The organism is Stenotrophomonas bentonitica (assembly GCF_013185915.1).
GTDB lineage: Bacteria > Pseudomonadota > Gammaproteobacteria > Xanthomonadales > Xanthomonadaceae > Stenotrophomonas > Stenotrophomonas bentonitica.
Window position 1 is genome coordinate 1,148,195 of record NZ_JAAZUH010000001.1, and the last position, 111,609, is coordinate 1,259,803.

Consider the following 111,609-nt stretch of genomic DNA (forward strand, 5'->3'; position numbering starts at 1 on the left):
CAGAGCCAGGGCGACATCGATCGCACCGAAGCGCTCAACCAGCAGCGCGTCGTTGCGCCCTGCCCCACGGCGTTGCCAGGATGAGAAGCGACGGCCCGCGAAGTCCCGCGTCCAGCGTTCCCCGCCGCGCTCCGGCGTGAACGCAACAGTGACCGGCACCTGTTCTGCCGCCTTCGGAAATCCGATCGCCGCCGCCACCAGCCGCGACAGCAGCCCCGTGCCACGGCGGATCCGGGCGACGCCACTCCACTGCCGCGCGTCGCATCCCGCATGCAGCGCCTGCACCTGCGGCGGCAACGCGTCGAAGGCGCTGCCCATCACCTGCCGGTACAGGCTGGCATCCGTGACAGCATCGACGACACCGGCGTCCATGTCGGTGCTTCGCTTACACGCTGCGCAGGTGGTTGGGCCGCTTCGGTCCGCCCGGCGGGCGTCGCTTGAACGGCGGTTGGCCGCGCCAGTAGCGGATCAGCAGCCAGCCGAACAGCATGCCGCCCAGGTGCGCGAAGTGGGCCACGCCCGGCTGCCAGCCGGTCGCGCCCAGCACCAGTTCCATCACGCCGAATACGATCACGAAGGTGCGTGCCTTCATCGGAATGGGCGGGAACAGCAGCATCACGCGCTGGTTCGGGAAAAGCATGCCGTAGGCCAGCAACAGGCCGAACACGCCACCGGAGGCACCGAGCACGGTGGCCGGGTCGGTCAGCATCGCGCCGACCAGCAGCTGGCACAGGCCGGCGCCGGCCACGCAGACCAGGTAATAGGTAAGGAAGCGCTTCTCGCCCCAGGTCTGCTCCAGCGGCGCGCCGAACATGAAGAGCGCCAGCATGTTGAAGAACAGGTGGCCGAAGCTGCCATGCAGGAAGCCATAGGTCAGCAGCTGCCACGGCTGGAAGTTTCCGCCCGGCGAGAACGGGTCGAAGCCACCGCGCAGCGGTTGCAGCATGAACGGCTCGAAGGTGCCGTTGCCGAGCAGGAACGGCTGCTGCAGCAGGAACAGCACGATGTTGGCGATCAACAGTGCCTTGGTAACGGTGGGCAGTCGCGGAAACATGGGGGCATCCTTTGGAACCGGGCCCATCATAACGTCAGGTCGGGCCCCACACCGCAGCATCCAGGTCGTCTTCGGCCCGGGGCATGTGCTTGACCCGGCCGCGCTCCATCACCACGCCTTCGGCGCGCAGCCGCTGGTTCTGCTCGCGCCAGCCGCGCGAGCCTTCCGGCATGGCGATCCGTCCGTCCGAACGCAGCACCCGGTGCCAGGGCAGGTCCGGGTCGTCGTTCATGCCAAGCACCCGCGCGGTCAGCCGGGCCCGGCCCGGCAGCCCGGCCTTGGCCGCGACCTGGCCATAGCCCATCACCTGTCCACGGGGGATCGCGCGGATCACCGCCAGGATCCGCGCACGCGCCTGCGCGGCGGCATCGGCCGCGTCGTCGGCGCTGGGCCTGGACTTTTTCATGTGCGGCGCCTCCTCAGCGCATCAGCACGATTTCTTCGGACGAGGTCGGGTGGATGGCCACGGTGTCGTCCAGCTGCGCCTTGGTCACGCCCATTTTCACCGCCACGGCGAACCCCTGCAGGATCTCGTCGGCGGCTTCGCCCAGCAGGTGCACGCCGACCACGCGCTCGTCTTCGCCCACGCAGACCAGCTTGAACAGGCTGCGTTGCGCACCGTCTGCCAGCGCCTGCACCATCGGGCGGAAGTTGGTGCAGTACACGCGCACGTCGCCGTGGCGCTCACGCGCCTCCTGTTCGCTCAGGCCGACCGCGCCCAGCGCCGGATGCGAGAACACCACGCTGGCGATGTTTTCATAGTCCATCTTCGCCTGCGGCTTGCCGCCGAACAGCCGGTCCATCAGCTTGCGCGCGGCCGCGATCGCCACCGGGGTCAGGCCGACCTTGCCGGCGATGTCGCCCACCGCATGCACGCTGGGCACGGCGGTGGTCTGCCAGTCGTCGACCTCCACTTCGCCCTTTTCGCCCACCACGATCCCCAGCGCTTCCAACCCCAGCCCGGCACTGTTGCCGCGCCGTCCGGTGGCGAAGAACAGCTGGTCGAAACGGGGTTCGGCCGGGCCGTCGTGGCCGTAGGCAATGACCTCGCCACCCTCGCGGCGCAGCTCGCGCAGGCGGTAATTGAAGTGCAGCTGCACGCCTTGGTGGCGCAGGTTCTCGGCCAGCTGCGCGGTCAGCTCGGCATCGAAGCGCTCCAGCAGGCGCTCGCCCCGCACCAGCAGCGTGACCCGACTGCCCAGTGCCTGCAGCAACCCGGCCAGTTCGACCGCGATGTAGCCGCCGCCGACTATCGCCACGCGCTCCGGCGCGCTGCACAGATTGAAGAAATCGTCGGAGACCGAGCCCAGCTCGGCACCGGGAATGTCCGGGCGTTGCGGGTGCGCGCCGGTCGCCAGCAGGATGTGCTCACCGCTGATGCGGATGCCGTCGCTGCATTCCACCGTGTGCGCATCGACCAGCCGCCCCTTGCGCGGCACGCGCACCACGCCGGTGTCGTTCAGGCGCTTGAGGTAACTGGCGTGGATGTTGGCGATGTAGCCCTGGCGGTGCACTACCAGTTCCTTCCAGTCCAGCGTGGGTCGCGCGGGTACGTCGAAGCCCATTGCCGCGGCCAGCCCGACGCGGCCGGAAAGGTCGGCTGCCAGCCACATTGCCTTCTTCGGCACGCAGCCGACGTTGACGCAGGTGCCGCCGAGTTCGCCCGGTTCGAGCATCGCCACGCGCTTGCCGTGCTGCGCGGCGCGGAACGCGGCCGCCAGCCCACCGGAGCCGCCGCCGAGCACGATCAGGTCGTAATCAAAGTGCGTTGTCATGGGCGCAAGCATGCCACGCCCGCCTGCGCCTCAGGCGTGAGGATGCGGCAAGAAGCGTCTCACCGCCGCAACGCTGGCCAGCGCCCGTAGGTCATCGCGCGCCACACCCATTCCAGCGGGCCGAAGCGGAAGTGCTTCAGCCAGGCGTGGCTGAGCAGCACCTGCAGCGCGAACAGGGCCAGCGCGAACGGCACCTGCCAGGCGCGCGGCAGCGTTTCGAACGCGCCCAGCCCGTAGCCGTAGAACAGCCAGGTGCAGACCAGCGACTGCAGGATGTACTGGGTCAACGCCATCCGCCCCATCGGTGCGAGCACGCGCAGGTGCCGGTGCCAATGCACGATCCACGCCAGGTAGCCCAGGCACATCAACAGGCTGGCCAGCGACGACAGCGCGTAGGCCGCGCCGGTGGTGGGGGTGAAGGTGCCCGGCGCCAGGTACGGGACCCACAGCGCACTGAGCAGCATCAGGCCCAGGCCGACCGGCAACGCGCCCAGGCGCAGCCGCCGATACAGCCGCTCGAAGCGTTCCGGTTCGGCCAGCGCGCCGCTGCGCGCGAACCAGCTGCCGAGCAGGAACATGCCGAGCACTTCCGGGCCGATGATGAGCGCGCCGGACAGGGCCGTGCCGAGATCGCTGGCACGTTGCGCCACGGCCTGGACAAACGTGCCATGCCCATACGCCTGGCGCTGCAGTTCAACGGTGTGCTGGCCCTGCGCGATGGCGCTGGCCATGCTGCCGCCCTCGCCCTGCGCCTGCGCGGCCAGGCCGACCACGGCACCGAGCAGCAGCATCATCGCGGCCGCGCACAGGTAGGTGAGCACGCCCATGGCCGGCAGCCAGCGCTGCGGCGCTTCGCGGGTGGCCAGCAGCGGCAGCGAGACCAGTGCGTAGATCACCAGGATGTCGCCGGACCAGACCAGCAGCGCGTGGCACAGTCCAATGAGCAGCAGGCCGGCGCTGCGGCGCAGGTAGAACGGGGTGAGGTCGCGGCGCGCGGCTTCGGCACGCTGCGCCATGATCGCGAAACCGGCACCGAACAGCAGCGAGAACAGGGTGAAGAACTTGCCCTGCACCAGCACGTACACCGCCGCGTCGACCCAGTAGTCCAGTCCGGTCCAGTGCGGGTCGATCCCGGTGAAGGCTAGGTCGAGCGGGCCGCTCAGCGCTTCCATGTTCATCAACAGGATGCCGAGCAGCGCGACCCCGCGCAGGATGTCGATGACTTCAATGCGGTCGCCACCGGCCAAGGGCTGCAGCGACGGGGTGGCAGGCTTCACGGGCGACTCGCGGATCGGGGCGGGTAGTGCCGGGCCATGCCCGGCAACCAGGCAAGCTGCGGGGCAACGCCCCGCAGCCAGACAAGCAGCGGGGCAGCGCCCCGCTCTACATCAGTGCTGGTGGCCGCCGTCGCCGTGCACGTGGCCGTGCTCGATTTCTTCCGCGCTGGCTTCGCGCACGTCCACGATCTCCACCGAGAAGTGCAGGTCCTTGCCGGCCATCGGATGGTTCAGGTCGACGTCGACCACGCTCATGCCGACCTTCTGCACGGTGACCGCGCGCGGGCCGAAGTTGGTCTGCAGCACGACCTGGGCGCCCGGGGTCAGCTTGGTGGTGCCGAAGTGCTTCTTGGGCACGCGCTGGGTCAGGCCTTCACGGCGTTCGCCGTAGGCATCGGCCGCCTTGACGTCGACCTCGAAGGTCGCGCCGGCTTCCTTGTCCATCATGGCGTTTTCCAGGCCCGGGATGATGTTGCCGTGGCCAATCAGGATCGCCAGCGGGTCGCGGTCCTTCGAGCTCTCGATCGGCTCCTGGCCCTGCTCGGCAACGGTGTAATGGAAGCGGACAACGCGGTCTTTTTCGATCTTCATGCGGGAACTCTTGTTCTGAGGCTGCCAGGGCAGACGGGTGGGACGGGTTGTCGCCCGCCGGATACGCCGCCATCATGACGGCCTTCTGAGGTCGCGCATTATCCGGACATCACGCACATGACGCCAGTTCCGCGCTCGATCAGCCCGTTCGCCCGGGGTGCCGCCCTGCTCTGCCTGGCCCTGCTGGCCGCCTGTGGCGGTGGCAAGACCACCCGCCCGAGCGCGCCGCCGGCCTCCACCCAGGTCTGGCCAACGGTGGTACCGAACGATCCGCAGGCGGCCAATGCGGTGCTGATGCGCGCGATCGGGCTGGTCGGCACGCCCTACCGCTACGGCGGCAACACGCCGGAGTCGGGGTTCGACTGCAGCGGGCTGGTCGCCTACGTGTACCGGGAAATGCTCGACCTGAAGCTGCCGCGCACCTCGCGCGACCTGGCGGCGGTGCAGGGCCCGAAGATCGACCCGCAGCGGCTGGCACCGGGCGACCTGGTGTTCTTCGGAGACCGGGGCAACGTGTTCCACGTCGGCATCTATGTGGGTGAAGGACGCTTCGTACACGCGCCGAGCACCGGGGGAACGGTGCGCCTGGATTCGCTGGGCGGGACGTACTGGAAGCAGCACTACACGGGGGCGAAACGCGTACTTCACTGAAATGAATGGGGGAAAGGTTCAAAAGTGTGACTTGAATCACGTTGTTCTTAACGAACATTTAACGGAATTTGTACCAAATCACACGTCTTACACGGCATCATCACCCATCGTTTTTATTCAGTGACCGCCGCGTGACGACAGCCGACCTGACGTGCCAAGGCCAGACCGCCACTTTCCGGCGCACTGCCCGCCCCGCTCTTCTCGCTTTCGCCCTCTGCCTGGCCAGTGTTCCGGCCTGGGCACAGACCGCACCGACGACCGCCGTCGATGCCGCGCCGGTTGCCGCTGCTGCCGTCGCCGAAGCACCCGCCGCCGCCAAGCCGAAGGCTGAGGCGCCGGCCCGCAGCAAGGCTGATGCCGCTGCCAGCGCCACCCTTGCCGCCCTGTTGCCGCACCTGGCGGCCAACGACACCATTCCGCTGATGGACCGCTCGGCGATGTTCGCCGGCGACCTGAGCCGCCTGCTGGCCAACTACGACGCCAGTTCCGGTGCGACCGGGGTGGTGGTCGGCGGCGAAGCCGACAATGGCAAGGTGCAGTCGCTGCTGCGCCGTGCGATGACCCTGCTGGGCACGCCGTACCGCTGGGGCGGCACCTCGCCGGACAGCGGTTTCGACTGCAGCGGCCTGGTCGGCTATGTGTTCAAGACCGCGCTGGGCATCGAGCTGCCGCGCGTTTCGCGTGAAATGGCCCACGACGGCGAAGCAGAGCTGATCAACGACCGCAACGCGCTGGCCGCGGGCGACCTGGTGTTCTTCGGCCGCAAGGGCCGGGTCGACCACGTGGGCATCTACGTGGGCGAAGGCCGCTTCCTGCACGCGCCCAGCACCGGCAAGGACGTCCGCGTGGACAGCCTGGTTTCGGGCTACTGGGGTGGCAAGTTCATGCAGGCCCGCCGCGTCGAGCTCTGAGCCGACCCGACCGACCCGCCTGCCGTGAAGAAGGCCGCTGCCCTGCAGCGGCCTTCTTCGTTGGGGCGGCCGGTGGCCGGTACGGGCGGCAACCGGCGTTGTCCCTACTGTCGTTCGAGCAAATCGCTTTGCACGCGACCAGTCCCGGCCGGGTCCGGCGGGGGCTGTTGATCCCGGTGGGGGGCGGCCCGTCGGGGCACGCCGACCCTGTAGACACCGCCCGGGATTTTTTCCTCAAAGGTGACGCATGGCGGCAGTCCCTGAATTTCCGGCCCGGTGTGTAATCTGGTTTGGGCACCCACACGCGGCCGAGCGGGCCGCCCTTGCAGCGGAAGGTTGGCAGGTACGTGGGGTCGCGAGCGACCAGTGCGTGTCGATCGGCATGCGCAGCAACGACCTGGTGGTCGGGCTGCTGGACCTGCGCGGTGCGCCGCCGGGCAACCTGGAACACCTGCAGGGTCTGTTGGCACAGCACCGGCACATGCGGCTGCTGGCGATCGTGCCGGCCGGTCCGCTGCCGGCCGATCCGGCGCTGCAGGCGCTGCTGGGCTGCTGCGTGGAGACGTATACGGCGCCGCTGGACGTGACCGGGCTGGTGCTGCGGCTGCAGCAGCTGGCCGACGGTGAGGCGGCGGGACAGCCGGCCGGTGCGCAGGCGCTGGTCGGGGACAGTGCGGTGCTGCAGGTGGCACGGGCGGCACTGCGGAAGTTCGCGCCGGTGGATCTGCCGGTACTGATCACGGGGGAAACGGGCACGGGCAAGGAGCTGGCGGCGCAGGCACTACATGCGCTGTCGCCGCGCCATGGGCGTCCGTTCCTGGCGGTGAACTGCGGGGCGATTCCAGCGGCGCTGGTGCAGTCTGAGCTGTTCGGGCATGAGCGCGGGGCGTTCACGGGCGCGGCGACGCGACGGCTGGGCCTGTTCGAGACGGCGACGGGCGGGACGGTGTTCCTGGACGAGATCGGGGACCTGCCGCTGGATGCGCAGACGAATCTGCTGCGGGTGCTGCAGGAGGGCACGATCGAGCGGGTGGGCAGCAACCATCCGGTGTCGGTGGATGTGCGGGTGGTGGCGGCGACGCATGTGGACCTGGAGCAGGCGGTGGAGCGGGGGCAGTTCCGCCGCGATCTGTTCTACCGGCTCAATGTGCTGCGGTTGCCGATGCCACCGTTGCGTGAGCGTGGGACGGACATCCTGTTGCTGGCGGAGCATTTCCTGGCGAGCTTCCGGCGCCGGCATGTGACGCGGGCGCGGGGGTTCAGTACGGAGGCGGCGCGGGCGCTGCAGCGTTTCAACTGGCCGGGCAATGTGCGAGAGCTGTTGAACCGGGTGCAGCGGGCGGCGATCGTGAGCGAGGCGGAACTGATCAGCGTGGCCGACCTGGAGCTGCTGCCGCCGCAGGTGGAGATGCCGCAGCGGATGCTGCACGACGCGCGACAGGCGGCGGAGCGGGATGCGCTGTTGCAGGCTCTGCGCGACAACGCGTTCAACATTACGGCGTGTGCTCGCACCATGCAGGTGTCTCGGGTGACGGTGTATCGGCTGTGCCGGAAACATCAGTTGGCTCTGCCTGAGTTGCGTTGAGAGCAAGAGCGCTACTCGTTGAGGTTCGCCTGGCTTGGGCCGGCGGGGGTGGGTCGGTCATTCGCTGAAACGCGGTAGAGCCGGGCTCTGCCCGGCTCCTCGGAAATGTCGGTGACATCGGGGGACGTCGACAACCGCGTAGTGACACGCCACGCGTGTCAGCTCTCAACTCAAAGCATGTACGGCACCTTGAATGCCAACGTGAAATCAGGCGCATCCGGCGTCAACCCAATCCCCAGCAAACTCACCAGTGTCGTCTTCTGGTTCAACGCGTACGTGATACCCAGGTTCAACGTCGCTGCATTCGCATCGCTCCCCACGATCTTCACCCACTGCCCGCCCTGGAAGCGGGTGGATGCGCGTGCGCTGAGCTTGTCGCTGAAGGAAATGCTCAGGCTGGTGCGTTCGTTGAAGGCGAACGCCACGCCGGCACCGAAGTAGTACGAGCCGCCCAGCTTCACGTCGCCCGGGTTGATGGTGTCGGGGTTGGCGTCGAGGTCGTCGAAGCTGCGTTCGAACGAGTGGATGTAGCCAATGTTGGCGAACAGGATCGCGGGGTCGGCGGTCTTGACCGCGGAGAGGCCGACGTTGGCCTGCCAGACGCCGTTGCCGGTGGGTTGTTCGGCGGGCACGGCGAAGCGGATGAAGTCGTCGTCGTCGCGCTGCAGGACTTTCCAGTCGAGGCCGTAAGGTTCGCGCCCGGTGGGGGCGGTGGCGCCGACGGTCAGCACGGTTTCCGGCCAGCGCCCCTGTTCGGAGAACAGTTTGTAGTTGGCGCTGAGGCTGACGTCGCCGATGCCGTTGCCGGTGGTTTCTTCCTGGGCGATGGCGGCCGCTGCGCCGCCGGCGCCGCCCTTCTGGAACACGGTCTTGCGGGCAAGGTAGGGGACGTCGAGGTTCAATGCCAGGCGCGGGGTCAGGCCCCAGCGGGCGGCAAGGTTGTAGGTCAGGGTGTCGGACTCGACGTTTTCGATGGCGATGTTGCCGAGGAAGATCGCGTCGAGCGCGAGGAAGCCGTTGAGGGTGAGCTGTTTGCGGTCGTAACGCGCGTAGGTGAGGCTGTTTTCCAGGGTGAAGCGACGGGTGAACAGCGTGGAGGTCTGCTGTTTGACGTCGTCGACGCTGCGCCGCGAGGCCTGCTTGGCTTCCTGTGCTTCGGAAGCGGTGCTGGCATAGCCGTCACCGCTGGGCGGTGCGGCGGGCGCGCTGGACGGCTGCGGCGGGGCGGGCGCGGTGCCGGCCAGCGGCGCGGTCTTGCCGCTCAGGCGGGCCTGCATGGCCTGCACCTGCATGTCCAGTTCGCGCAGCCTGCGCACTTCCTGGGCGTAGTTGGCCTTGAGCAGTTCCAGTTGCTCGATGAGTGCCTTTACGTCTGCTTCGTCGGTTGGCGTGGCCGGGGCGCTTTGCGCGCCCGCGCTGGCCGATGCCATCAGTGCCAGCGCCGCCAGCGCCAGCGGGGTTCTACGTATCGAGGTGTGCATTTCCTTGCCCTGCGTTCTGTGTCGTTCCCCCCACCGGCCAGGGTTACTGGCCGGGCCCCATGCCAACACCGCGCACCAGGTTCATCGCCTGGGCTACGTTCTGGTTCAACGATGCACCGCTGGCCAGCGTCTGCCGGACCAGGTCGATCTGCATGCGGTTGCGGACCGCCTGTCCGTCGCTGCTGATCGCGATGCTCTGCCCGACGCTGCCGTTGCGGATCCACTGCTGGACCTGGCCCACGCCCTGGATATCCAGCTTCACGCTGGCGCTGTTGCCGTCCTGCTGGGCCACGGCGCTGACGCCTCCGTGCTGGGCCGTGGCCTGCTGGGCTGGTGCCTGCTGTGCGGCGACCTGCTCCACGTTTGCCTGCTGTGCAGCGGCCTGCGTGGCCGTCGTTTCATGCGTACTGGCCTGCGCAACCGACGACGGCGCTGCAGGCGTTTCGCTGGCGGGCGGCGCGCTGCCGTCACGCACGTTCAATTGGGTGGCGTTGCTGGCCACGTTGTTGTCGCCGGCCACCTGCACGCTTTGGGACAGGCCCGCGACGTTCTGCAGACCGCTGGAGTCGACACTGCGACCCGGCGTCACCGGCATCGGAGCGTCGGCCGCGGTCACGGTGACGCTGGGCGTGAACGTGACCTTCGGGGTGCTGGTGCTGTTGCGGAAGTCCATGCCCAGGGTCAGCGCAGCCTGCGCGGACTGGTTGCCCGCCTGCCACTGCGAAATCATGGTGACGCCGAACCACGCCACGGAAGTGCCATTGACCGTGTAGCGGCCGCGCATGAGGTTGAGTTCCGGGTCGGGGATCTCGTTCAGTCCCTTGCCGGGGCGCCCCTGCTCTGCCTTCGGCGCGTCGGCCGCATGGGCCGGGGCGATGCCTGCAAGGGCAAGCAGCAGTACGGCGGGCGTCCATGGTGCGATGTTCATGTTGCCTCCTAGAACAGATCGGCGTGGGCAAAACCGAAGTCGACCAGTTCCGCGTCGGTGATCGGCCCCTGCCGGGCATACAGCGAACGCGCGCTGGGCCGTTCGCCGGGCTGCAGCAGCACGGTGTTGCGGTCGAAATCGCTACCGATCACGACGAACACGGCGCGCGACGGCCATGATTCGAGAAATTCGTTGATGGGGATGCTGCGGTTGCCCAGGATCGGGTCGGCCACGTCCACCACGTCGTCACGGACCTGCTTGAGGACCACGAAGTGGCGGAACCCGCGTACATCCATCAACACCAGTCCGGGGATGCGCATTGAACGCAGACGGTCTTCATCGACACGGTAACCGCGCCCGCGCATGCCCAGCGATTCCACATAGCGTTTGATGTCCAGCAGCGAAAAACCACGCTGGTGGACCAGCTCGGGGTCGGAGACCCCCATCATTCCTTCGATCACCGTGCCTTCGTCCGCGTCCAGGTGGTAGGCATAACGCAGGATCGTGGCCAGTGCGGCCGCGCCGCAGCTGTAGTCGGTGTGTTGGCGCACCATGTTGCGGAAGCGCCGTTCCTGCATGCTCTCCACTTTCTGGGTGAACACCGCGCCATTGGGCAGCACGCCGCTGAAGGCCACGTCACCGGCGCGCGTGGCGCCTGCCGGCAACAGCAGCAACAACATCAGGCAGCACAGGGCTCGGGTCGACCACATCGGCGAAAGCTCCGGAAGGTAAGGAAGGAGCCCCTGCCCCAAAGGGGGAGGATGGGACAGGGGCTCCCGGGGGAACCCGGCCATTGGCGGATGACCGGGCTTGTTGCGCTCAACGCGTGTTGCTTGCGAAAACGGACAGGCTTACTCGCCGCCGCCGGGGGTCGGGGCGCCGGTGGACGGCTGGGCCACGGCCAGTGCCAGGCTGTTGGCCTGCAGGTTGCCGGTGCCGGCCGCGACGTTCACGCCGATGTTGCCGCTGGCGCCACGGAAGGCGTCACCGGACAGCGAGGCGTTGTTCTCGGCGTTCTGCACCACCCACCGGGTGGTCGACACGGTCCCGCTCAGGCTGGCATGCAGGTCGGCGTAGCCGACTTCACCGTAGGCCAGGACACCGCGCTCGTCGGTGTCGAAGGCCAGGCCGCCGGCGCCTTCGCTATACGGGTTGTCCACTGCGCCCTGGGCCGCGCTGTCCATGTCGATATGCCCGGTCTGGTTGCCGCCGGTGTGCGTGGCGCCGGTCCAGGTATCCGGGTAGTAGTCATTGGCCTGGTAGGCGTTGCCGCGACCCGCATAGCCGCCGACACCGATGGCCGCAGTGCCACCGCGGACCGTGCCACGCAGGGTGACCTGGGTGGTGTCACGCATGGCCCTGGTATAGCCCTCGTTGGACACGCTGTTGCCGGTGGAGACCTGGTTCGAGCTGATGCTCGCGGTGGCCATGCGTGCGGTGGAGACCGACGCCGCCAGCGCATTCTTCTGCTCGTTGTTGTTGCCGGCAGCGCTGTTCACGCCGATGTTGCCGGTGGCGCCGCGGAAGGCATTGCCGCTGAGGCTGGAGTTGTTGGCCACGCCGTCGTTGTAGGTCCGGTTGCCCGCACCGTACTGGTTCACATACACCTGGGCATCGGACATGCCGAAGGTGAACGAAGCGTCGGCGGCGGACAGCGCGGCTGCGTTGTCCTGGGCGTTGTTGTCACCTGCGGCGGTGTTGAAGCCGAGGTTGCCCGAAGCGTTCTGCGCGACGTTCTCGCTGATCGACGAGTTGTTTTCCACCAGCTCGTTCTTGCCATGGTTGTCGGTAACCGACTGGCGGTTGTCGATGATGGCAATGGCCGCCGAGTTGACTTCCAGGTCACCCGACACGGTCGGACGGCCACGGAACTGGATATCCGCACCCACCTGCAGGTCCGATTCCAGGTTCACGTCGACGCCGTGGTTGTTCTTTTCCTTGCGCTCGTCGGCCTGGATGTTGCTGTTCTTCTGGACGTTTTCGTTCACGCTCACGTTGCGGGTGTGATTGACGTCGCTGGTGTCGCTGTAGCTCTTGGTGGTGGTGCGGGTGTTGGTGTCGGAGTTGGTGTTGGTGGTGCTGTTGTTGCGTACGCGGGTACGCGAATCCCAGTCGTTGCGGATGTTGGTATCGATGTTGGTATCGATCGCGGTGGTGATGTCGGTATCGACATCGGTATCGATATCGGTGTTGATGTTGGTATCAACGTCGGTATTGAGGTTCGTGTTGGTGTTGGTATTGGTGTTGGTGCGCGTTTCCCACACGTTGTGGATGTGGTTGATGAAAGCGCTCGCGTTCTGGTTGTCCTGGGCGGAAGCAGATGCGGTAGCCGCAACAGCGATGGCCAGCGCCAGTACCGTCTTGTTCATGGTGTTCATGATGCCCTCTCTCTTCACGGATCAATCGGGTGGATGAAACAGATCACGGGGTGGATTGCACCGATATGCCCAACTGGTTGGCGGTGATGTTTCCGGAACCCGCGATTTGATTGAGTTGCAGAACGCCGTCGAATCCCTGCAGTGCGGTGTCCTCCACGGCGACACTGCGGGTACCGGCGGAACCACCGCGTGCTGCGGTGCCCTGCCCCCCTGCTGACGCGAGTGCCCCCGACGCGGCCAGGGCCTCGTCGTTCGTCTCGCGTATGCCCTGTTGCGCCAGCGTGGCCGTGACGATGTTGAGCGTCGCGTTGCCGATGCCGCTGGCCTGGTTGATCATGGCGACGCCGCGAGCGCCGCTGAGTGCCTGTCCGCCAATGCTGGCGCTGGCGTCGAGTGCGCCATTGGCGCGCACCCGGTTGTTGGATTGGAGCTGGCGCGCGTCGACCTGCACCTGCGCGTTGTCGCCGCTGGCGATGCCCATCAGGTTGCCCTGCAGGTTGAGGTCGCCGGCCGCCATGTTGACCGTCACCGCGCCGTCGGCGTTGCTCAGCGCGCGGCCGTCCAGGCGGGTGTGGTTGAGGTAGCCGAGCATGCCGGCGTAGTCGTCGGCCTGCTGCGCGAGCAGCGGCAGTGGCAGTGGCAGTGCGGACAGCAGGCCCAGCAACAGCAGAACCGGTGCGCGTTTCATTTGCCGGTCCCACCTGCAGGCTGGCCCAGCGGGAACTGGGCCAGTGCGCCGCGTACCTGGTCACCGATGCCGCGGGTGGTATTGCCCACCGCGCCCATCGGGCCGCCGATGGCGCGGCCGAGCGTATTGCCGGAGAGCACGCCACTGGTGGTGGCGCGGCCCAGCGTGTTGTTGACGGTGCCGGTGGTGACGCGCTCGACCGTGGTCTGGTGGTGGCTCGATGCGATGCCGGCGTTGGAGCCGAGCGAGGCGTAATCGTCGTCGCTCAGTTCGTCCATGCCGGTGGAGGTACCCAGCGCGCCGTCCACTTCGCGGCGCGGGGAGGGGTCGGCGATCAACGCGACGCCCGGGGGCGCGGGCCGGTAGGCCGGCCGTGCGGACACGTCACGCAGCAGCACGATCTCACCCGGTTGCTGCTTCACGCCTTGGCGCGCGCCGGAGGCTTGTGCGACCGCTGGTACCAGCAGAAGCGCCGCTACCAGCCACGCCAGCGTGGTTGCCTTGCCTGATACGTGAACGCTGTCCATTGCGACCTCCCGTCAAGATGCGGGAGGGATGGAGCAGCAATCGTGCCAACTTCCAGAGGCCCGTTTCATGGGCCTTTCGGGCGATACCTGGGGCGTGTGTGCAACGCAGGTGTTACACCCGTGTCGATGTTCACATCACATGAACACGACCGCCTCCGGGCGAAGCCTTGATAACACTTGCTTCACAGTTGGCTGTATCAGCGCTGTTACACCCGGCGATACAGGTGTCACAGTGCGCAGTCAGCGTTCTTCCACGCCCAGGTTCGTCGAGGGGTTATCGTACACCTCGCGGTCGAGCAGGCCGGTTTCCTTGGCCACCAGCACCGGCACCAGCATCTGTCCGGTCACGTTGGTCATGGTGCGCATCATGTCCAGGATGCGGTCAATCGCATACAGGTAGCCGATGGTTTCCAGCGGCAGGTTGGCCGCGCTCAGCACCACCGTGGCCATCACCACCGCGGTGCCCGGCACGCCGGCGGTGCCGAAGCTGCCCAGCACCGAGGCGATCAGCACCACCACGTACTGCTCGGGGGTGAGCGGCACGCCGGTGTACTGCGCGATGAACACTGCACAGAGCGCCGGATAGATCGCGCCGCAGCCGTCCATCTTGATGCTGGCACCGAGCGGGACCGCGAACGAAGCGTAATCCTTGTTCACGCCCAGGTTGTGGGTGATCGAGCGCATCGCCGCCGGCATCGCCGCGAAGCTGGAGGAACTCACGAACGCCACCTGCATGCCCGGCGCCGCGCCGCGGAAGAACTTCAGCGGGTTCAGCCCGTGCGCCAGCAGCAGGCTGCCGTACACCACCACGATGTGCAGCGCGCAGGCGACGTACAGCGCCAGCACGAAGTTGCCCAGCGGCAGCAGCTTCTCGAAGCCGTAGCTGCCAACCAGCCCGGCGATCAGGCCGAAGGTACCGAGCGGGGTCATCTCCAGCACGAAGCGGGTGACCTGGATCATGATGTCGCTCATCTGCCCGGTCAGCTTGCGTGCTTCGGCAACCTTGTCGCCCAGCTTGACCATGGCAAAGCCGAGCAGGCCGGCGAAGAAGATCACCGGCAGGATCGAACCGCGGCCTGCGGCCAGCACGGTCTCACCGGCGGCGTTGACCCGGGTACCGATCCCGGTGAGTGCGTAGAACACGTTGGAGGGCACCACGTCCATCAGCACCTTGACCACGCTCGGCACGTCGCGCGGGGTGTAGCCGTGGTCCATGCTCAGGCTCAGCGCACCGGTGCCGGGCTGCATCACGGTACCGACCAGCAGGCCGATGCCCACCGCCAGCGCGGCGGTGATGATGAACCACAGGAAGGTGCGCCCGCCCAGCGCGGCCACCGACTTCTGGCCGTGCAGCGAGGAGATCGCGTTGATCACCGCGAAGAACACCAGCGGCACCGCGATCATCTTGATCAGGGTCACATACAGGTCGCCCAGCGGGCCGAACCAGACCTCGGCGGCGGGACCAAGCAGCCAACCGGCCAGCGCGCCCAGCACGAAACCGCCGAGTACACGCTGCCAGAACGGGATCCGCAGCCAGGCAGATACCAGCGTCATGAGCATTCCAGGGAGAGAGTGATACAGCGGATCACCATAGCCCAAGCGGCCCGCCGGAACGAGGCATGCCGGGGGAATCCAGCGTGTCATCGGCGTGCCTTGCGGGGTTCGGCATAATGAATGCCCGTTTCATTCATGAGATCCGCGCGTCCATGCCCCGTTCCACCCCTTTGCTGGCGGCTGTCGCCACCACCCTGCTGCTCGGCGCCTGCGCCACTCCCGCCTCCTCCTCCCGCGCCACCGGCACCGTTCAGGTCGATGTACCGCCGGTGGCCCACCCGGCCGGTGAAACCCCGCAGTGGTGGTATCGCAGCGGCGCCGCCCGCGCCGCCGGCAGTGGCGCGATGGACGGCCGCGCCAGGAACGTGATCCTGTTCCTGGGCGACGGCATGAGCCTGACCACGGTGGCGGCCGCGCGCATTTTCGAAGGCCAGCGCAACGGCAATCCGGGTGAAGAGAACCTGCTGTCGTGGGAGCGCTTCCCGGCCACCGCGTTCAGCAAGACCTACAACACCGATTCGCAGACGCCCGATTCGGCCGGCACCATGACCGCCATCACCACCGGCGTGAAGACCCACATGGGCGCCATCGGGGTCAGCGCGGGCACCCGCAGCGACTGCGCCGGCAGCCTCGACAAGGGCCTGCTGACCTGGCTGCAGCTGGCCGACAGCGCCGGCATGGCCACCGGCGTGGTCTCCACCGCGCGCCTGACCCATGCCACGCCGGCGGCGACCTACGCGCATTCCCCGGAGCGCAACTGGGAAAACGACACCGACCTGTCCGAAGCCGCCAAGGCCGCCGGCTGCAAGGACATCGCCCAGCAATTGCTCTCCACCTCGCGCTACGGCCAGGGCCCGCTGGTCGCGCTCGGCGGTGGCCGCGCGCAGTTCACCACCGTGGAAGAGACCGACCCGGAATACGACGACAAGGTCGGCCTGCGCCTGGACGGGCGCAGCCTGGTCAGCGAGTGGAAGCAGGCGCACCCGCAGGGCGCCTATGTGTGGAACGCCGACCAGTTGAAGGCGGCGGCCAATGCGCCGGCGCTGCTGGGCCTGTTCGAGCCGGATCACATGCGCTACGAGATCGAACGCAAGGATGACCCGTCCGGTGAGCCGAGCCTGGCTGAGTTGACCAAGGCCGCCATCGCCAACCTCTCGCGTCACCAGGAGGGCTACGTGCTGATGGTGGAAGGCGCGCGCATCGACCATGCCAACCACAGCGGCAACGCCTACCGTGCGCTGAGCGACACCGTGGCATTGTCGGACGCCGTACGCGCGGCAGCGGAAGCGACCTCCGACCAGGACACCCTGATCATCGTCACCGCCGACCACTCGCACACCCTGAACTTCGTCGGCTACCCGGCGCGTGGCAACCCGATCCTGGGCAAGGTCAAGGACAAGGGCGGCGAAGACGGCGCCGGCGCACTGGACCTGGCCCGCGACGGCACCGGCCTGCCCTACACCACGCTGAGCTACGCCAATGGCCCCGGCTTCACCGGCGCCACCAACCAGCAGCCGGCCGGCCCCAAGACCTACCCGCACGGCCCGAGCAGCTTCGACCCGGTCAAGGGTCGCCCGGACCTGACCCATGTCGACACCGAGCACCCGGACTACATGCAGGAAGCGCTGGTGCCGATGAAGAGCGAAAGCCACGGTGGCGAGGACGTCGGCATCTGGGCCCGCGGCCCGGGCAGCAAGGCGGTACGCGGGACCATGGAGCAGAACACGATCTACCACATGATCGTGCAGGCCACCCCGCGCCTGCGCGAGCGCCTGTGCCAGGCCGGCACCTGCGACGCCAAGGGCGTGCCGGTGGAATTGCCGACGCCCAAGGCGTTCGAGCGCAAGGCCGAATGACGCAACGCGGTAGCGCCGGGCTCTGCCCGGCCAGCCACGTCCGCAACAATTCCGATGGCGGCCAAAAGCGCCAAGGCCGATACTCGAACCGTGCCTGACTCCAACGCCCCGACCAGCCCCCTGCCCCCCGCCCCCGACCTGCCTGCGCCGGTGCTGGTGGGCTTCAGCGGGGGCCTGGACTCCACCGTGCTGCTGCACTGGCTGGCCCAGTCGCCGGTGCAGCGGGCGGCCGGGTTGCACGCGGTGCACGTGCACCACGGGCTGCAGGCCGACGCAGACCGCTGGGCGGCGCACTGCGAGGCGGTCTGCGCAGCGTGGTCCATCCCGCTGCAGGTGGTCCGCGTTGAGGTACCCCGCGACAGCGGCGAGGGCCTGGAGGCGGCCGCCCGCCATGTCCGCCGCGAAGCCTTCGCCCGCGTGCTGCCTGAGGGCGAGCACCTTGCCCTGGCCCACCACCGCGACGACCAGGCCGAAACCTTCCTGCTGCGTGCCCTGCGCGGTTCCGGCGTGGACGGGCTGGCGGCGATCCGCGCGCATGCGCCGTTTGCGGCCGCTTCGATCTGGCGCCCGCTGCTGCAGCACCCGCGCAGCGACCTGCGCGCGCATGCGCTCGCGCACGCACTGCACTGGATCGAAGACCCCAGCAATGCCAGCGACGCGGCCGACCGCAATTTCCTGCGCCTGCACGTACTGCCGCTGCTGCAGCAGCGCTGGCCGCAGGCCGACGCGGCATTCGCCCGCAGTGCCGAGCTGAGCGCGCAGGCGCAGCGGCTGCTGGACGCCTCCGACCACGACACGCTGCGCCGCTGCACGGTATCGCCTGGCGTGCTCGACTGCGCGCGGCTGCAGCGGCAACCGCGCGAGCGGCGTGCGCGGCTGCTGCGCCACTGGGTGCGCAGCGCCGGGCAACCGCCGCTGCCGGCGGCGGGCGTGCAGGCGATCGAACGCGAACTGCTGCCGGCCGCGCACGATGCCGACGCGCAGTTTGCCTGGCAGGGGGTGCGGATCCGCCGTTGGCGCGGCCACCTGCACCTGCTGCCCAGTGCGCTGGCCTTGCCGCTGGACTGGAGCGTGCACTGGGAAGGGAGCAGCCCGCTGGTGCTGCCGGACGGTGGCGAACTGGAGCTGCTGGGCAGCAAGCGCCTGGCCGAACCGGTGCAGGTCAGCGCGCGCCGGGGTGGCGAGCGCATCCAGCTGCCTGGCCGCAGCCATTCGCATGCGCTGAAGGACCTGCTGCAGCAGAGCGGCCTGCCGCCCTGGCAGCGCCGCCAGTTGCCGCTGCTGTACGCGGGCGAGACCCTGCTGGCGGCCGGCGACCGGGTGATCGGCGCACCGCTGCAGCAGTGGCTGGATGAACACAACGCGCAGTTGCGCTGGACACCGGGCGCGGCGTGAATTGACCCCCCGGGGCTGGCGCATCACACTTGCCGCATGGCCAAGAAATCCCCCACTGACGCCTCCCCGGTCGCCCACTTCGAGCATTCGCTGGAAGAACTGGAGCAGCTGGTCGAGAAGATGGAAACCGGCGAAATGAGCCTGGAACAGTCGCTCAGCGCCTATGAGCGCGGGGTCGGGCTGTACCGCCAGTGCCAGCAGGCGCTGGAACAGGCCGAGCTGCGCGTGCGCCTGCTCAGCGACCCGGCGCGCCCGGACACCGCCGAGCCGTTAGACCCGCCCAGCCATGACGGTTGAGTCCACGTTCGCGCGTTGGCGCGACCGCATCGAAAGCCAGCTCGACGCCAGCCTGCCCGCCCCGGAACTTGCCCCGCAGCGCCTGCACCAGGCAATGCGCTATTCGGTGCTGGGCGGCGGCAAGCGCATGCGGCCGCTGCTGGTGTATGCCAGCGGCCAGATCTTCGGTGCCGACGAAGCCGCGCTGGATGCGCCGGCGATGGCAGTGGAGCTGATCCACGCGTATTCGCTGGTGCACGACGACCTGCCGGCGATGGATGACGACGCGATGCGGCGTGGTCGGCCGACCACGCACATCGCCTTCGATGAAGCCACGGCGATCCTGGCCGGCGACGCGCTGCAGACACGCGCGTTCGGCCTGTTGGCCGACGCACCGCTGCCGGCGCTGCTGCGGGTGCACTGCCTGCAGGCGTTGAGCCACGCGTCGGGCGCGGCCGGCATGTGCGGCGGCCAGGCGTTGGACATCGATGCCACCGGCCACGCACAGCCGCTGGCCGACCTGCAGCGCATGCACGCGTTGAAGACCGGTGCGCTGATCCGCGCGGCGGTGCGCATGGGTGCGTTGTGTGGCGAGGCACCGCAGGCCGACCTGCTGCAGCTCGATGCGTTCGCCGATGCCTTGGGCCTGGCGTTCCAGGTGCGCGATGACATCCTGGATGTGGAAGCCAGCTCGGAACAGCTCGGCAAGACCGCAGGCAAGGACCAGGCGCAGGCCAAGTCCACGTTCCCGGCGTTGCTGGGGATGGATGGAGCGAAGGCAGAGTTGGCAGCGCTTAGTGAGCGCATGCGGGACAGCCTGGCTGGGTATGACGAGCGTGCAGATGCTTTGCGAGCTCTCGGCAGACTGGCAGTCGAACGTAACAACTGACGTAGTGCCGGCCGCCGGCCGGCTCCTCATTCGGCCGGCATCATGCGGATCCGGCCAGCGGCCGGCACTACGGCGGGTTTACGTCATGCGGGAGAACGCCCGTGCGGTTCACGTCATGCATAAAAAAACGCCCGGAAAATCCGGGCGTTTTCGTTCCATCACTGCTGCTGGCTTACTTCACCAGGCGCAGGGTGAACGGGTAGCGATACGCTTCGCCGTTGTTCGCCTTCACTGCGGCGATGATGCAGAACACGATGTTGAGGATGCCGACCAGCGGGGCCAGCAGGCCGCCGATGATGACGATCATCAGGATGAAGCAGACGATCATCGCCAGGGTGATGGTGATCTGGAAGTTCAGCGCTTCCTTGGCCTGGTCGGTGACGAAGCCCTTGCTGCTGTCGTCCTTGCTGATCAGCCAGATGATCAACGGGCCGATGAACCAGGTGAAGATGCCGAGCAGGTGCGCGGCCAGCGCCATGGTGCGCTGGTCGCTGGGAACCGGGCCGACGCTGGTCGGCGGCGGCGGCGGGGCGGTGACGTTGTCGAATTCGCTCACGTGAAACTCCTTATCCAGTGTGTGGGTGGTGCGTGGCAGGCTCCCCGCCTGCCACGGCAGCTGGAACAGGATACGTTAATAGTTACCGTCAATCGTTACCGGCGACCGTCATTCGCCCGACCAGGATCGAGCCGACCTGCACGTGCGAACGGCGGTCGACGTCGCTGCCCACCGCTTCGATCGCGGCGAACATGTCCTTGAGGTTGCCGGCGATGGTGATGCCGTCCACCGGGTACTGGATTTCGCCGTTCTCAACGCGGAAACCGCCGGCGCCGCGCGAGTAGTCGCCAGTCACGCCATTCACGCCCTGCCCCATCAGCTCGGTCACCAGCAGGCCGTTGCCCATCTGGCGCGCCATCGAGGCCAGGTCGCCGGCATTCGCGCGTACCAGCAGGTTGTGCACGCCACCGGCATTACCGGTGGTGACGAGGCCCAGCTTGCGCGCGGAATAGCTGCCCAGCACGTAACGCTGCAGCACCCCGCCTTCGATCAGCGCCGAATCGCGGGTGGCCACGCCGTCGCCGTCGAACGCGGTCGAGCGCAGCCCGCGGCGCAGCAGCGGCCGCTCATCCACCGCGAACCACTCCGGGAACAGCTGCGTGCCCACGCTGTCGAGCAGGAAGCTGGCGCGGCGGTACAGCGCCCCGCCGGAGACCGCGCCGAGCAGGTGGCCGATCAGCGAGCGCGCCACTTCGGGCGAATACAGCACCGGCATCTGCGCGGTGGCCATCGAGCGCGGCTGCAGGCGGGCCACGGTGCGCTCGGCGGCGCGGCGGCCGATCGCGGCGGCGTCTTCCAGGTCTTCACGGGCCAGCGCGCTGCTGTACCAGCCGTCGCGCTGCATGCCGTCGCCCTGCCCGGCGATCAGCGCGCAGCCGACCGAATGGTGGCTGCTGCGGTCGCGGCCGATGAAGCCGTGCGAGTTCGCGTACACCGACAGGCTGGTGGCGGTGGCCGCCGAGGCGCCGTCGGAATTGCTGATGCGCGGGTCGGCGCCACGCCCGGCCGTTTCGCAGGCCAGCGCCAGGTCCACGGCCTGGTCGGCCTGCAGGGCCCAGGGGTGCCAGCTGTCCAGGTCCGGGAACTCCCGGGCCATCAGCGCCGGGTCGGCCAGGCCGGCGGCCTCGTCGTCCTCGGTGTGGCGGGCGATCGCGCAGGCCTGGGCCACGGTGGCCTCCAGGCTGGCCGGCTGCAGGTCGGCGGTGCTGGCGCTGCCCTTGCGCTGGCCGAAGTACACGGTCACGGCAATGCCGCGGTCGCGGGTGGATTCCACCGTTTCGACCTCGCCCAGGCGCACGTTCACGTCCAGCCCGCGCTCTTCGCTGCAGCTGACTTCGGCCTGGCTGGCGCCCAGCGCCCGGGCCCGCTCCAGCAGCTGCTGGGAGATGTCGGCCAGCTGTTCCAGCCGCTGCAGGCTGTCGTCGGCGGCGGCGGCTTCAGGGGAGATCACGTTCAATGCTTTATCCTGTACGGGTGAGTGCCGGGCGCAACGCCGGGCACAGTTCTGGATGTGGAAAGAAGACGATGCGCGGACGCGACGAAGAAACCGGTGAATTCCTTGATATCAGCCGCAGCCAGAACCGGCGCGACGCGCTGGACGTGCTGGCCCTGGGCGAGAAGCTGGTGTCGCTGACCCCGGCCCAGCTGGCCCGCGTACCGGTGCCGGAAGACCTGCTGCCGCACATCGCCGAAGCCAAGCGGATCACCGCGCATATCGCCCACAAGCGCCAGCTGGCGTTCCTGGCCAAGCACATGCGCCGCGAAGACGAAGCCACGCTGGATGCGATCCGCGACGCGCTGGATGTGAACAGCGAAACCTCGCGCCGCGAAGTGGCCGCCCTGCACCGCGCCGAAGACTGGCGCGAGCGCCTGCTCAAGGACGGCGACAAGGCGCTGTCCACGTTGCTGGAGGAATACCCGCAGGCCGACCGCCAGCAGCTGCGCACGCTGGTGCGCAACGCGCAGGCCGAGCGGGCGAAGAACAAGCCGCCGCGCGCCTTCCGCGAGCTCTACCAGGTGCTGCGCACCCTGTTCGTGCCGGCCGCGCTGGGCCTGGACGCGGTCGCGTCCGACAGCGACGCTGACGCCGACGACCTCGACGACGACAGCGACGACTGAACCGGGCAGACGGGACGGCATCCGGCGATCAGGCCTGGGTGCCGCCCACGGTGATGCCGTCGATCAACAGCGACGGCTGGCCCACGCCCACCGGCACGCTCTGGCCGTCCTTGCCGCATACGCCCACGCCTGCGTCCAGCGCCAGGTCGTTGCCGATCATGCGCACCTTCTGCATGGTTTCCGGACCGTTGCCGATCAGGGTGGCGCCCTTCACCGGCGCGGTCACCTTGCCGTCTTCGATCAGGTAGGCCTCGGTGGCCGAGAACACATACTTGCCGCTGGTGATGTCGACCTGGCCGCCACCGAAATTGACCGCGTACAGGCCACGCTTGACCGAGCGGATCATCTCTTCCGGGTCGTGCTGGCCGGCGCGCATGTAGGTGTTGGTCATGCGCGGCATGGTCATGTGCGCGAACGACTCGCGGCGACCGTTGCCGGTCGGGGCCACGCCCATCAGCCGCGCATTGAGCGAATCCTGCATGTAACCGACGAGGATGCCGTCTTCGATCAGCGTGGTGCACTGGGTCGGGTGGCCTTCGTCGTCGATGTTGAGCGAGCCGCGACGACCGTCCAGGGTGCCGTCGTCGACGATGGTCACGCCCTTGGCCGCCACGCGCTCGCCGATGCGGCCGGCGTACACGCTGGTGCCCTTGCGGTTGAAGTCGCCTTCCAGGCCATGCCCGACCGCTTCGTGCAGCAGTACGCCGGGCCAACCCGGGCCGAGCACCACTGTCATCACCCCGGCCGGGGCCGGGATCGCCTCGAGGTTGACCAGCGCCTGGCGCAGCGCTTCGCGCGCGAAGGCTTCCGGACGCCCGTCGGCAAACAGTTCCTCGTAGCTGTAACGGCCACCGCCGCCGGCATAGCCGGATTCGCGGCGGCCCTGCTGCTCCACGATCACCTGCACGTTCAGGCGCACCAGCGGGCGGATGTCGCCGGCCAGCACGCCGTCGCTGCGCGCGATCAGCACCGTGTCGACGCCGCCGGACAGGCTCACCATCACCTGCTGGACGCGCGGGTCGGCCGCGCGCAGGTAGCGGTCCAGGCGCTTGAGCACCTCGACCTTGGCTTCATTGCCGATCCCGTCGATCGGGTCCAGCGCCGGGTACAGCGCGCGGGCGTTGCCGCGCACCAGCGCACGCGCCGGCTGCGCACCGCCGTCGCGTGAGATCGCGCGCGCCGACTGCGCGGCCGCCAGCAGCGCGTCGCCGTGGATGTCATCGGAGTAGGAGAAGCCGGTCTTCTCGCCGGCAATCGCGCGCACGCCCACGCCCTGCTCGATGGAGTGGGCGCCGTCCTTGACGATGCCGTCTTCCACGCTCCAGCTCTCGCGGCGGGCGTGCTGGAAGTACAGGTCGCCGAAATCGATGCCCGGCCCCAGCAGGGTACCGAAGGTGCGTTCCAGGCCACCGGCGTCGAGCCCGGCAGGCAGCAGCAGGCGGTCTTGGGCAAGGGTGAGTGCGTTGTCGGTCATGGTCTTGATCTATGGGCGCCGGGCAGGAGTGCAACCCGGGCGCGGGAAAAAGGGGGTCAACGTGCCACCGGCGCCGGTGTGGCCGGTTTCGGCGCATCGTCACGGTCGATCACGTCGACCTTGGGCTCGGCCCACGGGCCGGTCACCCGGTAGGTCTTGGCGCCGATCTCGCCCAGCGGCTTGGACAGCACCGCGTTGGCCGCCGCGCCCACCGCCGCGCCGACCGGGCCGCCGGCGACCGCGCCGACCACGGTGAGCAGGTTGCCCGCACGCGGATTGACGTCGATGGTCTGGTCGAACTGCTGGCGGCGCAGGTCGGTGCGGCCGCGGATGCTGATGTTGGCGGCCGGGCCTTCGATCAGCACCTTGTCGGTGGTGGCCATGCCGTCGGCGAACGCCAGCGTGCCGCCGACCTGGTTGAAGGCAAAGCCCTTGGAGAAGAAGTCGCGGAAGTCGAACATCAGCCGGCGCGGCAGCTGGGTCACGCTGAGCAGGCCCAGCACGCGGCCTGCACCGGGCTCCAGTTCAAGCAGCTGGCCATTGCGCGCGTGCACCTCCATCCGGCCCTGCAACGCGCCCAGCTGGAAGTCCGAGGGACCGCCCTGCCAGCCGGCCTCGAGGGTGATCTGGCCCTGGCCGCCGCGCAGCTGGCCGCCGTAGTCCAGGTTCTGCATCAGTCCGCCCAGGTCTTCGCTGTCCACCTTGACCTCGACATGGGTACTGGCCGCCGCACCCATCCCGAGCCAGCGCCCCTGGATGTCGATCGCCTGCTTCGGCGCGCGGAACTGCAGCTTGTCCACGCTCAGCCCGTTGCCGAACGGGCGCGTGCGCAGCACCGCCTGGCCCAGCCGTGCCTTGCCGAACTGGAGGTCGGCCACGTCCAGCGACAGCGGCGGAATCTTCGCCGGGTTGGTGTCGTTGGCGCTGGCCTGCACGCGCGCGGGCAAGGTCGCGTCGGCCGGAAGAATGATCGGCGCGCCGTCGCCCGGCGCCTTCACCGGCGACGGCGGCGACTGCCAGTGCACGCGGTCGAGCGTGCCGACAATCGGTGCGCCGTCGGCACTGGGCACGCTCAGGGTGCCGGCCAGCGACGGGCCGTCCAGGCGCACGTCGATCCCGTTGTCGGAGGGGCGAAGCTGCAGGCGGGTCTGCGGGAACATGCCGCCGGCCAGCAGCAGCTGCCCGACCTGCACGTCGACCTGGCGCAGCGGCATTGGGTCGGCGCCCGGGGTTCCGCCCGGCGAGCGCGCCAGCGCGATCCAGTCCAGTGCGTCCAGCGAGCCGCTGCGGCCGTTCACCACCAGCCCGCTGGCCGGCGGTTCGCGGTCGACCGTGTCGCTGCCCAGCGTGACCTGCACGCCGGTCTGGTTGTTGTGGGTGCGTGCCGCCAGGGCCAGGCGCTGGCCGAACGCCACGTCGACCCGCCCGGCGCCCATCGGCAGCTGCGCGGTCACCGTGGTAGCCAGCGGAACCTCGGCCGGCTTGTCCAACGGGGCCGGCAGGTCCAGGCGGGTGCCGACCAGCTCCGAATGCAGGCGCAGCATCGTCGGCGGCGCGACCTTGCTGCCGGCCGCGACCTTCGGCAGCGTGACTCCGATGGTCCAGCGCGAGGTGCCTTCGATATACGGCTTGAGCCAGCCCAGTTCCGGCGCGCGGTCGAGCAGCAGGCCAGCGTCCAGCGCCGCGCCCAGCTCGGCTTCAAAGGCCTGCTGGGGGTCGCGCACATAGCCGCCGGCACGCAGGCTCAACTGGCCGTCCTGGCCCAGGTGGCGCACCGCCAGCGACTCGGCGCCGAAGCCATCCCGGCTGTACTTCGCCACCCCACGCATCGCATCGAAGGTCAGGTCGAAGCGCTTGTCCGACAGGGTGGCGCCGTCCAGCTCCACCGTGCCCTGCAGGTGACCGGGCCCCTGGTCCTGATGCAGCGGCTGCAGCAGGTCGAAGGTGACCGCCGCCGGTCCCTTCGCGCTCAGGTTGTCCAGCGAATCGGCATAGGTCTGCTGCAGCGGACTCTGCCTGAGCATCGCCAGCAGGGCACCGGCGTCGCTGCGGCTGGTGGCTTTCACATACAGCGGCGAGGGACCGAAGTCGACAATGCCCGCGTCGAAATGATCCACCGCCACCCCGGCCAGGTCGCCACGACCGTGCAGCTCGAAGCCCGGACCGATAAAGGCGATGGTGCCATCAACCTTGTTCATGGTCGGCCAGTCGTGCTGGAACAGGATGTTGCCGTTGTCGATCCGGCCGCTCGCCTCGAAGCGACCGTTGTGCTTGTCGAAGGGCCAGTCTTCCAGCTCGCCGGTGACCAGCCCGATGCCGTCGCGCACATAGCCGCCGACCAGCGCCGCGTCGAGCCAGTCGGTGGCGCCCTTGCTCATCTTGGAATGGATCCAGAAGCGCTTGGCCGCGGTCATCGGCACGTCGTCCAGCTTGGCCGCCAGCTGCAGCCACGGGCGCGTGCCATTGCCCTGGAACCACACCGTGCCGCGCACGTCGGCGGCGTAATCGGTGCCCTGCACGCGCAGCGCCGGGGTGCCGATGCGCCAGCCGCCGCCTTCGTCGCGCCAGCCGATCATGCTGCCAGCCAGGCGCACGTCGTGGCGCACGCCGAATCCGGTGGGCCAGTCGAACTGCATCACCCGCGACGGCTGCAGGTCCAGCCGGAACCCGTTGGCGTCGCCATCGAAGTGGCCGCCCACCCCGCTCAGGCCCGGCGCGTGGCCGGCCGCGGCGAACTGGATGTCCTCAAGATCGCCTTCGAACTGCAGTGCACCGTCGCGCTCGCCGGCCACCCGCACGCGGCGCATCCGCACCTGCGGTGCGGCGTCATGCAGCCAGGCACGCAGGCCCGGATCGATGCGGTCGGTCAGCGCCAACCCGCGCAGCAGCGCGGTGGCGTCGATGTTGTCGCCGGCCAGCGCCAGGTGCTGGCCACCGGCGATCAGCAGCCCATCCAATTGTTCGGTGCGTCCTTCCAGGCCGATCCGCAGGCGCGGCGCATCGGCCCGCCAGCCGCCCTGCACCCAGCGCCAGCGCGCACGCAGCTGCAGCGTGTCCAGCTGCATGGTGGGGCGCTCGCCATCGGCCAGGGTCGCCCCGCTTATCTGCACGCCCTGCAGGTCGGCGTCGGTGGTGAGCATCACCACGCGGTGGTCGCGCAGGTCCACCCAGGTGTTGAAGGTGCCGGTGCCCTGCTGCAGCGACGCCCCGCCGAAGGTCAGCAGCGCGGACCAGGCGCGGAAGTCGGCGGGGTCGGCGGCCAGCCAGGCCTGGCCGTCGCCCTTGGCGCGGTCGAAGTCGAGCACCGCCGTGAGCGGCGCGGCCTGGTCATCGGCCCAGGCCCGTGCACCGACCGAGAGGCGCTCACCATTCACGCGCAGGCGCAGGTCGATGCGCGGCAGCTCGGCCTGCACCTTCAGCGAGGGCGCATCCACCCGCAGGCGGCCGCCGATGACCTGCAGCTCACCCAGGCGGCGCAGCGTTTCCAGCGGATCGCCGCCGGCCTTGGGCTGCGGCAGGCCCTGCACCGACCAGCGGCCGTCCTCGGCCCGCTGCAGCACCAGGGCCAGCCCGCGCAGGCGCAGCTCGGTCAGCGAGTGACGCGGCAGCAGCCCGGAATACAGCGACACCAGCACCTCGGCCTCGCCGATGCGCAGGCCCTCGCCCGCGCCGATGCGCAGGCCCTTGAGCGCCAGCAACGGACCACGCCGGGTCCAGCGGGTCTGCAGTTGATCGAACGCCACCGGCTGCCCGGCGCGCGCGCTCAGCCAGCCGGCCACCTTGTCCGGGTGGCGCTCGGCCAGCGGCAGCAGCTGGCTGATGCTGCCCACCAGCAGGGCCACGCATACCAATACGATCGCCATGGCATAGGCAGCATGGCGGCGGATCCTTCGCAGTCGCAGGCGCAGCGGCGCGCTCATCGGTACTCAGAGCAGGACGACATCGAACTGCTCCTGCAGGTACTGCTCGTCGGCCTGGAAGCGGATCGACTTGCCGAGGAATTCCTCCAGCTCGGCCACCGCCGCCGATTCCTCGTCGGTGATCCGTGCCACCACCTTCGACGAAGCGATCACCAGCAGGCGCGCCGCGTCGAACTGGCGCACCGCGCGGGTGATCTCGCGGAAGATCTCGTAGGTCACCGTCTCGGCGGTCTTGATCGAGCCGCGCCCACTGCACTCCGGGCACGGTTCGGACAGCTGCCGCTCCAGGCTTTCCACGGTGCGCTTGCGGGTCATTTCGACCAGCCCGAGCGGTGAGAACTCGTAGACCGTGGTCTTGGCATGGTCGCGGGCCAGCGCCTTCTCCAGCGTGCGCAGCACCTGGCGGCGGTGTTCGGCATCGTCCATGTCGATGAAGTCGATGATGATGATCCCGCCCAGGTTGCGCAGCCGCAGTTGGCGCGCCACCGACTGGGCCGCTTCCAGGTTGGTGCGGAACACCGTTTCTTCCAGGTTGCGCTGGCCCAGGAACGAGCCGGTGTTGACGTCGATGGTGGTCATCGCCTCGGTCTGGTCGATCACCAGGTACCCACCGGACTTCAGCGGCACCTGCTTGTCCAGCGCGCGGCCGATTTCGTCCTCGACCCCGAACATGTCGAAGATCGGGCGGTCGCCGCTGTACAGCTCCAGCTTCTCGGCCAGCACCGGCATGTACTTGGCCACGAACGCCTGCAGCTGGGTGAAGGTTTCCTTCGAGTCCACCTTGACCTTGTCCACGTCCTTGCGGATCAGGTCGCGCACCGAGCGCAGCGGCAGGCTCAGGTCCTCGTAGATCACGCTGCACGGCGCGGCCTCGCGGCCACGGCGCTCGACCACGTTCCAGACCCGCGACAGATACGCGATGTCCTCGGCGATGGCCTCGGCCGGCTGGCCCTCGGCATTGGTGCGCACGATGTAGCCGTAGCCGCCGTGCTGGGCCGAGAGCTCGGTCACCAGCGTTTTCAGGCGCGCGCGTTCGGCTTCGTCCTCGATCCGCGCCGACACCCCGACCACCTTGGACTGCGGCAGCAGCACCATGTAGCGCGAGGGAATGCTGATCTGGGTGGTGAGCCGGGCGCCCTTGGTGCCGATCGGATCCTTCACCACCTGCACCACGATGTCCTGCCCGTCGCGCAGCAGCTCCACGATCGGCACCGACGACGGCGGCGGCAGCGTGGTGCCTTCGGTGTCGGCGCTGGCCACCGGGGCCGGGCGCACCACGTCGTTGGCGTGCAGGAACGCAGCGCGTTCCAGCCCGACCTCGACGAACGCGGCCTGCATGCCCGGCATCACCCGCTGCACCTTGCCCTTGTAGATGTTGCCCACCACCCCGCGGCGCCAGCCACGTTCGATGTGCAGCTCCTGCAGCATGCCGTTTTCAATGACCGCCACCCGGGTTTCGCGCGGGGTGACGTTGACCAGGATTTCTTCAGACATGGGCGACTCCCTTCGATTCGAATGCCTGCAGCAGCTGCTCGGTCTGCTGCAGGGGCAAGCCCATCACGCCCGAATAGCTGCCCGCCAGGTGGCGGATGTAACGTTCTGCCCCGCCCTGGATGGCGTAGGCACCGGCCTTGCCCATCGGTTCGCCGCTGGCGACATAGCCGGCAATGGCCGCTTCGTCCAGCGCGATGAAGCTGACCTCGGAGACCACCTCCACCACCTGCTCGACGCCGGCGGCGACCAGCGCCACCACGGTCATCACCTGGTGGGTGCGGCCGGACAGCCGATTCAGCATGGCGGCGGCGTCGGCGGCATCGACCGGCTTGCCGAACACCTCCCCGTCCAGCACCACTTCGGTGTCGGCGCCAAGCACGCATGCGTGCGGGTCATCGGCCACCAGGGCCAGGCCGGCACGGGACTTGTCCACGGCCACGCGCCGCACATAGTCCTGGGCGGCTTCCCCGGCGGCCCGTACTTCGGGCACGTCCAGGTCCAGCGCACGGAACGGTCGGTCCAGGCGCGCCAGCAGATCGGTTCGTCGGGGGGAACGGGAGGCAAGATAAAGCATCGCGGAAGCATAACCTGCGCGCCCTGTCTGAATCGCGAGCAACCACACCCAATTGCGTCCAACCCCTCCGTTTCTCACCAGACGTTCATCGCTCCGACACCAACCTCAACGCCTTCACAAGGAGATCCACATGCGTCGCAACGCTCTGTCCCCGCTGCTGCTCGCCCTGTCGCTTGCCCTGGGAACCTCGATGACCGCCCACGCCCAGTCCCAACCCGCCATCGCCGTGCCGGCCGACGGCACCCTGCTCAACATTTCAGCCAACGCCGAAGCACGCCGCGTGCCCGATGTGGCCACGCTGTCGGCCGGGGTGGTTACCCAGGCCACCGACGGCAATACCGCCATGCGCCAGAACGCCGAGCAGATGGTGAAGGTGCTGGCCGCGATCAAGGCCGCCGGCATTGCCGAGCGCGACGTGCAGACCAGCGGGGTCAACCTCAGCCCGCAGTACCGCTACGCCGAGAACGAGGCGCCGAAGATCACCGGCTACCAGGCCAGCAACACGGTCAGCCTGAAGGTGCGCGACATCGCCAAACTGGGCAAGGTGCTGGACGCGCTGGCCGCACAGGGCGCCAACCAGATCAACGGTCCGCAGTTCGAGATCGACCAGCCCGAACCGGTCTATGACGAAGCCCGCCTGGCCGCGCTGAAGAAGGCCCAGGCGCGTGCCGAAACCTACGCCAAGTCGCTGGGCCTGCGCGTGCGCCGGATCGTCAGCATCTCCGAAAGCGGCGGTGGCAACTTCCGCCCGGTGATGATGCGTGCTGCGGCCGCGCCGATGGCGGCGGACATTTCCACCCCGGTGTCGCCGGGCGAATCGACGGTGTCGGTGAACCTGGACGTGGTGTTCGACCTGGCCAGGTAAATCCGACAGCGGTCCACCGCTGGACAACGGGACGGCGCCTTCGGGCGCCGTCATCCGTTTATGACCGGCAGCCAAACACCCACAGCGCCCCTGACTTCCAGCCCGTGCCCGGCTCCGGTAATCCTGTCATTGCGCGGCCCCGTCTTCTGCAGTCTGCAACCCCATCGGCCGCGCCCGTACGTTGATGTTCCCGCACGCACATCTGGCAAGGAGAGTGGCGCATGGTCCGTACGCATCCCCCGGTGGTTCCGCTTCACATCGACGTCTCGCGCGTGCTCGGCTGGAGCACCGCGCTGGCCCTGCATCTGCTCGCGCTGATGCTGCTGCTCATTCCGGCCGCCTACGTGGCCACACCGCTGCCGCGGGACCGCACGGTGATCAACATGATCCTCCCGCCAGTCACCCAGCCCGAACCGCCCCCGCCGCTGCCGCCTACCGAACCGGTGCCGGTCCGCGCCCCCACCACCACCCCACGCGTCGCTCCGCTGCCGCCGCCGACCGCCACGGCCGACGACGTGCTGGCCGTGCCCCCGCTGCCGGCCAGTGACATCCAGGCCCCGACCCTGGCCCCGGTGGAACCGGCGCCGGCGGCATCGGGTGAAGGCGTGCAGCTGCAGTACCGCTCGGCGCCGCCGCCCAGCTACCCGGTCGCCGCGATCCGTGCCGGCGAACAGGGCACGGTGGTGCTGCGGGTCCAGGTCGATGCCGAGGGTCGGCCGGCCAGAGTAGTGATCGAACGCAGCAGTGGCTCGCGGGTGCTGGACAACGCCGCCCGCCAGCAGGTGCTGCGCCACTGGCGCTTCGTGCCGGCGCAGGTCGACGGCCAGGCAGTGGCGGCCACCGGGTTGGTGCCGGTGAGTTTCTCACTTCCGGAATAACCCCGATTAGTGGGGAAAACTCAAGCGGGTTTTCCCCACTTTTAGACAGAGGTCACGATTGACGCGAATTAAGCAATTTTTCACGACTACGTCACCTGTTGGAAACCTAGATTGTCGCCGACGCTCCGCATAGACGGCTGCGCCCGACGACTTAATACGTAGGTTTTCCAGTCAGGAGAGAAACTGTGAAATACCCGATCCAACGGCTCTACAGCAGCCGCCGCAACAACCTGGCCCAATCCGTATCCGCCGTACTCACCGGCAGCGTGCTGCTGCTGGCCGGCGCCTTCGCCTCCTCCTCCGCGTTTGCCCAGGAGCAGGCCACCAACCTGGACCGGATCACGGTCACCGGGTCCAATATTCCCCGTACCAATACCGAAACCCCCTCCCCGGTGCAGGTGGTAACGCGCCAGGACATCGACCGCAGTGGCAAGACCACCGTGGCCGAATACCTGCAGACGCTGACCTCCGACGGTGCCGGCTCCATCCCCAAGACCTTCGGCAACGGCTTCGCCGGCGGCGGCGCGGGCATCTCGCTGCGCGGCCTGGGCGCCGGCTCCACGCTGGTGCTGTTGAACGGCCGCCGCATGGCCACCTATGGCCTGGCCGATGACGGCCAGAAGGTCTTCACCGACCTGAGCACCATTCCGCTGGACGCGGTCGAGCGCGTGGAAGTGCTGAAGGACGGCGCCTCGGCGATCTATGGTTCCGACGCCATCGCCGGCGTGGTCAACATCATCCTGCGCAGCGACTTCGACGGCGTGATCCTGCGCGGTTCGTATGGCCTGTCCGGCGACAGCGACGGCGACGCCAAGAAGGCCACCCTGACCGCCGGTACCGGTGACATCGCCACGGACGGCTGGAACGCGTTCTTCAGCCTGGACGTGGGCAAGACCGACGCGATCAAGATCAGCGACCGCAAGAACCGCGACTGGATCGGCACGGGCGACCTGCGCCCGTGGGGCATCAGCGCGCAGGATTCGCAGTTCCTCGGCGGCGCCTTCCTCAATGGCGGTACCAGCGGCGGCGCCGGCCCGAATGGTTCGGTGTTCGATGACCGCCTGGTCGATGACGACAATCCGGCGTTCCTGGTCCCGCTGCCCGGCTGCCAGGGCTTGACCACCATCCCGGGCCAGACCGACGCGTCCATCGCCGAGGATGGCTGCCTGTGGAACCCGGCGCAGCTGTACCGCGACCTGAGCCCGAAAGAGGAATACGTCAACGTGTTCGGCCGCGCCAGCTTCGCTTACGGCGAAGGCGGCGAGATCTACACCGAGATCGGTTACTCCAAGAAGGAAACGGTGTTCAGCAACACGCCGTCGGGTGTGTCCGGCAGCTGGGGCTATCCCGGTGGCCCGGTCAACGCCAGCAGCGGCCCCGGCGCCGTGGTACTGAACCCGGCCCACCCGGACAACGTGATCCCCGGCCAGGCCTCACGCCTGCGCTATTCGGCCTGGGACGTCGGTCCGCGCGTGACCACCAACACCAATGAGTTCACCCGCTTCCTGGTCGGCACCAAGGGCAACTGGGGCGAGTGGGGTTATGACACCGCCTACCTCCATTCGAGCACCAACCTGGTCAACAAGCGCACCGGCTTCCTGCGCTACAGCGCCGTGCAGTGCGCACTGGGCGACCCGAACTGCGCCGGTGGCGTGTGGCGCATCGGTGACAACGCGGGCCAGAATTCGCAGGCCCTGTACGACTACATTTCGCCGGAAATCCAGGCCAACGCCAAGTCCAGCCTGGACATGTTCGACTTCACCGTGTCGCGCAGCCTGATGGACCTCAAGGGCGGCCCGCTCGGTCTGGCAATCGGTACCGAGTGGCGCAAGACCAGCAACAGCCTTACCCCGCAGACCTACACCGACGTGGGCGACATCATCGGCCTGGGCTACTCGGCCTATGACGGCACCCAGAACGTCTATGCCGGTTACGTCGAGTTGTCCGCACCGGTGCTGGAACAGCTGGAACTGTCCGGCGCGGTCCGCTACGACAAGTACGAAAGCGGTGACGGCAAGGCCACCCCGAAGCTGGGTGTGAAGTGGACGCCGGTGGACTGGGTCGCCCTGCGCGCCACCTACGCCGAAGGCTTCCGCGCCCCGAACCCGGCCGAGAACGGTGACGGCGGCCTGGCTGCCTTCTCCACCGCCCGCGACCCGGTGCGCTGCGCGGTCAGCCCCCCGGCCGATGCGACCACCAACTGCGGTGCGCGTCCGGTGGCCATCATCACCAGCCCGAACCCGGACCTGGTGCCGGAAGAGTCCAAGAGCTACTCGTTCGGCATCGTGCTGCAGCCCACTGCCACCACCTCGCTGACCGTGGACGCCTGGGAAATCAAGCGCACCAATGAAATCGCGCAGGGCAGCACGGCCGACGCGATCGCGGCGGGCGACGTGCTGCGCGACACCGACCTGATCAACGGCATTCCCGGCACCGGCACCATCCTGGCGGTCAACACCGCCTACGTGAACGCCAACTCGTCGCGGGTCCGCGGTATCGACACCGATATCCGCCAGACCTTCGACATCGGCCCGGGCCAGCTGGAAATGGACCTGCAGTGGAGCCACGTGCTCAAGTTCGAGCGCACCGAAGGCGACACCACGGTCGACTACGTCGGCACCCACGGCAACTGCGACGTCACCAACTGCATCGGCACGCCGGAAGACCGCGTCAACTTCGGCACCACCTGGAAGCAGGACGCGTGGAGCGTGAGCGGCATCGTCAACTACATCAGCAGCCTGGAGAACAAGGACAAGCGCGGTGGCGACTATCTCGCGTTCTACGCCGACGGCACGCCGGTGGAGAAGATCGCCTCGTTCACCACGTTCGACCTGTCCGGTCGCTACAACATCACCGACGCGTTCGAACTCAACGCTTCGGTGCAGAACGTGTTCGACCGGACCGCACCGCTGGATCCGACCACCTACGGTGGCGTGAACTACAACCCGCTGCACTTCAGCGGCGCCATCGGCCGCTACTTCACCATCGGCGCGAAGTACACCTTCAACTGATCGGTGCAGGTGTGAAACGGAAAAGCCCGGGCTCTTGCCCGGGCTTTTTCAATGCAGGTCCCAGAAGGGCGGTAGAGTCGCGCCACAGCCGACTGCCGATAGCACCACCGCATTCGGTTATGGCATCGCAGTGATCGGAATCGCGTCTCCGTCAGCGCCTGATTGCACGGGTCCATGCGTCAAAGCGATCGCATGCGTGGTCGGCGGCCGTTTGGGAACCGGCCCTACCGCTGTCAACAGGTTGCCGGGCTTTGGTAGGGTCGCGCCCCAGCCGACTGCCGATAGCAGCCCCGCGCCCGATGGCGCATTGCACTGATCGGCACAATGGCTCCAACCGCACGCGCGATCCGAGCCAAAAGCGGCAAGGAATCAATCGGCTAATCTCGATAAGAGAAACCCCGAACACGCTCCGTTGCGATGCGCATCACGCTCCGCAACACCTCGCCAGCACAACACCTCTCGAGCCATTTCGAGTGGTTTACGACATTGCATTAGGCGCAGCCAATCGAATTGCCCGATTCAACAGAAAACACCGACTAGAAGCATCTGCAACAGATCGGCAGGGTGGGCCTGAGTCTAAAAGCTCCGCAATTAAACAAGCCCCCGACTCCCTCGCCATCCCGGCGAGGGAGACATCCAGGAGAGGCCTACCATGTCTGACCACGAACGCGATTCATCTGTTGCCACCCCACCCCGTGTGATCTACCACTGGAACACGCCCCGCAGCGTGCTGGTGGGCTCGCTGTACCACGACGAGCACGAGCCCGAGCCGGGCGAATTGTTGGTCCCCTCCGTACACCTGCGCGGCATGTGGCTCAAGACCGCAGGCATCGAAACAGGCGCACGCCTGAGCGTGCACATCGCCTCCGGCTGCGTGCTGCTGCGAAGCAGGAAACCAGTGCGCGTGGCCTGTCGCCGCCCGGGCTGGTACACCTAACCGCGTAGAGCCGGGCTCTGCCCGGCTCTACCTTGATTGCACGGGTCCATGCGCAAAAGGGATCGCGCACAATCCTGGCGGTCGTTTGGGAAGCGACCCTACCACCGAGCGCTCCGGTCGATCCATCGGGATGCATCCCCGGTAGAGTCGCGCCCCAGCCGACTGCCGATGGCAACACCGCACCCGGTGATGGCATTGCAGTGATCCGGAGTCGCGTCTCCGTCAGGCGCCTGATCGCACGGGTCCATGCGTCAAAGTGATCGCGTGCGAGGTCGGCGGCCGTTTGGGAACCGGCCCTACCAGTGACCCGCGAGATTCGGGCGCGTTCCACGCGGACAAAAAAAAAGCCTCGCATCGCTGCGAGGCTCTCAAAACTTGGCGCCCGAAGTTGGACTCGAACCAACGACCCCCTGATTAACAGTCAAGTGCTCTAACCGGCTGAGCTATTCGGGCGGGGTGCGCATTGTAACCGGCTTTTTGCTGCTTGTAACCCTTCCGCGCGTAATTTCTTCACGCGCGGTGATACGGATGGTTGGTCAGCATCGCCGCAGCGCGGTACAGCTGCTCGGCCACCACCAGGCGTACCAGCATGTGCGGCAGGGTCAGCGGGCCGATCGACCATTTCTCATCGGCCAGCGCGGAGACTTCGGCTGAATGCCCTTCCGGGCCGCCGATCAAAAACGCCAGGTCGCGGCCCTGCCCGCGCCAGTGCTCCAGCCGCTGCGCCAGCTGTTCAGAGCTGAGCTGTTTGCCGGGCACGTCCAGCGCCACCACGTAGGCGTTCTTGGGCAGCGCGGCGATTACCCGCTTGCCTTCGTCGTCCGTGGCGCGACGCGCGTCGCGGCCCTTGCCGCGCAGGCCGGGTTCGATCTCCACCAGCTCGAACGGCAGCCAGTGCGACAGCCGCTTCTGGTACTCGGCAAAGCCCTGCGCCACCCAGCTGGGCGCGCGTTCGCCGGTGGCGATCAACCTGGCTTTCATCCTCATGCTCCTTGAAATGACAACGGCGCCACCGGGGCGCCGTTGTCGCTACTGCGTGCGCGGGATTCAGCGCGCGGCGTAGTCGTCTTCGTCTGCTTCGTCGTCCAGCAGGGTCGGGCCCTGGTCGCCCACGGTCCACAGACGCTCCAGCGCATAGAACTCGCGTACGCGCGGCAGCATCACGTGCACCACCACGTCGCCCAGGTCGACCAGCACCCACTCGGCTTCGCGCTCGCCTTCCACGCCCAGCGGCATGGTGCCAAGCTGCTTGGCGAACTTCACCACTTCGTCGGCAATGGACTTCACGTGGCGGCTGGAGGTGCCCGACGCGATCACCATGAAATCGGTGACGCTGGACTTGCCGATCACGTCGATCTCCACGACGTCCTTGGCCTTCAGTTCTGCGGTGGCGTTACGCACGCACTCGAGCAGTGCTTCGGTGGACGGCGCCGGATTCGAAAATTCGACCTTGATGGTCTGGGGCTGGACTTGGTCGCTCAAAGCAGGGGGACTCTATAGATTTGGGGGCGATTATACGGGTCCAGCGACCTGAACGGGTTCACGACTCGCCAAGTCCGTACAGCCGGTGGTCGGCTACGTAGTCGGCAACCTTGCCCGGCAGCAGTGCGCGCCAGTCTCCGCCGCTGGCGATGCGTTCCCGGACCTCGGTCGCCGATTCGCTGCGCAGCGGCGCATGCAGGTGCAGCAGGCGGCCGGCCGGCGCGCCGAACAGGTCGCCCTCCTTCGCGGTCCAGCGCCCGTGCAGCGCGTCCTGCAGGCGGGCGGGCAGCTGCTGCTGCAGCGGGCTGCCCGGGCGGTCGGCGACGATGAAATGGGCCAGCTCGAACAGCGCCTCCCATTCATGCCAGCCGGTCAGGCCCAGCAGGCTGTCGGCGCCCACCAGCCAGGCAATGGGCTGGCGCGGGCCCAGTTCGCCGCGCAGTTCGCGCAGGGTGTCGACGGTGTATGACGGCACGTCCGGCTGGCGCCGTGCCCGCTCCAGCTCGCGCAGGTCCAGCAGCAGGCCGGGTTCCTCGTCGATGGCCAGGGCCAGCATTTCGGCACGCTGGGTCGCGTTGGCGCCCGGCGCGGGACGGTGCGGCGGGTCGGCCGCCGGCAGCAGCCGTACCGCCACCTGGAGCTGGTCGCGCGCGGCGCGGGCGATGGCCATGTGGCCCTGGTGGACCGGGTCGAAGGTGCCGCCGTAATGGATGCGCAGGCCCATCGGGCTCAGGCACGGGCCAGCAGGCGTACCGCGCGCGCTTCGGCTACCGCCACCAGCAGCCGCTCCAGGCCCAGCCAGGCGTCGCCGTCGGCGCGCCCCTTGGCCATGCGGTCGACCAGCCCGGCTTCGGCCACGAAGCGCTCCCAGCGCTTGGCTTCGGGGTGGCGCTGCAGCGCGCGCTTGAACGGCGCCTGGCGCGATTCCCAGATGCCGCGGCTCTTCATTTCAGCAGCCAGGTTGCCGCCACGTGCCTGCACGCGTGCAAGCGCCGCGGTGGCCAGCATTTCACGGATCACCATCGGCATCAGCGCGGCCACCGCCTCGCCTTCGGCGCGCAGGCCGGCCACCATGCGCAGTACCGCCGCCGGCTGCCCGGAGAACGTGGCTTCCAGCAGCCGGAATACGTCGTAGCGGGCCGCGTCGGCGACCAGCGACTCCATGGTGTCCACGTCCAGGTTCTGGCCGCTGGCCAGCAGCGCCAGCTTGTCGATTTCCTGCGCGGCCGCCAGCAGGTTGCCTTCCACCCGCTCGGCCAGCCGCTGCACGGCGGCCGGGTCGGCGCGCAGGCCCTTCTGGCGCAGGCGGCGCTCGATCCACTCCGGCAGTTCGTGCGGTTTGATCGCCCAGGCCACCGACAGCATGCCCACGCGGCTGACCGCCTCGGCCCACTTGCCCTGGTGGGCCTTGCTCCATTCATTGCAGGTGATCAGCAGGATCACGTCCGGCGCCGGGTTGGCGCAGAACTGGCTGATCACCTCCCCGCCCTCCTTGCCCGGCTTGCCGGTGGGCAGGCGCAGCTCGACCAGCCGACGCGCACTGAACAGGCTGGGGGCGTTGAAGGTGGCGTCGAGCTGGTTCCAGTCGAAATCGCGGCCGTCGGCATCGAATACTTCGCGTTCGGTGATGCCCTCGGCACGTGCCTTGGCACGCACCGCGTCGGCGGCCTCGAGGACGCGCAGCGTTTCCGGCCCGGCAATCAGGTACACCGGCACCAGCGGTTGGCTGGCCGGTTGGCTGGCGAACTGTTCGGGGCGCAGTTCCATCGTGCGGTCGGTCCGTGCGGACCGGTCAGCCGCCCTGCGGCGGCTTGGTCGCCGCCGGGACGGTGGCCGGCGCGGTGGCCGGCGCAGCGGCCGGCACCTCGGCAGGCTTGGCCGCAGGCGGCGTCAACGTGCCACGCTGCAGTTCGGCGCGGACTACGCTGTCGATGCGGCGCAGGATCGAGGCGGACATTTCGCGGCGCAGTTCGTCGGCCAGGATCTCGCGCTCGGTGGTGGTACCGGTGGCGTCACTGGGCGGCGACACGTAATCGCGCGAGAGCTCGATCACCTGCTGCGGCACCAGGTCGCTGCCGTCTTCGCGACGGAACACGAAGATCACCGCATAGCGCAGGCTGTATTCCTGGGCGCGGCCCTGTGCGTCGATCGCGATGGGCAGGTCGCCCCAACGCTCGGATACCACCTGCAGCTGCGCGGCGGGCGCCTTGCTGTCGGCTTCGGCAATGGTGGCGCCGGACGCCGCCAGGCCACGACGCAGCAGCTTGGCCAGTTCGCTGTAGGGCGCGGTGGAGACCACCTTCACCGCAGCGGTGTCGGCCGGCAGCATCAGCTTGTTGCGCAGATGGAAGCCACACCCGGCAAGGGTAAGAGTCAGGACAAGGGCAAGCAGAAGTCGAGTCATGTTCACAGTCTGGCGGAGCCGGACGAAGCCGGCAACAGGGGGCGGACGACACCATGCCCGATTGTGCGTGAACAAAGCACGTAGGGCGGGGCCCTGCCCCGCCCCCCATGGCGTTACGCGGCGACGATGTTCACGATCTTGCCGGGCACGATGATGATCTTGCGCACGGTCAGGCCTTCCAGGAACTTCGCCGCATTCGGCTCGGCCAGGCCCAGCGCTTCGATCTGCTCGCGCGGAACGTCGGCACCGACCTCGATGGTGCCACGCAGCTTGCCGTTGACCTGCACGGCCAGGGTCACTGCATCACGCACCAGCGCGCCAGCATCGGCCTGCGGGAACGGCTGGTCTTCCAGCAGCGTTTCGCCATGGCCCAGCACCTGCCACAACGCATGGCTGGCATGCGGGGTGATCGGGTTGAGCAGCAGCACGGTGGCCTGCAGCGCTTCCTGGCGGACCGCACGGCCCTGCTCGGAGCTGTCATCGAACCTGGCCAGCGCGTTCATCAGCTCCATCACCGCCGCGATGGCGGTGTTGAAGCTGTGGCGGCGGCCGTAGTCGTCGCCGACCTTGCCGATGGTTTCATGGGTCTTGCGGCGCAGCGCCTTCTGTTCGACGGTCAGCGCAGCGGCGTCCAGCGCCGGGGCCGGGCCGTCGGCGGCGTGCTTCTGCACCTGCGCCCACAGGCGGCGCAGGAAGCGCGCCATGCCGTCCACGCCGGCTTCGTTCCACTCCAGCGACTGCTCCGGCGGTGCGGCGAACATCGAGAACAGGCGTACGGTGTCGGCGCCGTAGCGGCTGACCATGGCCTGCGGGTCCACGCCATTGTTCTTGGACTTGGACATCTTCTCGGTACCGCCGATCTCCACCGGCTGGCCGTCGGCGATCAGCACCGCACCGGTGATGCGGCCGCGCTCGTCGCGCTGCACGTCCACGTCGGCCGGGTTGATCCAGTCCTTGGAGCCGTCCGGATTCTGGCGGAAGTAGGTATCGGCAATCACCATGCCCTGGCACAGCAGGTTCTGCGCCGGTTCGTTGCTGTCCACCATGCGCGCATCGCGCAGAAGCTTGTGGAAGAAACGGAAGTACATCAGGTGCAGGATCGCGTGCTCGATGCCACCGATGTACTGGTCCACCGGCAGCCAGTAGTTGCCGCGCTTGTCCACCGCGTCGCGGGCACCGGGCGAGGTGTAGCGCGCGTAGTACCAGCTGGACTCCATGAAGGTGTCGAAGGTGTCGGTTTCACGCTCGGCCGCGCCGCCGCAGTCCGGGCAGGTGGTCTTGCGCCATTCCGGGTCGGCCTTGATCGGCGAACCGGTACCGACGAAGTTGACGTCTTCCGGCAGCACCACCGGCAGCTGCTCTTCCGGCACCGGCAGGGCGCCGCACTTCGGGCAGTAGATCACCGGGATCGGGCAGCCCCAGTAGCGCTGGCGGCTCACGCCCCAGTCGCGCAGGCGGTAGTTCACGCGGCGCTGGCCCTGGGCCTTGCGCTCGAAGCGCTCGGCCAGTGCCTCGAAGGCGCCCTGGAAGTCCAGGCCGTCGAATTCTTCGGAGTTGACCAGCTCGGTTTCGCGGGTCTTGTCGCCGTACCAGTCCTGCCAGCGGGTCGCGTCGTAGGCGCCTTCGTCCTTGCGCGGCGACTTCAGCGCGATCACCTGGCGGATCGGCAGGCCGTACTTGTTGGCGAATTCATTGTCGCGCTGGTCGTGGCCGGGCACGGCCATGACCGCGCCGGTGCCGTAGCCCATCAGCACGAAGTTGGCCACCCACACCGGCACCTGGGCGCCGGTGACCGGGTGCACGGCGCGCAGGCCGGTGTCCATGCCGCGCTTTTCCTGGGTTTCCAGTTCCGCTTCGGACACACCGCCCTGCTTCATCTCGGCCAGCAGTGCCGCCAGCGCCGGGTTCGACCTGGCCGCGTGCAGGGCCAGCGGGTGTTCTCCAGCAATCGACACGAAGGTCACGCCCATCACCGTGTCGGGACGGGTGGTGAACACGCGCAGCGGGTCCAGCGCGCTTCCGTCGGCGTCGCGCACGTCGAACTGGATCTCCAGCCCTTCGGAGCGGCCGATCCAGTTGCGCTGCATGGTCTTGACCGACTCCGGCCAGCCCGGCAGTTCATCCAGGCCGTCCAGCAGTTCCTGGGCGTAATCGGTGATGCGCAGGAACCACTGCGGAATCTCGCGCTTTTCCACCAGCGCGCCGGAGCGCCAGCCACGGCCGTCGATGACCTGCTCGTTGGCCAGTACGGTCTGGTCCAGCGGGTCCCAGTTCACCACCGCGTTGCGGCGGTAGGCCAGGCCCTTGCGCATCAGGCGGGTGAACATGCGCTGTTCGTGCACGTAGTATTCGGGCGTGCAGGTGGCGAACTCGCGCGACCAGTCGATCGCATAGCCCATGGCCTTGAACTGGCCGCGCATGTGCTCGATGTTGGCGTAGGTCCACTTGGCCGGCGCGGTCTTGTTCTTGATCGCCGCGTTTTCCGCCGGCAGGCCGAACGCATCCCAGCCCATCGGCTGCAGCACGTTGTGCCCGGTCATCCGCTTGTAGCGGCTGATCACATCGCCAATCGTGTAGTTGCGCACATGGCCCATGTGCAGCGCGCCCGACGGGTACGGCAGCATCGAAAGGCAGTAGTACTTCGGCTTGTCCGAAGACTCGGTCACCTCGAAGGCGCGCGTGGCGTCCCAGAAGGCCTGGGCGGCGGATTCAACCTGCTGCGGATCGTAAACGTTGGGTTCGACGCTGGTCATGGAAAACAAGGATGCGGCGGCAAAGCGGGACAGCGTACCGCAGTGCGGCAAACGGCTCCAATCGCCGCCCCGGCCAATACCGGACCACTTCGACATCCCGTTGATAAATCAGGGAATTACCCTTTCCATAAGGATCGCGAACTAGAGGCCCGCGCGCATTCCCGCGTCGATTGCGGCCGGAACCGTCAACTCAGCGGTGGTGGACCCGGCTGGCCACCGGCAGCGCGGCGGCCAGCCACAGCGCCCAGGCCACGAAGGCCACCCGCTGTGCGACCGGCGCGGGCATCAGCGCCTGCAGCACGAACGCCCCGACCAGCACGGCCAGGCCTGCGGCCAGGTGCAGCGCGGCCAGCCGGCCCCAGCCCGGCAGGCGCCGCGCGCCCAGTCCGGACATCAGTGCGCCGGGCACGAATGCCAGCACCCAGACCATCCACGCGCTGGCGTGGTACTGGCTGGCCGGGCTCTCGATATCGTTGGCGTCCAGCGGCAGCACGCCCATCGCGGCGAACGCCAGGCCGGACAGCACCAGCATCTGCCCGCCCACGCGCGGCGTCCACGGCGCGGTCACCGGCACCCGCGCCAGCAGCCGCAGCGCCACTACGGCGGCCAGCAACCCCGGCAGTACGAAGCCCAGCAGGTCGAAGGCACCGGCGTGCGGCACCCCGATCGCGCCCAGCAGCGCCACCGGGTGGCCCAGCGGCAGGTAGCCCGGCAGGGCCGCACCAAAGCCCAGCACCGAGGCGAGGAACAGCACCGCCGCCGTGGCACCCAGCAGGGGATCGAAGCGTCGCAGTGTTTTCATCATGGGCATTGCTTATGAATATGTTCGGCACCATACACTGGGTACATCTTTACCGTTGAATCCGACCATGAGCGAGCTGTCCTACGTCTTTGACGCCACCACTGAAACCTTCGAAGCGCAGGTCCTGCAGAAGTCCCTGCAGACCCCGGTGCTGGTCGATTTCTGGGCCACCTGGTGCGAGCCCTGCAAGACCCTGGGCCCGATGCTGGAGAAGCTGGCCGGCGAGTACAACGGCGCCTTCGAGCTGGCCAAGGTCGACGTGGACAAGGAGCAGCAGATCGCAGCAGCGTTCCAGATCCGCTCGGTACCGACCGTGTTCCTGGTCAAGGGCGGCCAGATCGTCGACGGCTTCCCCGGTGCGCTGCCGGAAGGCCAGCTGCGCGAGTTCCTGACCCAGCACGGCGTGCTGCCGGCCGAGGCCCCTGCCGAAGCGGCCGCCGAGCCGGCCGCGCTGGACCCGCAGGCACAGGTGGACGTGCTGCGCGCGAGCATCGCCGCCGAGCCGGACAAGGAGGAGCTGAAGCTTGAACTGGCGCTGGCCCTGCTGCAGACCGGCGGCACCGACGAAGCGCGAGCGCTGATCGACGCGCTGCCGGCCAACCTCTCTACCGACGACCGCGCGGTGCGTGCCCGCGCCCGCCTGGACTTCGCCAAGGCGCTGCAGGACGCGCCTGCGGCGGAACAGCTGGAGGCGCGCATCGCGGCCGATGGCAATGACCTGCAGGCCCGCCACCTGCGCGGCGTGCAGCTGCTGCTGGGCGGCCAGGACGAGGCCGCACTGGAACAGTTCCTGGTGATGCTGCAGAAGGACGCCAGCTACAGCGAGGGGCTGCCGCGCAAGCTGCTGATCGACGCCTTCCGGGTGATCGACGATGCCGCGCTGGTCGGTCGTTACCGTCGTTCGATGTCCGCATTGCTGTTCTGAGCGCGACCGGCGTTCAGAATCCCTGCACCGAGCCCGGGCGATAATGTGATCGCGGTCATGGTTTGACCGCGATCCATTCGGGGGGATGCGGTCTGGGCCATGGGGGCCGCACGGCTGAGCCCCTCTGCAAGGGCCCAGATCATCGTGAGTTCGACCCATTGCGCGCGCCTTCGCGCCTGCTTCACCCGCCTGCCGATCCTGCTGGCGTTGCTGCTCTCCGCCTTCCCGCTGCTGGCCCAGGACTGGAACTACCGGGTCCGCCCCGGCGACACCCTGTGGGACCTGGGTGCCCTGTACCTCAAGCCCGGCGTGCCGTGGCAGCAGTTGCAGGCGCACAACCGGATCGCCGACCCCTACCGCCTGCCGCCCGGCACCGCACTGCACTTCCCGATCGCCTGGCTGCAGGTGCAACCGGCCCCGGCCCGGGTGCTGGCAGTTCGCGGCCCGGTGCAGGCGCGCCAGGGTCCGAACGGTGCGCTGCGCGCCGTGGTGGAAGGCGAACTGCTCGGCATCGGCATGCAACTGCTGACCGGCGCCGACGCCAGCGTCACCCTCGCCTTCGCCGACGATTCGCGCCTGCAGCTGCGCGAGCGCTCGCAGCTGCACCTGGACCAGCTCAGCCGCTACGGGCGCACCGGCATGGTCGACACCCGCCTGCGCCTGGAACAGGGCCGCAGCAGCCATCAGGTCACGCCGGCCAAGGGCCCGGCCTCGCGCTACATCATCGACGCGCCCACCGCGACCAGCAGCGTGCGCGGCACCCGCTTCCGGGTCAGCGCCGGTGGCTACGGTCGCGTGGCCGCGACGGAGGTGCTGGAAGGCCGCGTGCAGGTCGGCAACGCGCGTGGCCAGCGCCAGGTCGGGCGCGGCCAGGCCACGCGCAACCGCGCCCTGGCGGCCCGCCCGGAAGCGCCTGAAGCGCTGCTGCCCGCCCCTGCCCTGGCCCTGGAAACGCTGCGTCTGGACACCCTGCCCGCCCAGGTTGCGTGGAAACCAGTAGCGCAAGCCACCCAGTACCGGGTAGAAGTGGTGCGCGCCGACCAACCGGAGATTCTGTTGTTCGCCAGGGACACCGCCGACGCCCAGCTCACCGTGCCCGACCTGCCGCCCGGCCTGTTGCGGCTGCTGGTGCGCGCGGTGAGCGCTGACGGCGTGGAAGGCCTGGACACCGAAGTGGACTTCCAGGTGCACGACCAGCCGTCCGCGCCGTTGACCGTGCGCCCGGTCAATGCCGAGACGGTCGCCAGCCCGCGCCCGCGTTTCCAGTGGAGCCGGGTGGACGGCGCGGCCAGCAGCGTGCTGCAGGTCGCCACCGATCCGCAGTTCCTGCAGCCGCTGCTGGAACAGGAAGGGCGTACCACGCAGCTGCGCGCCAATACCGACCTCGCCCCTGGCGCCTACTTCTGGCGGGTCGCCTCGCGCGATGCCAGCGGCCAGCGCGGCCGCTTCAGCCAGCCGGTGGCGCTGCAGGTCAGCGACGCGCCGGTCGACCCGGCACTGCAACCGCCGCAGGCCGCCAAGGGCCAGCTCACCCTTCGCTGGCAGGCCGGCACGCCCGGCCAGCGCTACCGCGTGCAACTGGACCGCCGCGGCGATTTCGCCTCGCCGCTGCTCGATGCCGAGCGCGATCAACCGGAGGTCAGCCTGAAGCGCCCGTGGCACGGCACCCTGCACGTGCGCGTGCAGTACATCGACGACGACGGTTATGCCGGCCCGTTCTCGCCCGCCCAGCAGGTCACGCTGCCCTGCCGCACCTGCTACGGCGCCGCGGGTGGCGGCGCCTTGTTGCTGCTCCTGCTGCTGTGAGGCCGCTCACGCTCCCCTGGCCCCGGCGCATCGTGCTTGCGGTGCTGGTGGGAGCGTTGGCCGCGCTGGCCAGCTACGCGCAGGTGTTCTGGAAACAGGACGAGGCGATCTTCGACACGTTCGTGGGGTCGTGGGAGTACCCGCCCGATCCGCGCCTGCTGGTGGTGGCGATCGACGACGCCAGCCTGCAGCAGTTGGGGCAGTGGCCGTGGCCGCGCTCCACCCATGCGCGCCTGCTCGACCGCCTGACCGCCGCCGGCAGCCAGCGCGTGGGGCTGGACCTGGTGCTGTCCGAACCGGACCGCCAGGACAGCGCGCAGGACGCCGAACTGGCCGCCGCGATCCGCCGCAATGGAAACGTGGTGCTGCCGGTGCTGGCCGCGCCGTCCAGCGGCCCGCGCATGGCCGAAGAGCTGCTGCCGATTCCGCTGATCGCCGCCAACGCGAGCACGCTCGGCCACAGCGATATCGAAGTGGAGGCCGACGGCGTTGCGCGCGGCCTGTACCTCACCGCCGGGATCGGCTCACCGCACTGGCCGGCATTCGGCCTGGCACTGGCCAACCTGCGCGGCCCCCTGCCGGGCCTGCGCGACCCGGAGGTCGACACGACCTCGCCCTATCAGTGGCACCGCAACCACTACGTGCGGGTGCGCTTCGCCGGCCCGCCCGAGCGGTTCCCGCAGGTGTCCTACGTCGACGTGCTCAACGGCGAGGTCGACCCGACGGTGCTGCGCGACCGCCTGGTGCTGGTCGGCATGACCGCCAGCGGCATCGCCCCGCGCCTGCTCACCCCGACCACGCGCGAGCGCTGGATGAGCGGCACCGAGTACCAGGCCAACGTGGCCTCGATGCTGCTCAGCGGCAAGGTCATCAACGTGCTGGCGCCGCCGTGGCAGGCCGTGCTGAGCGCGCTGCTGGTGGCCTTGTGCGCACTCGGCCTGACCCTGCCGCGTGCGCTGCTGTGCGCGGTGCTGGCGTTGCCGCTGACCCTGTTGGGCAGCTTCGTGTTGCTGCGTGTTGGCCAGGTCTGGTTTGCGCCGGCCGCCGCGCTCGGCTGCATGCTGGCGGTGATCTGCGCCTGGGTGCTGTGGCGGATCAGCGCCTGGCGCCGACAGGCCAACAGTGACGCGCTGACCGGCCTGGGCAACCGCCTGCGCTTCGAACAGACCCTGCAGCAGGAACACGACGCCGGCCGCCGCAGTGGCCGCCCGCTGACCCTGGTGCTGATCGACGTGGATCATTTCAAACAGCACAACGACCGCCATGGCCACCACGCCGGCGACGCGGTACTGCGCCGCATCGCCGCCGAGATCCGCGCCCACGCCCGCCGCCCGCGCGACATGGCCGCGCGTTTCGGCGGCGACGAATTCGCCCTGATCCTGCCGGACACCACCTCCGAAGGCGCCGTGCAGGTCATCCAGGACCTGATTGCCTCGGTACGCGCCATGTCGCTGTCGCTCGGCGACGGCCACGACGCCCAGATCACCCTGAGCGTCGGCCTGTTCACCCGTGTCCCCAGCGCCATCACCGAACCGCGCCACTACTTCGAAGGCGCCGACGCCGCCCTGTACCGCGCCAAGGCCGCCGGCCGCGACGGTTACGCAGCGGAAGAACCCGGGCTGTAACGCGCCGACATCGAACCATACGCCAACGAATGGTAAGCTTCGGGGCATCTCTCCTGCCCCAGTCCGTCATGAAAGCCAGCCTGTTCCGCCACGGCATCAACCTGTGGCCGCCCTTCCTCTTCGCCGGCATCCACGTGACCGAGGTCAGTGCCGATTACCGGTATGTCCGGGTTGAGCTGCGCATGCGGCCGTGGAACAGAAACTACGTGGGCACGCATTTTGGCGGCAGCCTGTTTGCGATGACCGACCCGTTCTGGATGCTGACGGTGATGCAGAACCTGGGCAGCGATTACTACGTGTGGGATCGGGCCGGGGAGATCGAGTTTCTGAAACCCGGCCGCGGCACGGTCACCGCCGAGTTCCGGCTGGACGATGCGATCCTGGACGAGCTGCGCGCGGCTACCGCAAGTGGCGAGAAGTACCTCCACTGGTTCAGCAACGATGTGGTGGATGAGAAGGGCGAAGTGGTGGCCCGCGTGCGCAAGCAGGTTTACCTGAGGCTGAAGCCGAAAGCCCGGTAGCGACACGCCATGCGTGTCCCACGTAGCGTCCAGGCACCACGTGTAGACACGTCTGGCGTGCCGTTACCAGCCTCTGGGTAACGGAGCGCTGATTTCCGGTCCGCTGCCGTCGCGGGGTTTGCCCAGCCGGGGTACGCGCACGCGTGTGCCGTCTTCGCTGATGCGAAGCGGGCGTTGCGCGCTGGCGAAACCTTCGGGCACGGCCTTCAATACCTCGGACGCCTCGCCTTGCGGCTGCCCACGCAGCCACAGCATCGCGCCTGCCATGCGCAGCTGCGCGCCAACATCCTGCATGCGCTGCGGGTACTCGTCGTACGCAGGCCCGGCAATATCTACCAGTACGCAACCGACCGCATTGGCCGCGCAGTGCCACGTCCACACCGGAGGCGGTGGCGGCAGTATCACCCGGCGGTCGTCGCGGATCTGGGCCTGCACGTCGTCAGCACAAGTGCGCGACAGCAACCACGCGCTGCGCGCCAGCGTCTTGCGCTGATTCAGGAACAGCTGCTGCCCGGGCGGCACCGCCGACATCGCAGCCTGCTGGAATGCAAATTCACCCCGCATCGCATGGCACAGATTCAACTCCGCCAGTTGCGGCGGAGCAAACGCCTGCGTGCACCCGGTGGGCACTTCTACCTCGGCCGGCAGTTCAGCCAGGATGTCGGTGAACAGCTGGGCACCGCGCGAGGCCCATGCGCCACCGACCATGGACACCACCAAGGTATCGCCTTCGGCCATCAGCATGCGCGCGCTCGATACGTCCCGGCACAATCCCGCCAGGGCGGCTTCACTCTCGCCCTGCACATGCAGCAACGCATGCGCCGAGAGGCGGTCAAACAGCAGCCCCAGGGCCGGGAACGGCATGCGCGGATCCGGCTCGAACGCACTTCGGTAATAGCGATAGCGGGAGATCTCTGCAATCCGCGCGTGCAGGCCTTCGTGTCCTGCATGCCCCGCGGCCACCGCATCCGGTACCGCGCGCACCTGCGCCAGGCACGGGTCGGCGTTTCGACACCAGGGCGCCCATTCCGCGCGTGCAAACCGACCCTCAGCGTGGGAGGTCAGCGACGCCGGCTCCTCCGGAACTGCCTGGAAACGCTGCACATCGTCCGCCAGCAGCGCATCACGCGCTGACGCATCGATCCCGTCGTACGGCAGCAGCCATACGGCTGCGAATGCGTTGTCGTTGGCCGGCCGAGGGGCCGCCGGTGTTTCCATGGCGTCCAGCGCCGCGCGCTCGGCCGCCGGAATCGGCAACGCCCACGAAATGCCCAGCACCAGCAGCATCACTACCCCCAGCCCCAGCAGCAGCGCCCCGATCCATTTCAATACGGTCAACACAGCATTCCCCCATCAAGCCGCATCCTGCGGCGCCCGGCAGGGTAAACCGGCCCGCCGCCCCGCTACAATGCGCCGATGTCGACCGAAGCCCCCCACCTCGTTCCGCGCCCTTCCCTGCAGCGCCTGTTCCTGACCGGCCTGCTCACCCTGCTGCCGATCTGGTTGACCTGGGTGGTCATCAAGTTCGTGTTCGTGCTGCTCTCGGGCATCAGCAGCCCGCTGGTCGTGCCGCTGTCGGCGCAGATCGCCGCCTCGTTCCCGCACTACCTCGGCTGGATCCGGGTCGAGTGGATGCAGAACGTGATCGGCCTGCTCGCCACCCTTCTGGTCATCCTGAGCGTGGGCGTGCTGAGCCGGCGCGTGATCGGCCAGCGCCTGCTGCGCTGGTTCGGCGCGGTGATCAAGCGCATTCCGCTGGCCAGCATCATCTATGAAAGCGCCAAGAAGCTGCTGGACATGCTGCAGACCGAGCCGGGCACCACCCAGCGCGTGGTGCTGATCGACTTCCCGCACCGGGACATGAAGGCGGTGGGGCTGGTGACCCGGGTGATCCGTGAACAGGGCACCGGGCGCGAGCTGGCGGCAGTGTATGTGCCGACCACGCCGAATCCGACCTCGGGGTATCTGGAAATCGTGCCGGTGGAGCTGCTGACCCCGACCGACTGGACCGTGGACCAGGCGATGAGTTTCATTATTTCCGGCGGGGCGGTGGCGCCTGAGAGCGTGCCGTTCACGCGGGCTGGGGAACGCTGATCGCGTAAAGGTTTCGTTATTTTTTTGCGTGGGACACGCGTGGCGTGTCGCTACGCTGTACAGCCGCCCCGGCAGCGCTGGTCTGGGGCGGGCTGATCAGGCAAGCTCCCGGGTCTGTATAGGATTTACGGAAGCGTTCCATGCCTTACCCCGCCCGTGCCTTGGCGCTTGCCATCGCCTCGCTGCTGGTCTTCAGCGCCGCCGCGCCCGCCGAGGCCGCCAAGAAGAAGGCCAACCGCCCGGCTGCCGCGCAGACCCGGCAGGCCAAGCCGAAGGCCAAGCCGCGCGCCCGGCCCGCCGCCGCACCCGCGCGCCAGCCGCTGGTGCGCCAGCAGAGCAAGGCCGCCCAGCTCGAACGCATCTACGACGAGTACTGGGACGCCTCGATGCGGCTCAACCCGCTGCAGGCCACCTTCCAGGGCGACAGCCGCCACAACGACCAGCTGCCCAACATCCTCTCCGCCGCGTACCGCCAGCAGTCGCATGACTTCACCCAGGAATGGCTGGGCAAGGTCGAGAAGATCGGCCCGGACGGCCTGACCGGCCAGGACCTGCTGAGCTACCAGATCTTCGTGCGCGACGCGCGCATGTCATTGGCCGCCGAAAAGTACCCGGCCTGGATGCTGCCGGTCAGCCAGTACTACAACCTGGGCAGCATCATGGCGATCCTTGGCTCCGGCTCGGGTGCGCAGCCCTTCAACACCGTGCAGGACTACGACACCTGGTCGAAGCGCTCGGTGGGCATTCCGCCGCTGTTCGACCAGGCCATCGCCAATATGCGCGAAGGCATGCGCGCCGGGGTGGTGCAGCCGCGCGACCTGATGGAAAAAGTGCTGCCACAGCTGGATGCGGTACTCAAGCCAACCGCTGAAGAGACTATCTTCTGGGCGCCGATCCGAAACATGCCGGACGACTTCTCTGCGGCAGACAAGGCGCGCATCACCGCCGAGTACAAGCGGATGATCGAATTCCGCCTGATGCCGGCCTACCGCGCGCTGCGGGGCTTCATCGCCACCGAATACCTGCCGGCCACCCGCCGCACCGACGGCCTGTCGGCGCTGCCCAACGGCCAGGCCTGGTACGCCCAGAACATCGTGCAGACCACCGCCAGCACGCTCACCCCGCAGCAGATCCATACGCTGGCCGAACAGCGCGTGGCCAGCCTGCAGGAGCAGATCGCAGCGGTGATGAAGGAAAACCGCATCCGCGGTTCGCAGCCGAAGTTGATGCGCAGCATGCGCACCGACAAGAACTTCCAGTACAACACGCCCGACGCGCTGCTGATGCGCTACAAGCAGCTGCAGCAGCAGGTCAACACGCGCCTGCCCGCCCTGCTGGACACCCAGCCCAAGGCGCGGCTGGAAGTGCGCCCGGTCGAGCCGGATCGCGCGGCCAGCGCCGCCGCAGTGAGCTACCAGCCGGCGCTGCCCGATGGCATGCGTCCGGCCGTGCTGTACGTGAACACCAATGCCCTACCCAGCCGCCGCACCTGGTCGGCACCGGCGCAGTACCTGCATGAAGGCATTCCCGGCCACCACGTGCAGCTGGGCCTGCAGCAGGAACTGGACAAGCTGCCGCGCTTCCGCCGCCTTGGTGGCGACATCGCGTTCGTGGAAGGCTGGGGCCTGTATGCCGAGTCGCTGGGCGACGAACTGGGCGTGTACCAGGATCCGTACGCACGGATCGGTTACCTGCAGGGCGCGCTGACCCGCAGTGCGCGCATGGTCGCCGACACCGGCGTGCATGCGCAGGGCTGGAGCAAGAAGCAGGCAGTGGACTACCTGGTCAAGACCGCCGACCTGCCGGTGGAAGACGCCACTGCCGAAGTCGAGCGCTTCATGGCCCTGCCCGGCCAGACCCTGGCCAACGGCTTGGGCGAACTGAAGATGATGGAGCTGCGCGACAAGGCCAAGGTTGCACAGGGAGCCGCCTTCGACCCGCGCCGCTTCCACGCCGAAGTGCTGCGCGATGGTTCGATGCCGCTGGATATCCTGCAGGCCAAGATAGAACGCTGGATCGCGGCACCGGGCGCCGGCGCTACGGCACCTACGCCCTGAAACGAACTGCGGGCCGCATCATGCGGCCCGCTTCGTATCTGCCGTACCGGACGTCAATACTCGTCAGGCTTCGGCATCATTTCGTCGTCGCCGAAAATCATCTTCTGGGTGAACTCGGTGATCCACCAGTGCACGGCCATCTGCCGGGTCAGTTCCGCGATGTCCGGCGGAATGGGCTTGGTTTCAAACTTGGGGTCATCCGGCGTCGGCTTGGTTTCCTGCTCGGATTCCTCCGGCTTGGTCGACGCCGCATCGATCGCGGCCCGCAGGCGCCGCATCAGGTTCTCCTGCTCGGCCTGCGGGCGGTCCGGGTTGAAGGGCACGGTTGCGCCCAACGGTTCAATAAACATCATTCCACTCCATGCACGGGTTGGGGAAACGGCAATCGCTTGAGCCGGGCATCGATGCCGGCGGCATAGTCACGGGCGCGCTGGCGCGCGGCCGCGTCCAGTGCGTCGGCATCCACGCTGGCCTCCACGGCGGCGGTGATCGCACCCACTGGATCCAGTTCAAACAGCAACGGGCCCGCTTTCAGCATCGGCAGTGCCGAGCGCGCGGAGAGCAGCTGCAGTGCCGGTGCGTCCGGCTTCTGCGCAAGCTGCGCACGCACCGCCTCGCCCAGCTCTGGCATCTGCTCGGGCACGTACAGGACCAGGCCAGTATCGGCGTTGCCCAGCAGCTGTTCGCAGCGCTGCACCACCAGCGCCGCATCTACGCCCTCGGCAGCCAAGCTGGCCGCGATCACCTCACGCACCTGGCCCAGCACCGCCTCGCGCACCGCCTGCACATTGCCCAGCGCGGCGGCCAGCAGCGGCACCGCCTCACTGATGGCATCGGCATAGCCCTGGCCGAAGCCGGCCAGGCGGGCCTCGGTGGTGGCCGCATCGACCTGCCCGGGCAACGCGCCCAGCACGTCGGAGGCGCGACGGCGCGCCGCCGATTCCAGCTGGTCGGCGCGAGCCGCCTGGCCGAGTGCGCTGGGTGCGATCACACCGCCCTGGGCATGCGCCAGGACGTGCTCAGGAAAGCTTTTCAACATAGGTCACCGCCGTCCAGAAAAGGTCCAGGTCGGCGCGCTCGCCGGTGGGCGGGCGCGCGGGGTCTGCCGGGGCCGACGCGAACGGCAGGCTCAGCCTGGCCGAGAGCCAGCTTGGCAACTGCGGCGCAAGTGCCTGCACTTCGGCACCGCCCCACAGCAGCAGGGTGTCGGCGAGGTCGGCATCGGTGTGTGCTGGCACCACGCTGGCGGGTTGCGATGCATGACCGGCGCGCATGAACGCGTGCAACGTCGGCGGCAACGCCGCGCAGCCGCGTTGCGAGGGCAACCAGTCGCGCAGCCGCGCCGCCGCCATCAGGCTGGCCACCTGCGGCAGGCGCGGCCACAGGCCGATCAACCGCCGCGGCAGCAGTTCCGGCGGCGGTGCCAGCGACGTCGGCATCGGCAGGCGTCGCTGGCGGATCAGCGCGCCGTTCAACCAGCGCTGCTGCTCGTGGTTGGCATTGGCATACAGCGCCTGCCACGGCCGGTAGTAGGCGGCCGGCGCGTAGGCGATGCGCATGGCGTCATGCACCACGCCAGCGCCTCCAGCCGGTGGGGCCTTCGCGTCGGGCGGTGGCACGCTGCCAGAGGCCGCGCACGCGGGTGCCGACCGCGGGCACCAGCCGCACCAGCACCCAACCGCCCAGCACCAGCAGCACCGCCCCGAAGGCACACAGCAGCATCAGCGCCAGCGGCAGGCTGCGTTCGCTGCCGGTGGTCACCGCCAACGTGCGTGGGCCCTCCACCTCGGTCAGGATCACAGAGACGTTGTCGTACTCGATGCCGTCGAAGGTATTGCGCAGGAAGCGCTTCACCGATTGCAGCAGCACTTCCGCGTCGATCCCGGGATCGTGCGCGATCACCGCCGCCACATGCATGCGGCGACGTTCGATGCGGCGGCCTTCGGTACCCAGGTTTGCGTCGTAGTTCAGGTGCACGCGGCTGGACTGCACGCCGTCGAGCAGCGCCAGCGATTCTTCCAGGCGCTGTTCCACCGCGGATATCAGCCGCGCGCGCTCGCCCAGCGGCGTGCTGACCAGCGAGTCGGCCGGGAACGCGGCGGCCACCTGGCTGCGCGGTGCCGACGGCAGGTCATTGCGCTGCATCAGCTCGATCGACTCGGGCAGGTCACGCGGGGCCACCTGTACCTGGTAACCGCCCTTTCCCGCGTTGAGTTTCTCGGCATTGATGTTATGCCGCAGCAGCACGGCGATGACTTCATTGGCCTGGCGCTCGTCCAGGTTTTCCAGCAGTGGCTTGCGCGCGCAGCCAACCAACAGCAGCACCGCAAGCAGGGGCAGCACCACGCGCCACCGGCACAGGCGGCGCGCAGCGGCCGTGAAAGACGGCATGTTCATGACTTGAGCAGCGTCTCCACGGTCTTGTTGGCGTGGTTGGCCAGGCCGGCCGCCACGATCATGCGTTTGGTGTAGTCGGCCAGGTTCAGCTGCAGCTCGATCAGTGCGGCCGGGCTGGTGGCGGTGTCGGCGTTGCTGCTGGCTGCCTGGATCCGGCCCAGGTCCTCGCCGGCGCTGACATAGCTGTTGGCCAGGGCATGGCTCATGCGATCCGACAACGTCATGGTGCCGCCAGCGGCGTCGCCACCCACGTTGAGTTCGGTCGCGATCTGGGTCACTTGCATGGGGGTATCTCCTGCGGGGGTTCCGCCTGCGGTCCGGGTACCGGCAGCAGCGCTGCCGGTACCGGCGTTCATCAACCCAGGTTGCGGGCGTTCTGCTTCTGCATGTCCGACAGCCTCTTGGCCGAGTTGGACTGCAGGGTTCGGTAGGTGGTGTAGCCGGACAGCGCGGTCTGGTAGTCGGCCAGGAAGGCCGGGTTGGTGGGGTCGCCACCCTTGCCGTCCTTGTCCCCTGCCAGCGCGGCGAAGGCTGCGTCGAGTTCCACCTTCAGCTTCTCCACGCCCTTGTCGAAACGATCGCTGTGATCACCCAGCCAGCCCCAGGACTTGGTCGGGTCCGGCTTGTCGCCATCGAACTCGCCACCGACGGGGACAGGATTGATAGTTGCCATGCTCATGTACTTGCTCCAAGAAAAACAGAAAGGTCAACGGCTACCTGCCGTGGAAAACTCCCAGCGACCCTCGCCCACCGAGAGCAGTTGATCCTGGGAATACTGGTAGGAACGGCCCTTCAACAGGTCGTCCCACAAACGGATACTGATGCGCACGCGGCGCTCACCCCACTGCTGCACGAAGTCGTCGCGGTAGCGCGCCATGGCGTGCAGTGAGGCGTCATCAAGAAACACGTCGTTGGAAATGCTGGCGCGACCTGCCTGGCCGCCGGCACGGGTGCTGATGCCGCGCGCGCGCAGCTCGGCGCGTGCCATCGACACCAGTTCGCCGTCGCCGACCGAGCGTACGTCGATCTCCGCCGCGTACGGCATCTGCGGCGCCAGCAGCGCCTGCACCTGGCGGCGGCGCTCCACGTCGTTCATGCCCAGCGCAGTGATCACCACTTCCGGGCGCTGCGGGCTGCGCAGGCGTACCACTGCGTAGTCGACGCGGGCGCTGTCCATCACGCTGCCGATGCGCGCGGCTTCCACATGGCGGTCGCGGTACTGGTCCTGCAGGCGCCCGGCGCGCTGGCTGGCGCGCTGTCCCCAGGCCACGGCTTCGGGGTTGTCGGCGAAGGCGTACAGGCGTCCGGTGGCGTCGTGCACCACGGTGTAGTTGTAGGGGGACTTGGCCAGCACCGCTTCCAGCGTGCGCACCTGCGTGGCAGGGCGCTGTGTGTCGTACAGCCACCAGCCGCCGGCGCCCAGCACCACCGCCACCAGTGCGGCAGCGGCCCAGCGGCGCACACCATTCGCGCGGGTCGGTCGATTGATCGGCGGCAGGGTCAGGCCTTCGTCAACGACCACCGGCAGCCGGTGGTCCAGGACTCCCGCCGACCAGGCCTGGTCTTCGGCACGCACCGCCATTGCCAGCCCGGCGACATGCACCACGGCGTTGAGCGGCAGTTCCTTCGGCGACCAGAACTCGGCGCCTTCCGCCCGGACTTCCAGCCGTACTTCATCGTCAGTGAGGTGGATCCGGAACGAGGCCGGGGCCAGGTCGCCGGGGATGTAGAACACGTTGTCGGCGTTGGCCAGCGTGGTCCCCAGCTGCCCTTGGTGCAGGGTGCGGGCCGGGCCGACATGGAAAATGGTGTCGCCGGGGGAGAGCGTGAATTCCACGCCATCGAGCTGGCCGGAAAGCAGTTTCAACTTGTGCGCGGGGAGCATGGGAGTCCGGGGAAAGCGGGAGCGGGAAGGCCGCTGCACAAGGCATTGCGGCGACGACGCGCAGACTGACAGCTCCCCCGGAGCCCCTCCATGAAATATCTTTCAATGTCCGATTACTACGTTTTCTTGTAGTCAGTGCACGCCGCGATACAACGCCGTGACCTTCTCGACATAGTGTCGGGTTTCGCTGAACGGTGGCACGCGGTTGCCGTGGCGTTGTACGCGGCCAGCATCACGGTCAAGCCGCTGTCGCATCTCCCTTGGAAAAGGAAACTTCGGTCCCGCACCCATTCACTGCACTTCCTTGCGCCCCGGCACGCGGCGCCGAGCTCGCGCTCAAGAAGTACCAGGCGACACTTCAGCTCCATCAGCGCTGGGCAAAGGCAAGCCCCACTTTAGATACTCAGGAATACCCATTAGTGCAAAAATCGCCGAATCTACGTAAGACCATGTTCCGATCTCCAAGCACATGGCAATACGCCGCTCCGTCTCATCCGCAAGATTTTCCTTGATGAGCGAGTAAACCTGAACGTCTTTGGCTTCAGGGGAATTTAGTATCGGCGCGAGCCGAGGCCTTCTTTCTTCAATACTACCTGCAATGGGCCTAGTCAGCAGCGCTCGCGCCATTCCATCCATGAGTCTTTGGCTACCAATTCTGGCATTACACTGCTCTACGCGCTTCTGAGCCTCCCTCAACACCTTAGTGAACTTCACTGTCTTACCGCCAGTGCAGGCGCCGACAGGTGCGGTAGGACAACGACCTGCACGAACCCCCGCCCTGTAGATTGTCGCCTCCAGTTCGTCACGACACTTCTGCAACAGCGGGTCGTCCGGTGACGTCTTTAGAAGCTCCAGTAGCGATGCATAAGTAGCGCCGGAAACGAAAAAGCGTTGCAACGCAGGCGCACCAAGGCGGTCCTCACTGTTTGGGGCCATCCACCGCAGTGTTTTGCTGATCGCATCACTCTCTCTACGGGACGATGCTGGCCGGGGCTTTGCAAAAATGTCATAGCAAACACTCAAAGCATGCCCCGATGCTTGACGATTCCAAACTCCCTCCGCACTCATGTGACAGTAAGTGAAGGTCGGTGCTGGAGAATTGCGGATACTGTCCAGGCGAATGCTGTTGAGTGTCTGCTGCAGACTGAACGGTGGCGGCTGGACGGGCCGCGAAGGCGCGACTTTGATGCTTGGCGTTGTCGGCATGAGTTACTTCCCTCGAAGTGCTTGAGTCAGGATTCAGGCATTTTTGGTTTGATCACCGCAGCAAACCGCTGTACAGCTTGGTTACTTTCTCTACGTAGTGGCGAGTTTCATTGAACGGAGGTACGCGATTTCCGTAGCGCTGCACAGCACCCTCGCCAGCGTTATAGGCGGCCAGCATCAGGTTCAGGTCACCGTTGAAGCGACGGTGCAGCCAGACCAGGTAGGCGGTGCCCGCCCGCAGGTTCTGCAGAGGATCAAGCAGGTCGCTGGCGCCGAAGCGCTTGCCGGTCGCCGGGATGACCTGCATCAGGCCAAGCGCTCCCGCGTGGGACCGGGCGTGGTGGTTGTAGGCGGACTCGACGCGGACGATGGCATGCAGCAGGCGCGCGTCCACGCCGTGTTCGGCGGCCACCTGTTCGATCATCGGATTCCAGCGCGAGGCCGCCTTGGGCATGGCGGAAGGCGCGACGGCCTTCGCCGTCGGGATGCGTGTCACGGGTTTGGGTGCTGCGGGTACGAAGGGACGATGCGGATCAAACGCCGCTGCCCCCGCGAGGGGGGCATCGGAGACCTGCAGTTTTCCATGGCGGTCCAGGCTGGCGAACAGCGGGCTGGCCGCGGCCGGCGTGGTGATGGCGAGCAGCGCCACCACCAGCCCTGCTTTCAGGCCGACCATGGCGGTGCGTCCGGACCGACCATCGCCCGATACAGGTCAGCCAGGGTGACCACGTCGCGCAGGGCTTCTGCGTCCGGCAGTGTTCCACCGGCCTCCTCGATCTGGATCAACAGCGCGTGCATTTCCAGCGAGTCGATCTCCAGGTCTTCGACCAGGCGCTGCTGCGAGCCTATCTCCTCCAACGGCCGCCCAAGATGGGCGGCCGTCAGACGGCGGAGGTCCTGCAGGTTCAACTCGGTGTTCACAGCGCCGACCGCAACTGACGAGGACTCATCTGCTTGAGCTCGGCAATCACGTCGCCCATCTGCACCTTCGCCGTGCGTACCTTCAGCTCAACGGGCGCACGGTCCGCGACACGGTCGACCCGCTGGGGCTCCCAGTCCGCGTTCGACGGAACAAGGGGCGACTCATTGCCGGAGTCAGCGCTCTCCCCCGCACCACTATCGCTGTCCGAGAAGTACTCGACCTCATCGTCAAATCGGACATGACGTTCTACAGTGCCTCGCGGAGAGCGCGAGTCAGCGACGATCCGGTCACGAAGCGGGTCCGGGCGGCTGCCAGTCGAACTGACACTGGCCAGCGAATCGGAACGATTGCGTACCGTTGTCGTCGTGGCAGAGGAACCCGGCGGCCAAGAGATGGAGCGAGCCAGCGCCGCCAGCGGCGATGGGATGCCCGCAGGCGCTCCGCGCTCCAGGTTTTTCCCGGTCACCGAAACAATAGGCGGAGAGGAAAGCTCCTTCTGACCTCCTGCGAGGACCCGTTGGGCATTGGACACTATGTCTCGGGCGCGCTCGGGCGGCGACATAAGGGGCGGAGTCTGCGGTGCCATCATGCGGGTTTCGCTGACTTCAATACCCTCGTCGTCGCGATCAGACTCAGGATGCTCCGCATCCGACAGCCTGTTCAGAGAATCAAGCACGGCGGCTTGCCTGGCTGCATCGCTGACAGGCGACGACGGCGGCGAACGCAGCGGCGTCGACGTCACATCAGGCGCAAGCGGATCGATCCGCAGCTCATCGCGTCCCAACCACTGCGGACCGGAGAGCAACCTCGCAAGCCGATCGAGCTCCGCGGACCGCGGAACGGCGTCCGACACAGGCTTGGGGCGGAAGTCCACGTTGCCGGGCCGGTCATTCCTGCCTGCCTCGCCTTGGGCAACCTTCAGCTTCCGGGCGGCAAGGTACTGCTTCAGATCGACTGCCGACAGCGTCCGGTTCGGCCGGGTAGCAGCCGCCTCGGAACTGTTGAACAGGGCGCGCGGCCCTACCGGCTGGTAGGGATCCTCAGGCGTTCCGGCGGGTGCGATGTCGAGTGCCGCGAGGTAGTTGAGCCATTCCCGATCCACTTCGTCGGTAGCACCCCGCGCGCCGGCTCCATTGAACCGGGTCGTTCTATCAAGCTTGATTCTGCTGGAGGTGTTGGCATCGGTATCGCGCTTGGTGCGCTGCAGATCGTCGTCGCCCTTCTGCTGAAGGTTGCGTTCAGAGCGGGTCAGATCGAGGTGGTCGCCACCGGTCGGCCGCTTCGGGTCGGTCGGCTGCGTCGGCGGCGACGAGCGGCCGTCCGTCTCATCTTCCGATCCAGGCGGAGTGCGACGTGTCCCATCGTTGCCATTGCCGCTTCCGCGCTGCAACAAGCTCTCTGCACGATCATCCTGGCGGATGATCTTCTGCGTGCTGTCATTCGATCCCTGCTGGTTTCGCTCAGCGACGTCGACTCGCCGGGGCGAGGGAGTGCCAAGATCGTAAAGCGACCCAAGGTCGATTCTCTGAGTGGATAGGGTCGCGTGGTGCTCCCGCAGCGTGTGACCATCAAGGTCATTTCGTGGGTCAGTGCCCCTGCTCTCAGATTCTGTTCGACTCACGATGTTCCGAAGGCGCGCATTGTCCTCCAGCAGTTTGGCAATGAGGTCCGACTGTGACCGAAGCCGCTCCTGGGTCGCGCCCAGCCGCTGGCCGATACGGTGCGCATCCTTGACCAGGTTTCGCACCTCCTTCAGCGGAAGCGACCGGTCGCGCTCCATGAACTTGACCAGATCGCCGAGTTCGTTGACCACCTTCACGGGGGTGTGGACGTTGGTGTAATTCACGGGCGCGCCGGCATCCGCGAAGTTCCGCGGCAGGTCCGGCCGAGCAGGCGCGTTGACATCCGCCGGATCAGCGGGTGACTCGCCCGCCTGCCCCTTTTGTCCGGGCACGATGTACTCGGCCGTCTTCAGAAGATCCAGAACGGCACCGCTGAACGACTCGGCGCCTCCCGTTCCGATGTGTGATATCAGCCCGGCTTCCAGCTTGTGTGCGGCGGTGGACACGATCACGTCGAGCAGCTTCTTTGCGCCATCGGGCTCCTGGAAGGCTTCCACCAGATGCGGCTGCCGTTCCGTGAGGCTCTGTAGGATGGAATTGGGAAGAATGGACTGCGCGACACCGCGCAGTAATTCTTCCGATCCCACCTCGCCTGCGCACTTGACCATCAGCTGCTTGCCGGCTTCCACCGCATCGCACACTTTCCCGGTGTACTTGTTCCTGGCCGCGTCCGGGATGCCTTTGCACTCGCCCATCCGGATTCCGATGGTCACAAGGTTCTTGTCGAACTTGTCCAACAGCGGCGCCAGGCGCTCCGCATCCGCGCCTTCGCGCAGCAGCTCCACAATAGCGGCGCGCACCGCACCAAACGTCGTCAGGTACTCCACCAGCACAGGACCCAGCTGTTCTGCACTCTTCGTGCCGAGCAGGTCGATCCCCTTTTCGATGGATATCTGATCATCGCTGGACAGCGTTGCCTTGCCCGCCTCCATGACGCTGCGCGACACGCTCATTGCATCCGCATAGGCCATGCGTTCATGCATTCCGCGCGCATGAGTCATCCGGCAACGGGCCGGGCCCGCTCCATTTCTGACGTCGTTTAGCACCATCCGGCTGAGCATGGCGCGCAGTACGGGGTTTGACGCGGGGCGAACAGCAGCGGATGCGCCTGACAGCGCGTTGGAAATACCGGGCATAACTAAATCTCCAGTAAAATGCGCAACTCAGGTGTTACGCACGTAACTCATGTTGGCTTCGGTCATCTTGTCGATGGACGAGCTCAAAATCTTTACAATATTGTCGAACTTCTGGGTCGCCTCATTGAGTTTCTCGCCCAGCACCTTGCTGACGTGCTTGATCTGCTCCGTGTTGCTGTCCTTGGCAGAGACCCAGGCGTTGTATTGCGCGCTGTCCATCTTGTGGCCTTTGGGCAGCGGATCCCCGTTCTTGTCCTCCATGCTGGATATCAGGCCATTCACGGCGGAGAGATCCATGGTCAGGCGGTACAGTCCATCCGCTCCCGGCCCGTACAGCGGCAGGTCTGGAAGGCCGACGGATTTCATGAACGCTTCGGCGGCTTCCTGGGAGGAGAACTTGCCCAGCACCATCGCGTCGCTGAGGGTTTCATTCGCGAGCTTCTTGAGCTCTGCGTGCACGAGCGTGAAGTCGATCGTTATGTCGCCCTTGTCGCCCGAGGCGACCGGCTTGAGCATCTCCATGATGTTGGAGAACCGGTCATAGAACACCAGGAACTGACTCAGCGCATCCTGGAACTTGCTCAGGTACTGGGTCTGCAGGATGGCAATCAGGGCGCTGATCTGCTCGAAGAACTGCGCGTGGGAGGACCAGACCAGACCGCCCGCGTCCAGATCCTTCGCGCTGCCGGAGCCGCCCTCTTCCACGGGGACTTCTTCCCCTGAACCCGATTCCGCGAAGGCCCGTGGCATCAGGAAGCTGAGCGCCCGAAGTAGATCGGACTGGGAGTGCTGCGTACGCAGGTAGGCTGCCTCGAATCGGGCAATGTCCCGCTGGTCCGGCAGACCCGAATCATGTTCGGACACGATCCGGCCGAACACGATGGCGTCACGCTGCGCCGCACGTGCCATTCCATTCAACTGCCGAAGCCGCGATTGCAGCTCGGGATCGAGGGACGCTGCTTCGAGGCTGGCCGCCGGGGTTTCGACGGCCTGGATTCCAAAGGCACGCAATGCAAACTGCGCGTTCGTAGTACTGATGGCGGTTGCCATGGTGGAGTTCCTCGCTTCATACCGCTAAGGGAGTTCCGGGCGTCGATGACCGACGCCCGGGAGCTGGTGAACTACTACAGAACGCGGCGTTTCAGTCGCCGCCGGTACGCGCAGGTCAGGTGTTATGCACGTAGCTGTTGTTGGCCTCGGACATTTTGTCGATCGAAGAGCTGAGGATCTTCACGATGTTGTCGTACTTCTGGGTCATTTCATTGAGCTTCTCGCCCAACACCTTGCTGACGTGCTTGATCTGCTCCATGTTGCTGTCTTTTGCCGAGACCCAGGCGTTGTACATGGCGCTGTCCATGGTTACGCCGAAGGGCGATGGCCTTCCGGGAAGCCAACCGATCTCCATGCTTTTCGTAATGTCCTCGACCGCTGAGAGATCCATCTTTACGTGCCACCTGCCGTCCGCATCGGGACCGGTGACGGTGAGGCCTGGCAGACCGAGGGATTCCTTGAATGCGTTGGCAGCATCTTCGGACGGGAAATCCGCCAGCGAGTTCGCATCGAGACCGTACTCCTGGGCAAGCCTTTTCAGCTCTCCGTGCACCTGTTCGAACTTGATGTGAACATCGCCCTTGTCGCCATCGGCGGCAGGGTAGATCTTCTCCATGATGTCCGAGAATTTCTGGTAGAACTCCAGAAATTTCGCCAGCGCATCCTGATACTTGCTCAGCCACTCCGTCTGCAGCACACCCAGGAGGGCACTGATCTGCTCGAAGAAATCGGCATGCGAGTTCCAGATCAGGCCGCTCATGTCCAGGTCGGCCGGATTCTTCATCGGCGCCTGGAAGCCCGGCAGACCCACCGAATCTTCATCCTCGATGAGTATCTGCGGCATCAGGAAGCCAATGGCGCGGACCATGTCGTCCTGGGTACGGGAAGAGCCCTGCAATGCATGTCGAAGCCCTGCGGCCAGTTCCGACTTCTTTTGGTGCTTGCGCTTGAGCTCCTCCATCGCGACCGCGTCGTTCAGCGACTCCGCCGTTGCCGGCCCCGCCATTGACAGCCCGTTCGTGGCAAGCTCCTGGGTGAGTCGGATCTGCTGCGCGGCGGCGCTGCGTGCACTCCTGGCGAGGTGACCCAGTTGCAGCAGCCGGGAGCGGGTTTCGGGATCCAGCGCGGGCGCTTCCAGCGCTGCATTTTTCACCTCCCCCCGCAGTGCCTGCAGGGGGCGCATGGACATGACCGCGGTGACGGTGTCGATGGGGGTCGTCATGGTGTGCCTCAGTACTTCGAGATGATGTGCGCGCTGGTGCTGGACATCAGGTTGAGCATGCTTTCGAACAGCTGCGCGGCGGCGTCGCGCATGTCGCGGGTCTTGGCGGACTGGTCCTGCTGCTCGTCGGCGATGCGACGGAACACGTCTGCCACCTGCAGTGCGAGCTGGCGTTCCGCCTCGGTCATTTCGGACTCGATCTGCACGCCCGAGGAGACGGTCGCGCCAATGCCCGGAGCAAGCATGTTCAGCATCATGCCCTGGCTGGCGGGGATCTGGGACCGCGCCATTTCCATGCCATGGTTGAGCTGATTCGATTCTTCGCTGGTCTTCTGACCGGTGGACTTGATTGTCGCGTCGATGGCGTGACGGTCGACCGAAGTATCCGCCTGCAGATCTGCCGCTGGACGCTCGCTGCCCCGTGCCGATTCGACCGGGCTGCCGTTGAGGTTGCGGGCCGGGCGCAGCTCATCACTGGGCGTGGCGCTGCTACGGATGCCGCCCGAGGAGGCCTCTGCGCTGACCTTGGTGTTGTTGCCAGCATTGAGATTGCTCTTCATGCTAGCGGTCTGGATGGTGTTCGACTTGAAGGTCTGCTTCAGTGCCGCGCCCCCGATCGCGCCGGTCATGACGGCGGCCCCGATGGTGCCCCCCAGATTTTCACGCGCCTTCTCCACGCCCTTGTCGCCAGCGAGGATGGTGATCTCGCGCTGCATGATCACCATCTTGGTGCTGTTGTCGCGGTCCAGCTTCTCGAACTTCAGGAGCAGCTGGCGCAGGAGTGCCAGCAAGTTGCTGAACGGGCTGGACGCGATCCAGGCCCCGGCATTGGCGGAGCGGTCGCCCACGTCGGCATCCACGCCGGTCGTACCCTCGGCAGTGGTGGCCACATCGGCGCCGTCGCGGGAGGCGAGGAGCGGTGCCTGGGCAGCGGCGCCCTCGGCGGCGCGCACGGTCGCGCCCTCCTCACTCTTGAGCGGATCCTGCGTTCCAAGCAGGGCCGAGAGAATCACGGGCAGCTCGCTGACGATACCGGCCAGCCTTTCGCTGGCTTCGCGCAGCGAAATGGTGGAAGCACGCAGGTTCGCTACCGGCGCTTCTGCGGTGCGACCGTCGCCGTTCTCGCCTTCCACCAGCATTTTGCTGGCTACGGCCTCGGTGAGCGTGCGCAGGGTCTGCGGATCCATCGGTACCGTCTGGCTGGCTTCGACGGTGCTTTCAACGGGGACCTTCAGGTTCGGCAGGTCCAGCATCCGCACTGGCGTTGCTTGCTGAATCGGAATCGAGGTGGTCATTTCGTTATCCTTGAGAACAGAATGGGGTAGCCCTGCGCCGGTCAGGCAGCGTGGCCGACACGGGAGGTGACGAACTGTGCGGTTTCGTATTCGGATTCCTGCACGTTGGTCATCTGCTTGAAGAGGTCTGCAACCAGGTTGTTGGTCTGCATGAAGTACTCGAGGATCTTCTGGATCAGGTCGCGGAAGATCTGGCTGTCGGCCAGGCCAACCTCGAGCTTTGCAAGCAGCTCGGCGGCATTGATCTGCATGTCGGCAATCACGATGGCGCCCACGCCCTGGCTGGTCTGGTTGGCGAACTGCAGCGTGTGGGATGCCTTGGTGGCATAGCCGGTGCGCGTGGCAAGGGTGTCGGCGTTGCTGCTGGTCACCTTGCTGGCGGTCTTGGCGATGGCCTTGGCCACGTCGTCCACGGCGCTCTTGGCCGACTGCGCCAGCATCTTGATCATCTGCGGCAGCGCCTTGCTGATGGCCTCGGTCACGGCGCGGGTAACCGCCTTTGCGAGCTGCTGTACGGCAACAGTACCGGCTACGCGCTTGGTGAGCACCACGGCGGCGATGATCAGGGCCGCCACGACGATCACGCCCAGCACGTCCTTGATCTTGTCGACGATGTCGGACGGGACGCCCAGGAATGCAAGCGCGTCGCCCAGTACGTTGCCCACCGCCTTCACCAGTTCCATCACCAGTTTCATGATGGGCTCCATGATCTTGCCCATGATGTTCAGCCCCAGCTCTTCGCCGATGGCGAGGGCCAGGCCGATGCCGGCCAGCACCATGCTGGCGCCACCGGTGAACGGTGCTGCGACGACCGCGACCACCGTGACGACCCAGCCGATGATCTTGCCGATGCAACCCATCTTCTTCTGTGCGGCTTCGGCCTTGGCCAGTTCGTCCTGGTACTCCTGCGAGCGACGCAGGTTTTCGGCTTCGCGCAGACGCAGCACTTCCTGGACCAGGCGGGTATCGGCTTCCAGCTTGGCGTCGTTGGCCTTGCCAATGATCTCCTGCAGCACCGCCAGCAGTTCGCTCAGGGCGGCGGCATTGGTACGGGCCTTCTCGTCGCCCCGGACACTCACGCTGCCATTCGGGTCCAGCTTGTCGGCTTGGCTCTTGAAATCTTCAAGATCGGCCAGCGCCTTGTTCAGCGCGTTCGAGGCCTGGACCAGGGTGGTGATGCCATCATCCATCTTCACCTGCGCTTCCGCAGCCTTGCCCTTGGCGTCTTCCAGCTGCGCGCGGAGGGCGTCCTGGTCTTCCGGCAGGGCATCGGCCAGTGCCTTCTCCAGTCGCTTTACTTCGGCTTCGGCTTCCTTGAGCGCTTCGGCGGCGGCAAGCAACTCGCCTTCAGCAGCGCCCATGTCGGCCATGGCGGCATCCACCACTTCCTGCGCCAAACGGATGGCTTCGGCCAGCTCAAGCGAGCTGGCAGCGCGCTGGGCCAGGCGCTGCTTCACCAGTTCCAGCTGCGATGACAGGCTGCGGCTGTTTTCAGTGGTGACCAGCTCGCTGAGCCGCATCGCCAGCAGGGTCATGGCCGCTTCCGGGGTCATGCGCGGCGCGGTGGTGCCGCTGGCCTGGGCCTGCTGCAGGGCCGCGCGCACCAGGCGCTGCATGTCGGCCTTGCGCAGTACCGGCGCGTTCGGGTTGGGCGCTTCCGCATCAGCGGTACCGCTGTTGCCGTCACTGGCGGCCTTGGCGAGCAGTTCCAGCACCTTGCGATCTATGGCTTCGACCTGCTGCAAGGGGGCTGAGCCAAAGCCGGCGGCGATCGACGGAGCGTCGTCGCGGGCGGGGGTCTTGCCGGTGAAGGCCAGCGGCAGGTGGCTGGCGGAAGCGGTGATGATCATGCGGAATCGGTGTCCTCTGTGGATTCGGGAGGCGCAGTGCCGTTGCTGGCCAGCGCCTGCAGGTAGACCTTGGCCCGCGCGAGCAGGTCCGGATCGGTGGAACGCAGCTGCACGGTTTCGAAGCAGCCCTTGGCCAGGGTCAACTTGCCCATGGCCAGGTGGCACTGGCCGACATGCAGCATCGGCCGTTCGTCGCCCTTGAGCAGTGCGTAGGCCAGCGCATACATGTCGATGGCCTTGGCGTAGTCCTTCTTCATCTGCAGCACCGCGGCCAGGCCAAGTGCGTAGTCGCCGTTGTAGAAGTCGTACAGGTACAGGAAGCGGAAGAACGTTTCGGCTTCGTCCAGGCGGCCGTCGGTATAGAAACGGTGCGCATAGGCGTAGACGCTTTCCAGCAGGTCATCGCTGACCCCTTTCAGATCCTTGATCGCGGCACCGCTCTGGGCGCCTTCGAACAACAGCTGGGCCAGCTCGTCCATCTGGGACTGTTGGGTGTGGGAATCGGTGGGGGCGTCGTGGGCTTGGTTCATGGTGGTTTACCGGTTGGGGGCCGACGGCGCTGCAGGACACGCACAGTCTGGCGGGGATGCGAAGGGGGGACTTTCGGGTTTCCCTCATTCCGTGGGTGGGCGCGTCGGGGTGTCGTCAAGCGGCGGTGTCGATTCCGGCGCGTTGTTGCGTTCGATGTCCTTCAGCCACTGCAGGATCCGGGCGATGGGAACGGTGAGGTCGGCCGGCACGAACTGGTAGCGGCGGGTCTTGAAGAACACCGCGCGTGCGACCGGAATGTCGCGAACGACCGGAATGCCCCACTTTTCGGCCAGTGCGATGACCTTGCGCGCGCGGTTGCCGCGCTCGCGCAAGGACACGAACTGCAGGCCGGGGTAGTCCGGATGGATGAAGATGCCCACCGCGATATGCGTGGGGTTGGCCAGGATCAGCGAGGAGCCGGCGATGTCGGCCTGGGTCTGGCCGGACAGCTCTTCGCCAATCTGGCGGCGACGCTGCTTGATTTCGGGATTGCCGTTGTGGTCCTTGTGCTCCTGCTTGACCTCGTGCTTCTCCATGCGCATTTCGCGGATGTACAGCCGGTACTCGATGAAGGCGGCGGCAAACACGATCGGCGACAGCACGGCCAGCAGCAGTGCGGTGCTGCGCCAGCCCACGCTGTGCCAGAGCGCACCGGCCGCCTTGTCGGGCATCTGCACCTGCGCGAACAGGCTCGGCGCGAACAGGTTCCAGGCCAGCACCACGAACACCAGGCCGGCCAGCAGGTACAAGGTGGCGCTGATCACGCCCTTCACGGTCTTGAGCGAGAACAGGTTCTTGAAGCCGGAGATGGGATTGACCCGGGCCAGGTCGATGCGCACCGCTTCAGCCGCGATCACGCCGCGGCTCTGCAGCAGCGAGATCAGCACCGCCGCCACGATGGCGGCAACGCCCACCGGCACGGCAATCCACAGGAATGCCTGGGTGGCCTGCCACGCGGCTTCGGCCGGGGTCAGGCTGAAGCCGCGCACGGCCATGCCGCGATAGAAGCCCTGCAGTGCCTGGGTCGAGGTCATCGTGGCCAGCGCAACCAGCCCGGCCAGCAGCACCGCGAACCCGGCCAGGTCGCGGCTGACGTAGCTCTTGCCCTTCTTCGATTCCTTGAGCAGGCGGTGCGGTGTCGGCTTCTCGGTCTTCACTTCGGCATCTCCAGCAGCAGCTGCAGCGCGTCGGTGCTGTCGCGGATCAGCGGAACCTGGGTGGTGATGGTCGGCATCAGGTAGAACAGCAGCGCGATGAAGGCGATGAAGGACTTGATCGCCAGCGACAGCGAGAACGGATTCATCTGCTGCGAGAAGCGCGACAGGGTGCCGAGCAGGACTTCGACCAGGAACAAGAGCAGCAGCACCGGCAGCGCCATGCGCACCGCGCCGGCCAGCAGGGTGCCAGCGAAGTTCTGCAGGCGCGCCAGGTCGAGGCTGAAACCGCTGCCCATCGGAATGAGCTGGTAGCTGTCCTGCAGGACTTCGAGCAGCACGATCATGCCGTCGGTGGCCAGGAACACCACCACGCTCATCAGCTGCAGCAGGTTGGACAGCTCGGTGGCTTCCATGCCGCTGACGGGGTCGAGCATGGCGCCGATGCCGGCACCGCGCTGGTTGTCGACGATCGCGCCCATGCCGTGGAAGATGTGGAACGGCAGCGCCACCACCAGGCCGATCGCGGTGCCGATCAGCACCTCGCGCAGCACCACCCCGGCCATGGACAGGATGTCCGGCGGGATGGCGGCGCCGGCCGTGGACGGCCACAGGCCGATCACCACCATCACCGCGATCACCGAACGGGTCATCTTGGCCGGCATCACGCCCGGCGACAGGTACGGGATCCAGACCAGGCAGGCGCCGATCCGGGCCATGCCCAGCAGCGCCGGCAGGCCGTGGTCACGGGCCAGTGCGACCAGTTCGGTGTCCAGCGCGGAAAGCTGCATGGCCCTACCCGTTCAGCGCGGTGTGCAGCGCCAGCCGTGCGAAATCCAGCATGCGCGCGCTCATCCAGGTCATCAGCACCAGCAGGCAGGCGATCACCGCCAGCAGCTTGGCACCGTAGGGAAGGGTCTGCTCCTGCAGCTGGGTGACGGTCTGGAACAGACCGATGGCCAGGCCGACGATGGTCGCCACCGCGACCGGCGCAGCCGACAGCAGCAGGATCAGCATCAGGCTTTTGTTGCCCATGAACATGATGGAATCCATGGCTACATCGGCACGTCGAGATACTGGCGGACCAGGCCCTGCGAAAGCAGGCTCCAGCCATCCATCGCCACGAACAGGATCAGCTTGATCGGCGCGGAGATGGTCACCGGGCTCATCATCATCATGCCGAGCGACAGCAGCACGCTGGACACCACCAGGTCGATCACCACGAACGGCAGGTACAGGTAGAAGCCGATGCGGAAGGCGTCCTTCAGCTCGCTCAGGGCGTAGGTCGGCATCAGCGCGAACAGCGAACGCTCATGCGGCTCCAGGTCGGGTACGGGCATGCCGGGCTCGACGTGCCGCGCGCGCTCGAAGAACTTCAGCAGTTCCGGGTCGGAATACGTGGCCAGGTAGACCTTGTAGCCGTCGAGGCTGCTTTCCAGGAAGGTGACCACGGCAGCGACCGAGTTGAGCGGCGCGTCCAGCGCGAGGTAGGCGTCGTACATGTTCTGCACGATCGGCTGCATCACGTAGAAGGCCAGCATCAGCGCCAGCGCGTTGAGCACCATGTTCGAGGGCACCTGCTGCAGGCCGAGCCCGTTGCGCAGCAGCACGAACACCACCGAGAACTTGAGGTAGCAGGTACCGGCCGCGATCAGGAACGGAAGCATCGCGGCCATCGACATGACCGCGATCAGCGAGATGTCGTTGTTGACGAAGTTCATGGCAGCACGGGCGCCTGCGCCAGCTGTATGCCCAGCTGGTCGCCGACCTGGACCAGTTCGCCGCGGGCGATGAGCTGGCCGTTGACGCGCAGCTGCAGGTGCTTCCAGGCGTCGTCGGGCAGGTTGAACACGGTGCCCGGCTGCAGTGCGTCGAGCTCGCCGATGGCGTGCTGCAGCTGGCACAGCACCACGTCCACGGCAACCGGCAGGCGCCGGATGTCGATGCCGTGGGTAGTTTCGGCGCTGGCCGCGGCGGTAGCGGAAGCGGCGGCGATGTCGGTACCGCCGTCGTCGTCGTCGAGGAAATCGAAGGGTGTATTCACGGAAATGGTCTCAAGGGTGAAGTCGAAGGAGTACAGGCGGCTCTGCGCGTGGCGCGCGACGGGCTGCAACTGGTCGAGCAGCAGCACCGCGCCCGGTGCCAGGCTGCGCAGGCGGTGCATGGGCAGGTGCAGGCGTGCGATGCCCAGTTCCACCGGGACGCGCAGCGCCTGGGTGGCCGGCGCGAGCGCGGCGCCAGAGGCGCAGTCGGCGCGTTCGATCCAGGCCAGGCCCTGTGCCGTTTCCAGGCAGGGGTGCGGGCCGCTGCCCAGCGCCAGCGCACCCACCGGGATCACCTCGCGCAGGGTGGCGGTCGCGCCGTGGAACGGTGCGGCGGCAATCTCGAGCAGGGGCTGGTCGGGCAACCAGCAGTCCACTGCGCTGCGGTCCAAGAGTTCTGACCAGGCGAAGCCGGCCATGGCCGGCAGCATCGCCGGGCACCACTGCTCTGCCGGCACTGCCAGGCGCAGGTCGCCGCCACGGCCACTGACGTCGAACCGCAGCATTGCGCCGCGCGCCGGCAACGGCTGCCACGCCGGGGTGATGCCCGCGCGTGCGCACGCGGCGGCGATGGCGGCCTGCGCCACTGCGGCCGCGGTCAGGACCGGAAACGGCCAGCGCGTTGCGTTCATGCGTGGCCCTGGTCGCCGCGACGCTGGCGACGCTCGTCGGTGGCGGTGTCGGTGCTGTCCACGGCGATCTGAAGTTCAACGCCGGCCGGTACGGCGGCCGCAGACAGCGCCTGCCCCACCCGCGCCGACGACGGCTGCATGTGCAGGCGGCCGCCGTCGAGACGCGCAGTGACCGAGTGCCCCGCGCCCCAGCTGCTGAAGGACACCTGGATCTGGCTGGCCGCTTCTGCGCGCTGGACCATGGCGGACTGGAGGGCCTCGGCCTGGCGCACCGCCCGCACCTGCTGGCGGGTGCCGACGTTGGCGTCGGCGCGGCGCGCGTCGGCCAGCGACTGGCTGTCGGCGCCGGTCTCTGACTGCGTCGCGGTCGAGGTGGGGGCGGTGATCGCCATCGGCGTCGCTGCGGCGTCGCTGCGGGTTGGCGTGTCGTCGGACGGCGACTGCGCTGCTGCGGGGGCGGCTTGGCCGGGCTTCGCACCTGCAGCCTGCATCGGCGCGGATGGCGGCTGGCTGCGCGCGGTAGGCGCAGGCGAAACGGCGGACGCCTGAGCGGCGGCTGCAGCGGGGACGCGGTGTGCCTGCTTCGCGGGGCGTGGTGCCTGGACGGTCGTCGATGCGGCATCGCTGGCCGCTCCTGTAGCGGGCGCACTCGCTGCATCGCCCTGCACCACGGCGATTGCAGGCGTAGACGCCTGAGCAGTTGCGGTCGCTGGATTCGCAGTCGGCGGCGCAGTCACGGCAGGCGACGGCGACGGCGACGGCGACGGCGGGACCGTAACCGAACTCGAACCCGAAGGTGCGTTGGCACCATCGGATACCGGCACCGCGCCCTGCACCACCTTCGGCGTGGTTGGCTGCGCAGGAGTACCCGGCCGCGAACGTGGCGTCGGGGTATCGAGCATGGAGATCGGCACCGGCAGCGTCACCGTGGGCACGGCGCCCGCCAACAGGGGCGCGCCCGAAGTCGCACCAGCCGTGCTGCGCTCGCCATCATCACGTCGGGTCATGGCCTCACGCGCAACGGCAGCCGCAGCGTCGTCAGGCGTGGGCGGCAGTTCCAGGTCGACCGGCGTGACATCAGCCAGCGTGGCCTCGAACGCCTCCTGCGGGCGGGTCTGCGGCTGGCGTGCCTGCACGCGTTCGCTCAATGGCACCGGCTGCACCGGGCCCACGGCGGACATCGCGCCCTGCGCGTCTTGAATGTTCAACGACATGTGTATTCCTCTTGGATCTGGCGGTCCTGGCGACGCAGGCGTGCCTTGCGGTGGTGCTGGTCGAGGTGCGTGCCGACGGCCTGCAGCCGGCGTGCGCGTGATTGATTGCCGGCGGCGGCCTGGCGCAGCTGCTGCTCGTGTTCGCGCGCGTCAGCCGCCTGTTCCTGCAGGTGGCTGGCACGCAGCTCGCACTCCAAGACGTGCGCGCGCGCGATGGCGACGCCGCGCAGGCGCTCGAACAGGCGCTGCCGGTCGAGGCCGGGCTCTTCGCCCAGCTGTGCCTGCTGCAGGCGTTCGTCGGCGGCGCTGCGCAGGCTGCGCGCTTCGCGGTCGTGGTGTGCGGCCTGCGTGGCCTGGCCCTGCGCGTCGCGCCGCAGGCGCTGCGCACGGTGTTCGAGCAGCGAGGCCAGGCGGGCGGGGTCAGCGGGCGAGCGCATCGAGGGCCTCCAGCGCGGCGTCCAGCGCCACCGGTTCGTGCAGCGGCTGGCGCAGGAATGCCAGCAGCCGGGGTTCGCGCGCGATCGCGTCGTCCTGTTCGGGCTGCACGCCCGGGCGGTACTCGCCGATGTCGCGCAGCAGCTGCAGGTCGTCGAGCCGGCCCATCACCGCACGCACGCGGGTGGCCGCAGCCGCCTGGCGCTCGGTTGCGAGCTGTGGGTACAGGCGGCTGGCGCTGCGCAGCACGTCGATGGCCGGGAAGTGGCCGCGCTGGGCCAGCCTAGGGCTGAGGTACACATGCCCGTCCAGCAGCGACTTGACCTCTTCGCCGACCGGGTCGGGGTCGGCGTCGTCTTCGAGCAGCACCGTGTAGAACGCGGTGATGCTGCCGCACTGTGCGTTGCCCGGGCGTTCGACCAGGCGCGGCAGCGCTTCGAACACCGAGGCCGGGAAGCCCCGGCGTGCGGGGGGTTCGCCGGCCGACAACGCCACGTCGCGCAGCGCACGTGCGTAGCGGGTGGCCGAATCCATCACCAGCAGCACGCGGCTGCCCTGGTCGCGGAAGTACTCGGCAACACGGGTGGCGACCATGGCGGCGTTGACCCGCGTGGCCGGCGACGAATCGGAGGTAGCCTGCACGATGATGGTGCGCGCAGCCGCCGGGCCATTGCGGATGGCGTCGACGAACGAGGCCACTTCACGGCCGCGCTCGCCGACCAGCGCCACGACGCGCACGTCGCAGTCCGCATTGCCCAGCAGCATTTCCACCAGCGTGGTCTTGCCACAGCCGGCCGCCGCGAAAATGCCCATGCGCTGGCCTTCGCCAACGGTGAGCAGTGCGTCGAGCGCGCGGATGCCGGTGGCAAACGGCACCTCTATCGCGCGCCGCTGGCGGTAATCCAGCGGCGCCGCCTGCACCGGCGCGGGCACACCCGGGGTATCCAGCGGGTCGCCGTCGCGGAGCCGTTCCACCACCTCGCCAAAGCCGTCCAGCACGCAGCCGAGCAGATGCGTACCCAGCGCCACCTGCAGCGGCTGGCCGGTGGCCGCCACCACGACGTCGGCGGCCAGCCGCACCGGCGCGCCGATCAGGGCCAGGGTGGCCACGCCGTGGTCGACCCGGGTCACCACACCGTGGGTCAGCACACGGTCGTCGCAGGCCGAACGGCGCACGTGGCAGTGCTCGCCCACGGCCACGTCCGCCAGCGGCACGCGCAGTTCGCCTGCGCGCATCGCCAACGGGGTGGCACAGGGCCGCCAGCAGGGCACGGCCGCTGTCACCGCAGCATGCCCTGCAGTTCGAGCACGCGGGCGTGGAAGCCTTCGATCGCCGAGGCCAGCAGGCTGGACTCGTGGCGGCAGTCGGGCTGCAGCGCACCGCCCACCAGGCAGCCTTCGTCGAGCTGGCGCAGGGCCAGGCAGCCGTTGGCGAAATGCGCCGCCGGCGACGAGAGCGCGGCCAGCAGTTCGTCGGCGCGGTTGCTGAAGCGGTCGGCCGGCGAGGTGTCCAGCCGTCCCCACAGATAGACCATGTCGTCGACCGGATCGAGCAGCAGCTCGCCCACGTCGGCAAAGCCCATCACAACGGAGGAATGGGTGTCGAACTGGAAGCGCGACGGGTCGCAGCCCAGCTCCTGGAGGGCGGCGTTGAGGGTGTCCAGCAGGGAGGTCATATGCTTCTCATCACATCAAGGGTGACCGTGTCGGAGATCTCGGCAAACGAGAGCACCGGGGTCGCGGGAAGGCGGTTTTCGATGAAGCGCTTGACGAAGCGGCGGATGTCCGGCGCCACCATCAGCACCACGTCGGGGCGGCGCGCGGTGATTTCGCCGACATGCAGGGCGAAGCGGTCCATCAGTTCGCCGGATTCGGCCGGTTCGAGATTGAGGTAGGCCGCGCCCTGGCTCTGGCGGATGCCGGCGCGGATCTGGTCTTCGACCGGGCTGGACACCAGGATCGCGGGGATGCGCCCGTCGCGGGCGAAGCGCGCGGAGATGTAGCGGGCCAGCGCGCCACGCACGTGTTCGACCAGCAGGATCACGTCCTTCTCGCGCTGGCCCCACTGCGCCAGGGTTTCCAGCACGACCTTCATGTTGCGGATGGAGACGTCTTCGCGGAGCAGGCGCTGCAGCACTTCGGCCACGCGCTGGATCGGCATGTGCCGGTAGGTTTCCTTGACCAGCTCGGGGAAGCGCTTTTCCAATGCGTCCAGCACATGCTTGGCTTCCTGGATGCCGAACAGCTCGCCGACGTTGCGCAGCACCGCGCCGTGCACCAGCCGGCGCAGTTCCTCGTAGTCGCTGGAGACTTCGCAGCCCAGCGCGCGCACGTCCTGGTGGGACTCGGCCAGCACCCAGCGCGCACTGCCGCCGTCGTGCGGCACCACCAGGCCCATGTCCAGCGCCTCCAGTTCGTCCTGTCGGCCCCAGACCCGGACATGCCCGCTCACCACGTGTGCGCTGGCGGCCGGGATCTCGTTGATCAGCACCTTTACTTCGTGCTCCTTCGCCGGTTCATGGCTGCGCAGCACCAGCGGTGCCAGCTGCATGCCGGTGTTGACGAAGGCGTCATGGCGAAGCTGTTCTTCCCACTGCCCCGCAACTCCCGCTTCATGCAGCGGCGGCGGCATCAGCAGGATCAGCGGCAGGGTTTCGCTGGTCAGGCGCGCGGCGGCGGTGTCGCCCTGCCCGGCCGGCGCACCGGCAGCACCGGACCCGGTGCCTGCAGCGGCGTCGCCTTCTGCGGCGGCGCCACGGCGCAGGCGCCACACCAGCATGGCGGCCAGGCCGACTGCCAGGCCGGCGAACACCGGCAGCGGGAAGCCCGGCAGCAGGCCCAGCAGCAGCACCAGCACCGCACCGGTGCCCAGCACCAGGTTGCTGTTGAACAGTTCGCCCAGGATGTTGGCGCCCAGGTTGTTGCTCTCGCCGCTGACCCGGGTGACGATGAAACCGGCGCTGATGCAGATCAGCAGCGCGGGGATCTGCGCGACCAGGCCGTCGCCGATGGTCAGCAGGGTGAAGGTGTTGAGCGCCTGCGAGAACGCCATGCCATGCTGCAGCATGCCGACGGCGATACCGCCGAACAGGTTCACGAACACGATCACGATGCCGGCGATGGCATCGCCCTTCACGAATTTCATGGCGCCGTCGTAGGAGCCGTACAACTGGCTTTCCCGCTCCACGTCGCGACGGCGGCGCTGCGCTTCTTCGGAGGTGATGGCTTCAGCGCGCAGGTCGGCGTCGATGCTCATCTGCTTGCCGGGCATGCCGTCCAGCGAGAAGCGCGCCACCACCTCACCGATACGCTCCGAGCCCTTGGTGATGACGATGAACTGGACCAGGGTGATGATCGCGAAGATCACCGCACCCACCACCAGGTTGTCGCCGACCACGAAGTCGCCGAACGCGCTGATGACCTGGCCGGCGTCGGCGTCGAGCAGGATCAGGCGGCTGGTGCTGACCGACAGTGCCAGCCGCATCAGCGTGGTGAACAGCAGCACCGAGGGGAAGGTGGAGAAGTTGAGGATGCGCTCGACATAGAACGAGCTCAGGAAGATGATGATCGCCACGGCCATGTTCAGGCCGATCAGCAGGTCGACCAGGAAGGTCGGCAGCGGGATGATCAACATCGCCACGACCACCGCCATCAGCACAACCAGCGCCAGCTCCGGGCGCAGCACGCCACGCGCGCGGGCGACAAAGCCCGTTGCGCTCGTGTTGGTCACGCTGTTCATACGTTCACCCCTGCGACATGGCTGGCCTGCCAGCGTTCGCGCTTCATGCTTTCCACCACCACGACCTCCAGGGACTGCACCGCGCGCTCGCGCGCCACGTCATCGCTCCACACCGCGTCGGGCAGGCCGCCCAATGCGCGTCGCAATGCCTGCACCAGGCGCGCGCGCTCCGGCGCCGACAGCGCCACGCGCGCATCGGCCAGCGGCCCGGCAAACAGTCCAGCCCAGTCCTGCAGGCCGCGCACCACGTCGAGCAGGCCGCCGACCACCGCTTCGGCGGTGGTGGACAGCCGTGCCAGCAGGCGGTCGCGGGTGGCTTCCTGGACCAGCAGCTGGTCGGTGGAGCGCAGCACCGCCAGGTTGCGCACCTGGCGCAGCAGGCGGCCGAATTCCAGGTGCGAGGCACTGGGGTCGAGCGAATACATGTCCGCGCCGAGCGCCTGTTCCATGAAATCGACCACCTGGGCGCGGCGCTCGAAGCCGTACAGCGCGATCCAGCCCGCGTACTCGCCCACGCAGTCCTGGTGGTTGCCGATGAAGTCGCGGTAGCTCTGGCGCAGCGCACGTGCGGAAAACTGGCTGCCGCGCGCGGCCAGGCGCGCCTTGACCGCGACATTCACGCCGCCGCGCAGGGCCGCGCCCTGCCCCAGCGCCGCCTGTTCGGCCAGCAGCTGCTCCATGGCCTGCTGCAGCAGCTCACGGACCTCGTCCAGTTCATCGTCGGCCAGCAGCGAACGCAGCACGGCCAGCATGTCGCTGGGGTCCGGGAAGAACTGCTTGAGCAGGGCAAGCAACTGCACCGGGCTGCGCATGCCGTCGAGCAACGCACGCAGGTTGCTGACCTTGCCGTACACCTCGTCGTCCAGCACGTGGTCGATCCACGCCTGCGATTCGCTGCTGCCGCTGGTCTGCTGGCCGTCGCGGCGGCGCTGCAGCGAGGCAACGAGTGCGCCGAGGTCGTCCTGCATGGACAACGCCGTACTGAGCATGCCCGGGCGCGACGGCTTGCCCGACGCGGCCATGATGTCGCGCGATGCGTCGTCACGGTCGCCCTGCGCGGTGGCCTGGCGCGGCGTGATCGGCAGCGGTGCGGTCTGCGGTCGATTAATGGCCGGCAGTGCCATGCGCGCCCTCCACAGCGTTGAAGCCCGGGTGCAGCGCGCGGAACGTGTCGTGCACGGCTTCGCCCACGCCGCGGCCGTAGACCTCCGGCATGCGGTACGTATCCACCGGGTCGCTGCCGTTGAGCAGGCGCGGCTGGATCAGGAACACGCGCACCAGGTTTTCGGCCGACTGGCTGTCCTGGCCGAACAGCTTGCCCACGCCGGGAATACGGCGCAGTCCGGGAATGCCGGCATACCCGACGTCGGTCTGGCTGCGGGTGTAGCCACCCACCAGCAGGCTCAGCTCCTGCGGCACGCGCGCGACGGTGTCGATCACGGTGCGGTTGACCAGCGGCAGGGTGTCCACCAGGCGGCTGGTGTCGGCCGCACCGTCTTCAATCTTCCGCTGCATTTCCACTTCGTTGCTGCTGGAAATGCGCGGCCGCACGCTGATCAGCGTGCCGTAGGTCACCGGCTCCAGCGAGGTGGCGCGCTCACCCACCAGCTGCGCGTAGAAGGTCTGGTTGCTGTCGAAGTAGGCCGGGATGTTTTCCTGGGTGAGCAGCACCGGGCGCGAGACGATGTGCGCGTCGCCCTTGCTGGCCATGGCCTGCACCGAGGCGAGGAAACGGGTGCCGTCCAGGGTGCTGACCGAACCGGACTGGTTGATGCCGATCTTGAGCCGGTTGCCGACGTTGATGCCGCCGCTCCAGGTGACGCCGAGGCGGTCGAGCTGGGTCTTGCGGATGTCGATGATCCACAGCGAGAGTTCGATCTGCTTGCGCGGCACGTCCAGTTCACCAACCAGGCGCTTGACCTGTTCGATCTGGGCCAGGGTGCCGCGCACGATCAGGCTGTTGGTTTCGGCGTAGGCCATGATCACCGCCGGCGACGGGCCGAGCGGCACGCTGCCCACGCGCTGCGTCTCCGCAGTCGGCGACGGCGTAGCGGGCAGCAGCTCTTCGGTGATGCTGGCCGGGTCGACCGGCAGCGGCGGCTGCTTGACCACCGCACCAAAGTCGCCGAGCTGCAGCACGCCGGCCAGCACGTCGGCCATGCCCGGCAGCGAGGTTTCGGCGGTGCGCAGGCCGAAGCGGCGACCATTGACGAAGCTGTGCTCCAGCTTGAGCACTTCCACATGGTGCGGGCTGGCGTCGGCGCCTTCGTACAGGTCGTCGAGGTAACGCGCGGCGTTGAGCACGATGTCCACGTACACCGGCGGTCCGGCCACGTAGAAGGTGCCGTCGGCGCCGCCGCCGCGCACCGGGTAGCGCGCGTCCGACAGCCGCGCCTTGCGCAGGAAGTCGGCCAGGGTGGCCACCGAGGTCGAGCGCAGGCGGCCGACCGCGTTCTTCTGCTCGCTGGCGTCGTACACGTAGATCGAGGTGCTGTCGCTGTACCAGACCAGGCCCAGCTCGGCGGTGACCTTGGCCAGCACGTCGAACGGACGGGCCAGGTCGAAGCTGCCGGACACTTTCTTCTTGTGGGCCTTCGGGCTGATCACCACGGCCTGGCGCGCGCGTGCGCCGATCGCATTGAGCAGGTGGTCGGCACTGTCGGCGCGCGACACGAAGCCGGTGGCATGCGGCAGGTCGGCGCGGTCGGAGATCGCGGTGCCTTCCAACGGGGTCTGCGCCAGTGCAGGCGCGCTGACGAACAGCAACAACAGGAACAACGACAGGGAACGCATGGATCACTCGTTGGGCGTCGGAACGGCCCGGTAGACGGAAAGGGGAGAACAGCCGATCAGCGATTTCACGTCGGTGCAGAAATGCGACAGCGACGCGTAGCCGTGGTCGGCCGCGAGGTAGGTGAACGAGCGCGCGCGCCCGGGATAGGCGAGCAGCGCCCGCGCGGCGCGCTGGATGCGCAGCTCGCGCTTGAGCGGGCGCCCCAGGACCTGCCGGCAGCGCCGGTGGAACTGGGCCGAGGACAGGCCGTAACGCTCGGCCAGTGCGGCAACGGTGTTGTCGCCGCCTTCCTCCAGCAGGAAGCGCATCAGCCCATAGCTTTCGCTGCGGGCTAGGTGGCGCAGCAGGCAGGCCGCCGGGGTGTCGTCGCCCTGCCCGGCGCCACGCGCCAGCTGGCCAATCAGCCACGCGGCCGCCACGTCCGGCACATCCAGCGCGGCCGGCACCACCCAGCACAGCGGCGGCGGCTCGCCGACCGGACGCTGCAGGCCGGAGGCGTGATCGTAGTGGGCCAACGCACGGGCCATGCCGCTGCCGGCCAGCGCCACCGCCTGCAGCCCGGTGCCCCGCGGCAGCGGCAGGCCGGCCAGCAGCAGGCGCTCACCGGCCGCGAGCCGCACCCGCTGGCCACCGGCGCTGAATTGGACCGGCGCCTGCCCTGCATTGACGATGACGTACATCCGACCCCTCCCTTCAACAAGGGCTGCATGGTGAAGACGGGGTCGGGGCAAGGCTTTACAAGAAGTTAGAAAGCCGACGCGAGTTGGAGTATTTGTATCGGTCCCGCTCAGACAGTTGCGCGCTCGCGCCACCAGGAATCGATCCCATGACACCGCTGCTCGGCATCCACCACGTCGCCCTGATCTGTGCCGATTACGACCGATCGCGCGATTTCTACGTGCGCATCCTCGGCCTGGCGGTGAAGGCCGAGCACCATCGCGCCGCGCGCGACTCGTGGAAACTGGACCTGGCGCTGCCCGACGGCGGGCAGCTGGAGCTGTTCTCGTTCCCGGCGCCACCGCCCCGGCCCAGCCGCCCGGAGGCGCAGGGCCTGCGTCACCTGGCGTTCCAGGTGAAGGCGCTGGAGCCGATGATCGAGCGCCTGGCCGCCGAGGGCGTGGCCTGCGAACCGATCCGCACCGACGAGTACACCGGCCAGCGTTTCACCTTCTTCGCCGACCCCGACGGGTTGCCACTGGAACTCTACGAAGTCAACTGAATAGGTTGTAGTCGGCGAAAAACTTCCGTTCCGTACCAGAGCGAATGGGTATACAGTCCAGCTGTCCCGGCCGAGCGCCGGCATCCACGTACATCCCTGGGAGGGGAAACATGCGCAAGACGTTCAAGACCCTGCTGCTGGCGCTGCCGTTGGTGATGGCCGCCATGTCCGCTTCGGCTGCCGACAGCGCGGTGGGCCGCTGGAAGACCATCGACGACAAGACCGGCCAGGTGAAGTCGATCGTGGAAATCACCCAGGCCACCAACGGCACCCTCAGCGGCAAGGTGGTGGAAGTGCTGAAGTCGGACAAGGGCCCGAACCCGGTCTGCGACGACTGCAGCGGCGCCAACAAGGGCAAGCCGGTGAAGGGCATGACCATCCTGTGGAACCTGAAGCCGGACGGCGACCACAAGTGGGCCGGCGGCACCGTGCTGGACCCGGCCAACGGCAAGACCTACAAGTCCAAGGTGGAACTGCACCAGGGCGGCAAGAAGCTGGACATGTCCGGCTGCGTGGCCTTCATCTGCCGCGCCCAGACCTGGGTCCGCGAGTAAGCGCAAACCCCGCAGGATCAACGACATGGGGCCGCAGCGGGTTGACCGCTGCGGCCCTTCGTCTTTGCGGGGAGCATGCGATAATCCCGCGTTCCCCCGGCACCCACGCAGACCATGACCCGCACCGCTCTCGTCACCACCGCCCTGCCCTACGCCAACGGCCCGCTGCACCTGGGCCACCTGGTCGGCTACATCCAGGCTGACATCTGGGTGCGCGCGCGGCGAATGAGCGGCGGCAAGACCTGGTTCGTGTGCGCCGACGACACCCACGGCACCCCGATCATGCTGGCCGCGGAAAAGGCCGGAGTGACCCCGGAGGCGTTCATCGCCAACATCCAGGCCAGCCACGAGCGCGATTTCGCCGCGTTCGGTGTCGCTTTCGACCACTACGACTCGACCAACTCGGCCGGCAACAAAGCGCTGACCGAAGCGTTCTACCTCAAGCTCGAGGCGGAAGGCCACATCACGCGCCGTTCGGTGGCCCAGTTCTACGACCCGGCCAAGGGCATGTTCCTGCCCGACCGCTACATCAAGGGCATCTGCCCGAACTGCGGCAGCGCCGACCAGTACGGCGACAACTGCGAAGTGTGCGGCGCCACGTACGCACCGACCGAGCTGAAGGACCCGCGTTCGGTGATCTCCGGTGCGACCCCGGAAATCCGCGATTCGGAGCACTTCTTCTTTGAAGTGGGCCGCTTCGAGGGCTTCCTGCGCGAGTGGCTGGCCGAGGATGTGGCCCTGCCCGGCGTGAAGGCCAAGCTGGGCGAGTGGCTCAACGCCGAGGGCGGCCTGCGCGCGTGGGACATCTCGCGCGATGCACCGTACTTCGGCTTCCAGATTCCCGGCCACCCGGGCAAGTACTTCTACGTGTGGCTGGACGCGCCGATCGGCTACCTGTCCAGCTTCCAGGCGCTGTGCGCGAAGACCGGCGAGGACTTCGACGCGCACCTGCGCGCCGGCACCAGCACCGAGCTGCACCACTTCATCGGCAAGGACATCGTGAACTTCCACGGCCTGTTCTGGCCGGCGGTGCTGCACGGCACCGGCCACCGCGCGCCGACCCGCCTGCACGTCAACGGCTACCTGACCGTGGACGGCGCCAAGATGTCCAAGTCGCGCGGTACCTTCGTGATGGCCCGCACCTTCCTGGACGCCGGGCTGGAACCGGAGGCGCTGCGCTACTACTTCGCCGCCAAGTCCTCCGGCGGCGTGGACGACCTGGACCTGAACCTGGGCGACTTCATCGCGCGGGTCAATGCCGACCTGGTCGGCAAGTTCGTCAACCTGGCCAGCCGCTGCGCCGGCTTCATCAGCAAGCGCTTCGAGGGCCGCCTGGCCGACGCGCTGCCCGATGCCGCCCAGTACGACCGCTTCGTCGCGGCGCTGGCACCGGTGCGCGAAGCCTATGAGCGCAACGATCCGGCGGCCGCGCTGCGCCTGACCATGGCGCTGGCCGACGAAGCCAACCGCTACATCGACGAGCAGAAGCCGTGGGTGATCGCCAAGCAGGATGGCGCCGACGCGCAGCTGCAGTCGGTCTGCACCCAGGGCCTGAACCTGTTCCGGGTGCTGGTCACCGCGCTCAAGCCGGTGCTGCCGGCCACCGCCACGCAGACCGAGGCCTTCCTGGCCGCGCCGGTGCAGCGCTGGACCGACATTGCCTCGCCGCTGCTGGCCCACACCATCGCCGTGTACAGCCCGCTGTTCACCCGTATCGACCCGAAAATGATTGACGCCATGACCGACGCTTCCAAGGACACCCTCGCCGCCCCCGCGCCTGCCGCCCCGGTCAAGCCGGCCAAGCCGGCAGCGCCCGCCGCTGCACCGGCCGCAGCGCCCGCTGCCGCCACTGCCGAAGGCCCGGCCTACATCGGCATCGACGACTTCGCCAAGCTCGACCTGCGCATCGGCAAGGTGCTGGCCTGCGAGTTCGTGGACGGCTCGGACAAGCTGCTGCGCTTCGAACTGGACGCCGGCGACCTCGGCACGCGCCAGATCTTCTCCGGCATCCGCGCCAGCTACGGCGAGCCGGAAAAGCTGGTCGGCCGCAGCGTGGTGTTCATCGCCAACCTGGCCCCGCGCAAGATGCGCTTCGGCCTGAGCGAAGGCATGATCCTGTCGGCCGGTTTCGACGGTGGCGCGCTGGCGCTGCTGGACGCCGACAGCAGCGCGCTGCCGGGCATGCCGGTCCGGTAACACCGTGGAACTGGCGCTGTTCGACTTCGACAACACCATTACCGACTGCGACACCTATGCGCGTTTCCTGCGCCGGGTGGCCACGCCGGAACAACTGGCGCATGCCTGGTGGAAGGTCGGACCGTGGCTGCTGGCGTATCGGCTTAAGCTGATCTCGGCCGAGCGCATCCGCGCGCGCGTCACCTGGCTGGTGATGCGCGGCCGGCATGGCGACGACATCGCCGCCCAGGCCGCCGGCTTCGCGCGCGACGTGCTGCCTGGCGTGGTGCATCCGAAGATGCTCGAGCAGATCCGCTGGCATCAGCAGCAGCGCCACACCGTGGTGGTGGTGTCCGGCTCGCTGGACCTGTACCTGCGCCCGTGGTGCGAAAGCATGGGCGTGGAGATGCTGTGCAACCGGCTGGAAGGCAGGGACGGGCGGCTGACCGGCCGCTACGCCGACGGCGACCTGGGCCCGCGCAAGGCCGAACGGATCCGCCGCCGCTACGACCTGTCGCGCTACCTGCGCATCCACGCCTACGGCGACAGCCGGGAAGACCGCCCGATGCTGGCCCTCGCCCATGAGCGCTGGTATCGCGGCAAGCTGCTGAAATGATCGCGCTTGTCGAACGCCTCGATCGGTTGCTGCCGCAGACCCAGTGCGGGCAATGCGGCTTCGACGGCTGCCGCCCGTATGCCGAGGCGATGGCGCGTGGCGACGCGGGCGTGGACCATTGCCCGCCCGGTGGCGATGCCGGCGCGCGCGCACTGGCGAAGGTGCTGGGCGTGCCGGCCCTGCCCTACGACCGCAGCCGCGGCCAGCACCTGCCCGCGCAGGTGGCGCGGGTGGTGGAGGCCGACTGCATCGGCTGCACCAAGTGCATCCAGGCGTGTCCGGTGGATGCGATCGTGGGCGGTGCCAAGTACATGCACACGGTGATTGCGGATCTGTGTACCGGCTGCGAGTTGTGCATTCCACCGTGTCCGGTGGATTGCATCGAGCTGGTTACGGAAGCGCGGCCGTAACCACGATTTCGACCTTCCAGTCCGCGTCGGCCAGCTTGGCTTCCACGGTGGCGCGGGCCGGAGTCATGCCCGGAACCACCCATTCGTCCCACGCGGCGTTCATGCCGGCGAAATCGGCCATGTCGGCGAGGAAAATCTCGGCGCGCAGCACGTGCTGCTTGTCGCTGGCCACCAGCGCCAGCAGCTTGTCGATCTCTTCCAGCACCTGGCGGGTCTGGCCGGTGATGTCCTGGCTGGTGTCTTCGGGGATCTGCCCGGAGAGGTAGGCGACCTTGTTGTGCACGGTCATCTCGGACATGCGCGGACCGACATCGTAGCGTTCGATCATGGCGTGGACTCCTCTGTGATGGTGCGGCCATTGTCGCCGATGCCGCCACACCGCGCACACGCACCCCGCTTGGCAACGGCGGGCCGGAAGCGCACGATTCCCCGGCAAGGCACGGTGTCGTGCCGGAACCCGCTGCCTCGATGACCGATTCCGTCACTGCCCCTTCGTCCCGCCTTGGCTGGCGCCGCGCGGCGACCATCCTCTTCAGCCTGGCGATCCTGGCACTGGCCCTGCGTGGCCTGGCCAATGAGTTCGACGATCACGGTTACCGTGCCATTCGCGACGCATTCCACCAGCTCGGCGCCGGCCAGGTCGCGCTGGCCGTGTTGCTGGGCCTGGCCAGCTACGCCTGCCTGATCGGGTTCGATGCGATCGGCCTGCGCCGCAGCGGCAAACGCCTGCACCCCGCGCGCGTGGGCATCACCGCGTTCCTGGCGCACACGCTGGGCCAGACCCTGGGCTTTGCCGCGCTGACCGGCGGCGCCGTGCGCCTGCGCAGTTACGGCAGTGCCGGGCTGAGCCTGGCCGAGATCGGCCAGGTGGTGCTGATGAGCACGCTGGGCTTCGTGTTCGGCGCCTGGCTGCTGCTGGCGCTGGCGTTCCTGCTCGAACCCGGTGCGGCGGCGCTGGCGCTGCCGGTGTCGGCACAGGCGGTACGCGTGCTGGGGGGCGTCGCGCTGCTGGCGTATGTGGGCACCGTGGTGCTGGTCGGCCGCGACGGCCGCACCTTCCACATCCGCGGGCACGCGCTGTGGCTGCCGGACCGCCGCACCATGCTCGGCGTCACCGCGCTCAGCGTGGTCGAGCTGGTGCTGGCCAGCGCGGCGTTCTACGTGCTGTTGCCGATGGATACTCCGACCGGCCTGCCTGGCTTCGTGGGGCTGTACCTGGTTGCGGTGCTGGCCGGGCTGATCTCCAGCGTGCCGGCCGGGCTGGGCGTGTTCGAATGGAGCCTGCTCAAGCTGTTGCCCCAGGTGGCACCGGCCGCCGTGCTGGCGGCCGCCCTGATCTACCGCGTCACCTACTACGTGCTGCCGCTGCTGCTGGCGACGCTGCTGGCGGTGGTGCCGGCGCTGCGCCGACCGCTCAAGGTGGGCGCGGGTGCCACCCGCGCCGGCTGGACCGCGCTGCGCCCGTGGCTGCCGCAGATCATCGCGCTGGCGGTGTTCAGCGTCGGCGCGGCGCTGGTGATCGACGGCACCCTGCCGACGCCGCGCCGACACCTGCTGCACGCCTCGCTGCCGATCCTGGAAACCTCGCACCTGCTCGGCAGCCTGGCCGGTGTGGTGCTGCTGCTGATCGGCCAGGGCCTGCAGCGCCGCAGTCATGCGGCGTGGGTGCTGGCCTTGGCGATCTGCGTGATCGCGCCGCTGCCGATCTGGCTGCGCGGCGGCCAGGTGCTGATCGCGCTGGCCTCGGTACTGGTCGCGATGGCGCTGTGGGCCTCGCGCCGCGAGTTCTACCGCCAGGGCGCGCTGCTGGACGAAGCGTGGTCGTGGCCGTGGATCCGCAACCTGGGGCTGGTGCTGGTGGCGGTGATCTGGCTGCTGTTCTTCGTGTACAGCCACGTGGAGTACCAGAACGAGTTGTGGTGGCAGTTCGCCGCGCAGGGCAACGCGCCGCGTGCGCTGCGCGCGTTGCTGGTGGTGGCGATCGCGCTGGCCATCTTCGGGCTGGCGCGGCTGCTGCACAGCACGCGCACACCGTTGCCGGCGGCTGACGGCGCGACCCTGGACGCACTGGCGCCGATCCTGCAGGAAGCGCAGGACACCCAGGCCTGCCTGGTGCTGACCGCCGACAAGGCAGTCCTGCGCGATGCGGCCGGGCACGGCTTCGTGATGATGCAGCGCTATGGCGGTTCATTGATCGCAATGGGCGACCCGGTGGGACCGCCGGAGGTGGCCCGGGCGTTGATCTGGCGCTTCCGCGAGGAAGCCGACCGGCTCGGCCTGCGCCCGGTGTTCTACCAGGTCGGCGAAGCGTATTGGCAGACCTATCTGGACCTGGGCCTGACCCTGGTCAAGCTGGGCGAGGAAGCGATGGTGCCGCTGCAGGACTTCGGGCTGGAGGGGCGTGAGCGCGCCGAGCTGCGCCAGGCCTGGAACCGCGGCAAGCGCGGCGGACTCAGCTTCCGCGTGGTGCCGCCCGCCGATGTAGCGGCGTTGATTCCCGCGCTGGCGGTGGTCTCGCAGCAGTGGCTGGACGACAAGGCCGGCGACGAAAAGGGCTTTTCGCTGGGCAGTTTCGATCCGGCCTACCTGGCCCGTTTCCCGGTGGCGGTGGTGGAAGCGGAAGGTCGCATCGTGGCGTTCGCCAACCTGTGGCAGGCCCCGGCCGGGCATGAGCTGTCGGTGGACCTGATGCGGCACGTCGACGACGCGCCCAAGGGCACGATGGATTTCCTGTTCATCGAGCTGTTCCTGTGGGGCCGCGAAAACGGCTTCCACCGTTTCTCGCTGGGCATGGCGCCGCTCTCGGGCCTGGCCCAGCACCGGCTGGCGGGTCGCTGGAACCGCTTCGCCAATGTGGTGGCCCGCCACGGCGAGCGCTTCTACGGCTTCAGCGGCCTGCGCCGCTTCAAGTCCAAGTTCGCCCCCCAGTGGCGCGCCCGCTACCTGGCCGCCCCCGGCGGCATGCACCTGCCGGCGGCACTGCTGGATGCCACGCGCCTGATCTCACTCTCCCCGCGCAAAGGGTAGAGCCGGGCCCTGCCCGGCTAACGCGCCGAACCTGCGCCCGTAGCGCCGGGCTCTGCCCGGCCAAGATGCTCAAGCAGCGTCTTCGCCAGGCGGTCATAGTCGCCCTTGAAATGATGGTCGCCGGGCAGCGCGATCACCGTGGCGTGCCCCTTGGGCAGCTCCGGGCAGAGAGCGTCCTCGTCGTTCTCGCCATACAGGCACAGCGTGCGTTCGGCCGGGAGCTTCGCGATTTCAGGCGCGATCGGCAGCCCACCGCCGCCACCGCCCAGCCAGTTGCTGACATGGAATTCGTAGTCGGCCTTGCGACCGACTGACATCAACCCGATCAATGCCACCGAGTCGCGCGTGGCCGGATCCAGCTGGTTGATCGCCGCCGGCAGCACATCCGCGCCCTGCGAGAAGCCGACCAGCAGCAGGCGCTTGCGCTGCCACTGCCGACCGTAGTGCTGCGCGATGCGCTCCAGGTCGCGGGCAAAGCCTTCGGGCGTGCGCGCGGTCCAGAAGTAGCGCAGCGAGTCCACGCCTACCACCGAGACGCCGCCCTCGCCAAGCGCGGCCGCTACGTCCTTGTCCAGGCCGGCCCAGCCGCCGTCGCCGGACACGAAGATGGCCAGCGTGTCGCCCGGCGTGCGCGACGGCACTTCCACCACCGGCAGCCCCTTCAGGTCATCCGGCGGCGGCGCCAGGCTGATGCCCTTCTGCGCACCGATCACCTGCACGGCGGCCTGCAGGCCCGGCAGGTCGGAGCCACTAGCGGTGCGCTGGAACTGACGCCCCATGTCCACGCGGCGTACGAAGGCGGCAGCGTCGCCGGCGGCGCAGTGGTGATCGCCAGCCGCGTTCAACCAGGGAAAACTCAGTTCGGCCGGCTGCAGGCGACCGTGGCTGACCCCGGCGCCACAGACCGCACGTTCGCGCGCCTGGTCCGGGCAGAAGCCCGTGGTGACCAGGCCGGCGAATATCTGCGTGTCGGCCTGCGCGGCCACTGCATAGGCCAGCTCGGCGCCGCTGCCGTCGCCGCCGATCAGCGGCAGGTGGTAGCCGGGCACATGCAGGTAGGCCTGCACCCAGCGCGAGAAGTTTTCCACGTCGCCCGCACCAAACGAGCAGCTGCCGCCACCTTCCGCCGCCAGTGCCTTGCGCAGTCGGGCCACGTCCACCTGCGCGACCAGCGCACCCTGCGCGCGCAGGGCGTCCAGGCGCTGCTGCGAACGCGCGGCGTCATGGCCGCCATCGAACCAGATCACCACGCGCTGCGGGTGGCCGTCCGGGGCATAAACCGGGATGTCCTGGAAGCGTCCGTGACTGACCTGCTGCGGTGCCGCCGAGGCCGGCAGCGCGCCCAACAACGACGCCATGCCCATCACCACGCCCACCGCCCTGCCCACACTGGCTCGCCGCATCGTCACGCATCCTGGAAAAGTGGCCCCACGATACGCCTGTCCCCTGCGTACGGCATGTACACAGACTGGCTGCTGTATCAGCCCCTGGAAGCCGCAGCCACTGCGGCGCGGCGCGCCTGGCGCCACGACTGCAGCGCCGCCACGACCAGCCACAGCACCACAGCGGCGATCACCAGCTTCTGCCCGGCACCGCGCGGCGGTCCGCGCCACAGCACGTGCAGCCACAGCAGCGCGAAGCACAGCCACGCCCACCACCAGGCGGGACCGGCCCAGCGATGCCACTGCGGGTCGGCGCGCAGGTACCAGCTCTGCAGCAGCATGGCCACGCTCACGCACAGGAAGGCGGTGTTGGCGGCAACGCCATGCACCAGCGGCGCCAGCAGCGGTGCCTGCTCCGGCAGCCAGCTGTCGCCGATCGCCACGCCCATCAGGCCCAGTCCGGCAACGCAGAACAGCAGCGGTGCGGCCGCACTGCGGCGGGGCGAGCGGCTGGCCGTGTACAGCGACCAGGCCAGCAGCATGATTGCCACCGCCAGCACGCAGTAGGCGGTGCGCAGCGCCAGGCCCCACGGCCCGTGCAGGTACAGGCTCAGGGTGGCCTGCACCCAGTCCAGGTCCTGTCGCGCCCATTGCGTCCACAGGGCGATGAGCACGAACCCGGCCAGCGCCAGCAGCGCGAGCTGCGCAACATGGGCATGCAGGGGCAGGCGAACGCGCGGCGCGTCACTCACGGCTCGGCCTCGGGGTGGCGCTGCCGCCAGGCGGCCAATTCGCTGCGGTAACGCTGCAGTTCGTCGCTGTAGAGGTCGAGCACGCACAGCGGACAGCCGCTGCCGCAGCATTCATTGGGGCCGGGCTCTTCCGGTGCGATCGGGCGCGGATCCGGGTCGGCGGCGGAGGTAGGCAGGGGCACGGGCATGCGCCCAGTGTAAGCGACCCGCTTCAGCGCCCGAGCCGGCGGCGCAGGTTGGCGCGCGCGGCGGCGTCCAGCCGCTGGTGGAAGAACTCGCTCAGGAAGATCCGCGGGCTGCGCAGCAGGTGGCTGAGGAAGCGCCGCCGGTTGAGCCGGAACAGGAAGCCCGGGACATGCCCGGCATACTCTTCGGCAATGCCCCGGTCGTACGCGTCGAACACCTCGGCCGGGGCGCCCAGGATCGCCATGTCGCAATCCAGGAACAGCGCCGCTTCCGGGTCAACGTCGCCGGCGCCTAGCATGCCGTGTCGGGCGGTCAGCAGGATCAGCTGCTCCACGCGTGGCCCGTCCACGCCCGCGCCGGGCAGCCAGCGCTCGATCTGCGCCAGTGCCAGTGCCGCCGAACGCGCTTCATTGTCCTTGCGCCCGGCGTCATAGATGGCGTCGTGATAGAGCGCGGCCAGCTGCACTTCGCGGGGGTGCTGCCAACCGGGCCCGTCGGCGACGGCCTGGCAGTGCTCCAGCACGGCGCGCACATGCGCGTAGCCGTGATACGCCCGGGGCGGCGCCGCGTAGGCGGCTTCCAGGTCGGCCTGCATGGCCGCCGGCAGGGAGAGCGGTGCGAAGGTCATGGCCGCATCATTGGCCGGGGCCGGGGCCGATGGCAAGCACGACCATGGGCGCGGCAGCCCGACAAGCGGCGCGCGGATCGGCGCGACCGGGCCTAGACTGAACTCACGAATGCTCCGTCATCCCTGCGAGGTGACCGCGATGAACGGCTGGAAATCCCTTGCCCTGCTGGCCCTGCTGGCGTCTGCTGCGTGTCCTGCCCTGGCGGTGGCGCCGCCAGCCACCGCCCCCGCCGCGGCGCTGGACGTGGCCGTGCGGCCGGTGCCCTCCCCCGAGCAGATCCTGGCCATCCCGCCCGAGCTGCGCGCGTTGCTGCAGCAGCGGGTCATTGCGGCCGCCAATTCGCGCGAGCAGCGGCTTGAGCGGCTGGTGCACCTGATCTTCGACGAAGACGGCATGCACCTGGAGTACGACCCCTACGCCACCCACACCCTGGCCGAAACCTGGCAGACCCATCGCGCCAACTGCCTGTCGTTCACCCTGATGTTCGTGACCCTTGCACGCGCCGCCGGGATCGATGCACGCGTGCAGGAAGTGGCGCAGGTGGTCACCTGGCACCAGGACGAAGGCGTGATCTACAACGTCGGCCACGTCAATGTCGGGCTGAACCTCAACGGACGCACCGCCGTGGTCGACCTGGACCGCAACGTGCTGTACGACCGCTACGGGCCGCGCCCGATCACCCAGCAGCGCGCACTGGCGCATTTCTACAACAACCGCGGCGCGGCGCAGATGGCCGACGGCAACACCGCGCAGGCGCGCGCCTACCTGGATGCCGCCCTGGCCATGTCACCGGAGTTTCCGGCCGGCTGGAACAACATGGGGGTGCTCGACACCCGCTTGGGTCGGCTGGACCAGGCGCGCCAGGATTACGAGAAGGCCCTGCAGATCCAGCCGCGGCATGTGGCGGCACTCACCAATGCCAGCGCGCTGTACCGGCGGCTGGGCGACGCGCGTCGCGCCGATCGCCTGGCCGCCCGCCTCCAGCAGGTACAGAAGGCTGACCCGTTCGCGCAGTTCCGGCTGGGCAACGAGGCCGAACAACGCCACGACTATGCGCAGGCCATCGACTACTACCAGCGTGCGATTCGTCTCTACAGCAGCGCGCACCAGTTCCACTTCGGGCTGGCGCGCGCCTACTTCCTGGCCGGCGACACCCGGCACGCATCGCTGGAAATGACCCGCGCCCGCGACCTGTCGGGCGAGAATGCCGACTCGCTGCGGGCGAGCTACCAGGCGAAGCTGGACAGCCTGCAGCGGTGGCGCCAGCGCACGACCACCAACTGAAGGTCAGGCCTTCTTGAGGAAGCAGGTCTTCAGCACCAGCCCCTTGATCTTGTCCGAGTTGCCTTCGATGTGCTCGGCGTCGTCCTCGACCAGGCGGATGTTGCGGATCACGGTGCCCTGCTTCAGCGGGATCGACGAGCCCTTGACCTTGAGGTCCTTGATCACCGTGACCGTGTCGCCGGCTTCCAGCACGTTGCCATTGCTGTCGCGTACCACCACCGCCTGGGTGCCCGCGTCGCCGGCCGCCCACTCGAAGCCGCAGTCGGCGCAGATCCACAGCGCGCCGTCGGCGTAGGTGTTTTCCAGGGTGCATTGCGGGCAGGCGGGTACGGCGGACATGATGAAGCCTTCAGGAACGGAACAGCCGCCATTGTAACCGCCCGGCCCGGACGGGCCTTGCACCGGCGGTCCGCTTGCCGCACAGTGCGCGCCCCCTGACCCTTCGGCCTGGCCCGCATGAAAATCGGCATCGACTTTGGTACCAGCAATTCCGCCGCCGCCGCCGTGGTCGAAGGCCGGGTCGTGCCGATCCGCTTCGGCGAGGCAGAACAGTTCCGCACCACGGTGTACTTCCCCGAGGTGATGCGCGACCCCAACGACTTCGAACTGACCCCGGCGCTGGAGCATGAGCTGGCGCGGTTGATCGATGCGGCCGCGCGCGATGCACGCGCGGCCGGGCAGGAACGCGCGCCGGACGCGCTGCGCCGCGAAGCGCTGCGCGTGGTGCGCCGGCAGTGGATGGAAGAGCAGATGCGGGCGCCGCTGACCTCGACCAAGCTGCTGCAGAACGCGGTGTACGGCGACGAGGCGCTGGAAGCCTACTTCGAGGAGAACGAAGGCAACCTGGTGCAGAGCCCGAAGTCGATGCTGGGCTACAACCTGCACCCGCGCGCGCGCCAGACCATCACCGGCATCGCCACCCACATCCTCGAACACATCCGGCTGACCGCGTCGCGGCAGCTGGACGCGCCGGTGCGCACCGCCACGCTCGGGCGCCCGGTGCAGTTCCGCAGTTCGATCGGCGCGGCGGGCAACGACCAGGCGCTGGAGATCCTGCATACCGCCGCTATCGCCGCCGGTTTCGACAGCGTGGATTTCCTGGAAGAGCCGGCCGCAGCGGCCATGCACTACCACGCCGAGAGCGCGCAGGAACACGATACGGTAGTGGTGGACATCGGCGGCGGTACCACCGACGTGGCGCATGCCCGCGTGGGCGGCACGCAGGCGCCGAAGATCCACCGCGCATGGGGTATCGCGCGCGGCGGTACCGATATCGACCTGGCGCTGAGCCTGGGCGCGTACATGCCGCTGTTCGGCCGTGGCAGCAGCCGCGTGCCGGCGCACCACTATGTGGAAGCGGCGATGGTGCAGGACATGACCCGCCAGCGCGATTTCCGCCAGCACGCCTACCGCGACGTGGACGCGCCGTGGGGCAAGCGCCTGCAGGCACTGCAGGACACCGGCAACACCGCGCGCCTGTACCGCGAAGTGGAGCGCTGCAAGATCGCGCTCAGCAGCGACGCGCAGCATGCCAGCGCGCTGGACTTCATCGAACGCGACCTCGGCGTGGCGGTGGAGCGCGCGCGCCTGGAGGGGGCCGCCGGCCAGTATTTGGGCGAGCTCACCGGCCTGCTGGAACAGGTCCGGGCGGACATCGGCCATGACCCGGCCGCGGTCTTCCTCACCGGCGGCATGTCGCGCGCCGGCTACCTGCAGCAGGCGGTGGCCGCAGCTTTCCCGGGGTCGACCCTGGTTCGCGGCAATCCCTCGTTCGGCGTGGTCCACGGGCTGGCCTGGGCGGCTGCAGCCAACGCCTGAAACCCTTGCGCGGCAAGGGTTTCCAGCCGTGGAACCCGCGCATTAACAAAACGTTACGCCGAAAGCGCTATCATCTTTCGGCTTCGCTGCGCAATGCGCATGTCGTCTCCAGCCTCGTAGAGGCCATCATCCCCGCCGATGTTGGTGCCATGGACCTGTCCGTGGCGTCGGGATCGTCTTTCGCCAGGAGAAACTGGATTGGGCGCATCCGCCGAGCCGGACACCATCGACTGCCGCCGCTGCGACGCGGTGTGCTGTCGGCTGTCGGTAACGGTGATGCCCGACGACGCGGTGCCGGCCTACCTGCTGGACACCGATGAAGCTGGCCGTACCGTGATGGCACGCAACGACGAAGGTTGGTGCGCTGCGATCGACCCCTATCACCTGCGCTGCACGATCTATTCGCAGCGCCCCGCGATCTGCCGCCAGTTTTCGATGGGCGGCGATGACTGCCGCACCGTGCGGCAGGACTACCGTCGGCAGCAGCATGATGCGTCGACGTTTTTTCCCACGTAGTACCCATGACAGGAGCATCCATGGCCCGTTCGCCAAAGACCTCCCCCAAGGCAGGCAACACCGTTCGCGTTGACCGCAAGCAGGGTTCCAACACCGCACTGAGCAGCGCCAGCATCGCTGCCGACCTGGCCGCGTTCCGCAAGGGCGGTGGCAAGATCGAAGTACTGGGCAATACCCTGGCGCTGAAAAAGGCCGGCTGACGCCGCAGCCGTCCGCACCGGCCCCGGGCCGGTGCGGGGGCCGCACTCAGCGGCCGCCGAGCGTGACCTTCACGCTGCCCGAATGGGCATTGATCGAGATATCCCCGTCGCCGCCTCCCAGGCGCGCGTCCAGGCTGCGGCCCGGACCATACCGCGGCCTTTCCACCTGGCCCACGGGTGAGCTGATGTCACCGCTGAAGGTCTTCACCGCCAGCCGCGCCGACACCTGCGCCGGCAGGCTCAGGCTGATCGAACCACTCACCGTTTCCAGGGTCACCTTGCCGCCCGGCGCGAGCCCGGCTGCGCCAACCTTCAGGCTGCCCGACACCGCTTCGGCCGCCAGCCGCTGCACCTTCGCCGCATCCAGCGTGATGTTGCCCGACACGGTGCCTACCGACACATCGCCTGCGCCGCCACCCGCCTGGATGGAGCCGCTCACCGCGCGAAGTTCAAGCCGCGGGGTCTGCACCTGCGAACGGATGCTGCCGCTCACCGAGGCCAGGTTGGTTTCGCCGCTGCGCCCGCTGGCGGCGACATCGCCGCTGACCGCGTTTGCCTGCAGCCGACGCAGGTCCACCTCGGCCACGTCGATGTCCGCACTGACCGTGCCCAGCTGCACTTCCACCGAACGCGGCACGCGCAGTTCCAGGGTGGCGCCGCCGCTGTTGCCGTTGCGCGGATAGATCACCTCCCACCGCACCCGGTTGGCGCTCTTGTCCTGCTGCAGGCGCAGGCCGTCGGCCAGGCTGCCGCTGAGGGCCACTTCATTGCGGTCCCAGCCACGCACGGTGACCTTGCCGGCGATGTTGCTGAGTTCGACCCGCCCACCGGCGGCCAGCGGGTGGCGTTCGTCGACGCGGGTGGCGGCCTGCGCGGCCAGCGGCAGCAGCAGCGCGAGGGCAACAAGGTAACGCTTGGACAGGGGCATGGGTCTCTCCTTCAGGATGGCAGGCCAGCGGCGTTGACGGCCTGCTGGGTCAGTTCAAGGCGCAGCGCGTAGGTACGCTGCAGCTGGGTCAGCAGGAACCCGGAGCGCGGGTTCTCGGCAAGGGCGGCGCGGATGGTGCCCGCGCTGGAATCGAGTTCGTGCAGGGCCGGCTGCCAGTCCGCGCCGATCCGATCCGCCGGCAGGGCGGTGATGGCCTGCTGGTACTCGGCGGCCATGACATCGGCCTGGCGCTGCAGCGGCGTGGGGCGCGGGGTCGGCGGAGTGGCGGTCGGTACCACCATCAACACCGCAAGCGCGGCCGCCAGGCCAAGGCCGATGCGCAGCGGCCAGCGCCGTGCCGGACGCGTGGGCGCTGGCATGGGCACCACGGCCGCGCGGGGCGGCAACCGGGCGGCGATCTCCTGCCAGGCGTGGGCCGGCGGGAGCCGCTCGGCCGGCAGCGCGCGCAGGCGCGCCTGCAGGTCGTCATGGAAGGCGTTGTCGTCGTGATCGTTCATGCGGGTTCTCCCAGACGCGCGCGCAGCAGGCCGCGCGCACGGTGCAGCTGTGCCTTGGAACTGCCGACGGCCATCTGCAGCTGTTCGGCGATTTCATGGTGTTTCCAGCCCTCGATGTCGTGCAGCACCAGCACCGCCCGGGCGCGCGGCGGCAGCGTTTCCAGCGCGCGCTCCAGGTCCAGCGTGGTGCCCGCGCAGCGGTCAAGCGAGGGCACCGCGGCCAGCCTGTCGCCGTCGTCTTCGCCGCTGTCGGCCGCATCGCGGGCCGCGTTGGCACGCAGCTCCATCAGCGCGGCATTGACCCCCAACCGGTGCAGCCAGGTGCCCAGGCTGCTGTCGAAGCGGAAGCCCGGCAGTGCCCGCCAGGCCTGCAGGAAGGCTTCCTGCAGCGCGTCCTCGGCGCGGGCGGCATGGCCACCGCAGAGCCGCCACAGCACCGCATACAGGCGCGGCGCATGCCGGTGGTAAATGCGCTCGTAGGCGGCCGTGTCACCGGCCATGGCGGCCCGCACCAGGGCAGGCTCGTCGGTGGGGTCGGCGTCGTTGGCGGCGCGGAGGGCGGGCATGGTCGTATCGAGCATATCCCTTGGATGCGGGCGCCATCGAAAAGGTTTAAGCCCAGCCGGTTAAACCTTTTCGCCGGCGACTGCATCCAATCTCCTGTCCCCGCGAAGGATCGCCTCAGGAGGTCCGCATGTCGCCCACGTGTCTTGCCGTGCTGTTGTCGCTGGCCACCGCCTGTACCCTGCCCGGCAGCCCGGTGACGCTGCGCGTGTCGCCACCGCCGCGTGCCGACCTGTGCGTGCAGTACGAGCAGCGGACGCCGTTGTGCGTGTCGGGGTTGGTAAACTGGCGGGCATGAAAGAACACCTGCCTGCCTGGACCCATGAGTGGCTGCAATTCGGCGCACCCGCGCTGCAGATCCTGCTGACCCTGCTGGTCGCGTGGCTCGTGCGCCTGATCGCGCGGCGGCTGCTGCGCCGCCTTGGCGAGCACTACACGCTGCCGCCGGAAATGGTGATGGGCGCGCGCCGCGTGTTCACCTTCGTGGTGTATTTCGCGGTACTGATGGTGGTGCTGCAGATCATCGGCGTGCAGGCCAGCGTGCTGTGGACGGCGTTCACCGGCTTTGCCGCGGTAGGTGCAGTGGCGTTCTTCGCGGCGTGGAGCGTGCTCTCCAACATCTTCTGCACGCTGCTGATCTTCACCACCCGTCCGTTCCGCCTGCATGATTACATCGAAGTGCTGGAGAACGGCGAGAAGCCAGGCCTCAAGGGCCGGGTGATCGACGTCAACCTGATCTACACCACCCTGCAGGAAAATGCCGGCGGCCATGAAGGCACCGTGCTGCAGATTCCCAACAACATGTTCTTCCAGCGCACCGTGCGCCGCTGGCGCGATCCGTCGCAGGCCCCGGGTGGCATCCAGGGCGATGGTTAGTCGCCCGGCCAGCGGCCGGACCTGACGCAAGGACAGTCAGCGGAGTTGACTGTCCTTGCTGCCCCGCCGGTTGAAACCGCCCGCCTCGTGCTGCGCGGCATCTTCCGCTTCCTGGCAACGCACGCACAGTCGCACGCCGGGCACGGCACGTCGTCGCGCTTCCGGGATGGGTGCCTCGCATTCCTCGCAATGGGTCAGCCCGGGGCCGTGGCGCAGCTGCGCGCGGGCGCGCTGGATGGCGTCGTCGACGGTCGCGTCGATCTGGTCCTGGACGGCGCCGTCACCTGCCCAACCTGTGGCCATGAAGTGTCTCCGATGCTGTTCCGGAACGCCAGCATAGGCCCCGACGCACGCCGGCAGGTCACGGTCGGCTGAACGCCCAGCGCGGCCCTGAACGGGTCAGGCAGCAACGATTACCAGATAAGGTCGTCCGGGACCTGGAACTGCGCGTAGTACGCGTCGTCCTCCGCATTGCCCGTGCTGGGCTCAGCAGCACCGCGGTCCTTGCCGTTGTCCAGCACGATGGCCGACGGGTCGCGTTCGCGGATCTTGTCGACTGCCGCGCGCGGCACCAGCTCGAACCCCTCGCCAAGGCGCGCGATGACCAGGCTGCCTGCAGCCAACTGCCGGCGCAGCACCTCGTTGACCAGCATCGTGCGGATCAGCGTGCCGTCGTTGAAGCGGTACTCGCTCTCGCCTTCACGCTTCACGCGGTTGCTTTCGATGATCTGCCGGACCTGCGCCTGCAGTTCCTGCTGGCGGCTCTTCTCCTTGCGCTCGGCTTCGATCGCGCGATCGCGCTCGGCCTTCTCGGTACGCAGACGGTCGGCCTCGCGCTGGCTGTCGGTCGGGGCGACCGGGGCCTTGCCGTGGCGGGCCTTCACCTGTTCACGCGCGGCCTGGGAGACCTGGGACTTCTTGACCAGCCCGGCCTTGAGCAGCTGTTCCTGCAGGGGATTTGCCTTCGCCATTGCCTGTACGTCTGTTGTTGCGGGATTCCAGGGGCCATCATACTGCCCTGCATGACCGCCCTGAAATACCTCGCCGGCTACCCCGACGCCCTGCAGCAGCAGGTGCGCGAGCTGATCGCGGCCGACCGTCTTGGCCCGTGGCTGGAGCGCCGTTACGCCGAGCTGCATACGGTGCGCAACGACCGCCAGCTCTACGACTACACCCAGGCCCTCAAGGAGCGCTACCTGCGCCAGTCGGTGCCGCTGTCCAAGGTGATCTATGACAGCCGCCTGCAGGTACTTAAGCATGCGCTGGGCACCCACACCACCATTTCACGGGTGCAGGGCAGCCGACTCAAGGCCAGCCGCGAGATCCGCATCGCCAGCGTGTTCCGCGAGGCCCCGGCCCCGTTCCTGAAGATGATCGTGGTGCATGAACTGGCGCATCTGAAGGAAGCGGACCACAACAAGGCGTTCTACCAGCTCTGCACGCACATGGAAGCCGACTACCACCAGTTGGAATTCGACCTGCGCCTGTACCTGACCCACCTGGAGCGGCCGGCCGCCTGAACGCGGCGACCGGCCCGAGCCAGTACACTGCCCGCCCCCACCCCGCTTCCTGCTGCCTGCCCCCATGACCGACCCGATCCGACTAGACAAACGCCTGACCAGCCTGATCGGCTGCTCCCGGGGCGACGCCCAGCGCTACATCGAGGGCGGCTGGGTCACGGTCAATGGCATCGTGGTCGAACAGCCGCAGGCGATGGTCACCGACGAAGTCGTGGTGCTGCGCGAGAACGCCGAGGCAACCCGCGCCGAGACCGTGAGCATGCTGCTGCACAAGCCGGCCGGCATGGCGGCCGCCGAGCTGTGCGCGATGGTGACCCCGGACAGCCGCAGCGAACTTGATGCCACCGGCGTGGCCCTGCTGCAGCGCCATTTCCACGGCCTGCAGCTGGCGATGCCGCTGCCGGCCGAAGACAGCGGCCTGGTCGTGGTCAGCCAGGACGGGCGCGTGGTGTCGTACCTCAAGGACCGGGGCGCGACGCTGGAACAGGAGTACCTGGTGGAAGTGACCGGGGAACTGGCGCCCTACGGCATGCGCAAGCTGGCGCATGGCCTGAGCTTCCGCAACTGGCCGCTGCCGCCGTGCAAGGTCAGCTGGCAGAACGAAACCCGCCTGCGCTTTGCGATCAAGCCGGTGCACCCGGGCCAGCTGCGTGACATGTGCCACCAGGTCGGGCTGGAAGCGGTCAGCGTGCGCCGCCTGCGCGTGGGCCGGGTCGCCTTGGGCAAGCTGGCGCCGGGTCAGTGGCGTTACCTGGCGCCCGACGAACGCTTCTGATCCCGCCGGGTGCCGTGCACTCGCAGTGCACGCGCGACCCGCTTAGGATCGGCGCATGACCGAAAAAATGCCGTTGTGGCGCCGGTTGCTGCGCGGCGTGTGCGTGGTCCTGGCGATCCTGATCCTGCTGGTACTCAGCGGCCTGCTGCTGGGCGACCACCTCACGCCCAAGGCGATGGGCCCGCACAGCACGGTGTTGCCGCTGCAGCCTGCACAGGGCCCGATCGACCGCGAAGTGGTGCGGTTGCAGGCGCAGCACCCCGGCCAGTCCGGCGTGGCGTTCCTGTCCGAGGGCCTGGATGCCTACGCCGCCCGCGCGGTGGTCACCCGGCATGCCGCACGCAGCCTCGACCTGCAGTACTACATCTGGAAGGACGACCTGATCGGCCACCTGATGGTGCAGGAGCTGTACCAGGCCGCTGAACGCGGCGTACGCGTGCGCCTGCTGCTGGACGACATGAACGGGCAGGACAAGGACGCGTTGATGATGGCGCTCGATGAGCACCCGAACATCGAGATCCGCCTGTACAACCCGTTCCGCAACCGCGACGGGCTGTGGCGGCTGGTGGAGATGGTGCAGCGCTTCTTCAGCGTCAACCACCGCATGCACAACAAGCAGTGGATCGCCGATGGACGCGTGGCGATCGTGGGTGGACGCAATATCGGCGAGGAGTACTTCAGCGCGCGCAGCGACGTGAACTTCCGCGACCTGGACCTGCTGGTGGCGGGCCAGGCGGTGCAGCAGGCGAGTACGATTTTCGACGAGTACTGGAACAGCGAAGCGGCGGTGCCGGTGTCGGCCCTTGCCTTCCATACCCCGGCCCAGCTGCGCCTGTTGATGCTGGAATCGGCGCATGAAGCCAAGCTCGAGGCGGCGCAGCCCTACCTGCAGCGGGTGGAGCGTTCGGAATCCGCGCGTAAATTCGGGCTCAATGAGGTGACGCTGCACTGGTCGCCGAACGTGGAGATCATTTCCGACCCGGCCATGAAGCACCGCCGCGACGATCAGGCCAACTGGCTGGTCACCCGCCTGGTGCGCGATCTGGGCGCAACGCAGAACAAGGCGCTGCTGATCTCGCCCTACTTCGTGCCCGGCGACGAAGGCGAGCGCGGGCTGGCGGCGCTGGTGGAGCGCGGTGCGTACGTTGGCGTGGTCACCAATTCGCTGGCGGCCAACGACGTGGCGGCGGTGCACAGCGGCTACATGCACTATCGCCTGCCGTTGCTGCAGGACGGCGTGCATCTGTACGAACTGAAATCGCGCGGTCCGGGCGGCGGTGGCAGCGGCCCGTTCGGCAGCAGCGGCGCCAGCCTGCATACTAAGGCGTTCCTGATCGATGACAAGCGCGGTTTTGTCGGCTCGTTCAACCTGGACCCGCGTTCGGCGTATCTCAACACCGAGATGGGCGTGATGTTCGAGGACCGCGCGTTGGCGGCGGAGCTGCGGCAGGAGTATCTGCGCCTGGCCAGTCCGAAGATGAGTTATTGGGTGACGCGCACGGGCGACAATGAGGTGCGGTGGTTGGAGTGGGCGGAAACGCCGCCGACGTTGTTGGACCGGGAACCGGATACGTCGTTCAAACAGCGCGCGGTGGCGCGGGTGATCAGCTGGTTGCCGTTGGAATCCCAGTTGTGATGGGTTCCGGATCCACGCAGGGCGTGGATCTACCGATTTTGATTACGTGATCGTCCTGCGCACGTAGAAATTCGTAGGTCCACGCCCTGCGTGGACACCGCGCGCAGCGCGGCGCAAGCGTCCGAAGGCGTACGCTCATTGATCGACGCGATGGTTCCAACGTTTAAAAAAAACCGAAGCCACCGGTCAGGCCTTCATGACCCCGGATCGAAGACATGCGTCGGTTGTTGAGACATCCCGATGCCTGATGGACGTCTTCGTTTGAGGTTAAACGTCGGCCGAAGTAACGGGAACGTCATTCGACCGTCTCCGGACAATCGAGCCGCGCTGCGCGCGGTGGCCACTCAGGGCGTGGCCGCTACGAATTGTTACGTGCACAGGACGATCACGTAATCAAAAGCGGATCTCAGGCGTCGGCCGCCTCATCCACATCGAGGGTTTCCACCCCGCGACCATGCAACCGCCGCCATATCCATTGCAACGCGTGCGCGGGCGTTACCTCCATCTGCTCCAGCAGCGCGGTGGCCTGGGCCTGACTGATCCGGCCGTGCCGGCACAACAGGCTGGCCGAAGCGGCCGCGCGCGCGAAGCGCAGGCTGGCTGCAAGGCCACCGCCGGCTCCTTCAGCATCACGCAGCAGCGCTTCATGCACCGACGGCGGCAACTCCCAGGCAGCCGCGATGCGGCTGGCCACCGGCAGGCTCCAGGTGTCCAGCAGCGCGCTGGCCAGCCCCTGCGACGGCACGGCGCCCTGCTGGAACGCCGCGTCCAGCAGCTGCCGCATCACCAGCGCAGCGCCGAGGCCCTGGGTCAGCCCCATCCATTGCGCGGCAAAGGCATCTTCGTGGGTCACTAGCCGCGCATGGTCGGCGGCCGCGCGTGAGGCCAGCAGCGCATGCTCCCAGACCACCGTGCCGAACTGCGGGAAGGCGTCGCTGTGCAGCTGCATGACCGGCTGCACCAGCACCGCACTGATGATCTGGCGGATGCCGTCGGTGCCCACCAGGGTCACCGCACGCTGCAGGCTGTCCACCGGCTTGGCCTGCAGGCGATAGACCGGACTGTTGGCGATGCGAAGCAGGTTGCCGGTCAGCACCGCGTCCTGGCCGATGATCGAGGCCATGCTGCGGGCCGAGGCGTCGCTGTCGTTCACGGTCTGGATCAGCTGCGGCAGCAGCTGCGGACGGCGTGGCAGGTGCCGGGCCGACCAGTCCTGCGCCTCCAGCGCCGCCGCCACGGCGGTCTGCAGTGCGGCGTCCTGGGCCCCCGCGGCGCGATCCACCCCGCCGCTGCCCGGCCCCAGCGCGAGCGCGTGCAGCCCGGACTGCAGCACCCCTGCCGGGTCGCCGGCCGGGAGCACCGCGGCCACCGGGAGGCGTGGATCGGCAGCGGCGGCGCGTCGTGCCACGGGCTGCGCCGCCGGCCGTCGATACAGACCCCAGCCTACGCCCGCCGCCACCAGCAGGCCCGCCGCCCCGGCCAGAAGCGCGGTCATCGGCCCGGGCCCGTCAGGGCGCAGCACTTGTTCCGGATTGTTGCCACTGCACCCACGTCTGACCTGTCCTGGCTTGCCGGTACCGCGCACCGTTGCCACGGCATCGGCCCGGAACCCGGCAACTTTAGGGCTGTCCCACGGCGGTCACCGCCTGCTGACAACGTCGTCGGGCGGAATGCACTAGAATGGCGCCGCGCGACCCGTCCTGCCGAACCGACGACGTCGCTTTTTTTGTTTTGCACCCCACCTTTTGCTGGTTCGTTCGCCGCTGTTGGCCGACGTTCGCACCATCGGAGTCGCCATGTTATTTGAAACCCTCGAAACGTCCGGTCACGAACAGGTGGTGTTCTGCCACAGCGGCGATGCCGGCCTGAGGGCGATCATCGCCATCCACAACACCACCCTGGGTCCGGCCCTGGGCGGGGTGCGCATGCGGCCGTATGCCAGCACCGACGACGCGCTGGCCGATGCGCTGCGGCTCAGCCGCACCATGACCTACAAGAACGCCCTTGCGGGCCTGAACGTGGGCGGCGGCAAGGCGGTGATCATCGGCGATCCGCGCAAGGACAAGACCGAAGTGCTGTTCCGCGCGTTCGGCCGCTACGTGGATTCGCTGGGCGGGCGTTACATCACCGCCGAGGACGTCGGCACCGACGTCAACGACATGGAAAACATCTACCTGGAAAGCGAGTTCGTCACCGGCGTGCACCAGGTGCATGGCGGCTCGGGCGACCCGGCGCCGTTCACCGCCTACGGCGCGCTGCAGGCGCTGATGGCGGCCATGCAGCACAAGCTGGGCCATGAAGAAGTGGGCAAGGTCAGCATCGCGGTGCAGGGCCTGGGCCATATCGGCATGGAGCTGGTGAAGCTGCTGCGCGACCGCGGCGCCAAGCTGTTCGTGACCGACCTGGACAGCAGCCTGGTCGAGCGTGCGGTGACCGAGTACGGTGCCGAAGCGGTGAAGCCGGACGACATCTACGACGTGAATGCCGACGTGTTCGCGCCGTGCGCGCTCGAAGGCGCGATCAATCCGCAGACACTGCCGCGACTGAAGTGCAAGATCGTCTGTGGTACCGCCAACAACCAGCTGTCCAGCCTTGAAGTCGGCGACGAGCTGCATGCGCGCGGCATCCTGTATGCGCCCGATTACGCGGTCAACGCCGGTGGCGTGATGAACGTTTCGCTGGAAATCGACGGCTACAACCGCGAACGTGCGATGCGCCTGATCCGCAGCATTTACCACAACCTGGGCCGTATCTTCGCGCTGTCCCAGCAGGAAGGCATCGCGCCGCAGCGTGCGGCCGACCGGATTGCGGAAACGCGCATCCAGTCGATCGGCAAGTTGAAGATGCCGCTGGGCCGCGCCGTGCCGCGCCTCGGGAAGTTGCGCGGCGGCTGACGGTAGTGCCGGCCGCCGGCCGGCAACACGCCATCCCAACACGAAGACGCCGGGGCTTGCCCCGGCGTCTTCATTTCATCAGAACGCTGCCGAATAGCGCAGCGCCACCTGGCTCAGATCGCCCCGCGGACCGAAGCGCTGGTCGTAACCGAACGACAGCTGCGAGGTGCGGGTCAGCCACGACTGCACCGACACGCCGAACAGCCCGCCGGAACGCGCCGGCTGCAGGCCGGCCACCGGCGCCCACGCGTCCACGCCGACAAAGCTGGCGTCGAAGCCCAGCCCGTCGCTGGACAGCGTCTGCTGCCACTCGGCATAGCCGCGCAGCGACCAGCCCCCCACCAACGTCTCGGCACGCAGGCCGGCCAGTGCCTGGCTGCGGCTGGAGGTGCGGCTGTCGGCACGCAGGCCGAAGCCGAAGCCACCGTTTTCGCTGAAGCCGTTGCTGCCCACGCGCGCGTAATCGGCGCCCACATACGAGGTCAGCGACATCGTCCTGCTGCCGAAGCGGTAGCCCGATTCCGCACTGGCCGTGCTGAAGTCACCGCTGTAACGGGTGTTCACCCCGTACTGCGCGGCGCCCAGCAGCAGCTGGCGGTCGATCTCACGATTGAACTGACCGGCACCCAGCTGGCCCAGCGCGTAGGCGTTGCCGTTGTTCCAGCCGGCGTACATCTGCGCCTGCGACTGACGGTCGCGACCGGTGTCACCGCCCCATTCGCGGCTGCTGTTGCTGCGGGTTTCGCCGAAGGCGAAGCCGAGCACGCCGTTGCTGCCCAGCGCCATGTCCTGGCCCATCATCCAGCCCTGGGTCTGGGACGCGCTGCCGGCAAAGCTGCCCTGCCCGGCCTCGCCCAGCGTGCTCTGCCAGGCACCGCGCAGGCGCGGCGAGGCCGACACGGTGTCGAAGCGCGACGACAGCGCGCGACGGTTCATGTCCAGGTTGTCGAAGGTCATCCCGGTGGCCAGGGTATGCGCCTTGCCCGACAGGCTGTCCAGGCTGGTCTGCAGGCCGGCCTGGCCCTGCACGCGTTGCAGCTCGCCCGCCGCGCCGGCGAAGCCGGGCGTGTCCGGGGCGGTACCGGTGTCGAGTACACCGAAGGCCTCTTCAACGCGCAGCGCCGACGCCGCCGAGATGGTGCCCAGACCGGCCGTCGCGGCCGCCTGGGTCACGTCGACGCGGTAGATATCCATGTACGCGGTGTAGACGTCGTAGACCAGCTTTGCGTCCAGCAGGGACACGGTGCCGGCGGCGGTGTACTTGGCGAACTGGCCATTCAGCCCCTGCGCCGCCGTGATCAGTGCCTGGCGCGTGCCGTTCTGCGGAACGTAGCCTTCGACTGCACGGTCGATGAGCACGGTGCCGCCGTTCAACTGTGCCTTGCCGGTCACCTTCAGCGACGTCGCGCCGAGCGCGGTCGAGAAAACGGCGTCGGCCTCATGGGTGTAGTCGCCCGAGATCACGGCGGTAACGCCGGCCTCGAACATGTACAGCGTGCCCTTGTTGACCACGTTGCCGGTGATGCCGGTGGTACCGGCGCGGAACTGCAGCCCGCCCGCGGCCGCGACCTGCACGTCGGACCCCAACGACGCACCGTCGTTGAGCGACAGCGCGCCGGAGAGGACCTTGGTGCCGCCGGTGAAGGAATTCTTGCCGCCCAGGGTCAGCGTGCCCGCGCCGGACTTTTCCAGCCCGCCGGCGCCGCTGATGTTGTTGCTCCACGTGCTGAAGTTCGACGAGCCCGGCACCGTCACGGCCACCGTGCCCCAGTCGAACCGGGCCGGACCATTGATCGCCTTGCCAACATTGAGCAGGCCGTGTCCGAACACCTCATCCACACCTGGCGCGCCAAGATCGGTCGCCGTGCCCAGCAGGGTCTGGCGGACCAGGTCATTGCTGAAGTACGGGTACTTCTGCCAGACCAGCGCCGCCGCACCGGACACCAGCGGCGCCGCATACGAGGTACCGCCACCCCACATGTAGACCGGCGTGCCACCGGTGCTGGCGGGGTCCACGAACACCGACTCGCCGGGCGCGGCCAGGCAGTAGTTCGCCGCCACGCCGCAGGCATTGGCGTAGCTGGACAGGGTGTCGGGCTTGGCGAAGTTGACTGCGGTCACGGCCAGCCAGCCCTTCTCCAGGTCGGCGGCGGGGCGGGTGTCGTTGGGGCCGGCCTGGCTCGGCAGCGCCGCCATGCTGGACGGGTTGGCCTTGCTCTCGTTGCCGGTCGCAAACACGACCAGGCCGCCGTTGGTGGTGATGAACGGACGATACTCCGCGGCAATCGGCGCGGTGCTCGCCGGGTTGGTCCAGTACAGACCGCCCCAGGAGTTGTTCATGATCTTCACGCCGGCGTTGATCAGATCCTGGTGCACCGGAGCCAGCCCGAGCGCGCCGTTGACCTGGTTGCCGTTGCCGGTGCCGTCGTCAACGGGCGACTTGTCGGCGATGATCCGGGCCGAGACGATCTGCGCAGCGGGTGCGATGCCGCCCGGCCACTCGCCGAACGCGGCGCCGGCGGCAAGCTCGGCCACCGTGGTGCCGTGCCCTTGCACGTCGTCGACGGCGAGATTGTTGGTTTTGGGGTCCACATAGCTGTAGCTGGCGACGACCCGCCCGGTCAGCGTCGGATGGGCGCGGTTGACGCCCGAGTCGACGATGCCGATACGGATACCCGCACCTGACCGGTCGACGTCCTGCGCATTGGTCAGGACCAGGTGGCTGTCGATCGCTGGCTGGGTCGGCGTCACCGGCGGGGTGACCGGCGGCGTCACCGGCGGTGTGACCGGCGGCAACGGCGGGGACACGGGCGGCACGACAGGCGCCGGTGGCAGATCGCCCCGGGTATTTCCGCTACCGCCACCCCCACACGCGCTCACTGCCACGGCCAGCGCACCGGCCAGCACGTTCCTGCTAAAGACTGCCTGCTTCATCCCTGCTCCCCAAAACGTTGTAGAAACCACGTACAGCGTCCTGCCTGCCGGCCGACACCGGTGGTAATGCCTGACCCTCTATACTGGGTCCCCCCACGCAGTCTGACGGGAAACCGCGCCGTAATCCATGGCATGCGTTCCCTTTTCGTAAATCGCTCACGCAACAAACGAGATTGCCATGTCCAATATTGTCATCGCCGCTGCCAAGCGGACCGCCATCGGTTCCTTCCTCGGCCAGTTCAACGGCGTGCCCACCCCCACCCTGGGCGCCACCGCGATCGCCGCCGCCCTGGCCCAGTCCGGGGTGCCGGCGGCAGACGTTTCCGAAGTGATCATGGGCTGCGTGCTGCCGGCCAACCTCGGCCAGGCCCCGGCCCGCCAGGCGGCGGTCGCTGCCGGCATCCCCTATTCCACCGGCGCCACCACCCTCAACAAGGTGTGCGGCTCGGGCATGAAGGCGATCATGCTGGGCCATGACCTGATCAAGGCCGGCACCGCCAGCATCGTGGTCGCCGGCGGCATGGAGTCGATGTCCAATGCGCCGCACCTGCTGCCGAACTCGCGCACCGGCAACCGCTTCGGCAACTTCCAGGCGGTCGACCACATGGCCCACGACGGCCTGGTCAATGCCTACGACGGCAAGGCCATGGGCGAGTTCGCCGAGTGCGCGGTGGACAAGTACCAGGTGACCCGCGAGGAGCAGGACGCCTATGCGATCGAATCGGTCCGTCGTGCCCAGGCCGCCCAGGCCGCCGGCGCGTTCGACGACGAAATCGTCGCGGTGAAGGTGGCCGGTCGCAAGGGCGAGGTCGAGTACAGCCAGGATGAGCAGCCCGGCCGTTCGGACATCGCCAAGATCCCGACCCTGCGCCCGGCGTTCAAGAAGGACGGCACGGTCACCGCCGCCAGCTCCTCGAGCATCTCCGACGGCGCCGCCGCGGTGGTCCTGCTGAGCGAGGACGACGCTGCCGCGCGCGGCGTGCAGCCGCTGGCGCGCATCGTTGCCCATGCCACCCATTCGCAGGAACCGGAATGGTTCACCACCGCCCCGATCGGCGCGATCCACAAGGTGCTGGAAAAGGCCGGCTGGAGCCTGGACCAGGTCGACCTGTTCGAGATCAACGAAGCGTTCGCGGTTGTCGCCATGGCCCCGATCCGCGAACTTGGCATTCCGCATGACAAGGTCAACGTGCACGGCGGTGCCTGCGCACTGGGCCACCCCATCGGTGCTTCGGGCGCGCGCCTGGTGGTCACCCTGGTCAACGCATTGCGCAAGCGTGATGCAAAGCGCGGAATTGCTACACTGTGCATTGGTGGCGGCGAGGCGACAGCCATCGCCATCGAATTGATTTGATTGGTTTTAACACCCGTTTCGCAAAAATGAATGCGGGATCGCTTGACAGCCCAACGTGGCTTGTCATCATGTTGCCGGGCGCGCAATAGCGCGTTGCCTAATCTAACGACGAGGATTCACACTAATGAGCATCAACAAGCTGCTGATCGCAATGGCCCTGGGCCTGGCTCTGACCGCCTGCTCGAAGCAGGAACAGGCTGCTGACGCCGCCGCTTCGGCCAACGAAGCCGCTGCCGACGCCCAGGTCGCTGCCGACCAGGCCGCTGCTGCTGGCGCCCAGACCGCCGACGCTGCCCAGGCTGCTGCCGACACCGCCACCACCGCTGCTGACGCTTCGGCCGATGCCGCTGCCCAGGCTGCTGGCGCTGCCACCGACGCCGCTGCCGACGCTGCTGCCGACGCTGCCAAGGCCGGTGAAGCCACCGCCGAGCAGGCCAAGGACGCTGCTGAAGAAGCCAAGAAGTAATAACTTCTTTCTTCAAGCAAGCCTGAAGAAGCCGCTGGTTCGCCAGCGGCTTTTTCTTTGGGTGCCTGCCGGCACGCACCGCGCCTTCACGGGCCGGTGAATAGGATCGGCCTCCCTTACGATGTGATGGAGAGCGCCATGAAGATTCGTTCGATCACCACCCCGCTGCTGGCCGCTTCGCTGCTGCTGGCCCTGGCCGCCTGCAAGGGCCCGGAAGCCGAGCAGGCACGCGCGGACGCCGCGCAGGCCGCCGACAGCACCGGTGAGGCCGCGCGCGCTGCGGTGGACCAGGCCGCCGCCTCCACCCGCAATGCCGCCGACGAAGCTGCGGCTGCGTCCGAACGCGCTGCGGCCGACGTGCAGCCGGCGCTGGACCGTGCGGCGGATGCCACAGCTGCGGCGGCAGCCGATGCCAAGGTGGCGGCGCGCGATGCCGCGGCGCATGCCAGCGACGCCACCGCCAACGCGGCCGAGAAGGTGGCCGACAAGGCACGTGACGTGGCCGACGACGCCCGCCAGAACGCGGACGAAGCGAAGCATTGATGTATTGCGTGGAGCCGGGCAGAGCCCGGCTCTACGGTTGCGGGGTCAGGGCAGCGCCCGCGCCATGACCGCCTGAAGGTCGATACCCTCCGGCAACGTGCCAAACGCCGTGCCATGTTCGCCGGCCAGCCGCGAACGCACGAACGCTTCAGCCACCGGGCTTTCCGCACGCAGCAGTACCGCCGCCTGCAGCAGCAGCGCCAGGCGCTCGGTAACTACCCGCGCCTGCGCCTCTGAAGGCGTCGTCGACAACACCGCACGCAGCGACTGCACGGCCGCGTCGTAGTTCGCATCGATCCCGGACACCGTATCCAGTTCCGACTCCAGCACTGGCAGCGCCTGCGGTTCGCGCGCCAGCGCACGTAGCACGTCCAGGCACTGGATGTTGCCGCTGCCTTCCCAGATCGAATTCAACGGCGCCTGCCGGTACAGGCGCGGCAGCATCGACTCTTCCACGTAGCCGGCCCCACCCAGGCATTCCTGCGCTTCGTTGACGAACACCGCCGCGCGCTTGCACACCCAGTACTTGCCCACCGCCGTCGCGATCCGCGCAAAGGCCGCTTCGCGTGCGTCGTGCGGCGCCTGGTCGACCGCGCGGGCCACGCGCATCGCGAAGGCGGTGGCCGCTTCGGATTCGATCGCCAGGTCGGCCAGCACGTTGGCCATCAGCGGCTGCTCGCTCAGCCGTCGACCGAACGCACCGCGATGGCGGGTGTGGTGCAGCGCCTGCGCCAGCGCCATGCGCATTTCGGCGGCTGCGCCGAGCATGCAGTCCAGCCGGGTCATCATCACCATGCCGATGATGGTGGCCACGCCCCTGCCCTCCTCGCCGACGCGGCGCGCCCAGGCGCCGCACAGTTCCACCTCGCTGGACGCGTTGGACCAGTCGCCCAGCTTGTCCTTCAGGCGCATCACGCGGAACGCATTGCGGTTGCCGTTGGCCAGCCGGCGTGGCATCAGGAAACAGGTCAGCCCCGCCGGTGCCTGCGCCAGCACCAGGAACGCATCGGACATCGGCGCGGAGAAGAACCACTTGTGCCCGACCAGCGCATAGCTGCCGTCCTCGCGCAGCTCGGCACGGGTGGTGTTGCTGCGCACGTCCGAACCGCCCTGCTTTTCGGTCATGCCCATGCCGAGGGTGATGCCGGCCTTGTCCGCCATCGGCACGTCGCGCGGGTCGTACACCGGCGCGGCGGCCTTGTCCGCCCAGTCGGCCAGCAGCGGATCCTGGCGCAGCACGGCCACCGCTGCGTGGGTCATGGTCAGCGGGCAGCTGGTACCGGCTTCGGCCTGGTGATGCAGGAAACTGAGCGCTGCACGCGCCACATGCGCGCCGGGGCGGCCGTCCTGCCACGACAAGCCCGCCACGCCGTGGCGTTTGGCCAGGTCCATCAGCTGGTGGTAGGCGGGGTGGAATTCGACCGTATCGATGCGGTGGCCCTGCGCGTCGTGCGTGCGCAGCCGCGGCCGATCGCGATTGGCGTCGAAGCCGAGCCGGTACAACGTGTCGCCCGCGATGCCACCGTACGCCTGCAGCGCGGCAACGAACGCGGCGCCGCCTTCGCGCTGCACCGCGTCGGCCAGCGCCACATCGTCGGCCCACAGGTTGCGCCCGCCGAACGGCGGCGGCTGGTTGGTGACCTTGTGGGTTTCGAATGCAGGCAGAGCGGACGTCATGGCGCGGGCCTTCTGGCAGAGGCCCTGATTCTGCCGCATCCGCGCGCAGGCCGCCGTTCAGCCGGATTCTCACCTCCTGCACGAGCGCGGCGGCACAGTGGCACGCATGAGCAAGCGTGCTGGACAGAACGACCTGGTGGTGCTGCGTCCGGAGGGGCTTTATTGCCCCGCCGGCGATTTCCATATCGACCCCTGGCGTCCAGTGCCGCGCGCGGTGATCACCCACGGCCACGGCGACCATGCGCGCAGTGGCATGGGCCAGTACTACAGCAGCACCGGCAGCGTGCCGATCCTGCGCTGGCGCCTGGGCGAGGTACCGCTGCAGGCGTACGACTACGGTGAACAGTTCACGCTCGGCGACGTACAGGTCTCGTTGCATTCGGCCGGCCACGTGCTGGGCTCGGCGCAGGTGCGCATCGACGATGGTCGCCAGGTGTGGGTGGCCTCGGGCGACTACAAACGCCAGCCCGACCCGACCTGCGCGCCGTTCGAGGTGGTGCCCTGCGATGTGTTCATCACCGAGGCCACCTTCGCCCTGCCGATCTACCGCTGGCAGGACACGTGCGAGGTGGCGGCCGAGATCGTGGCCTGGCGCCGCGAGTGCGAACAGCGCGGCGAAGCGGCGATCCTGCTGTGCTATGCGCTGGGCAAGGCGCAGCGCGTATTGGCGGAACTGCTGCCGCTGGACGACCAGCCGGCATGGCTGCACGGCGCCATCGCCAACGGTGTTGCGGTGTACCGCGAAGCGGGCATCCCGATGTTGGAAACGCATACCGTGGCCGAGCAGGGGCGCGAACCGGACGCAGCCGGCAAGTTGATCCTGGCCCCGCCGTCCGCGGCCGGTACCACCTGGCTGCGCCGTTTCGGCAAGCACCAGCTGGGCTTTGCTTCGGGCTGGATGCGTCTGCGCGGCAACCG

107 protein-coding genes, 1 tRNA gene and 1 pseudogene (2 of these 109 only partly in view) are annotated in these 111,609 nt (G+C 67.9%); 38 read left to right on the forward strand and 71 right to left on the reverse strand.

From position 1 onward, the window contains the following. The 6 genes from HGB51_RS05110 to HGB51_RS05135 form a co-directional block, all read right to left on the reverse strand. Positions 1-372 carry the 5' portion of a DUF4166 domain-containing protein gene (locus HGB51_RS05110; protein WP_070207636.1) on the reverse strand. Its footprint begins 195 nt before the window's first position, so the window shows 372 of its 567 coding nt (coding positions 1-372); it begins with the start codon at positions 370-372; its stop codon lies beyond the left edge, outside the window. Between the two features lie 13 nt (positions 373-385). Then, entirely contained in the window at positions 386-1,054 is a 669-nt protein-coding gene (locus HGB51_RS05115; RefSeq protein ID WP_070207635.1) for a rhomboid family intramembrane serine protease, read from the reverse strand. A gap of 34 nt (positions 1,055-1,088) precedes the next feature. Beyond that, the gene (locus HGB51_RS05120; RefSeq protein ID WP_084738914.1) at positions 1,089-1,460 is read right to left on the reverse strand and encodes an MGMT family protein; all 372 of its coding nucleotides are present in this window, start codon (positions 1,458-1,460) and stop codon (positions 1,089-1,091) included. 13 nt (positions 1,461-1,473) lie between these two features. After that, positions 1,474-2,829 (reverse strand): glutathione-disulfide reductase, encoded by a 1,356-nt coding sequence (gene gorA, locus HGB51_RS05125; RefSeq protein WP_070207634.1) that lies wholly within the window; start codon positions 2,827-2,829, stop codon positions 1,474-1,476. Positions 2,830-2,888: 59 nt separating this feature from the next. Continuing rightward, complete coding sequence (locus HGB51_RS05130; protein ID WP_256123601.1) at positions 2,889-4,106, reverse strand: DUF418 domain-containing protein; 1,218 nt, start codon at positions 4,104-4,106, stop codon at positions 2,889-2,891. Between the two features lie 111 nt (positions 4,107-4,217). Then, complete coding sequence (locus tag HGB51_RS05135) at positions 4,218-4,697, reverse strand: FKBP-type peptidyl-prolyl cis-trans isomerase (RefSeq protein ID WP_070207632.1); 480 nt, start codon at positions 4,695-4,697, stop codon at positions 4,218-4,220. A 117-nt stretch (positions 4,698-4,814) separates the two neighbouring features. Here HGB51_RS05135 and HGB51_RS05140 point away from each other — a divergent pair, with 117 nt between their 5' ends. The 3 genes from HGB51_RS05140 (at position 4,815) to HGB51_RS05150 (ending at position 7,844) form a co-directional block, all read left to right on the forward strand. Continuing rightward, the gene (locus HGB51_RS05140) at positions 4,815-5,348 is read left to right on the forward strand and encodes a C40 family peptidase (RefSeq protein WP_070207631.1); all 534 of its coding nucleotides are present in this window, start codon (positions 4,815-4,817) and stop codon (positions 5,346-5,348) included. A 131-nt stretch (positions 5,349-5,479) separates the two neighbouring features. Further along, complete coding sequence (locus HGB51_RS05145) at positions 5,480-6,259, forward strand: C40 family peptidase (RefSeq protein ID WP_070207630.1); 780 nt, start codon at positions 5,480-5,482, stop codon at positions 6,257-6,259. 247 nt (positions 6,260-6,506) lie between these two features. Beyond that, entirely contained in the window at positions 6,507-7,844 is a 1,338-nt protein-coding gene (locus tag HGB51_RS05150; protein WP_070207629.1) for a sigma-54 interaction domain-containing protein, read from the forward strand. 170 nt (positions 7,845-8,014) lie between these two features. On the opposite strand, the gene HGB51_RS05155 is transcribed toward HGB51_RS05150, so the two are convergent. The 7 genes from HGB51_RS05155 to HGB51_RS05185 form a co-directional block, all read right to left on the reverse strand. Then, entirely contained in the window at positions 8,015-9,325 is a 1,311-nt protein-coding gene (locus tag HGB51_RS05155) for a transporter family protein (protein WP_070207628.1), read from the reverse strand. A 43-nt stretch (positions 9,326-9,368) separates the two neighbouring features. Then, entirely contained in the window at positions 9,369-10,253 is an 885-nt protein-coding gene (locus HGB51_RS05160; protein ID WP_070207627.1) for a hypothetical protein, read from the reverse strand. Positions 10,254-10,261: 8 nt separating this feature from the next. Further along, the gene (locus tag HGB51_RS05165) at positions 10,262-10,963 is read right to left on the reverse strand and encodes a C39 family peptidase (protein WP_070207626.1); all 702 of its coding nucleotides are present in this window, start codon (positions 10,961-10,963) and stop codon (positions 10,262-10,264) included. A 141-nt stretch (positions 10,964-11,104) separates the two neighbouring features. Continuing rightward, complete coding sequence (locus tag HGB51_RS05170; protein ID WP_171966747.1) at positions 11,105-12,631, reverse strand: adhesin; 1,527 nt, start codon at positions 12,629-12,631, stop codon at positions 11,105-11,107. Between the two features lie 43 nt (positions 12,632-12,674). Continuing rightward, on the reverse strand, positions 12,675-13,319 hold the full coding sequence (locus HGB51_RS05175; protein WP_070209361.1) for a hypothetical protein: 645 nt from the start codon (positions 13,317-13,319) through the stop codon (positions 12,675-12,677). Then, positions 13,316-13,846 (reverse strand): hypothetical protein, encoded by a 531-nt coding sequence (locus HGB51_RS05180; protein ID WP_070209360.1) that lies wholly within the window; start codon positions 13,844-13,846, stop codon positions 13,316-13,318. Before HGB51_RS05180 ends, HGB51_RS05175 begins: the two co-directional genes overlap by 4 nt. Before the next feature lie 240 nt (positions 13,847-14,086). Continuing rightward, on the reverse strand, positions 14,087-15,400 hold the full coding sequence (locus HGB51_RS05185; RefSeq protein WP_070209359.1) for a dicarboxylate/amino acid:cation symporter: 1,314 nt from the start codon (positions 15,398-15,400) through the stop codon (positions 14,087-14,089). A 152-nt stretch (positions 15,401-15,552) separates the two neighbouring features. Between HGB51_RS05185 and HGB51_RS05190 the strand changes: the two genes are divergently transcribed. The 4 genes from HGB51_RS05190 to HGB51_RS05205 all read left to right on the forward strand — a co-directional run bounded on the left by HGB51_RS05190 (position 15,553) and on the right by HGB51_RS05205 (position 19,816). After that, complete coding sequence (locus tag HGB51_RS05190; protein WP_070209362.1) at positions 15,553-17,256, forward strand: alkaline phosphatase; 1,704 nt, start codon at positions 15,553-15,555, stop codon at positions 17,254-17,256. A gap of 90 nt (positions 17,257-17,346) precedes the next feature. Beyond that, a complete protein-coding gene (gene tilS, locus HGB51_RS05195; protein ID WP_256123635.1) occupies positions 17,347-18,651 on the forward strand; it encodes a tRNA lysidine(34) synthetase TilS in 1,305 nt (434 codons plus the stop codon). Between the two features lie 36 nt (positions 18,652-18,687). Then, entirely contained in the window at positions 18,688-18,948 is a 261-nt protein-coding gene (locus HGB51_RS05200) for an exodeoxyribonuclease VII small subunit (protein ID WP_070209357.1), read from the forward strand. Further along, positions 18,938-19,816 carry a polyprenyl synthetase family protein gene (locus HGB51_RS05205; protein WP_070209356.1) on the forward strand — a complete coding sequence of 293 codons (879 nt, stop codon included), beginning with the start codon at positions 18,938-18,940 and terminating at the stop codon, positions 19,814-19,816. The genes HGB51_RS05200 and HGB51_RS05205 overlap by 11 nt, the downstream gene beginning before the upstream one ends. A 172-nt stretch (positions 19,817-19,988) precedes the next feature. Here the strand turns inward: HGB51_RS05205 and HGB51_RS05210 are convergent, their stop codons facing one another. Both HGB51_RS05210 and pmbA read right to left on the reverse strand, forming a co-directional pair. Further along, complete coding sequence (locus HGB51_RS05210; RefSeq protein WP_070209355.1) at positions 19,989-20,372, reverse strand: DUF4870 domain-containing protein; 384 nt, start codon at positions 20,370-20,372, stop codon at positions 19,989-19,991. An 88-nt stretch (positions 20,373-20,460) separates the two neighbouring features. Beyond that, positions 20,461-21,828 (reverse strand): metalloprotease PmbA, encoded by a 1,368-nt coding sequence (gene pmbA, locus HGB51_RS05215; protein ID WP_070209354.1) that lies wholly within the window; start codon positions 21,826-21,828, stop codon positions 20,461-20,463. Positions 21,829-21,896: 68 nt separating this feature from the next. Here pmbA and yjgA point away from each other — a divergent pair, with 68 nt between their 5' ends. Further along, the gene (gene yjgA / locus HGB51_RS05220; RefSeq protein WP_070209353.1) at positions 21,897-22,490 is read left to right on the forward strand and encodes a ribosome biogenesis factor YjgA; all 594 of its coding nucleotides are present in this window, start codon (positions 21,897-21,899) and stop codon (positions 22,488-22,490) included. A 28-nt stretch (positions 22,491-22,518) separates the two neighbouring features. On the opposite strand, the gene tldD is transcribed toward yjgA, so the two are convergent. The 4 genes from tldD to HGB51_RS05240 are packed head-to-tail and all read right to left on the reverse strand — an operon-like array spanning position 22,519 to position 29,952. Then, positions 22,519-23,964, reverse strand: coding sequence for a metalloprotease TldD (tldD, locus tag HGB51_RS05225; RefSeq protein WP_171966748.1), 1,446 nt, complete (start codon positions 23,962-23,964; stop codon positions 22,519-22,521). A 56-nt stretch (positions 23,965-24,020) separates the two neighbouring features. After that, positions 24,021-27,884, reverse strand: coding sequence for a YhdP family protein (locus HGB51_RS05230; protein ID WP_171966749.1), 3,864 nt, complete (start codon positions 27,882-27,884; stop codon positions 24,021-24,023). A gap of 6 nt (positions 27,885-27,890) precedes the next feature. Then, on the reverse strand, positions 27,891-29,378 hold the full coding sequence (rng, locus tag HGB51_RS05235) for a ribonuclease G (RefSeq protein WP_070208402.1): 1,488 nt from the start codon (positions 29,376-29,378) through the stop codon (positions 27,891-27,893). Further along, positions 29,371-29,952 (reverse strand): Maf family nucleotide pyrophosphatase, encoded by a 582-nt coding sequence (locus HGB51_RS05240; protein WP_070208401.1) that lies wholly within the window; start codon positions 29,950-29,952, stop codon positions 29,371-29,373. The genes rng and HGB51_RS05240 overlap by 8 nt, the downstream gene beginning before the upstream one ends. 130 nt (positions 29,953-30,082) lie before the next feature. Here HGB51_RS05240 and HGB51_RS05245 point away from each other — a divergent pair, with 130 nt between their 5' ends. The 4 genes from HGB51_RS05245 to HGB51_RS05260 all read left to right on the forward strand — a co-directional run bounded on the left by HGB51_RS05245 (position 30,083) and on the right by HGB51_RS05260 (position 35,643). After that, a complete protein-coding gene (locus HGB51_RS05245; RefSeq protein WP_070208400.1) occupies positions 30,083-30,817 on the forward strand; it encodes an SIMPL domain-containing protein in 735 nt (244 codons plus the stop codon). Positions 30,818-31,038: 221 nt separating this feature from the next. Next, entirely contained in the window at positions 31,039-31,695 is a 657-nt protein-coding gene (locus tag HGB51_RS05250) for an energy transducer TonB (protein ID WP_070208399.1), read from the forward strand. Between the two features lie 185 nt (positions 31,696-31,880). Next, on the forward strand, positions 31,881-34,706 hold the full coding sequence (locus HGB51_RS05255; RefSeq protein WP_070208398.1) for a TonB-dependent receptor: 2,826 nt from the start codon (positions 31,881-31,883) through the stop codon (positions 34,704-34,706). Between the two features lie 652 nt (positions 34,707-35,358). Continuing rightward, positions 35,359-35,643, forward strand: a complete 285-nt coding sequence (locus HGB51_RS05260; protein ID WP_084739026.1) for a SymE family type I addiction module toxin — start codon at positions 35,359-35,361, stop codon at positions 35,641-35,643. A 376-nt stretch (positions 35,644-36,019) separates the two neighbouring features. Here HGB51_RS05260 and HGB51_RS05265 read toward each other — a convergent pair. The 8 genes from HGB51_RS05265 to HGB51_RS05300 all read right to left on the reverse strand — a co-directional run bounded on the left by HGB51_RS05265 (position 36,020) and on the right by HGB51_RS05300 (position 43,093). After that, positions 36,020-36,096: transfer RNA gene (locus HGB51_RS05265), tRNA-Asn, on the reverse strand. A 57-nt stretch (positions 36,097-36,153) separates the two neighbouring features. Next, positions 36,154-36,624: a 23S rRNA (pseudouridine(1915)-N(3))-methyltransferase RlmH gene (gene rlmH / locus HGB51_RS05270; protein WP_070208396.1), complete on the reverse strand. Its 471-nt coding sequence runs from the start codon at positions 36,622-36,624 to the stop codon at positions 36,154-36,156. A gap of 66 nt (positions 36,625-36,690) precedes the next feature. Continuing rightward, complete coding sequence (rsfS, locus tag HGB51_RS05275) at positions 36,691-37,125, reverse strand: ribosome silencing factor (RefSeq protein WP_070208395.1); 435 nt, start codon at positions 37,123-37,125, stop codon at positions 36,691-36,693. A gap of 58 nt (positions 37,126-37,183) precedes the next feature. Further along, complete coding sequence (nadD, locus tag HGB51_RS05280; protein ID WP_070208394.1) at positions 37,184-37,849, reverse strand: nicotinate-nucleotide adenylyltransferase; 666 nt, start codon at positions 37,847-37,849, stop codon at positions 37,184-37,186. Between the two features lie 5 nt (positions 37,850-37,854). Further along, on the reverse strand, positions 37,855-38,892 hold the full coding sequence (gene holA / locus HGB51_RS05285; RefSeq protein WP_070208393.1) for a DNA polymerase III subunit delta: 1,038 nt from the start codon (positions 38,890-38,892) through the stop codon (positions 37,855-37,857). Between the two features lie 25 nt (positions 38,893-38,917). Continuing rightward, positions 38,918-39,529 carry an LPS-assembly lipoprotein LptE gene (locus HGB51_RS05290; protein ID WP_070208392.1) on the reverse strand — a complete coding sequence of 204 codons (612 nt, stop codon included), beginning with the start codon at positions 39,527-39,529 and terminating at the stop codon, positions 38,918-38,920. A 113-nt stretch (positions 39,530-39,642) separates the two neighbouring features. Further along, positions 39,643-42,282 carry a leucine--tRNA ligase gene (leuS, locus tag HGB51_RS05295; RefSeq protein ID WP_070208391.1) on the reverse strand — a complete coding sequence of 880 codons (2,640 nt, stop codon included), beginning with the start codon at positions 42,280-42,282 and terminating at the stop codon, positions 39,643-39,645. Between the two features lie 190 nt (positions 42,283-42,472). Next, positions 42,473-43,093, reverse strand: coding sequence for a DUF998 domain-containing protein (locus tag HGB51_RS05300; protein ID WP_070208390.1), 621 nt, complete (start codon positions 43,091-43,093; stop codon positions 42,473-42,475). Between the two features lie 58 nt (positions 43,094-43,151). Between HGB51_RS05300 and trxA the strand changes: the two genes are divergently transcribed. The 4 genes from trxA (at position 43,152) to HGB51_RS05320 (ending at position 47,961) form a co-directional block, all read left to right on the forward strand. Beyond that, complete coding sequence (gene trxA, locus HGB51_RS05305) at positions 43,152-44,009, forward strand: thioredoxin (RefSeq protein WP_070208389.1); 858 nt, start codon at positions 43,152-43,154, stop codon at positions 44,007-44,009. A 144-nt stretch (positions 44,010-44,153) separates the two neighbouring features. After that, complete coding sequence (locus HGB51_RS05310) at positions 44,154-45,815, forward strand: FecR family protein (protein WP_256123613.1); 1,662 nt, start codon at positions 44,154-44,156, stop codon at positions 45,813-45,815. Next, positions 45,812-47,440 (forward strand): CHASE2 domain-containing protein, encoded by a 1,629-nt coding sequence (locus tag HGB51_RS05315; protein WP_070208388.1) that lies wholly within the window; start codon positions 45,812-45,814, stop codon positions 47,438-47,440. Before HGB51_RS05310 ends, HGB51_RS05315 begins: the two co-directional genes overlap by 4 nt. A gap of 68 nt (positions 47,441-47,508) precedes the next feature. Continuing rightward, positions 47,509-47,961 carry a DUF4442 domain-containing protein gene (locus HGB51_RS05320; RefSeq protein WP_070208387.1) on the forward strand — a complete coding sequence of 151 codons (453 nt, stop codon included), beginning with the start codon at positions 47,509-47,511 and terminating at the stop codon, positions 47,959-47,961. Between the two features lie 63 nt (positions 47,962-48,024). On the opposite strand, the gene HGB51_RS05325 is transcribed toward HGB51_RS05320, so the two are convergent. After that, entirely contained in the window at positions 48,025-49,299 is a 1,275-nt protein-coding gene (locus tag HGB51_RS05325; protein WP_141739166.1) for a hypothetical protein, read from the reverse strand. A gap of 78 nt (positions 49,300-49,377) precedes the next feature. On the opposite strand from HGB51_RS05325, the gene HGB51_RS05330 reads away from it, so the two are divergent. Together HGB51_RS05330 and HGB51_RS05335 are read left to right on the forward strand one after the other, a co-directional pair. Then, positions 49,378-50,055, forward strand: a complete 678-nt coding sequence (locus HGB51_RS05330) for a DUF502 domain-containing protein (protein ID WP_070208385.1) — start codon at positions 49,378-49,380, stop codon at positions 50,053-50,055. 140 nt (positions 50,056-50,195) lie between these two features. Continuing rightward, the gene (locus tag HGB51_RS05335) at positions 50,196-52,112 is read left to right on the forward strand and encodes a DUF885 domain-containing protein (protein ID WP_070208384.1); all 1,917 of its coding nucleotides are present in this window, start codon (positions 50,196-50,198) and stop codon (positions 52,110-52,112) included. A gap of 53 nt (positions 52,113-52,165) precedes the next feature. Here HGB51_RS05335 and HGB51_RS05340 read toward each other — a convergent pair whose 3' ends face one another. The 29 genes and pseudogenes from HGB51_RS05340 to HGB51_RS05480 form a co-directional block, all read right to left on the reverse strand. Continuing rightward, positions 52,166-52,462, reverse strand: a complete 297-nt coding sequence (locus tag HGB51_RS05340; RefSeq protein ID WP_141739165.1) for a hypothetical protein — start codon at positions 52,460-52,462, stop codon at positions 52,166-52,168. Beyond that, positions 52,462-53,148 carry a hypothetical protein gene (locus tag HGB51_RS05345; RefSeq protein ID WP_141739164.1) on the reverse strand — a complete coding sequence of 229 codons (687 nt, stop codon included), beginning with the start codon at positions 53,146-53,148 and terminating at the stop codon, positions 52,462-52,464. Before HGB51_RS05345 ends, HGB51_RS05340 begins: the two co-directional genes overlap by 1 nt. Next, a complete protein-coding gene (locus HGB51_RS05350) occupies positions 53,132-53,671 on the reverse strand; it encodes a hypothetical protein (protein WP_070208381.1) in 540 nt (179 codons plus the stop codon). Before HGB51_RS05350 ends, HGB51_RS05345 begins: the two co-directional genes overlap by 17 nt. A 4-nt stretch (positions 53,672-53,675) precedes the next feature. Then, the gene (sctJ, locus tag HGB51_RS05355; RefSeq protein WP_084739018.1) at positions 53,676-54,509 is read right to left on the reverse strand and encodes a type III secretion system inner membrane ring lipoprotein SctJ; all 834 of its coding nucleotides are present in this window, start codon (positions 54,507-54,509) and stop codon (positions 53,676-53,678) included. Continuing rightward, positions 54,506-54,793: a type III secretion system inner rod subunit SctI gene (gene sctI, locus HGB51_RS05360; RefSeq protein ID WP_070208379.1), complete on the reverse strand. Its 288-nt coding sequence runs from the start codon at positions 54,791-54,793 to the stop codon at positions 54,506-54,508. The genes sctJ and sctI overlap by 4 nt, the downstream gene beginning before the upstream one ends. A 71-nt stretch (positions 54,794-54,864) precedes the next feature. Further along, a complete protein-coding gene (locus tag HGB51_RS05365) occupies positions 54,865-55,188 on the reverse strand; it encodes an EscF/YscF/HrpA family type III secretion system needle major subunit (RefSeq protein WP_246233407.1) in 324 nt (107 codons plus the stop codon). A 27-nt stretch (positions 55,189-55,215) separates the two neighbouring features. Continuing rightward, complete coding sequence (locus HGB51_RS05370) at positions 55,216-56,394, reverse strand: PrgH/EprH family type III secretion apparatus protein (protein WP_070208378.1); 1,179 nt, start codon at positions 56,392-56,394, stop codon at positions 55,216-55,218. Between the two features lie 336 nt (positions 56,395-56,730). Further along, on the reverse strand, positions 56,731-57,108 hold the full coding sequence (locus HGB51_RS05375; RefSeq protein WP_171966750.1) for a hypothetical protein: 378 nt from the start codon (positions 57,106-57,108) through the stop codon (positions 56,731-56,733). 544 nt (positions 57,109-57,652) lie between these two features. Continuing rightward, positions 57,653-58,276 carry a lytic transglycosylase domain-containing protein gene (locus tag HGB51_RS05380; protein ID WP_070206851.1) on the reverse strand — a complete coding sequence of 208 codons (624 nt, stop codon included), beginning with the start codon at positions 58,274-58,276 and terminating at the stop codon, positions 57,653-57,655. Then, positions 58,264-58,521: an acyl carrier protein gene (locus HGB51_RS05385; protein WP_070206852.1), complete on the reverse strand. Its 258-nt coding sequence runs from the start codon at positions 58,519-58,521 to the stop codon at positions 58,264-58,266. The genes HGB51_RS05380 and HGB51_RS05385 overlap by 13 nt, the downstream gene beginning before the upstream one ends. After that, entirely contained in the window at positions 58,518-61,280 is a 2,763-nt protein-coding gene (locus HGB51_RS05390; RefSeq protein ID WP_171966751.1) for a hypothetical protein, read from the reverse strand. The genes HGB51_RS05385 and HGB51_RS05390 overlap by 4 nt, the downstream gene beginning before the upstream one ends. A gap of 27 nt (positions 61,281-61,307) precedes the next feature. Continuing rightward, positions 61,308-62,330, reverse strand: coding sequence for an IpaD/SipD/SspD family type III secretion system needle tip protein (locus tag HGB51_RS05395; RefSeq protein ID WP_084738851.1), 1,023 nt, complete (start codon positions 62,328-62,330; stop codon positions 61,308-61,310). A 115-nt stretch (positions 62,331-62,445) separates the two neighbouring features. Then, entirely contained in the window at positions 62,446-63,552 is a 1,107-nt protein-coding gene (locus HGB51_RS05400; protein WP_070206855.1) for an IpaD/SipD/SspD family type III secretion system needle tip protein, read from the reverse strand. 8 nt (positions 63,553-63,560) lie between these two features. Then, positions 63,561-64,847, reverse strand: coding sequence for a hypothetical protein (locus tag HGB51_RS05405; RefSeq protein WP_141739051.1), 1,287 nt, complete (start codon positions 64,845-64,847; stop codon positions 63,561-63,563). Between the two features lie 41 nt (positions 64,848-64,888). Next, entirely contained in the window at positions 64,889-66,697 is a 1,809-nt protein-coding gene (sctE, locus tag HGB51_RS05410; RefSeq protein ID WP_070206857.1) for a type III secretion system translocon subunit SseC family protein, read from the reverse strand. Next, a complete protein-coding gene (locus HGB51_RS05415) occupies positions 66,694-67,227 on the reverse strand; it encodes a SycD/LcrH family type III secretion system chaperone (protein WP_070206858.1) in 534 nt (177 codons plus the stop codon). Before HGB51_RS05415 ends, sctE begins: the two co-directional genes overlap by 4 nt. An 84-nt stretch (positions 67,228-67,311) precedes the next feature. Next, on the reverse strand, positions 67,312-68,385 hold the full coding sequence (locus HGB51_RS05420; protein ID WP_070206859.1) for an EscU/YscU/HrcU family type III secretion system export apparatus switch protein: 1,074 nt from the start codon (positions 68,383-68,385) through the stop codon (positions 67,312-67,314). Beyond that, positions 68,382-69,173, reverse strand: coding sequence for a type III secretion system export apparatus subunit SctT (gene sctT / locus HGB51_RS05425; RefSeq protein ID WP_070206860.1), 792 nt, complete (start codon positions 69,171-69,173; stop codon positions 68,382-68,384). The genes HGB51_RS05420 and sctT overlap by 4 nt, the downstream gene beginning before the upstream one ends. A 4-nt stretch (positions 69,174-69,177) precedes the next feature. Then, complete coding sequence (gene sctS, locus HGB51_RS05430; protein ID WP_070206861.1) at positions 69,178-69,435, reverse strand: type III secretion system export apparatus subunit SctS; 258 nt, start codon at positions 69,433-69,435, stop codon at positions 69,178-69,180. A gap of 2 nt (positions 69,436-69,437) precedes the next feature. Continuing rightward, positions 69,438-70,085: pseudogene (locus HGB51_RS05435) on the reverse strand (EscR/YscR/HrcR family type III secretion system export apparatus protein); the annotation flags it as partial. Between the two features lie 14 nt (positions 70,086-70,099). Continuing rightward, positions 70,100-71,056, reverse strand: coding sequence for a FliM/FliN family flagellar motor switch protein (locus HGB51_RS05440; protein WP_070206863.1), 957 nt, complete (start codon positions 71,054-71,056; stop codon positions 70,100-70,102). Continuing rightward, entirely contained in the window at positions 71,053-72,270 is a 1,218-nt protein-coding gene (locus tag HGB51_RS05445) for a SpaN/EivJ family type III secretion system needle length determinant (protein ID WP_141739052.1), read from the reverse strand. Before HGB51_RS05445 ends, HGB51_RS05440 begins: the two co-directional genes overlap by 4 nt. Beyond that, on the reverse strand, positions 72,261-72,707 hold the full coding sequence (locus HGB51_RS05450; protein WP_070206865.1) for a hypothetical protein: 447 nt from the start codon (positions 72,705-72,707) through the stop codon (positions 72,261-72,263). Before HGB51_RS05450 ends, HGB51_RS05445 begins: the two co-directional genes overlap by 10 nt. Then, positions 72,691-73,941 carry a FliI/YscN family ATPase gene (locus HGB51_RS05455; protein WP_084738852.1) on the reverse strand — a complete coding sequence of 417 codons (1,251 nt, stop codon included), beginning with the start codon at positions 73,939-73,941 and terminating at the stop codon, positions 72,691-72,693. Before HGB51_RS05455 ends, HGB51_RS05450 begins: the two co-directional genes overlap by 17 nt. A gap of 44 nt (positions 73,942-73,985) precedes the next feature. Then, entirely contained in the window at positions 73,986-74,381 is a 396-nt protein-coding gene (locus HGB51_RS05460) for an InvB/SpaK family type III secretion system chaperone (protein ID WP_070206866.1), read from the reverse strand. After that, the gene (locus HGB51_RS05465) at positions 74,378-76,444 is read right to left on the reverse strand and encodes an EscV/YscV/HrcV family type III secretion system export apparatus protein (RefSeq protein ID WP_070206867.1); all 2,067 of its coding nucleotides are present in this window, start codon (positions 76,442-76,444) and stop codon (positions 74,378-74,380) included. The genes HGB51_RS05460 and HGB51_RS05465 overlap by 4 nt, the downstream gene beginning before the upstream one ends. After that, positions 76,441-77,568 carry a type III secretion system gatekeeper subunit SctW gene (gene sctW / locus HGB51_RS05470; protein WP_070206868.1) on the reverse strand — a complete coding sequence of 376 codons (1,128 nt, stop codon included), beginning with the start codon at positions 77,566-77,568 and terminating at the stop codon, positions 76,441-76,443. Before sctW ends, HGB51_RS05465 begins: the two co-directional genes overlap by 4 nt. Next, a complete protein-coding gene (sctC, locus tag HGB51_RS05475) occupies positions 77,549-79,237 on the reverse strand; it encodes a type III secretion system outer membrane ring subunit SctC (RefSeq protein WP_070206869.1) in 1,689 nt (562 codons plus the stop codon). The genes sctW and sctC overlap by 20 nt, the downstream gene beginning before the upstream one ends. 3 nt (positions 79,238-79,240) lie before the next feature. Next, positions 79,241-79,918 (reverse strand): helix-turn-helix domain-containing protein, encoded by a 678-nt coding sequence (locus HGB51_RS05480; RefSeq protein WP_070206870.1) that lies wholly within the window; start codon positions 79,916-79,918, stop codon positions 79,241-79,243. A 146-nt stretch (positions 79,919-80,064) separates the two neighbouring features. Here HGB51_RS05480 and gloA2 point away from each other — a divergent pair, with 146 nt between their 5' ends. The 5 genes from gloA2 to rnfB all read left to right on the forward strand — a co-directional run bounded on the left by gloA2 (position 80,065) and on the right by rnfB (position 84,212). Further along, on the forward strand, positions 80,065-80,457 hold the full coding sequence (gene gloA2 / locus HGB51_RS05485; RefSeq protein ID WP_070206871.1) for an SMU1112c/YaeR family gloxylase I-like metalloprotein: 393 nt from the start codon (positions 80,065-80,067) through the stop codon (positions 80,455-80,457). Between the two features lie 110 nt (positions 80,458-80,567). Further along, positions 80,568-81,011, forward strand: a complete 444-nt coding sequence (locus HGB51_RS05490) for a DUF2147 domain-containing protein (RefSeq protein ID WP_070206872.1) — start codon at positions 80,568-80,570, stop codon at positions 81,009-81,011. A 114-nt stretch (positions 81,012-81,125) separates the two neighbouring features. Next, positions 81,126-83,207, forward strand: a complete 2,082-nt coding sequence (metG, locus tag HGB51_RS05495; protein WP_070206873.1) for a methionine--tRNA ligase — start codon at positions 81,126-81,128, stop codon at positions 83,205-83,207. Between the two features lie 4 nt (positions 83,208-83,211). Next, entirely contained in the window at positions 83,212-83,802 is a 591-nt protein-coding gene (locus HGB51_RS05500; RefSeq protein WP_070206874.1) for an HAD family hydrolase, read from the forward strand. Beyond that, complete coding sequence (gene rnfB / locus HGB51_RS05505) at positions 83,799-84,212, forward strand: Rnf electron transport complex subunit RnfB (protein ID WP_070206875.1); 414 nt, start codon at positions 83,799-83,801, stop codon at positions 84,210-84,212. Before HGB51_RS05500 ends, rnfB begins: the two co-directional genes overlap by 4 nt. On the opposite strand, the gene HGB51_RS05510 is transcribed toward rnfB, so the two are convergent. Then, positions 84,193-84,540, reverse strand: coding sequence for a RidA family protein (locus tag HGB51_RS05510; protein WP_070206876.1), 348 nt, complete (start codon positions 84,538-84,540; stop codon positions 84,193-84,195). The two genes, rnfB and HGB51_RS05510, sit on opposite strands and share 20 nt — an antisense overlap. Before the next feature lie 140 nt (positions 84,541-84,680). Here HGB51_RS05510 and mprF point away from each other — a divergent pair, with 140 nt between their 5' ends. After that, entirely contained in the window at positions 84,681-87,239 is a 2,559-nt protein-coding gene (mprF, locus tag HGB51_RS05515; RefSeq protein ID WP_070206901.1) for a bifunctional lysylphosphatidylglycerol flippase/synthetase MprF, read from the forward strand. Between the two features lie 17 nt (positions 87,240-87,256). On the opposite strand, the gene HGB51_RS05520 is transcribed toward mprF, so the two are convergent. The 4 genes from HGB51_RS05520 to HGB51_RS05535 all read right to left on the reverse strand — a co-directional run bounded on the left by HGB51_RS05520 (position 87,257) and on the right by HGB51_RS05535 (position 90,187). Next, entirely contained in the window at positions 87,257-88,642 is a 1,386-nt protein-coding gene (locus HGB51_RS05520) for a virulence factor family protein (RefSeq protein WP_070206877.1), read from the reverse strand. 77 nt (positions 88,643-88,719) lie between these two features. Beyond that, complete coding sequence (locus tag HGB51_RS05525; protein ID WP_171966689.1) at positions 88,720-89,373, reverse strand: DUF998 domain-containing protein; 654 nt, start codon at positions 89,371-89,373, stop codon at positions 88,720-88,722. Next, entirely contained in the window at positions 89,370-89,555 is a 186-nt protein-coding gene (locus HGB51_RS05530; RefSeq protein ID WP_425505356.1) for an oxidoreductase-like domain-containing protein, read from the reverse strand. Before HGB51_RS05530 ends, HGB51_RS05525 begins: the two co-directional genes overlap by 4 nt. A 29-nt stretch (positions 89,556-89,584) precedes the next feature. Further along, positions 89,585-90,187 carry an HD domain-containing protein gene (locus tag HGB51_RS05535; protein ID WP_070206879.1) on the reverse strand — a complete coding sequence of 201 codons (603 nt, stop codon included), beginning with the start codon at positions 90,185-90,187 and terminating at the stop codon, positions 89,585-89,587. Positions 90,188-90,296: 109 nt separating this feature from the next. Here HGB51_RS05535 and HGB51_RS05540 point away from each other — a divergent pair, with 109 nt between their 5' ends. Continuing rightward, positions 90,297-91,472, forward strand: a complete 1,176-nt coding sequence (locus tag HGB51_RS05540) for a tetratricopeptide repeat protein (protein WP_246233408.1) — start codon at positions 90,297-90,299, stop codon at positions 91,470-91,472. A 3-nt stretch (positions 91,473-91,475) separates the two neighbouring features. Here the strand turns inward: HGB51_RS05540 and HGB51_RS05545 are convergent, their stop codons facing one another. Continuing rightward, complete coding sequence (locus tag HGB51_RS05545) at positions 91,476-91,811, reverse strand: zinc ribbon domain-containing protein YjdM (protein WP_070206881.1); 336 nt, start codon at positions 91,809-91,811, stop codon at positions 91,476-91,478. Positions 91,812-91,928: 117 nt separating this feature from the next. Here HGB51_RS05545 and HGB51_RS05550 point away from each other — a divergent pair, with 117 nt between their 5' ends. The 3 genes from HGB51_RS05550 to HGB51_RS05560 all read left to right on the forward strand — a co-directional run bounded on the left by HGB51_RS05550 (position 91,929) and on the right by HGB51_RS05560 (position 94,006). Next, positions 91,929-93,290, forward strand: a complete 1,362-nt coding sequence (locus HGB51_RS05550) for an Hsp70 family protein (RefSeq protein WP_070206882.1) — start codon at positions 91,929-91,931, stop codon at positions 93,288-93,290. 225 nt (positions 93,291-93,515) lie between these two features. Then, on the forward strand, positions 93,516-93,806 hold the full coding sequence (locus HGB51_RS05555) for a YkgJ family cysteine cluster protein (protein WP_084738856.1): 291 nt from the start codon (positions 93,516-93,518) through the stop codon (positions 93,804-93,806). Positions 93,807-93,826: 20 nt separating this feature from the next. Next, complete coding sequence (locus HGB51_RS05560) at positions 93,827-94,006, forward strand: hypothetical protein (RefSeq protein ID WP_070206884.1); 180 nt, start codon at positions 93,827-93,829, stop codon at positions 94,004-94,006. Between the two features lie 46 nt (positions 94,007-94,052). On the opposite strand, the gene HGB51_RS05565 is transcribed toward HGB51_RS05560, so the two are convergent. Genes HGB51_RS05565 through HGB51_RS05575 form a run of 3 tightly spaced genes read right to left on the reverse strand, consistent with a single transcriptional unit; the run spans position 94,053 to position 96,033 of the window. Further along, on the reverse strand, positions 94,053-94,934 hold the full coding sequence (locus HGB51_RS05565) for a DUF4097 family beta strand repeat-containing protein (RefSeq protein ID WP_070206885.1): 882 nt from the start codon (positions 94,932-94,934) through the stop codon (positions 94,053-94,055). Positions 94,935-94,945: 11 nt separating this feature from the next. Then, positions 94,946-95,452 carry a hypothetical protein gene (locus HGB51_RS05570; protein WP_070206886.1) on the reverse strand — a complete coding sequence of 169 codons (507 nt, stop codon included), beginning with the start codon at positions 95,450-95,452 and terminating at the stop codon, positions 94,946-94,948. Further along, on the reverse strand, positions 95,449-96,033 hold the full coding sequence (locus tag HGB51_RS05575) for an RNA polymerase sigma factor (RefSeq protein WP_070206887.1): 585 nt from the start codon (positions 96,031-96,033) through the stop codon (positions 95,449-95,451). The genes HGB51_RS05570 and HGB51_RS05575 overlap by 4 nt, the downstream gene beginning before the upstream one ends. A gap of 113 nt (positions 96,034-96,146) precedes the next feature. Between HGB51_RS05575 and HGB51_RS05580 the strand changes: the two genes are divergently transcribed. Both HGB51_RS05580 and HGB51_RS05585 read left to right on the forward strand, forming a co-directional pair. Next, positions 96,147-96,314 carry a hypothetical protein gene (locus HGB51_RS05580; protein ID WP_171966752.1) on the forward strand — a complete coding sequence of 56 codons (168 nt, stop codon included), beginning with the start codon at positions 96,147-96,149 and terminating at the stop codon, positions 96,312-96,314. Next, positions 96,311-96,892, forward strand: a complete 582-nt coding sequence (locus HGB51_RS05585) for a mechanosensitive ion channel family protein (protein ID WP_070206888.1) — start codon at positions 96,311-96,313, stop codon at positions 96,890-96,892. The genes HGB51_RS05580 and HGB51_RS05585 overlap by 4 nt, the downstream gene beginning before the upstream one ends. A 36-nt stretch (positions 96,893-96,928) precedes the next feature. Here HGB51_RS05585 and HGB51_RS05590 read toward each other — a convergent pair whose 3' ends face one another. Both HGB51_RS05590 and HGB51_RS05595 read right to left on the reverse strand, forming a co-directional pair. Continuing rightward, positions 96,929-97,195, reverse strand: a complete 267-nt coding sequence (locus HGB51_RS05590) for a DksA/TraR family C4-type zinc finger protein (protein ID WP_070206889.1) — start codon at positions 97,193-97,195, stop codon at positions 96,929-96,931. A gap of 110 nt (positions 97,196-97,305) precedes the next feature. Next, the gene (locus HGB51_RS05595; RefSeq protein ID WP_070206890.1) at positions 97,306-97,863 is read right to left on the reverse strand and encodes a DUF2058 domain-containing protein; all 558 of its coding nucleotides are present in this window, start codon (positions 97,861-97,863) and stop codon (positions 97,306-97,308) included. Between the two features lie 51 nt (positions 97,864-97,914). On the opposite strand from HGB51_RS05595, the gene HGB51_RS05600 reads away from it, so the two are divergent. The 3 genes from HGB51_RS05600 to HGB51_RS05610 all read left to right on the forward strand — a co-directional run bounded on the left by HGB51_RS05600 (position 97,915) and on the right by HGB51_RS05610 (position 100,823). Continuing rightward, complete coding sequence (locus HGB51_RS05600) at positions 97,915-98,412, forward strand: YgjP-like metallopeptidase domain-containing protein (RefSeq protein WP_070206891.1); 498 nt, start codon at positions 97,915-97,917, stop codon at positions 98,410-98,412. A gap of 64 nt (positions 98,413-98,476) precedes the next feature. Then, positions 98,477-99,187, forward strand: a complete 711-nt coding sequence (locus HGB51_RS05605) for an rRNA pseudouridine synthase (RefSeq protein ID WP_070206892.1) — start codon at positions 98,477-98,479, stop codon at positions 99,185-99,187. 55 nt (positions 99,188-99,242) lie between these two features. Continuing rightward, positions 99,243-100,823, forward strand: coding sequence for a phospholipase D family protein (locus HGB51_RS05610; protein WP_084738854.1), 1,581 nt, complete (start codon positions 99,243-99,245; stop codon positions 100,821-100,823). Between the two features lie 406 nt (positions 100,824-101,229). Here HGB51_RS05610 and HGB51_RS05615 read toward each other — a convergent pair whose 3' ends face one another. Next, complete coding sequence (locus tag HGB51_RS05615; protein ID WP_084738855.1) at positions 101,230-102,318, reverse strand: HDOD domain-containing protein; 1,089 nt, start codon at positions 102,316-102,318, stop codon at positions 101,230-101,232. 301 nt (positions 102,319-102,619) lie between these two features. Here HGB51_RS05615 and HGB51_RS05620 point away from each other — a divergent pair, with 301 nt between their 5' ends. Beyond that, positions 102,620-103,717 carry a Glu/Leu/Phe/Val dehydrogenase dimerization domain-containing protein gene (locus HGB51_RS05620; protein WP_070206904.1) on the forward strand — a complete coding sequence of 366 codons (1,098 nt, stop codon included), beginning with the start codon at positions 102,620-102,622 and terminating at the stop codon, positions 103,715-103,717. 78 nt (positions 103,718-103,795) lie between these two features. On the opposite strand, the gene HGB51_RS05625 is transcribed toward HGB51_RS05620, so the two are convergent. Further along, positions 103,796-106,651, reverse strand: a complete 2,856-nt coding sequence (locus HGB51_RS05625) for a S8 family serine peptidase (RefSeq protein WP_070206893.1) — start codon at positions 106,649-106,651, stop codon at positions 103,796-103,798. 178 nt (positions 106,652-106,829) lie between these two features. On the opposite strand from HGB51_RS05625, the gene HGB51_RS05630 reads away from it, so the two are divergent. From HGB51_RS05630 to HGB51_RS05640, 3 genes are all read left to right on the forward strand, one after another. Next, positions 106,830-108,005 carry a thiolase family protein gene (locus HGB51_RS05630; RefSeq protein ID WP_070206894.1) on the forward strand — a complete coding sequence of 392 codons (1,176 nt, stop codon included), beginning with the start codon at positions 106,830-106,832 and terminating at the stop codon, positions 108,003-108,005. A gap of 124 nt (positions 108,006-108,129) precedes the next feature. Then, positions 108,130-108,471 carry a hypothetical protein gene (locus tag HGB51_RS05635; RefSeq protein WP_070206895.1) on the forward strand — a complete coding sequence of 114 codons (342 nt, stop codon included), beginning with the start codon at positions 108,130-108,132 and terminating at the stop codon, positions 108,469-108,471. A gap of 138 nt (positions 108,472-108,609) precedes the next feature. Next, positions 108,610-109,014 (forward strand): hypothetical protein, encoded by a 405-nt coding sequence (locus tag HGB51_RS05640; protein ID WP_070206905.1) that lies wholly within the window; start codon positions 108,610-108,612, stop codon positions 109,012-109,014. Between the two features lie 45 nt (positions 109,015-109,059). Here HGB51_RS05640 and HGB51_RS05645 read toward each other — a convergent pair whose 3' ends face one another. Next, positions 109,060-110,691 (reverse strand): isovaleryl-CoA dehydrogenase, encoded by a 1,632-nt coding sequence (locus HGB51_RS05645; RefSeq protein ID WP_070206906.1) that lies wholly within the window; start codon positions 110,689-110,691, stop codon positions 109,060-109,062. 106 nt (positions 110,692-110,797) lie between these two features. Here HGB51_RS05645 and HGB51_RS05650 point away from each other — a divergent pair, with 106 nt between their 5' ends. Beyond that, positions 110,798-111,609 carry the 5' portion of a ligase-associated DNA damage response exonuclease gene (locus HGB51_RS05650; protein ID WP_070206896.1) on the forward strand. The gene runs 196 nt beyond the window's last position, so the window shows 812 of its 1,008 coding nt (coding positions 1-812); the start codon lies at positions 110,798-110,800; its stop codon lies off the right edge, out of view.

What these genes read in the sequence shown, in the direction of transcription:
- HGB51_RS05115 (WP_070207635.1), bottom strand. Translation starts at nt 1,054, where the DNA reads ATGTTTCCGCGACTGCCCACCGTTACCAAGGCACTGTTGATCGCCAAC.
- HGB51_RS05120 (WP_084738914.1), bottom strand. Translation starts at nt 1,460, where the DNA reads ATGAAAAAGTCCAGGCCCAGCGCCGACGACGCGGCCGATGCCGCCGCG.
- gorA (WP_070207634.1), bottom strand. Translation starts at nt 2,829, where the DNA reads ATGACAACGCACTTTGATTACGACCTGATCGTGCTCGGCGGCGGCTCC.
- HGB51_RS05135 (WP_070207632.1), bottom strand. Translation starts at nt 4,697, where the DNA reads ATGAAGATCGAAAAAGACCGCGTTGTCCGCTTCCATTACACCGTTGCC.
- HGB51_RS05140 (WP_070207631.1), top strand. Translation starts at nt 4,815, where the DNA reads ATGACGCCAGTTCCGCGCTCGATCAGCCCGTTCGCCCGGGGTGCCGCC.
- HGB51_RS05150 (WP_070207629.1), top strand. Translation starts at nt 6,507, where the DNA reads ATGGCGGCAGTCCCTGAATTTCCGGCCCGGTGTGTAATCTGGTTTGGG.
- HGB51_RS05155 (WP_070207628.1), bottom strand. Translation starts at nt 9,325, where the DNA reads ATGCACACCTCGATACGTAGAACCCCGCTGGCGCTGGCGGCGCTGGCA.
- HGB51_RS05160 (WP_070207627.1), bottom strand. Translation starts at nt 10,253, where the DNA reads ATGAACATCGCACCATGGACGCCCGCCGTACTGCTGCTTGCCCTTGCA.
- HGB51_RS05165 (WP_070207626.1), bottom strand. Translation starts at nt 10,963, where the DNA reads ATGTGGTCGACCCGAGCCCTGTGCTGCCTGATGTTGTTGCTGCTGTTG.
- HGB51_RS05170 (WP_171966747.1), bottom strand. Translation starts at nt 12,631, where the DNA reads ATGAACACCATGAACAAGACGGTACTGGCGCTGGCCATCGCTGTTGCG.
- HGB51_RS05175 (WP_070209361.1), bottom strand. Translation starts at nt 13,319, where the DNA reads ATGAAACGCGCACCGGTTCTGCTGTTGCTGGGCCTGCTGTCCGCACTG.
- HGB51_RS05180 (WP_070209360.1), bottom strand. Translation starts at nt 13,846, where the DNA reads ATGGACAGCGTTCACGTATCAGGCAAGGCAACCACGCTGGCGTGGCTG.
- HGB51_RS05185 (WP_070209359.1), bottom strand. Translation starts at nt 15,400, where the DNA reads ATGACGCTGGTATCTGCCTGGCTGCGGATCCCGTTCTGGCAGCGTGTA.
- HGB51_RS05190 (WP_070209362.1), top strand. Translation starts at nt 15,553, where the DNA reads ATGCCCCGTTCCACCCCTTTGCTGGCGGCTGTCGCCACCACCCTGCTG.
- HGB51_RS05200 (WP_070209357.1), top strand. Translation starts at nt 18,688, where the DNA reads ATGGCCAAGAAATCCCCCACTGACGCCTCCCCGGTCGCCCACTTCGAG.
- HGB51_RS05205 (WP_070209356.1), top strand. Translation starts at nt 18,938, where the DNA reads ATGACGGTTGAGTCCACGTTCGCGCGTTGGCGCGACCGCATCGAAAGC.
- yjgA (WP_070209353.1), top strand. Translation starts at nt 21,897, where the DNA reads ATGCGCGGACGCGACGAAGAAACCGGTGAATTCCTTGATATCAGCCGC.
- tldD (WP_171966748.1), bottom strand. Translation starts at nt 23,964, where the DNA reads ATGACCGACAACGCACTCACCCTTGCCCAAGACCGCCTGCTGCTGCCT.
- HGB51_RS05230 (WP_171966749.1), bottom strand. Translation starts at nt 27,884, where the DNA reads ATGAGCGCGCCGCTGCGCCTGCGACTGCGAAGGATCCGCCGCCATGCT.
- rng (WP_070208402.1), bottom strand. Translation starts at nt 29,378, where the DNA reads ATGTCTGAAGAAATCCTGGTCAACGTCACCCCGCGCGAAACCCGGGTG.
- HGB51_RS05240 (WP_070208401.1), bottom strand. Translation starts at nt 29,952, where the DNA reads ATGCTTTATCTTGCCTCCCGTTCCCCCCGACGAACCGATCTGCTGGCG.
- HGB51_RS05245 (WP_070208400.1), top strand. Translation starts at nt 30,083, where the DNA reads ATGCGTCGCAACGCTCTGTCCCCGCTGCTGCTCGCCCTGTCGCTTGCC.
- HGB51_RS05250 (WP_070208399.1), top strand. Translation starts at nt 31,039, where the DNA reads ATGGTCCGTACGCATCCCCCGGTGGTTCCGCTTCACATCGACGTCTCG.
- HGB51_RS05260 (WP_084739026.1), top strand. Translation starts at nt 35,359, where the DNA reads ATGTCTGACCACGAACGCGATTCATCTGTTGCCACCCCACCCCGTGTG.
- rlmH (WP_070208396.1), bottom strand. Translation starts at nt 36,624, where the DNA reads ATGAAAGCCAGGTTGATCGCCACCGGCGAACGCGCGCCCAGCTGGGTG.
- nadD (WP_070208394.1), bottom strand. Translation starts at nt 37,849, where the DNA reads ATGGGCCTGCGCATCCATTACGGCGGCACCTTCGACCCGGTCCACCAG.
- holA (WP_070208393.1), bottom strand. Translation starts at nt 38,892, where the DNA reads ATGGAACTGCGCCCCGAACAGTTCGCCAGCCAACCGGCCAGCCAACCG.
- HGB51_RS05290 (WP_070208392.1), bottom strand. Translation starts at nt 39,529, where the DNA reads ATGACTCGACTTCTGCTTGCCCTTGTCCTGACTCTTACCCTTGCCGGG.
- leuS (WP_070208391.1), bottom strand. Translation starts at nt 42,282, where the DNA reads ATGACCAGCGTCGAACCCAACGTTTACGATCCGCAGCAGGTTGAATCC.
- HGB51_RS05300 (WP_070208390.1), bottom strand. Translation starts at nt 43,093, where the DNA reads ATGCCCATGATGAAAACACTGCGACGCTTCGATCCCCTGCTGGGTGCC.
- trxA (WP_070208389.1), top strand. Translation starts at nt 43,152, where the DNA reads ATGAGCGAGCTGTCCTACGTCTTTGACGCCACCACTGAAACCTTCGAA.
- HGB51_RS05320 (WP_070208387.1), top strand. Translation starts at nt 47,509, where the DNA reads ATGAAAGCCAGCCTGTTCCGCCACGGCATCAACCTGTGGCCGCCCTTC.
- HGB51_RS05330 (WP_070208385.1), top strand. Translation starts at nt 49,378, where the DNA reads ATGTCGACCGAAGCCCCCCACCTCGTTCCGCGCCCTTCCCTGCAGCGC.
- HGB51_RS05335 (WP_070208384.1), top strand. Translation starts at nt 50,196, where the DNA reads ATGCCTTACCCCGCCCGTGCCTTGGCGCTTGCCATCGCCTCGCTGCTG.
- HGB51_RS05340 (WP_141739165.1), bottom strand. Translation starts at nt 52,462, where the DNA reads ATGTTTATTGAACCGTTGGGCGCAACCGTGCCCTTCAACCCGGACCGC.
- HGB51_RS05350 (WP_070208381.1), bottom strand. Translation starts at nt 53,671, where the DNA reads ATGCGCATCGCCTACGCGCCGGCCGCCTACTACCGGCCGTGGCAGGCG.
- sctJ (WP_084739018.1), bottom strand. Translation starts at nt 54,509, where the DNA reads ATGAACATGCCGTCTTTCACGGCCGCTGCGCGCCGCCTGTGCCGGTGG.
- sctI (WP_070208379.1), bottom strand. Translation starts at nt 54,793, where the DNA reads ATGCAAGTGACCCAGATCGCGACCGAACTCAACGTGGGTGGCGACGCC.
- HGB51_RS05365 (WP_246233407.1), bottom strand. Translation starts at nt 55,188, where the DNA reads ATGAGCATGGCAACTATCAATCCTGTCCCCGTCGGTGGCGAGTTCGAT.
- HGB51_RS05370 (WP_070208378.1), bottom strand. Translation starts at nt 56,394, where the DNA reads ATGCTCCCCGCGCACAAGTTGAAACTGCTTTCCGGCCAGCTCGATGGC.
- HGB51_RS05380 (WP_070206851.1), bottom strand. Translation starts at nt 58,276, where the DNA reads ATGGTCGGCCTGAAAGCAGGGCTGGTGGTGGCGCTGCTCGCCATCACC.
- HGB51_RS05390 (WP_171966751.1), bottom strand. Translation starts at nt 61,280, where the DNA reads ATGCCCGGTATTTCCAACGCGCTGTCAGGCGCATCCGCTGCTGTTCGC.
- HGB51_RS05395 (WP_084738851.1), bottom strand. Translation starts at nt 62,330, where the DNA reads ATGGCAACCGCCATCAGTACTACGAACGCGCAGTTTGCATTGCGTGCC.
- HGB51_RS05400 (WP_070206855.1), bottom strand. Translation starts at nt 63,552, where the DNA reads ATGACGACCCCCATCGACACCGTCACCGCGGTCATGTCCATGCGCCCC.
- HGB51_RS05405 (WP_141739051.1), bottom strand. Translation starts at nt 64,847, where the DNA reads ATGACCACCTCGATTCCGATTCAGCAAGCAACGCCAGTGCGGATGCTG.
- sctE (WP_070206857.1), bottom strand. Translation starts at nt 66,697, where the DNA reads ATGATCATCACCGCTTCCGCCAGCCACCTGCCGCTGGCCTTCACCGGC.
- HGB51_RS05415 (WP_070206858.1), bottom strand. Translation starts at nt 67,227, where the DNA reads ATGAACCAAGCCCACGACGCCCCCACCGATTCCCACACCCAACAGTCC.
- sctT (WP_070206860.1), bottom strand. Translation starts at nt 69,173, where the DNA reads ATGCAGCTTTCCGCGCTGGACACCGAACTGGTCGCACTGGCCCGTGAC.
- sctS (WP_070206861.1), bottom strand. Translation starts at nt 69,435, where the DNA reads ATGGATTCCATCATGTTCATGGGCAACAAAAGCCTGATGCTGATCCTG.
- HGB51_RS05440 (WP_070206863.1), bottom strand. Translation starts at nt 71,056, where the DNA reads ATGAACGCAACGCGCTGGCCGTTTCCGGTCCTGACCGCGGCCGCAGTG.
- HGB51_RS05445 (WP_141739052.1), bottom strand. Translation starts at nt 72,270, where the DNA reads ATGTCGTTGAACATTCAAGACGCGCAGGGCGCGATGTCCGCCGTGGGC.
- HGB51_RS05450 (WP_070206865.1), bottom strand. Translation starts at nt 72,707, where the DNA reads ATGCGCTCGCCCGCTGACCCCGCCCGCCTGGCCTCGCTGCTCGAACAC.
- HGB51_RS05455 (WP_084738852.1), bottom strand. Translation starts at nt 73,941, where the DNA reads ATGCGCGCAGGCGAACTGCGCGTGCCGCTGGCGGACGTGGCCGTGGGC.
- HGB51_RS05460 (WP_070206866.1), bottom strand. Translation starts at nt 74,381, where the DNA reads ATGACCTCCCTGCTGGACACCCTCAACGCCGCCCTCCAGGAGCTGGGC.
- HGB51_RS05465 (WP_070206867.1), bottom strand. Translation starts at nt 76,444, where the DNA reads ATGAACAGCGTGACCAACACGAGCGCAACGGGCTTTGTCGCCCGCGCG.
- sctW (WP_070206868.1), bottom strand. Translation starts at nt 77,568, where the DNA reads ATGGCACTGCCGGCCATTAATCGACCGCAGACCGCACCGCTGCCGATC.
- sctC (WP_070206869.1), bottom strand. Translation starts at nt 79,237, where the DNA reads ATGCGTTCCCTGTCGTTGTTCCTGTTGTTGCTGTTCGTCAGCGCGCCT.
- HGB51_RS05480 (WP_070206870.1), bottom strand. Translation starts at nt 79,918, where the DNA reads ATGTACGTCATCGTCAATGCAGGGCAGGCGCCGGTCCAATTCAGCGCC.
- gloA2 (WP_070206871.1), top strand. Translation starts at nt 80,065, where the DNA reads ATGACACCGCTGCTCGGCATCCACCACGTCGCCCTGATCTGTGCCGAT.
- HGB51_RS05490 (WP_070206872.1), top strand. Translation starts at nt 80,568, where the DNA reads ATGCGCAAGACGTTCAAGACCCTGCTGCTGGCGCTGCCGTTGGTGATG.
- metG (WP_070206873.1), top strand. Translation starts at nt 81,126, where the DNA reads ATGACCCGCACCGCTCTCGTCACCACCGCCCTGCCCTACGCCAACGGC.
- rnfB (WP_070206875.1), top strand. Translation starts at nt 83,799, where the DNA reads ATGATCGCGCTTGTCGAACGCCTCGATCGGTTGCTGCCGCAGACCCAG.
- HGB51_RS05510 (WP_070206876.1), bottom strand. Translation starts at nt 84,540, where the DNA reads ATGATCGAACGCTACGATGTCGGTCCGCGCATGTCCGAGATGACCGTG.
- mprF (WP_070206901.1), top strand. Translation starts at nt 84,681, where the DNA reads ATGACCGATTCCGTCACTGCCCCTTCGTCCCGCCTTGGCTGGCGCCGC.
- HGB51_RS05520 (WP_070206877.1), bottom strand. Translation starts at nt 88,642, where the DNA reads ATGCGGCGAGCCAGTGTGGGCAGGGCGGTGGGCGTGGTGATGGGCATG.
- HGB51_RS05535 (WP_070206879.1), bottom strand. Translation starts at nt 90,187, where the DNA reads ATGACCTTCGCACCGCTCTCCCTGCCGGCGGCCATGCAGGCCGACCTG.
- HGB51_RS05540 (WP_246233408.1), top strand. Translation starts at nt 90,297, where the DNA reads ATGCTCCGTCATCCCTGCGAGGTGACCGCGATGAACGGCTGGAAATCC.
- HGB51_RS05545 (WP_070206881.1), bottom strand. Translation starts at nt 91,811, where the DNA reads ATGTCCGCCGTACCCGCCTGCCCGCAATGCACCCTGGAAAACACCTAC.
- HGB51_RS05550 (WP_070206882.1), top strand. Translation starts at nt 91,929, where the DNA reads ATGAAAATCGGCATCGACTTTGGTACCAGCAATTCCGCCGCCGCCGCC.
- HGB51_RS05560 (WP_070206884.1), top strand. Translation starts at nt 93,827, where the DNA reads ATGGCCCGTTCGCCAAAGACCTCCCCCAAGGCAGGCAACACCGTTCGC.
- HGB51_RS05565 (WP_070206885.1), bottom strand. Translation starts at nt 94,934, where the DNA reads ATGCCCCTGTCCAAGCGTTACCTTGTTGCCCTCGCGCTGCTGCTGCCG.
- HGB51_RS05570 (WP_070206886.1), bottom strand. Translation starts at nt 95,452, where the DNA reads ATGAACGATCACGACGACAACGCCTTCCATGACGACCTGCAGGCGCGC.
- HGB51_RS05575 (WP_070206887.1), bottom strand. Translation starts at nt 96,033, where the DNA reads ATGCTCGATACGACCATGCCCGCCCTCCGCGCCGCCAACGACGCCGAC.
- HGB51_RS05580 (WP_171966752.1), top strand. Translation starts at nt 96,147, where the DNA reads ATGTCGCCCACGTGTCTTGCCGTGCTGTTGTCGCTGGCCACCGCCTGT.
- HGB51_RS05585 (WP_070206888.1), top strand. Translation starts at nt 96,311, where the DNA reads ATGAAAGAACACCTGCCTGCCTGGACCCATGAGTGGCTGCAATTCGGC.
- HGB51_RS05590 (WP_070206889.1), bottom strand. Translation starts at nt 97,195, where the DNA reads ATGGCCACAGGTTGGGCAGGTGACGGCGCCGTCCAGGACCAGATCGAC.
- HGB51_RS05595 (WP_070206890.1), bottom strand. Translation starts at nt 97,863, where the DNA reads ATGGCGAAGGCAAATCCCCTGCAGGAACAGCTGCTCAAGGCCGGGCTG.
- HGB51_RS05600 (WP_070206891.1), top strand. Translation starts at nt 97,915, where the DNA reads ATGACCGCCCTGAAATACCTCGCCGGCTACCCCGACGCCCTGCAGCAG.
- HGB51_RS05605 (WP_070206892.1), top strand. Translation starts at nt 98,477, where the DNA reads ATGACCGACCCGATCCGACTAGACAAACGCCTGACCAGCCTGATCGGC.
- HGB51_RS05610 (WP_084738854.1), top strand. Translation starts at nt 99,243, where the DNA reads ATGACCGAAAAAATGCCGTTGTGGCGCCGGTTGCTGCGCGGCGTGTGC.
- HGB51_RS05615 (WP_084738855.1), bottom strand. Translation starts at nt 102,318, where the DNA reads ATGACCGCGCTTCTGGCCGGGGCGGCGGGCCTGCTGGTGGCGGCGGGC.
- HGB51_RS05620 (WP_070206904.1), top strand. Translation starts at nt 102,620, where the DNA reads ATGTTATTTGAAACCCTCGAAACGTCCGGTCACGAACAGGTGGTGTTC.
- HGB51_RS05625 (WP_070206893.1), bottom strand. Translation starts at nt 106,651, where the DNA reads ATGAAGCAGGCAGTCTTTAGCAGGAACGTGCTGGCCGGTGCGCTGGCC.
- HGB51_RS05630 (WP_070206894.1), top strand. Translation starts at nt 106,830, where the DNA reads ATGTCCAATATTGTCATCGCCGCTGCCAAGCGGACCGCCATCGGTTCC.
- HGB51_RS05635 (WP_070206895.1), top strand. Translation starts at nt 108,130, where the DNA reads ATGAGCATCAACAAGCTGCTGATCGCAATGGCCCTGGGCCTGGCTCTG.
- HGB51_RS05640 (WP_070206905.1), top strand. Translation starts at nt 108,610, where the DNA reads ATGAAGATTCGTTCGATCACCACCCCGCTGCTGGCCGCTTCGCTGCTG.
- HGB51_RS05645 (WP_070206906.1), bottom strand. Translation starts at nt 110,691, where the DNA reads ATGACGTCCGCTCTGCCTGCATTCGAAACCCACAAGGTCACCAACCAG.